Origin of the sequence: Bradyrhizobium sp. Ec3.3, assembly GCF_000472925.1 — a bacterium.
Lineage (GTDB): Bacteria > Pseudomonadota > Alphaproteobacteria > Rhizobiales > Xanthobacteraceae > Bradyrhizobium.
In genome coordinates this window covers 55,585-167,207 of sequence record NZ_AXAS01000015.1, presented here as the reverse complement: position 1 = coordinate 167,207, position 111,623 = coordinate 55,585, and the positions used below count along the sequence as shown (strand labels likewise).

Below are 111,623 nucleotides of genomic sequence, written 5' to 3'. Positions count from 1 at the left end.
AGTACCGCGTCGTACCGGATGATGTCCTGGAAATTGGCAAGATCGCCGGCGAAGTCGGCACGATCGTGCAGCTGAGTGAAGTTTTGCTGGTCGGCGGTGACGCGCCGGTCCTGGGTGCCCCGACGGTTGCGGGCGCGTCCGTGGCGGCCGAGGTGCTCCAGCACAAGCGCGGGCCGAAGGTCATCGCGTTCAAGAAGCGCCGCCGCAAGAATTCGCGTCGCAAGCGTGGCTATCGCGACGAGATCACCGTGCTCCGCGTCACCGAGATCCTGACCGGCAACGCCAAGCCCACCAAGGGGCCGCGTCCGAAGAAGGAGAAGGTGGCAAAGGAAGCCGCTGAATAGCGAGACTTTGATCACGCCAATTCACGAATTGATGCGTGAGAAAATGTGAAATGATTCCGTCAAGGAATTGATCTAGAGATACGCAGGATTTCGGAGACGAGCCATGGCTCACAAAAAAGCAGGCGGTTCATCGCGCAACGGACGCGATTCGAAGGGCAAGCGCCTCGGCATCAAGGTGTTCGGCGGGGAGCATGTGATTCCCGGCAACATCATTGCGCGTCAGCGCGGCACCACGTGGCATCCCGGCCTTAATGTCGGCATGGGCACTGACCACACTTTGTTCGCCAAGGTTGAAGGCCGCGTTGCGTTCCAGGCTAAAGCCAACGGCCGCACATTCGTATCGGTGCTTCCGATCGCAGAGGCGGCTGAATAATACGGTGGATCAAATTGGAGTCCGCCGGTCCTGACCAAACCGGCGGAGTCCTCAAGATCAAAAGATCGAAGGCTCCAGGGGAGGCGGGAAACCGGCCTCCCCTTTTCGTTTTGACCTAAAGTCTTTGACGGAGCCGGACATGTTGCAGGATTTTTCGAGCACCACCTTGCGCGAGGCGAGGCCTGATGTCGTCGCCACCGAGCGGTTGACCTTGCGCAAGCCGACGCTCGCCGACGTCAAGGCGATCGCGCGCCTCGCCAACGACCGCCGCATCGCCGAGAACACACGTCGCCTGCCGCATCCCTATTCGCACGACGACGCCGTGGAATTCATCCGCGCCACCGCAGAGCTCGGCAACGAGACCGTGTTCCTGATCGAGCACGACAATGCGCCCGTCGGCATGATCGGGATCGACTGCTCGACGCCTGACAATGCCGAACTCGGCTACTGGCTCGGCGTCGAGCATTGGGGAAAAGGCTTTGCCACCGAGGCTGCGCGCGGGGCGATCGACTTCTTCTTCGAGGAGTTCGGGGAAGGCCATCTCTACGCCGGCGCGCGCGTCACCAATCCGGCCTCGCGCAACGTGCTGGAGAAGTGCGGCTTCCAGTGGAGCGGCGTCCAGCTGCACCGCTTCTACGCGCTGGGATGCTCGACGCCCGTCGACTGCTTCCGCCTGTCGCGCGGCGTGTGGTCCTCGCTGAAGAGCTGGAGCAGCGCGAGGCGGGTGAGGTAAGGCGCAGGCGCTTCCTCAATCATCAATGTCGTCCCGGCGAAGGCCGAGACGACATTTTTCTGCGTCTCTATCTCACACAGGTGGATTCACCTGCGTGTCCTGCCGCCCCAAATCCCGTTCGCGCAAGTATATGTAGAAGCCGGCGCCGATGATGATGGCGGCGCCGATGATGGTGGCGATCGAGGGGACGTCGCCGAACACGACGAAGCCGAAGATCACGGCCCAGACGATCATCGAATATTGATAGGGCACCACCACGCTCGCGGGCGCGAGTTTGAGCGAGCGGTTGACGCACAGCAGCGCGGCGACCGAGGTGCAGCCGGCGAGCACAAACAGCACGAGGCTGCCCGTGCTCGGCGGCACCCAGTGAAACACTGAAAGTGCGAGCCCGAGCAGGAACGTGCCGCCGAACTGCGAGGAGGCCATCACGATGTCGGGCGTCTCGCGCAAGGACCGCGTGACCAGCATCAGCGTCGCAAACGACAGGCTGCCGCCGAGCGCGATCAGCGCCGGCAGGCTCACCGTCTGCGCCGATGGGCGGAGCGCGATCAGGACGCCGCAGAAGCCGATCAGGATCGCGGTCCAGCGCCGCCAGCCGACCTGCTCCCCCAAGAAGATCGCCGACAGCGCGGTGACGAAGATGGGACCTGCCAGATAATAGGTGATGACGTCGGCGAGCGGCAGGTAGACCGTCGCCAGGAAGAAGGCCGCCACCTCCAGCGTCGAGAGCACCACGCGGAAGAGCTGCAGCCACGGCCGCTCCAGATGCGTGAATTCGTGACGCTGCCGCCAGATCGACGGCGCCAGCACGAGCAAGGCCGCGCAGGCGCGCAGAAACAGCAGCTGCCCCACCGAATAGGTCGCGACGATGAACTTGCCCATGGCATCGCCGAACGAGAACAGGAAGATCGACAACACCATCAGCGCGATGCCGGCCAGCCGCGCCGAGCGTTCGTCATAGGCGGAGAGTTTCTTGAAGAGAGGCATTGAAGAGTTTGCTTTTGGAACTCGTCATTGCGAGCGCAGCGAAGCAATCCAGAATCCTTCCGCGGCGACAGTCTGGATTGCTTCGCTGCGCTCGCAATGACGGGGAGAGCGCGCCAGGAGCTGGCGAACAGGTCAGTTGTGGCCGTTTTAAAGGCATGGAGAGCCCAGACAAGCCCGGTCAAGACGAATTGAACGTATTGTCGCACTCTTCGCATCGCGGTAGCGATTGATATCTCTGGCAAGAGAGCACCAGTCATGACCGCGTTCGATCCGACCCGGCACCGCATGATCCCCGCGCAACGCTGGTTTGAGGATTTCGTCCTCGGCGAACGCTTCGTGCTGCCGAGCCGCACGCAGACCTCGGCGGTGTTCGCCGCATTCCAGACCGCGAGCGGCGACACTCATCCGGTGCACTATGACGTCGAATATTGCCGCGCCCGCGGCATGCCGAACCTGTCGCCCACGGCTTCCAGACGCTGATCCACACCGCGCCCGGCGCAGGCCTGTTTCCCTTCATGGTCGAGGAGTCCCTCGTCGGCTTCCTCGAGCAGTCGAGCCGGTTCCTCAAGCCCGTCTACGCCGACGACACCATCTATCCCGCGCTCGAGGTCACCGAGCTGGTGCCGGGACGCTCGACTGGCGTCGTGACGCTGACGAGTACCGTGTTCAACCAGCGCAAGGAGCTGGTGCTGGAGGGGACGCAGAAATTCCTGATCCGGCTGCGCCCGGCGTGACGTCAACTGGTTAAGCAAGGGTCGAAAATCGCTTAAATTTCGGCTCCTTCCCGGACAAGTTCGGGTTGCCGCGCTGGCTTCCCTGCCCTACCTATGACCCATGAAATTCCTCGACGAAGCAAAGGTCTATATCCGCTCCGGTGACGGCGGGAACGGCTGCGTGGCGTTCCGCCGCGAGAAGTTCATCGAATTCGGCGGCCCCTCCGGCGGCAATGGCGGCCGCGGCGGCAATGTCGTCATCGAGGTCGCCGACGGGCTCAACACGCTGATCGACTACCGCTATCAGCAGCACTTCAAGGCCCAGAAGGGCGAGAACGGCATGGGCTCCGACCGCCACGGCGCCAACGGCAAGGCGATCGTGCTGAAGGTCCCGGTGGGCACGCAGATCTTCGACGAGGACCGCGAGACGCTGATCCACGACTTCACAAAGGTCGGCGAAAAATTCGTGCTCGCCGAGGGCGGCAATGGCGGCTTCGGCAATGCGCATTTCAAATCGTCGACCAATCGCGCGCCGCGCAACGCCAATCCCGGCCAGCCCGGCGAGGAGCGCTGGATCTGGTTGCGGCTGAAGCTGATCGCGGATGCCGGCCTGGTCGGGCTCCCCAATGCCGGCAAGTCGACGTTTCTCTCCAAGGTCAGCGCGGCAAAGCCGAAGATCGCCGACTATCCCTTCACCACGCTGCATCCGCAGCTCGGCGTCGTGAATGCCGACGGCCGCGAGTTCGTGCTGGCGGATATTCCGGGTCTGATCGAAGGCGCGCATGAAGGCGCAGGCCTCGGCGACCGCTTCCTCGGCCATGTCGAGCGCTGCCGCGTGCTGCTGCATCTCGTCGACGCGACCTGCGAGCACGCGGGCAAGGCCTACAAGACGGTGCGCACGGAGCTTGATGCCTATGGCGGGCTGCTGACCGACAAGATCGAGATCGTCGCGCTGAACAAGATCGACGCGGTCGAGCCGGATGAACTGAAGAAGCAGAAGGATCGCCTGAAGCGCGCCGCCAAGAAGACGCCGTTGCTGCTCTCCGGCGCCACCGGCCAGGGCGTCAAGGAAGCGCTGCGCGCACTTGCCGACGTGATCGGCGAGAGCCCGGTCTCCAGCAAGGCCAAGAGCGCGGCCGAAGCGGAGCCTTGGTCGGCTTAAAGGGGGCGGCGGCGCTCTCTCAACACCTCTCCCCGACGGGGAGAGGTTGTCTTCGCGCCATCGATAGCGCAGCATCCGGCAGATAAAGAAACGGTGGAGCGAAAAGCATGTCGCGCGCGAAAAACGTTCTCTGGATCATGTGCGACCAGCTTCGCTACGACTATCTCGGCTGCACCGGACATCCGACGCTGAAGACGCCGAACATCGACGCCATAGCCAAGCGCGGCGTGCTGTTCTCCAAGGCCTATGTGCAATCGCCGATCTGCGGTCCCTCGCGGATGTCGTTCTACACCGGGCGCTACATGCGCTCGCACGGCTCGCACTGGAACGGCTGGCCCTTGCGCGTCGGCGAGCCGACGCTCGGCGATCACCTGGGCAAGATCGGCGTGCGCAATGTGCTGGTCGGCAAGACCCATATGGCGCCCGACCTCGAAGGCATGAAGATGCTCGGGATCCCGCCGGAATCGACCATCGGCGTGCACGTCGCCGAATGCGGCTTCGAGCCTTATGAGCGCGACGACGGCTTGCATCCGACGGGCCGGCCGCGTCCGAAATACGACGAGTATCTCCGCAAGCAGGGTTACGAGGCGACCAATCCCTGGGAGCATTGGGCGAATTCAGGTGCTGCCGACGACGGGTCTTTGCAGAACGGCTGGCTGCTGGTGCATGCCGACAAGGCCGCGCGCGTGCCGGACGAGCATTCCGAGACGCCCTATATGACGCGCCGTGCGATGGACTTCATCACCGAGGCGGAGAGCGACGGACGGCCGTGGTGCCTGCACCTCTCCTACATCAAGCCGCACTGGCCCTATATCGCGCCAGAACCCTACGCCAGCATGTACAAGACCTCGGACATGCTGCCGCCGATCCGCTCCGAGCGCGAGCGGCAAAACCCGCATCCGGTGTTCGGCGCCTACATGGACATGCGCTACTCCCGCAACATGGCGCGCGACGATGCCCGCGAGAAGGTGATCCCGACCTATATGGGCCTGATCACGCAGATCGACGACCAGATGGGCGTGCTGATGAAATTCCTGGAGGCGCGCGGCCTCCTGGAAACCACCATGATCGTGTTCACGTCAGATCACGGCGATTATCTCGGCGATCACTGGATGGGCGAGAAGGACCTGTTCCACGAGCAGTCGGCGAAGATCCCGCTGATCGTGATCGATCCCTCGAAGGAAGCCGACGCCACGCGTGGCACGATATGCGATGCGCTCGTCGAGGGCATCGATCTCGCACCGACCTTCGTCGATTATTTCGGCGGCGCGGTGCCCAGCCACATCCTCGAGGGCCATTCGCTTTTGCCACTGCTGCGCGGCGAGAAGCCGCAATGGCGCAAGGTCGCGTTCTCTGAATACGACTACGCCATGCAGGACGTGCGGCTGAAGCTGAACCAGCCGATCGAGCGCTGCCGCCTGTTCATGGTGTTCGACGGCCGCTGGAAATACATCCACGCCTCCGGCTTCCGCCCGATGCTGTACGACCTCGAGACCGATCCGGAAGAATTTGTCGATCGCGGCGACGATCCTGAATGCGCCGGCATCATCGCAAGGCTTCAGGCCGAGCTGTTCGACTGGGCGTTGCATCCAAGCGGTCACATCACCACGTCCCCCGAGAAGATCGCGGCCTATGCCGACAATCAGCTCCAGGTGAAGGGCGGGTTCCTGATCGGCATCTGGGACGAAGCCGAACTCACCGCGATCCGCGACGGCATCGCCCAGCGCGCGAAGCTGTGACTACTTCCCGCTCCCCGTAAGAACGGGGAGAGGGAGAAGAGGCAGCACCTCTCAATTCTCGATCTTGTATCCTGTCGCCTTCACGATCGGCTGCCAGAACGCGGTGTTGGCGGCGAGCTCCTGCGTGAGCCCCTCCGCCGTGCTGCCGACCGGAATGAGTCCGATCGCGGTGAGCTTCTCCTTCACCTCGGGTTTTGCGAGCGCTGCAACTGCGGCGGCACTGAGCTTAGCCGCAAATTCTGGCGGGCTGCCGGCGGGAAGCCACATGCCGTACCAGGCGTCCGCGACGAGATCGATGCCGCTCTCCTTCAGCGTCGGAACATCCGGCGCGAACGGCGAACGCTCTGCGCTCGAGACGGCGATGATGGTCACGCCCTTGGCACGATGCTGCGGAAGCGCGTCGGCCAGCGTCGTGATGCCGAACGGCACGTGGCCGCCGACGAGGTCGTTGAGGATCGGCGCGCTGCCGCGATAGGGCACACGGCTCAAGGGAATGCCGAGATCCTTCTCCAGCCTGGAGCCCATGAAATGCGGGATGGTGCCATTGCTAGGCACGCCGAACGTCGCCTTGTCCGGATTCGCCTTCAGCCAGGCGACGAACTCGCCGAAATTCCTGGCTGCGATCGCAGGTCCAATCACGACCGCGAACTCGAAGCGCGCCAGCAGCGACACCGGCATGAAATCCTTTGCCGCATCGAAGGTCGGCGTCGTCTCCACCATCGGCAGCAGGTACATGGTGGGCCCCGTCGTCACCAGCACCATGCTGCCGTCGGGATTGGCGCCCTTCACCGCCTTGATGCCGATCAGGCCGTCACCGCCGGTGCGGTTCTCGACGACGATGGTCTTCTGCAGCGCCGGCGCCATCTCCTGCGCGATCAGCCGACACAGCGTGTCGCCGCCGGCGCCCGCCGCGAACGGGAAGATGATCTTGGTCAGCCCGGCCTGGCCGTGCGCCCGGCCCGCCTGCGACAGCAGCGGCAGCCCGAGGCATCCGGCGATGAAGTCGCGGCGATCCATACGTGCCCTCCCTCTATTCGGCCGCATTAGACAGGTGCCGCGGCGGCAGACAAGGCCGTTAACGCTGTTTAACGGCAGCCCCGTTACCCGCAGCCCCGCCTTGCGCCGGCCATCGTCCTGCTGCAAAAGCAGGCCTCACCGGCGCCGCCTTTCGCTCCGCCGCCTTACAATGCAGAGCAAATTCGTCCCCAAGCGCCCATGGCCAACCCCGAACTCAGTCAATTCCGCCGCATCGTCGTCAAGGTCGGCTCGGCGCTGCTGGTCGATTCCGATGCCGGCGAAGTGCGCGCATCCTGGCTCGCGGCGCTTGCGGCCGACCTCGCAAAGCTGCATTGCGAGGGACGCGACGTCCTGATCGTCTCCTCGGGTTCGATCGCACTCGGCCGCAGCCGGCTCAAGCTGCCGCGCGGCCCGCTCAAGCTGGAAGAGAGCCAGGCCGCGGCCGCCGTCGGCCAGATCGCGCTGGCGCGGATCTGGTCGGAGGTGCTCGGGGCCCACGGCATCGGCGCCGGGCAGATCCTGGTGACACTGCAGGACACCGAGGAGCGCCGCCGCTATCTCAACGCGCGCTCGACCATCGGCAAGCTCCTGGAGTGGCGCGCGATCCCCGTCATCAACGAGAACGACACGGTGGCGACCACCGAAATCCGCTATGGCGACAACGACCGCCTCGCCGCGCGCGTCGCGACCATGGCGAGCGCCGACCTGCTCGTGCTGTTGTCGGACATCGACGGTCTCTACGACGCGCCGCCGAAGAACAATCCGAACGCGAAGCTGATTCCGGTGGTCGACAGCATCTCCTCGGAGATCGAGGCCGTGGCAGGCGATGCCGAGTCCGAACTGTCGCGCGGCGGCATGCGCACCAAGGTCGAGGCCGCGAAGATCGCGACCACCGGCGGCACGCATATGCTGATTGCGTCGGGCAAGATCGAGCACCCCTTGCAGGCGATCGCCGACGGCGGCCGCTGCACCTGGTTCCTGACGCCGGCCAATCCCGTGACCTCGCGAAAGCGCTGGATCGCGGGCTCGCTGGAGCCGAAGGGCACGCTGACCATCGACGCCGGCGCCGTCGCCGCGCTTCGCGCCGGCGCCAGCCTGCTGCCGGCGGGCGTGATCAAGGTCGAGGGCCAGTTCGCCCGCGGCGATGCCGTGATCGTGCGCGGCCCCGATATGCGCGAGATCGGCCGCGGCCTGATCGCCTATGATGCCGACGATGCCGAGCGGATCAAGGGTCGCTCCTCGCCCGACGTGATGGCCATCCTCGGCATCAGCGGGAGGTCGGAGATGATCCACCGCGATGATCTGGTGGTGGGCGGGTAAGGGCCGAAGCGGCCTCATTGCTTTTTCCCATTGGGGAGGCTCCCAACGAGCCAAGAGCGGCATGTCCAAGCCAAGACTCGCAAAAGCTCATTCAGCGCAGATGGCACAGCAATACGTTCGTCTGGGGTGGACCCTTAAGCATGAGATCTATGCCGAAGGCGACGCCGAACCGTGCGAGTATGTGTTCGAGTGGCTGGCACCTGGTGAGCCAATCTGTCCCGTTCCGATCCGGAAGCTAAACTGACGACTATCGCCGGACCTACCTCGGTTTTCGGATCTACCTCACTGGGCCAATGACCCAGCTGCCGCGCCCCGGGAGAGATCAGCCATTCCCTCCCCGCCCTTCGCAAATGCGGGATTTCCGTGCTAGGACACCGCCTTAGCAGAAGGTTGAATTCCCATGGCCGCCCCCCTCAAAGCCCTCGACGGCACTGCCGATCTCCAGGCGCTGATGACCGATCTCGCCGCCCGGGCCCGCGCTGCGGCGCGCGTGCTGGCGCTGGCGCCGGCGGAGCAGAAGAACCGGGCGCTGGAAGCCATGGAGCGTGCGATCCGTAACAACGCGGCGGCCATTCTCGCGGCCAACGCCGAGGACGTGGCCGAGGCCCGCAGCAGCAGCGACGCCACGGGCGCCTTCATCGACCGTCTCACGCTGACGCCTGCGCGCGTCGAGGCGATGGCCGAGGGCATCGCCATCGTGCGCGGCATTGCCGATCCCGTCGGCGTCGTCACCGAGAGCTGGCAGCGGCCGAACGGCATGATCATCGAGCGCGTTCGCGTGCCGCTCGGCGTCGTCGGCGTGATCTTCGAGAGCCGGCCCAATGTCGCAGCCGATGCCGGCGTGCTGTGCCTGAAATCCGGCAACGCCGTGATCCTGCGCGGCGGCTCCGACAGTTTCCGCTCCTGCCGCGCGATCCACGAATGCCTGGTGCAGGGCCTGCGTGAGGCCGGCCTGCCTGAAGCTGCGATCACGCTGGTGCCGACGCGCGACCGCGCCGCGGTCGGCATGATGCTTGCGGGCCTGAACGGCGCCATCGACGTGATCGTGCCGCGCGGGGGAAAGAGCCTCGTCGCGCGCGTCGAGGCGGAGGCGCGCGTGCCTGTGTTCGCGCATCTCGAAGGCGTCAACCACGTCTATGTCGATGGCAGCGCCGATCTCGAGATGGCGAAATCGATCGTGCTCAATGCCAAGATGCGCCGCACCGGCGTCTGCGGCGCGGCGGAGACGTTGCTGGTCGATCGCGCGGGAGCGGCGAAGAGCCTGAAGCCGCTCATCGGCCTGCTGATCGACGCCGGCTGCGAGGTGCGCGGCGACGATGCCGTGCAGGCGACTGATGCGCGCGTCAAAGCTGCGAGCGAGGACGACTGGGACACCGAATATCTCGACGCGATCATCGCGGCGAAGGTCGTGGACGGCGTCGACGGCGCGATCGCGCATATCCAGCGCCACGGCTCGCACCACACCGACGCCATCGTCAGCAAGGACGAAGCTGCCGCGAAAAAATTCCTGAGCGAAGTGGACTCCGCGATCGTCCTGCACAACGCCTCGACGCAATTCGCCGATGGCGGCGAGTTCGGCTTTGGCGCCGAGATCGGCATCGCCACCGGCCGATTCCATGCGCGCGGCCCGGTCGGCGCCGAGCAGCTCACGAGCTTCAAGTACCGCGTCCACGGCACTGGACAGACGCGGCCGTGACCTCGCAGGGCGGGCATTGAGCAACAATTTCGTCGTGCCGCGCTTCGTGGCGCAAGCGTTGCCGCCTTATACCGATGGCATGCGCATCGGGCTGCTCGGCGGCTCCTTCAATCCGCCGCATCACGCGCATCGCGCGATCAGCCGCTTCGCACTCACGCGATTGCAACTCGATCGCGTGTGGTGGCTGGTGACGCCGGGCAATCCGCTGAAGGAAAACGGCGCGCTGCAGGCGCTCGGCGAGCGCATGAAGGCTGCGCGCGCGGTCGCGGGCGATCCGCGCATCGAGGTGAGCTGTCTCGAATCCGTCATCCGCACGCGCTACACTATCGACACGATCAACTTCTTGCGCCGCCGCGCAAGCGGCCTGCGCTTTGTCTGGATCATGGGCGCCGACAACCTCGCGCAATTCCATCGCTGGCAGGACTGGCAGCGCATCGCGGCCCAGGTGCCGATGGCGGTCATCGACCGCCCGCCGCAAAGCTTTCGCGCCCTCGCCTCGCCCGCCGCCCGGGCACTCGCCCGTTACCGTTTGCCGGAGAATGAGGCAGCGCGTCTTGCGGATCGGCCGGCGCCGGCATGGGTCTTCCTCACCGGGCTGAAGCTCAGCCTGTCCTCGACAACCTTGCGGAACCCGGACGGGAGCTGGAAGGCGGCCAAATGAGGCATTGCGTGAGGCAGCTCGTGGGGGGGAACACGCTCTGGCATATTGAAACCCTTAACCCCACATGATGTAGTGTAGCCAGTGAGCGTCGGATTCGGCGTTCGCGATACAGTGAAAGGAATGGTCCCTGACCACATCTGTATTGTCCAAGTCTGTTTTACCCAAGGTTGCCAAGCCTACGCGTAAAACATCGACCCAAGCTGCGGCCTTGAAGGCGCAACCCGACGCCGACAAGACGCTGAGCCTGATCCTCTCCCGCCTCGAGGATATGAAGGCGGAAGAGACGGTCACCATCGACCTTCGCGGCAAATCGGCGTACTCCGACTACATGATCGTCACCACGGGCCGGGCCAACCGGCACGTTGGCGCGATCGCGGAAAACGTCACGAAGAGCCTCAAGGAAACCGGCATCAAGAACATCCATGTCGAGGGCTTGCCCAATTGCGACTGGGTGCTGATCGATTCCGGCGATGTGATCGTGCACGTGTTCAGACCCGAGGTCCGTGAGTTCTACAATCTCGAGAGATTGTACACGCAGGGCCCTGGGGCGGCGAAGGCGATCTAGAGGCTGAAGAGGCCGATTTCGAATCGGCTGACGCGCATGCTAGCGTCGTGCGCGCGCGTGGTGTGCGCGGGTTGAACACGCGGCTCTCAAGACGCGGTTCTAAAGACGCGGTTCTAAAGACGTCATGCGTGTTGCTGTCATTGCGGTTGGCCGGCTGAAGCAGGGCCCCGAACGGGAGCTTGCCGATCGTTATTTCGAGCGGTTCGACGAGGTCGGCCGCAAGCTCGGGTTTCGCGAGCTGACCGTCCATGAAATTCCGGAAAGCCGCGCGCGCGACACTGCGACCCGCATGGCCGAAGAGGCCGCGGCAATCGGTTCGCACATTCCCGACAAGTCAGTGATCGTGGCGCTCGACGAGCGCGGGCAAAATCTCGATTCGACCGTATTTGCACGGAATCTCGGCCGCTGGCGCGACCAAGGTAGCGCGCATACAATATTCATCATCGGCGGGGCGGACGGACTTTCGCCCGAATTGCGCCGTAAGGCCAAGCTCGTGATCGCGTTCGGCGCGGCGACCTGGCCGCACCAGATGGTTCGCGTCATGCTTCTGGAACAGCTTTATCGGGCCGCAACCATCCTGGCCGGCCATCCCTATCATCGCGCGTGATTCGCGCCACAACGAGCACCTTTTCCGACGCGATGCGGGCTCAGTTTCTCAACCTGTTGCTGATCGCGGGCTTTGCCGGCAGCCATCTTGCGCCGGCGGCCGCGCAGACGGCATCGCCTGCGCCGCAGACCGCCGCGATCTCGGCGGATGCGATCAAGCAGCGCGAGCAGGAGCTCGAAGCCGCGCGGCAGCGGCAAAAGAGCGGCGAGGAGGCGCAGGCCAAGCTGAAGGCCGAGATCGCCTCGCTCGGCCAGGACCGCACCCAGCTCAACCAGCAACTGATCGACACCGCCGCCAACGTGCGCGGCGTCGAAACCAAAATCGGCGAGGCCGAATCACGGCTGACCGCGCTGAGCGGGCGCGAGCAGGAGATGCGCAATTCGCTCAATTCGCGGCGTGCCGACATCGTCGAGGTCCTGGCCGCGCTCCAGCGCGCCGGCCGGCGGACGCCGCCCGCGCTTTTGGTGCGGCCCGAGGACGCGCTGCAATCGTTGCGCACGGCCATGCTGCTCGGCGCCCTGGTTCCGGAACTGCGTGGTCGCGCGGAAAAGATCGCAAGTGAGCTCGCCGAGCTCGTGGCCCTGCGCAAGAACATCGCAACCGAGCGCGACCAGCTCGCCGCCGACCGCGACAAGGTCCGCAACGACCAGACGCGGCTTGCAGCCCTCGTCGACGAGCGGCAGCGCCAGCAGGCCTCGCGGGAAAAGGACCTCGACGCCGAAAATGCGCGCGCGATCGCGCTCTCCAGGCAGGTGGGCGACCTCCAGGGCCTGATCGCCAAGATGGAGCAGGACCTGCAAAGCGCCGCCAAGGCAGCCGAGGCCGCAAAGCAGGCCGAGGCGAAGGCGGCCGCCAACGCCAAGCCGGGGCCGGCCGCCTTCAAGGACCGTTCCCGGACCAGCCCGGCAATCGCCTTCGCCTCGGCCAAGGGTCTGCTGCCGCTGCCCGTCAACGGTACCAAGATCAGGGATTTTGGCGGTTCCGACGGCGTCGGCGGCGTCCAAAAGGGCATTTCCTTGGCAAGTCGGCCCGGCTCCCAGGTCACGACACCGTGTGACGGCTGGGTGGTCTATTCAGGCCCCTTCCGCAGCTATGGACAACTCTTGATCCTTAACGCGGGGGGCGGGTATCATGTCCTGATCGCCGGGATGGAGCGCATTTCGGTAAACATCGGACAGTTTGTGCTCACGGGGGAGCCGGTCGCGATCATGGGGTCGACATCCCAAGTCGCCTCCATTTTCGCCACCAATGCGAGTCAACCCGTGCTCTATGTCGAGTTCCGCAAAGACGGCACTCCAATCGATCCAGGCCCATGGTGGGCCGCAAATGAAGGCGAGAAGGTTCGCGGATGATGCGCAAGACTTCAGTTATCCTCCTCAGCGCGGCCACCGGCGCGGCGCTGACGCTGTTCGTGACCCAGCCGCGCGCGGTGTTCATGGGTTCGAGCGCGCGCGCCGCGACCGCGGACACGTATCGCCAGCTCAACCTTTTCGGCGACGTGTTCGAGCGCGTGCGCTCCGACTATGTCGAGAAGCCCGACGACACCAAGCTGATCGAATCGGCGATCTCCGGCATGCTCTCCGGCCTCGATCCGCACTCAAGCTACATGGACGCCAAGAGCTTCCGTGACATGCAGGTGCAGACCCGCGGCGAGTTCGGCGGCCTCGGCATCGAGGTCACCATGGAGGACGGCCTGATCAAGGTGGTCTCGCCGATCGACGACACCCCGGCCTCGCGCGCCGGTGTCATGGCCAACGACATCATCACCAATCTCGACGACGAGGCGGTGCAGGGCCTGACCCTGAACCAGGCGGTCGAGAAGATGCGCGGCCCCGTCAACACCAAGATCAAGCTCAAGATCATCCGCAAGGGCGTCGACAATCCGATCGACGTCACCCTGGTGCGCGACAACATCCGCGTCCGCTCGGTGCGCGCCCGCGTCGAAGCCGACGACATCGCCTATATCCGCATCACCACCTTCAACGAGCAGACCACCGAAGGCCTGAAGAAGGAGATCGCCAATCTCTCGAACCAGATCGGCGACAAGCTGAAGGGCTACGTCATCGACCTCCGCAACAATCCCGGCGGCCTTCTTGAAGAAGCAGTCACAGTGTCGGACTCCTTCCTGGAGCGCGGCGAGATCGTGTCGACCCGCGGCCGCAATGCCGAGGAGACCCAGCGCCGCTCCGCCCATCCGGGCGACCTGACCAAGGGCAAGCCGGTGATCGTGCTGGTCAACGGCGGCTCGGCTTCGGCCTCGGAAATCGTCGCCGGTGCATTGCAGGACCACAAGCGCGCGACCATCGTCGGCACGCGCTCGTTCGGCAAGGGCTCGGTGCAGACCATCATTCCGCTCGGCAGCGGCAATGGCGCGCTGCGGCTGACCACGGCGCGCTACTACACGCCGTCGGGCAAGTCGATCCAGGCCAAGGGCATCGTGCCCGACATCGAAGTGCTCCAGGACGTGCCGGACGAGTTGAAGTCTCGTACCGACACCAAGGGCGAGGCCTCGCTGCGCGGGCACCTCAAGAACGATGGCGACGAGAAGACCGGCTCGCAGTCCTACGTTCCGCCGGATGCCAAGGACGACAAGGCGCTCAAGATGGCCGACGATCTCCTGCACGGCATCAAGAACAGCGCCTCAGCGGCGCCAGCGCCGGGAGACAACAAGGCAGCGGCCGACAAGCCCAAAGCGGCGAACTGACGTCACGCGGCAACCTAGACGTTTCAAAAGGGCGGCTCACGGAGCCGCCCTTTTTTGCTGGGAAGCTTTACCCCGGTAGACCCACGGCCTGCCGCCGCTTGACCACGTCGTGTTATCGTCATTGCCGAGTGATTCGGGATCGCGCATGACTGAAACGGCCGATGATCTGAGTGCTCCGCTCGGACGGGACACGCCGCGGCGGAAACGCCGGCTGCGGTTGCCGTTCACGGGATTGCAGGTGATCGCCGTCCTGCTTCTCCTGTTCCTCGCGACCTTTGCCGGCTTTGCCATCTTCAACAAGGACCCGCTCGGCGGCGAGCCGATCACGCGCGTTGCCATCCGCGAGCAGAAGGCCGCCGAGGACAAGCCGGCAACCGCGGCGCCCGAAAATTCGGGCCATGAGACCAAGGCGGCGCCAAAGCAGGCCGCGCCCGGCGACCAGAAGACCGTCACCATCATTGACGGCTCCAGCGGCGCCCGCCATGACGTCATGATCGGCAGCGGCGGCGAGGCTGCCGACAAGGGCGATCCGGCAGCCGCCGCGCCCGCCATCATGTCCGGGGTCGACCAGCGGCTGCTCGAGAAGTCGCGTTACGGCATGATCCCGGTCGCAGCCGCGGACCTGAAGCCATTCACGGTCTATGCGGCGGAAGCCGACCGCGCCAAGGCGGCAAAGACGCCCATTGTCGCAATCGTCATCGGCGGGCTCGGCGTCGGTGCCGCCAAGACCGCCGATGCGATCATGAAACTGCCGGGCGCGGTGACGCTGGCCTTCACACCCTATGGCGCCGATCCCGGCAAGCTCGCCGAGCGCGCCCGCGCCCAGCACCACGAGATCTTCCTCCAGATCCCGATGGAGCCCTACGACTTCCCCGACAATGATCCGGGCCCGCAGACCCTGCTCACTTCGTTGAGCACCGACCAGAACATGGACCGGCTGTACTGGCATTTGAGCCGGATGCAGGGCTATGCCGGGCTCGCCAATTTCATGGGCGCCCGCTTCATCGCCACCGACGCGGCGGTGCAGCCGATCGTGCGTGAGGCCGCCAAGCGCGGGCTCGGCTTCTTCGACGACGGTTCCTCGCCGCGCAGCGTCGCGCCCCAGGCCGCCGCAAGCCAGGCCATGCCGTTCGGCAAGGGCGATATCGCGATCGATGCGGTACCGACCGGCGCCGAAATCGACCGCGCCCTCAACAAGCTCGAATCCATCGCCCGCGAGCGCGGCGTCGCCATCGGCACCGCCTCCGCCCTGCCCGTCTCGATCGAGCGGTTAGGTACCTGGATCAAGACGCTGCCCGACCGCGGTGTCCTGCTGGTGCCATTGACAACCGCGATGTTGAAATCAAAATCCAGCTGAATCAACGGATTGGTACGGCAGGTCCCATGGGGACGAAAGGGTCGGCCACGAGTGGTGAGAGGTTTGGCGGAATGACGCGTTACGAGGACCTGCCCTACCGGACCTGCGTTGGGGTGATGCTGCTCAACAAGGACGGACTGGTCTTCATCGGGCGCCGCGCCGGCGGCATCGAGCATGTCGACGAGACCCATGTCTGGCAGATGCCGCAAGGTGGCGTCGATCCCGGTGAAGATACCTGGGAAGCCGCCATGCGCGAGCTTTACGAGGAAACCAGCGTGCGCTCGGTGGAACGGCTCGGCGAGGTCGCCGACTGGCTCACCTACGACATTCCGCGTACCGTCGCGGGCCGCGCCTGGAAGGGCCGTTACCGCGGCCAGCGCCAGAAATGGTACGCCATGCGCTTCACCGGCAAGGACAGCGAGATCGACGTCGCCAACCCCGGCGGCGGCGGTCACAAGGCGGAATTCGTCACCTGGCGCTGGGAGCCGATGAAGAATCTTTCCTCGCTGATCATTCCCTTCAAGCGCCCGGTCTATGATCGCGTGGTGCAGGAATTTGCCGCGCTCGCGGCGAGCTGACAGAGCGGAGTCGCCGCCGCCCTCTCCGGGATCATCCCCGCCTTGTGCGCAATTGCGCACTGGGGCGGGGATCCACAACCAGAGGCGGTAGTTGGTGCGGCAGATATCAACCACGACCTTTCAACCGGTAACGGCCTGTGGTTAAGGATTCCGGGCTCGCGCTTCGCGCGCCCCGGAATGACGAAGAGAGAAGTTGGTGCCCGATCAAAAGCCCTATCGTCCCAATGTCGGGATCGCGCTGTTCAATGCCGGCGGCCTGGTGCTGATTGGCCATCGCTTCCGGGGTGACGGCCCCGAGATCATCCTGCCGGGACTGGACTGGCAGATGCCGCAGGGCGGCGTCGACGAAGGTGAGGACCTGCGCGATGCCGCGATGCGCGAGCTCTGGGAAGAGACCAGCGTCAAGAGTGCCGAGTATCTCGGCGAGACCGACTGGTTCACCTATGAATTTCCTCCCTATGACGGACCGCAAACGCATCGCCTGGCGAAATTCCGCGGCCAGCGCCAAAAATGGTTCGCGCTGCGCTTCACGGGGCGTGACGAGGAGATCGATCCGCTGACGCCGCGCAACGACCAGCCCGCTGAGTTCGATGCCTGGCGCTGGGAGCGTCTCGACCGTGTCGCCGATCTGGTGGTGCCATTCCGCCGCGAGGTCTATCGCGCGGTGGCGCAGCAGTTCGCGCCGTTCGGAACCTAAGAGTCGAAAACAGCCCCATGCAAAGTAGCCGGCAACTGCCGGCGCGATGCGCTGTGGATTTTGAGAAGTCACTGACTCGACGGACAAAATCAGCGGCAGGACGCGATCTCGGTAGCGCCGAACCGGTGCGGCACCAGAGCTCTCTCCGCTGGGGGAGAGGTGAACCGAGCCCGCCTCAATTGATCGGTCCCACCGTGAACGGGCCGATGGCGATGACGTGGCAATCGCTGTCGCGCTTGGCGCATTCGGCGAGTGCGCCGTTGACGGCGGTCTGCTCGTCGGCAGCCTTCAGCCCCAGTCCCGGGCGCCCCGCGGTCCCCACGGCAACCGCATTCCAGCCCATGGCCTCGCCGAGCTTGCGGACGACGTCGTCACGCGCATCGGCAATGATCGATGGATTGCTGGCGGCATGAAAGAAGCCGGTCACGCGCAGCGTCGAGGGAATCGGCACAGTGAAATTGTCGTCGACGGCCACGATCATGCAGGCGCCCCCGGCAAACGCGCCGCAGGATTCCAGAGCGCGTCGCGCCGCTTCGTCGATGGTTGCGGTGCCGACCACCATGAAATATTGCCCACCGGGCCCGAGCGCGACCGCACGGGACTTTGCGGCCGGCACGAAGCTCTCCAGCCGGGCCTTCGCCTGATCCCTCACCATTGGAACGTCTTTCGAGGCAAACGGCCGCTGGGTCATGGGGTCCACTCGGACCCAAGGCTGCGGCGGCATCGGCGGCCGGCCATGAGCGTAGATGATGTTGTTGCCGACGGCGTAGATCTCGCAGCGGCGCGGCGACTGCGCGGTATCGGCGCGCTTCTGGCATTGATCGAGCGCCGCACTGCGCGCAGCGTCCTCGTTCGGCTGATTCAATGCGTAGCCAACGAAGCCGCCAATGTTGAGCGCGAACGCCTTGGAGTCGCCTGCCGCGGAATATTCATTTGTGAGGTAAGCGCGAGCGCGCTCGCCAACGAACGGCACCTGGTCGGCCGGAAATTTGGCTGCGGCGGCCGGCGACGACGGGGCCGGTGTGGGTGAGGCTGCTGCGGTCGCAGTCGGGTTTGTCGTCGGAGTTGCAGTCGGCGTGCTCGCGGGTGCTTTTGCCGCCGGGCTTGGTGCCGTTGTAGCCGGCGTCGCAGGCGCGCTCGGCACGGCGGCTGCGGTTGCGGCCGGCGGCGGGCTCGACGTCGCAACCGCCGTCGATGTCTGCTCGAGCTTGGTGAAATAGAGAAAGCCCGCAACGCCGATCGCGACGATGGAGACGACCGCGACCACCAGCGGCCACATCCAGTTCGGCGCCGGCGCGGGCTTCGCGCCTGGCTTCTTGACCTGCGGTGTCGAATAACTTCCGTCCTCGCGGCGCATCGCGACCATGTAGGCGTGCACGGGGGTCGGGATGTTCTTGACCTCCTGCGCGCCGATGTCGGCGAACTGCACCGAGAGCTTGTTGGCGACCTGCTCGTGCACCGCGCGCGAGACGCAGATGCCGCCGACTTCGGCAAGCCCCTCGAGGCGCGCGGCGATGTTGACGCCGTCGCCCAACAGATCGCCGTCGCGCTCGACCACGTCGCCGATGGTGATGCCGATGCGGAACGACATCTGCCGGCTCGGCGGATAGGCCATGTTGCGGGTCCGCAGGGATTCCTGGATGTCGATCGCACAGCGCACCGCATCCACCGCGCTCGGAAATTCCGCGAGCACGGCATCGCCGGCGGTGTTGAAGATCCGTCCGCCGGCCTTCGCAATGAAATCGTCGACGACGGACCGATAAGAGGCGAGACGCCGCAGTGTCTCCTCTTCGTCTTCCGCGACCAGCCTGGAATATCCGGCAATATCGGCTGCGAAGATCGCCGCGATCTTGCGTTTCATCTGCACCAGCCCTGGAACTCCATTTGCTGCGGCAGAATGCCGTTATCCAAGACGCGGTGCAATAAGGTTTCAGCGCCCGTCACTTCCGTGACGAGCGCTGAATTCATTCAGGAATTTTTTTGTGCGAGCCCCGGAGCGGTGCCCCGGGGCTTAGTGCATAGCCGTCGTATTGAGCTCGTGCTGGATGCTCTTGTAGTGATCGAGCCGCGCGATCGCGAGATCGAGCTCGCCGCCTTCCTTCTCGGAGAGCTTTTCCTGCATCTGCGTGATGGTATCGGCGAACTGCGCCCGGTCGAGCTCGTCGATCGAGGTGGCGACGTCGGCGAGGATCGTCAGGCGGTTATCGGAGACTTCGGCCAAACCACCGGTCACGATGACCTTCTGCTTCTGGCCGCCGGCGAAGATGGTCAGGATGCCCGGCCGCACCGCAGCCACGACGGGAGCATGTCCGGCGAGCACGCCGAAATCACCTTCCCAACCGGGAATGTCGACCTGATCGACCTCGCCGGAGAAGGCGAGCTTTTCGGGAGAGACGAGATCGAAGTGGAAGGTGGCCATGAAGGAAACCTGCGAATGGTGAGTAGCGAATGGCGAGTGGCGATTAAGGGAGCGGCTATTCGCTACTCCCTATTCGCTATTCGCTGCTTAGGCCGCCTCGGCAGCCAGCTTCTTGCCCTTCTCGACCGCCTCTTCGATGGTGCCGACCATGTAGAAGGCGGCTTCCGGGAGGTGGTCGTACTTGCCTTCGCAGAGGCCGCGGAAGCCCTTGATGGTGTCCGCGAGCTCGACGAACTTGCCGGGCGAGCCGGTGAAGACTTCGGCGACGTGGAACGGCTGCGACAGGAAGCGCTCGATCTTGCGGGCGCGTGCCACCGTCAGCTTGTCCTCTTCCGAGAGCTCGTCCATGCCGAGAATGGCGATGATGTCCTGCAGCGACTTGTAGCGCTGGAGCACCTGCTGGACGAGACGCGCGGTCTGATAGTGCTCCTCACCGACGACGAGCGGCGAGAGCATGCGCGAGGTCGAGTCGAGCGGGTCCACCGCCGGGTAGATGCCCTTTTCCGAGATCGCGCGCGACAGCACGGTGGTGGCGTCCAAGTGCGCGAACGAGGTCGCGGGCGCCGGATCGGTCAAGTCGTCGGCCGGAACGTAGATGGCCTGCACCGAGGTGATCGAGCCCTTCTGCGTGGTGGTGATGCGCTCCTGCAGCGCGCCCATGTCGGTGGCGAGCGTCGGCTGATAACCCACCGCCGAAGGAATACGGCCGAGCAGCGCTGACACTTCCGAGCCGGCCTGCGTGAAGCGGAAGATGTTGTCGACGAAGAACAGCACGTCCTGGCCCTGGTCGCGGAAGTGCTCGGCGACGGTCAGACCGGTGAGGCCGACGCGGGCACGCGCACCCGGCGGCTCGTTCATCTGGCCGAACACGAGAGCGCACTTCGACTTCACGCTCGGATCCGGATTGTGCGGATCGGCATTGACCTTGGACTCGATGAACTCGTGATAGAGGTCGTTGCCCTCACGGGTACGCTCGCCGACGCCGGCGAACACGGAGTAACCGCCGTGCGCCTTGGCGACGTTGTTGATCAGCTCCTGAATCAGCACGGTCTTGCCGACGCCGGCGCCGCCGAACAGGCCGATCTTGCCGCCCTTCGCGTACGGAGCAAGAAGATCGACGACCTTGATGCCGGTGACGAGAATTTCAGCTTCGGTGGACTGGTCGGTATAGGTCGGCGCTTCCTGGTGGATCGCGCGGATGCCCTCGGCCTTGATGGGACCAGCCTCGTCGATCGGCTCGCCGATGACGTTCATGATGCGGCCCAGCGTGCCGTCACCCACCGGAACCGAGATCGGCTGACCGGTGTCGGTCACTTCCTGGCCGCGCACCAGACCTTCGGTGGCGTCCATCGCGATCGTGCGGACGGTCGATTCACCGAGGTGCTGCGCGACTTCGAGCACCAGGCGGTTGTTGCCGTTCTTGGTCTCCAGCGAGTTGAGAATGGCCGGCAGGTGGCCTTCGAACTGCACGTCGACGACGGCGCCCATGACCTGGGTGACGCGACCGATCTGGGTGGCTGCTGTAGCCATTTACTGTCTCCTTCGATCCGAATTTCGCTTCCGGTCAGACTGCTTCTGCGCCGGAGATGATTTCGATGAGTTCCTTGGTGATCTGAGCCTGACGCGTGCGGTTGTAGACCAGCGTCTGCTTGCGGATCATTTCGCCGGCGTTGCGAGTGGCGTTATCCATCGCCGACATCTGCGCGCCGTAGAACGAAGCGTTGTTCTCGAGCAGCGCGCGGAAGATCTGCACCGCGAGATTGCGCGGCAGGAGGCGGGTGAGGATCTCGTCCTCTTCCGGCTCGTATTCGTAGGACGTCGTTGTCGCGCCGGCGGCGGACTCCTCGACGACCAGCGGGATCACCTGCTGGGCAGTCGGGATCTGTGCGATCACCGACTTGAATTGCGAGTAGAACAGCGTGCAGACGTCGAACTCGCCGGCATCGAAGCGAGCCAGCACCTTCTTTGCGATATCCTCGGCGTTGACGAAGCCGAGTTGGCGGACAGAGCGAAGATCCAGGTGCTCGACGATCTGCTTGTCGAACAGGCGGCGGAGCTGCTCATAGCCCTTGCGGCCGACGCAGAAGAATTTGACTTCCTTGCCCTCGTTCTGGAGGGCCAACGCGCGCTCGCGCGCCAGACGCACGATCGAGGAGTTGAACGCACCGGAGAGGCCGCGCTCGCCGGTGCAGACCAGGAGCAGGTGGACCTGATCCTTGCCGGTGCCCGCGAGCAGCGCAGGCGCGCCGGGCGAGCCCGCCGCGGCGCTGGCGATATTGGCGATCACGGCAGACATCTTGTCCGCATAGGGACGCGCCGCTTCGGCGGCAGTCTGGGCGCGGCGCAGCTTCGACGCCGCCACCATCTGCATGGCCTTGGTGATCTTCTGCGTCGCCTTGGTGGAGGCGATGCGGACCCGCATGTCTTTGAGAGACGCCATTCTTCGTTCACCCCGACGGTCAGTCTGCGACTTGACCGCTAGCCTGTCCCTATCGTCATGCCCGGCCGTGTGCCGGGCACGCGCTCTTCATTGTTGCTTCAAGCGAAACGCGTGGCCGGGATGCCCGGCCGCGCCATCAAGCAAAGCTACTATTAAGCGAAGCTCTTGGCGAAGCCTTCGACCACGCCCTTCAGCTTGGCCGCCGTGTCGTCCGAGAGGTCGCGGCTGTCGCGGATCGCATTGAGGATCTCGACATTCTTGCCACGCAGGAGCGAGAGCAGACCGTCCTCGAACGCGCGCACCTTGTTGAGCGGCAGCGGGTCGAGATAGCCGTTGGTGCCGGCCCAGATCACGCAGACCTGCTCTTCCATCTTCAGCGGCGAGAACTGCGGCTGCTTCAGAAGCTCGGTCAGGCGCGAGCCGCGGTTGAGCAGGCGCTGAGTCGAGGCGTCGAGGTCGGAGCCGAACTGCGCGAACGCCGCCATTTCGCGGTACTGCGCGAGCTCGCCCTTGATCTTGCCGGCGACCTTCTTGGTAGCCTTGGTCTGGGCAGACGAACCCACGCGCGACACCGACAGACCGACGTTCACCGCGGGACGGATGCCCTGGAAGAACAGGTCGGTTTCCAGGAAGATCTGGCCGTCGGTGATCGAGATGACGTTGGTCGGGATGTAGGCCGACACGTCGTTGGCCTGGGTTTCGATGACCGGCAGCGCCGTCAGCGAGCCCGAGCCCTGGTCCTTGTTGAGCTTCGCCGCGCGCTCGAGCAGGCGGGAGTGCAGGTAGAACACGTCGCCCGGATAGGCTTCGCGGCCCGGCGGGCGGCGCAGCAGCAGCGACATCTGGCGGTAGGCGACGGCCTGCTTGGACAAGTCGTCATAGATGATGACGGCGTGCATGCCGTTGTCGCGGAAGTACTCGCCCATGGTGCAGCCGGTGAACGGAGCGATGTACTGCATCGGCGCCGGATCGGAGGCGGTCGCAGCGACGATGATCGAATATTCCAGCGCGCCCTGCTCTTCCAGCACCTTCACGAACTGGGCGACGGTCGAACGCTTCTGGCCGATCGCGACGTAGACGCAGTAGAGCTTGATGTTCTCGTCGGGCTGCGCGTTGAGCGGCTTCTGGTTCAGGATGGTGTCGAGCGCGATCGCGGTCTTGCCGGTCTGGCGGTCGCCGATGATCAGCTCGCGCTGGCCGCGGCCGATCGGGATCAGGGCATCGATCGCCTTGAGGCCGGTCGCCATTGGCTCGCTCACCGACTTGCGCGGAATGATGCCGGGCGCCTTGACGTCGACGCGCATGCGCTTGTCGGCCTGGATCGGACCCTTGCCGTCGATGGGGTTGCCGAGCGCGTCGACGACGCGGCCGAGCAGGCCCTTGCCGACCGGCGCGTCCACGATGGCGCGGGTGCGCTTGACGGTCTGGCCTTCCTTGATCTCGCGGTCGGCGCCGAAAATAACGATACCGACGTTGTCGGTTTCGAGGTTCAGCGCCATGCCGCGGGTGCCGTTCTCGAACTCGACCATCTCACCGGCCTGGACGTTGTCCAGACCGTAGACGCGGGCGATACCGTCGCCGACGGACAGCACCTGTCCGACTTCGGAGACTTCAGCTTCCTGGCCGAAATTCTTGATCTGGTCCTTGAGGATCGCGGAAATTTCCGCGGCGCGGATGTCCATCAGCCTGCCTCTTTCATCGCGTGCTTGATCGAATTGAGTTTGGTGCGAAGCGAACTATCGATCATGCGGCTGCCAAGCTTGACGACGAGGCCGCCGATGATCGAGGGATCGACTTTCACGTTGAGCGCGACGTCCTTGCCGGTCACCGACTTGAGGGCGGCCTTGAGAGCGTCGAGATTCTTGTCCGAGAGCTGCTCCGCGACGGTCACGTCGGCAGAGGCCTCGCCTTTATATTTGGCAACCAGCGCGCCGTAGGCGCGGATGACATCGGCCACCGCGAACAGGCGGCGGTTGGCCGTCAGCACCTTGAGGAAATTGGCGGAAATGCCTGATATGCCGGCCTTGTCCAGCACCGCTGACAGCGCCTTGGACTGGCTATCTGCCGAGAACACCGGGCTACGGACGAGGCGCTTCAGATCCGCGCTGTCGCTGAGCATGGTGCCGAACCGGTCGAGATCGGCTTTGACCGCATCGACCACATTCTGGTCGCGGGCCAGTTCAAACAAGGCCGTTGCATAACGGCCGGACACACCTGAAACGGACGTATCTTCTGCAGCCACAGACGCGCTCTTTATAGCTGTCAAACTCGCAAGGGAAAAACCGTCGCCACGAAGCGGCGCCTAGCGATCCAAGCCCTTGGAATTCAAGCGGGACTTCGATTTTCGACCGACACAGGGAAGTGCCGGGCTCGTTAAAATCGGCGCTTTGCTAACATAGCAGGCGCGCAGGTGCAACATGACGCCAAATTAAAGGCTGCGGCTCTCCGTCCCTGCTGCGGTCATGGGCACTGCGGGCCACGCGGCACCGCGCCACTTTCCGGCACCACCCAAAAAGTGTCGACCGGTCGGCCCGACAGGAATTCGTTCCTGCTTTCAGCGCATAGCGGCCATGAACACAGCTCGCAGAGACGTGAGCCCGACCACCGCCGCTTCACTTGGTCAATTACTTATCAAATTCTCAACGCGCCGGCCGATGACTTGGTTTTACAGTATTAGCGAGTATTCGTTTGGTTAAAGAATCGTTAACGCGAGAGATAACAAAACATCCGACAAATATCGGATCGGATAACAAGATGTCTCAGTCGGACACATGACGAAATTACTGCCCAATTCATGCCGCATTGCAGCGTGAAACGCGCACTTGCTCACAAACCGATGGGGGCTCCACTAGCCACACATGTGGCAATACTAGCGTAGGGACAAATAAATGTTGTCATTGAAGACATTGGGGTTTGCAACCCGGCCGCAGACGGCGATCGCTTTCGTCGCTGCCACTCTCGTCATCGGTGGAACTGCCACCGAAGCTTCCGCCAAATCCCGGCATCACCATTACCGGCATCATCATCATCACGAGGCCAGCACCAGCGACACGTCGATTGCGGGTTCCTGGATGAACGCCAACGCCTCCGTGACGCCCTCCTCGGGTTCCGGCCACAGCTTCTCCGGCATGGCCTCCTATTACGGCAATGAGTCCGGCAGCCGCACGGCGTCGGGCGCACGCTTCAACCAGAACGCCATGACCGCGGCGCATCGTTCGCTGCCGTTCGGCACCAAGCTGCGCGTGACCCATGGCGGCCAGAGCGTCATCGTCACCATCAATGATCGTGGCCCGTTCGTTCGCGGCCGTGTCCTCGACCTCTCCACCGGCGCTGCCCGCGCCATCGGCCTGACCGGCGCCGGCGTCGGCCGCGTGACCGCCGAGGTCGTCTCCTGACGCGTCGTTCGACGCGCATCTCATAACGAGCCCGGCAGTTTCATCGTCCGCAACGGACCTTGTGAGATTTGCTGCGCTCGAAACAAGCCCGCCGTCTTGGGGGACGGCGGGCTTTTTCGTGCTCTCGTCATTGCGAGGAGCGCAGCGACGAAGCAATCCAGACTGCCCCTCGCGGAGGGAGTCTGGATTGCTTCGCCTCGCTCGCAATGACGTGGATAGACTTGTCGCGCTCTCTACAAAAAGCTCTGCGGATCGACGTCGGTCTCGAGCTTGAGATTGCCCTTCGGCTTCGGCGCCACGGCGAGCCAGTTGCGCAAATAGTCCGAGAGATCGAAGCCGCGCGCGGACTTCACCAGGATGCGGAAACGATAACGGCCCTTGATCACGGCGAGCGGCGCTTCCGCCGGTCCGAGCACCTTCACGCGCTCGTCGCGCGGCGCCACCGCAACGAGCCGGCGCGCAAATCCTTCCGCACTCGGGCGATCGCCGGCGGAAATAATGAGGCCCGCAAGCCGCCCGAACGGCGGATAGAGCGTGCGCTCACGCAGATCGATCTCGCTGTTGTAGAAGGCTTCGCGATCGCAGGCGATCAGCGCCTTCATCACGGGATGCTCGGGCTGATGGGTCTGGAGATAGCCGACACCGCGGCCCTGCTCGCGGCCGGCACGGCCGATCACCTGGTTGAGCAGCTGCCAGGTGCGCTCGGCAGCGCGCGGATCGCCGTTGGAAAGGCCGAGGTCCGCATCGACCACACCGACCAGATTGAGCCGCGGAAAATTGTGACCCTTGGCGACGAGCTGGGTGCCGATGATGATATCGACGCGGCCCTCGGCAATGTCATTCAACTCCGAGCGCATCGTCTCGATCGAGGTGATGAGATCGCTCGACAGCACCATGGCGCGGGCTTGCGGAAACAGCGCGGCCGCCTCCTCCTGCAAACGCTCGACGCCGGGCCCGACCGCGACCAGCGACTCCTCCGCCGCGCAATGCGGGCAGACGTTCGGCCGCGGCATCGAGAAACCACAGTGATGGCAGACCAGCCGCTGGCGGAACCTGTGATCGACCAACCAGGCATCGCAGATGGTGCAGGCGAAGCGATGGCCGCAGGCGCGACACAATGTCAGCGGCGCGTAGCCGCGGCGATTGAGGAACAACAGCGCCTGCTCGCGCCGCTCGATCGCGGTCCGGATTTCGCCCGCAAGTCGCGGCGAGATGAAGCGGCCGCGCGCCGGCTGCTCGCGGCGCAGGTCGATCGCCTCGATATGCGGCATGTGCTGGCCGCCGAAGCGCGAGGGCAGCGCGATGCGCTGATAGCGTCCCTTGCGCGCATTGACCTCTGATTCGACCGACGGCGTCGCAGAGGCCAGCACGATCGGAATTTTTGCGATATGCGCCCGCACCACCGCCATGTCGCGGGCGTGATAATGCACGCCGTCATCCTGCTTGTAGGCCTGGTCGTGCTCTTCATCGACGACGATGAGGCCCAGATCGGCGTAGGGCAGAAACAGCGCCGAGCGGGCGCCGACCACGACCGGCGCGCTCCCTTCCGAGATCGCCGCCCAGTTGCGCGCGCGGGTGCGCGGGGTGAGCTCCGAATGCCATTCCAGCGGCCGCACGCCAAAACGTTGCGCGAAGCGGTCGAGGAACTGGCCGGTAAGCGCGATCTCCGGCATCAGGATCAGCGACTGCTTGCCGCGGCGGATAGTCTCGGCGACCGCCTCGAAATAAACCTCGGTCTTGCCCGAGCCGGTGACGCCGTCGAGCAGGGCGACATGAAAGGTGCCGTTGGCCGCAAGCGCGCGCATCGCATCGACCGCAGTGCGTTGCAGATGCGTGAATTCCGGCTGGCCGTAGGCGGGGTCGGGCGCCGGCGGTGGTGGCGGCGGCGGCAACGGCTCGACCGTCAACGTGCCTTCGTCGACGAGACCATCGATCACCCCGGCCGAAACGCCCGCCTCCTTCACGACATCGGACTTGCCGTGCAGCAGGCGATCCGACAGCATCTCGATCACCCGCCGCCGCGCCGGCGTCAGCCGCCTTGGCGGATCGCCGACCAGCCGCACGCCGGCGCGCATCCGCTCGGGCCCGAGATTTTCGCCCATGCGCAGGCACATGCGCAAAACCATGCCGCGCGGGCCGAGCGTGTAGTTGGCGACCCAGTCGACCAGCGCGCGCAGCTCGCCCTTCAGCGGCGGGACGTCGAGTTTCTCGCTGACGTCCTTTAGACGGTTGTGCAGGCGAGGATCCGGATTGGCGTTCTCTGCCCACACCACCGCCAGCACCTCGCGCGGGCCGAGCGGCACACTGAGGAGATCGCCCGCCTTCAATTCCATGCCGCGCGGCACGCGGTAGGAATAGGTCTGGTCGAGCGCGACCGGCACCAGCACGTCGACCATGCGGGTCGAAATGGCGGGGGCAGTGTGGCTGCGCGACGAATGATCCATGAATAGTCTTGGACGGAGAATCGGAACCCGGGGCCTCAAGGCTAGCCGCGCGCGGCGGCCTTAGCGAACGATAAACGAGTGTGATGCGATATACTGTGCGGAATCACCACGTCCAGAGCGCATGAGCAAAGCGGCCGCCCCACCAATCGAGCTCGCCAGCGCCGATCCGTCGATCGCGCAGGAGATGATGCGCTGGCTGTCGCATCTCGGCGCCGAGCGGCGGCTGTCGCCGAAGACGCTGGAAGCCTATGCCCGCGACCTTAGGCAGTGCCTGGATTTCCTCTGCACCCATTGGGGCGAGCGCGTGACGCTCAAGCGCTTCGCCGCGCTCGAGGCCAGCGACATCAGAGCCTTCATGGCGATGCGCCGCGCCGACGACGTCGCCGGCCGCTCCTTGATGCGCGCACTTGCGGGCCTGCGCTCGTTCGGCCGCTTCCTTGAGCGCGAGGGCAAGGGCAAGGTCGGCGCGCTCTCTGCCATTCGCGCCCCAAAGGTGGCCAAGAGCCTGCCAAAGCCGCTGCCGATGGCATCCGCCAAGCGCCTCGCCGACGCCGACGAGCGCGCCGGCGAAGAGCGCGAGACCTGGATCCTGGTGCGCGACGCCGCCGTGATGGCCCTGCTCTACGGCTCGGGCCTGCGCATCTCGGAAGCCTTGGGACTAAAGCGGCGCGACGTGCCGCGCCCCGGTGAAGGCGACGTGCTCGTCGTCACCGGCAAGGGCAACAAGACGCGCATGGTGCCGGTGCTGCAAAACGTGCTGGCACTGGTCGCCGAATATGTCGCGATGTGCCCGCATCCGTTGCTGGCCGAAGGCCCGGTCTTCGTCGGCGCGCGCGGCGGTCCCTTGAGCCCGCGCATCATCCAGCTCGCGATGGAGCGGCTGCGCGGCGCACTTGGCCTGCCCGACAGCGCCACGCCGCACGCGCTGCGGCATTCCTTTGCCACGCATCTTCTGTCGCGCGGCGGCGACCTGCGCGCGATCCAGGAATTGCTCGGCCATTCCTCGCTGTCGACCACGCAGGTCTATACCGGCATCGATTCCGAACGGCTGCTCGAAGTCTACGCCAGCGCGCATCCGCGACGCTGACACACTGACGTCACAACTTGCTTGCCTCTTGCGCGGCGCCCGCGGTTCGGTCAATCGTGGGGAACCGAGGCAGGAGGGATATTATGAGCGCACACGAAAGCATGGAGCACGCGGAGCATGCCGAGCACGCATCCGGCGAGAACAAGAAGATCGCCCTTCTGATCGCGGTGCTGGCGCTGTTCCTTGCGATCTCGGAGACGCTCGGCAAGGGTGCGCAGACCGAGGCGATCAGCAAGAACGTCGAGGCCGCCAATCTCTGGGCGTTCTTCCAGGCCAAGAGCGTCCGCCGCACCGTGGTGCAGACCGCAGCCGAGCAGGGCAAGCTCACGCTGGGCTCGGCCGCCGACGACGCCATCAAGGCGGCCATCCAGAAGCAGATCGAGGACTGGCAGAAGACCGCGGCGCGTTATCGTTCCGAGCCGGAGACCGGCGAGGGCACCGAACAGCTCGCCGAAAAAGCAAAACATGCCGAGCACGAGCGCGACGAGGCGACCGCAAAATACCATCACTTCGAGCTGGCCTCGGCCGCCTTCCAGATCGGCATCGTGCTGGCTTCGGCCACCATCATCACCGGCATCATTGCGCTCGCCTATGTCGGCGGCCTCCTGACGCTCGCCGGCATGGTGATGACCGCACTTGGCCTGTGGTGGCCGCATCTGCTGCATCTGCACGGGTAGCGTTGTCGCACCTTGCTCCATCGTCGTCCCGGCGAAGGCCGGGACCCATACCGCGTGATTTATCGATTGCGGGTGGCAGGAGTACCGGGCGACGAATCTTCGCCAAACTTCTCCCTGGGGTTATGGGTCCCGGCCTTCGCCGGGACGACACTGAAGAATTGGCGCGAGTCCTGGCTCGACGCTGCGATCATCGCAGCAACTACCGTGCCTCGTGCACGCTCTTGCGGAAGCGCTGGATCAGACGGAGTGCCCGGGAGGACCATCCCTCGCCATTGCCGGTAAGGGCATTCTTGATGCGCAGCTTGATCGGCTCGACCAGCGCCGTCGATTTGGCGCGGATCATCATCACGAAATCATAGAGCCGCTCGAACCACGCCATCTCCAGCAGCTTGTCGCGCGTCACGTCGAACACGAAGGCGGTGACGCCGACGCCGAGCAGTTTGGCGAACAGGATCGTGAACACCGCGCTCATCCAGTATTCGTGGGTGAGCAGCCAGAGCCCGACCAGCTTGAGCGGAAACAGCGGGATGATCGGCACGACGAAGACGATCAGCGTCATCGCCGGCGACAGCGCATCGACGCGTTCGGTCAGCCATTGCTTGAACTGCGCGAGCGGGATCGCGGCAACGACACGCGCCACGATCGGCTCGAGATGGTCCCACAGCCAGGCTTCGATCAAAAAGATGATCGCCAGCAGGACCCAGACCGGTTGAAGAAGGCGGCGCAGCATGTGTTTCCCGCCCGATTCGGCTCGGCGCGTCGCCTACATATGGATGGCCCGCTTGCCGACTGCAAGCGCGGCCTCCTTGACGGCCTCCGAGCGGGTCGGATGCGCATGGCAGGTGCGGGCGAGATCTTCCGCGCTGCCCCCAAACTCCATCAGCACACACGCCTCGTGGATCATTTCGCCGGCTTCACGGCCGACAATGTGCACGCCTAGCACACGATCGGTCTTCGCATCTGCGAGAATTTTCACAAAGCCGTCAGTGGTCTGGTTGACCTTGGAGCGGCCGTTGGCGGTAAAGGGAAACTTCCCGACGGTGTAGGCCACGCCCGCCTGCTTCAGCTCTTCCTCGGTCTTGCCGACGGAAGACACTTCCGGCGTGGTATACACCACACCTGGGATCACGTCGTAGTTCACGTGACCGGCCTGGCCGGCGAGAATTTCCGCCACGGCGACGCCCTCGTCTTCGGCCTTGTGCGCGAGCATCGGGCCAGCGACGACATCGCCGATGGCATAGACGCCCTTCAGGGTGGTCGCGAAGTGGGCATCGATCTGCACACGGCCGCGATTGTCCAGCGCAACGCCGGCCTCCTTCAGCCCGAGACCATCGGTGTAGGGCACGCGGCCGATGCAGACCAGCACGACGTCAGCCTCGATGGTCTCAGCCGCACCGCCGGCGGCCGGCTCGATCTTTGCGAGCAGTGCCTTGCCGTTCGATTCGACGCCGGTGACCTTCGAGCCCAGCTTGAACGCGAATCCCTGCTTTTCCAGGATGCGTTGAAATTGCCGTGCGACTTCGCCGTCCATGCCCGGCAGGATACGATCGAGGAATTCGACGACCATGACCTCGGACCCGAGCCTGCGCCACACCGAGCCAAGCTCAAGCCCGATCACGCCGGCACCGATGACCAGCAACCTGCCCGGCGCCTTCTCCAGCGAGAGCGCGCCGGTCGACGACACGATGCGCTTCTCGTCGATCTCGATGCCCTTCAGCCGTGCGATGTCCGAGCCGGTGGCGATCACGATGTTCTTGGTCTCGATGACTTGCGACTTGCCGTCCGCGGAGACCTCGACCTTGCCGGTGCCCAGAATCTTGCCGCTGCCCTTGAGCACGTCGATCTTGTTCTTCTTCATCAGGAACTCGACGCCCTTGACGTTGCCATCGATGCCCTGCTGCTTGAAGTTCATCATCGCGGGCAGATCGAGTTTCGGCGCCGAGATCGAGACGCCCATCTTGGCGAAGGAGTGCGCGGCTTCCTCGAACATTTCGGAGGCGTGCAGCAGCGCCTTCGACGGCATGCAGCCGACATTGAGGCAGGTGCCGCCGAGGCTGGCGTTCTTTTCCACCACGGCGACTTTCATGCCGAGCTGGCTTGCGCGCACCGCGCAGACATAACCGCCCGGTCCGGTGCCGATGACGACGAGATCGTAGGTAGCCATGAGAGGAAGTCCCGTAGGTTTAGCGTGAAAGGATGTGTCAGCGTCCGCCGGACACATCGAGAATGGCTGAGGTGACGTAGGAGGCATCGTCCGACATCAGCCAGACGATGGCATTGGCGATTTCCTCGGCGGTGCCGACGCGCTTCATCGGCACCAAATGGGCCAGACGATGGGCGCGATCGGGCTCGCCGCCGGCGGCGTGGATTTCGGTGTCGATCAGGCCCGGGCGGATGCCCGCGACGCGAATGCCTTCGCCGGCGACCTCGTAGCCGAGGCCGATGGTAAAGGAATCGATCGCGCCCTTGGAGGCGGCATAGTCGACATAGGTGTTGGGCGAGCCGAGCTTGGCGGCGACGGACGACAGATTGACGATCACGCCGCCCTTGCCGCCGTGCTTGGTCGACATCCGCTTCACCGCCTCGCGTGCGCAGAGGATGGAGCCGGTGACGTTGACCGCCATGACGCGCTGGATGCGCTCGGCCGACATCTCGTCGACGCGCACGCCGCTCTTGCCGACAATGCCGCCATTGTTGACGAGCGCGCCGAGGGTACCGAACTTGTCGGCCGCTTTGAACAGCGCGAGGATATCGCTTTCCTCGGCGACGTCGCACTTCACCGCGATGGCCTTGCCGTTCCTGGCTTCGATCGCGGCGACGACCTCGTCGGCGGCCTTCTTGTTGCTGGCATAGCCCACGACCACGCGAAAACCGCGCGCCGCCGCTGCGAGGGCGGTGGCGCGGCCGATGCCGCGGCTGCCGCCGGTGATGATCGCAACCTTGTCCGTCATGCTCGCCTCCATCCTTGCGCGCACGCCGTCGCCCGTGCAGGCGACGGCGCTTTCAAGACTTTGGGTATCAGAGGTCCAGGACCAGCCGCGCCGGATCTTCCAGGCTCTCCTTGACACGGACCAGGAACGTCACGGCTTCCTTGCCGTCGATCACGCGGTGATCGTAGGACAGCGCCAGATACATCATCGGGCGGACCTCGACCTTGCCGCCGATCACCATCGGCCGCTCCTGGATCTTGTGCATGCCGAGGATGCCGGACTGTGGCGCGTTCAGGATCGGCGTCGACATCAGCGAGCCGTAGATGCCACCATTGGTGATGGTGAAGGTGCCGCCCTGCATCTCCTCGATCTTGAGCTGGCCGTCGCGCGCACGGCGGCCGAAATCGGCGATGCCCTTCTCGATGTCGGCGATCGACTTCTGATCGCAGTCGCGGACGACGGGCACGACAAGTCCCTTGTCGGTGCCGACGGCGACGCCGATGTGGTAGTAGTTCTTGTAGATCAGGTCGGTGCCGTCGATCTCGGCGTTGACCGCCGGGATGTCCTTCAGCGCCTGCACGACCGCCTTGGTGAAGAAGCCCATGAAGCCGAGCTTGGAGCCGTGCTTCTTCTCGAACACGTCCTTGTAGTGCGCGCGCAGCGCCATGACGTTGGTCATGTCGACCTCGTTGAAGGTCGTCAGCATCGCAGCCGTGTTCTGTACATCCTTGAGACGCCGCGCGATGGTCTGGCGCAGGCGGGTCATCTTGACGCGCTCCTCGCGCGCGGCATCGTCGGCCGGCGAGGGGCTGCGCACCTGCACGGCCGCGGCCGGCTGGTTGACCGGGGTCGGCGCGGAGGCGGCGCGCTCGATCGCGGCGAGCATGTCGCCCTTGGTGACGCGGCCGTCCTTGCCGGAGCCCGGAACGGTCGAGGCATCGATGCCGGTCTCGGCCGAGAGCTTTCGCACCGACGGGGCGAGCGGCGCATCGGCGGGCGCCGCCTTGGGCGCGGCGGGTGCAGGAGCCGAAGCCGGCGCGGCGGCAGGCCTGGCGGGAGCGGCAGCCGGCTTGGCGGCGCCGGCGCCATCCGTGATCTGTCCGAGCAGCGCGCCGACTGCAACCGTCGCACCGTCAGCGGCGATGATCTCGCTGAGCGTGCCGGCCGAGGGCGCCGGCACTTCGATGGTGACCTTGTCGGTCTCGAGCTCCACCAAGGGCTCGTCGACGGCGACGGGATCGCCGGCCTTCTTGAACCAGCGGCCGATGGTGGCCTCGGTGACGGATTCGCCGAGCGTCGGCACACGAATTTCAGTCATGGTCTTTTCCCTAAAAGATCGCTTGTGCGGTCATGAATTCGGTTGTCATCGCCAGCGTAAACAAACGATCCAGCCTGCCGCGACGCTCGCACGTACGGACGACGCAGCGGACTGGATGCCCCGCTCGAAGCGGGGCATGACGCAGTTCAAAAAATCTAGCTCAGAGCCTCGTCCAGGAACGCCTTGAGCTGCGCCTGGTGCTTGGACATCAGGCCGGTCGCGGTTGCGGCGGAGGCGGCGCGGCCGACATAACGCGGACGCCGGCTTACGCCGTTCACCTGGTTGAGCACCCATTCGAGATAGGGCTCGATGAAGTGCCACGCACCCATGTTGCGCGGCTCCTCCTGGCACCAGATCACCTCGGCCTTCTTGAAGCGCGCGAGCTCCGCGACCAGCGCTTTCAGCGGCACCGGATAGAGCTGCTCGACGCGCATCAGGTAGATGTCGTCGATGCCGCGCTTCTCGCGCTCCTCGTAGAGGTCGTAATAGACCTTGCCCGAGCACAGCACGATGCGGCGGATCTTCTCGTCCGGCACCAGCTTGGTGGCCTCGCTCGGCAGCATCTGGGCGTCATCATAGAGGATGCGGTGGAACGTCGTGCCCTTGGCGAGCTCGTCGAGCCGCGACACCGCACGCTTGTGCCGCAGCAGCGACTTCGGCGTCATCAGGATCAGCGGCTTGCGGATCTCGCGATGGAGCTGGCGGCGCAGCACGTGGAAGTAGTTCGCCGGCGTGGTCGGATAGACCACCTGCATGTTGTCTTCGGCGCACATCTGCAAGTAGCGCTCGAGCCGCGCCGAGGAGTGCTCCGGTCCCTGTCCCTCGTAGCCATGCGGCAACAGGCAGACGAGACCGGACATGCGCAGCCATTTGCGCTCGCCCGAGGAGATGAACTGGTCGAACAGCACCTGCGCGCCGTTGGCGAAGTCGCCGAACTGTGCCTCCCACAGCGCCAGCGCATTCGGCTCGGCCAGCGAGTAGCCGTATTCGAAGCCGAGCACCGCCTCTTCCGAGAGCAGCGAGTTGATAACCTCGTAGTGTCCCTGCTCAACGCCGAGATGGTTGAACGGCGTGTAGCGGCTCTCGTCTTCCTGGTCGATCAGCACCGAATGGCGCTGCGAGAAGGTGCCGCGCTCGCAGTCCTGGCCGGACAGGCGGACATAACGACCTTCCTCCAGCAGCGAGCAGAACGCCAACGCCTCGCCGGTCGCCCAGTCGATGCCGACGCCGTTGTCGATCGCCTTGGCGCGGTTGTCGAGGAAGCGCTGGATGGTGCGGTGAACGCGGAAACCGTCGGGCACCTTGGTGATCTTGCGGCCGATGTCCTTGAGGATGGAGGTATCGACGCCGGTGACGCCGCGGCGGGCGTCCTCTTCCTGGTCGGCGATCTTGAAGCCGGCCCATTTGCCGTCGAGCCAGTCGGCCTTGTTCGGCTTGTAGCTGGTGCCGGCCTCGAACTCGGCATCGAGCCGCGCGCGCCAGTCGGCCTTCAGCTTGTCGACCTCGCCTTCGGTGACCACGCCCTCGGCGATCAGGCGCTTGGCGTAGAGCGTCAGCGCCGACGGATGTGCCGCGATGCGCTTGTACATCACCGGTTGGGTGAATGCCGGCTCGTCGCCCTCATTGTGGCCGTAGCGGCGATAGCACCACATGTCGATGACGACCGGCTTGTGGAACTTCTGCCGGAACTCGATCGCGACCTTGGCGGCGAACACCACGGCCTCCGGATCGTCGCCGTTGACGTGGAAGATCGGCGCGTCGATCATCTTCGCCACATCAGACGGATAGGGCGAGGAGCGCGAATAGCGCGGATAGGTGGTGAAGCCGATCTGGTTGTTGACGATGAAATGCAGCGAGCCGCCGGTGCGGTAGCCCTTCAGGTCGGAAAGGCTGAAGCATTCCGCGACCACGCCCTGGCCGGCGAACGCGGCGTCGCCATGCATCAGGAGCGGCAGCACCGAGATGCGCATGTCCGGTGGGTCGCCATGCTGGTCCTGCTTGGCGCGGACCTTGCCGAGCACCACCGGATCGACGATCTCCAAATGCGAGGGGTTCGCGGTCAGCGACAGATGGATGCGGTTGCTGTCGAACTCGCGATCCGACGAGGCGCCGAGGTGATATTTGACGTCGCCCGAGCCTTCGACCGCGTCGGGGTTGGCCGAGCCACCCTTGAATTCGTGGAACAGCGCGCGGTGCGCCTTGCCCATCACCTGGGTCAGCACGTTGAGGCGGCCGCGATGCGGCATGCCCACGACGATTTCCTTCACGCCGAGATTGCCGCCGCGCTTGATGATTTGCTCCAGCGCGGGGATCAGCGATTCACCGCCGTCGAGGCCGAAGCGCTTGGTGCCGGTGAACTTGGTGTCGCAGAATTTTTCGAAGCCCTCGGCTTCGACCAGCTTCGTCAGGATGGCACGGCGGCCTTCTGGGGTGAAGGAGATCTCCTTGTCAGGACCTTCGATGCGCTCCTGGATCCAGGCCTTCTGCGCCGCGTTGCTGATGTGCATGAACTCGACGCCGAGCGTCTGGCAGTAGGTGCGCTCGCAGATCGCCACGATCTCGCGCAGGTTGCCGTATTCGAGGCCGAGCACGTGATCGAGGAAGATCTTGCGGTCAAAGTCGGCCTCGCTGAAGCCGTAGGTGCGGGGGTCGAGCTCCTCGCGGTTGCGCGGCGCCTCGATGCCGAGCGGATCGAGCTTGGCGTGGAAATGGCCGCGCATGCGGTAGGCGCGGATCAGCATCAGGGCGCGCACCGAATCGCGGGTGGCCTGGAGCACGTCGGCGGAGGAGAGATCGGCGCCCTTGGCCTGCGCCTTGGCGGCGATCTTGGTGCCGACCGCCTTCTCGACCTGGGCCCAGTTGCCGTCGAGCGCCGAGGTGAGCTCGTCCTGGGGCGTGACCGGCCAGTTGTCCCGGGCCCAGGACGGCCCTTCCGCGTTCTTGCGGACGTCGGCCGGCTGGTCCTTCAGGCTCTGGAAGAACTCCTGCCACTCGGCGTCAACCGAGGAGGGGTCTTTCTCGTAGCGGGCGTAGATTTCGTCGATGTAGGTGGCGTTGGTGCCCTGCAAAAAGGATGAGAGGGCAAAGGCTGCGTTCGCGTCCTGGCGAGACATTCTTGATTTCCCAGCGATTTCGGTTCGCGCAAATGAAAACGGCGCTGACCCCGATCCTCCGGCAGCGGATCGGCGTATCAGGCACCGTTTACCCTATCTGTTGCGAACTTTCGCCCGGAAAAGCACCAAGAACTGAATTAAGCTTTCAACTTTTCGGCAAGGGTATGTCCGAGCCGTGCGGGCGACGGAGAGACGACAATACCGGCCGATTTCATCGCTTCGGTCTTGGAACCGGCGTCGCCCTTGCCGCCCGAGATGATCGCGCCGGCATGACCCATGCGGCGGCCTGGAGGTGCGGTGACACCGGCGATGAAACCGACCATCGGCTTCTTGCGACCGCGCTTGGCCTCGTCCTTGAGGAACTGGGCGGCGTCCTCCTCGGCGGAACCGCCGATCTCCCCGATCATGATGATCGACTCGGTCTTGGGGTCGGCCAGCAGCATCTCCAGGACGTCGATGAACTCGGTTCCCTTGACCGGGTCGCCGCCGATGCCGACCGCGGTGGTCTGGCCGAGCCCTTCCTGGGAGGTCTGGAACACGGCTTCATAGGTCAGGGTGCCGGAGCGGGAGACGATGCCGACGCTGCCGGTCTTGAAGATGTTGGCGGGCATGATGCCGATCTTGCACTCGCCGGCGGTCATGACGCCCGGGCAGTTCGGCCCGATCAGGCGCGACTTGGAGCCGGCCAGGGAGCGCTTGACGCGGACCATGTCGATGACCGGAATGCCCTCGGTGATGCAGACGATCAGCGGAACTTCGGCATCGATCGCTTCGCAGATCGCGTCCGCCGCGCCCGGGGGCGGCACGTAGATCACCGACGCGTCGGCGCCGGTCTTCTCACGCGCCTCGCGCACGGTGTCGAACACCGGCAGGCCCAGATGCGTCGCGCCGCCTTTGCCCGGCGAGGTGCCGCCGACCATCTTGGTGCCGTAGGCAATCGCGGCCTCGGAATGGAACGTGCCGTTCTTGCCGGTAAAGCCCTGGCAGATGACCTTGGTGTTCTTGTCAATCAGGATGGACATGAGGTCTGCTTTCGCGAACTAACTTTAGTGGATGCGACGATAGACGCCGGTGAGCACGTCGGCCCAGCCTTCCGCGTCCGGCGAGAACTGGATCTTCAACGAATAGGAATTGTCGTCGATGATCTCGTAGATGTGGCGCGCATTGCCGCGCAGCGAGCCGCGCACCAGCGTCAGGGTCTTGCCGACCCAGCCGCCGGAGGCGGGCGAGGGCGGCGTGTAGCCGAGCGAGTCGTACCAGAACAATTTGTAGGTCCGGTCGTCGCGGTCGTACGTGAAGATGCCGTGGGTGGCGAATATCTCCTTGCCGTCGCGCATCTGGACCACGTCCTGGATCAGATAGAAGCCGTTGAGATCCATGCGCGCCACCGTGCGCGAAGTCGCCGGCCCGCCGGGATTCCAGCGCGACGGGTAGACCATCTCCTCGCCATTCCATTCACCGGCGAACGCGGCGAGACGCGCGTGCTCCAGCAGCGGAGATGATTGAGCGAGATGGTCCTGGGGCATGGCCTAGCCTCCCTTGACGGCCTTCACGATCTTCTGCGCGGCGTCATCGAGATTATCGGCCGGCACGACGTTCAGGCCTGATTCACGGATGATCTTCTTGCCGAGCTCGACATTGGTGCCTTCGAGGCGGACCACCAGCGGGACGCTGAGGCCGACTTCGCGCACTGCAGCCGTGACACCCTCGGCGATCACGTCACACTTCATGATACCACCGAAGATGTTGACCAGAATGCCCTTCACGTTCGGGTCGGCGGTGATGATCTTGAAAGCGGCGGCGACCTTTTCCTTGCTGGCGCTGCCGCCGACGTCGAGGAAGTTGGCCGGCGCCATGCCGTAGAGCTTGATGATGTCCATGGTCGCCATGGCAAGGCCGGCGCCGTTGACCATGCAGCCGATATTGCCGTCGAGGGTGACGTAGTTGAGATCGTATTTCGAGGCCTCGATCTCCTTGGCGTCCTCTTCGGTCTCGTCGCGCAGCGCGAGCACTTCGGGGTGACGGAACAGCGCGTTGTCGTCGAAGGAGACCTTGGCGTCGAGCACGCGGAGCTGGCCCTGCTTGGTCACGACCAGCGGGTTGATCTCCAGCATCGACATGTCCTTGGCGACGAAGGCGGCAAAGAGCTGCGCGGTGAGCTTTTCGGCCTGCTTGGCGAGATCGCCGGACAGGTTCAGCGCCTTGGCGACGGTGCGGCCGTGATGGCCCATGATGCCGGTCGCCGGATCAACCGAGAAGGTGACGATCTTCTCGGGCGAGTTGTGCGCGACGTCCTCGATGTTGACGCCGCCTTCGGTCGACACCACGAACGACACGCGCGAGGTCTCGCGGTCGACCAGGATCGAGAGATAGAACTCCTTGTCGATGTCGGAGCCGTCCTCGATGTAGAGGCGGTTGACCTGCTTGCCGGCAGGTCCCGTCTGCACGGTCACGAGCGTGGCGCCGAGCATCTGCTTGGCGAATTCGGCAACTTCAGTGGCCGACTTGGCGATGCGGACGCCGCCCTTGTCGCCGGCACTGGCTTCCTTGAACTTGCCCTTGCCGCGGCCGCCGGCATGGATCTGGCTCTTCACCACCCAGACCGGGCCCGGGAGAGCCTTTGCCGCCGCTTCCGCGTCGGCCGCCTTCAGGACCGGAACGCCCTTGGAGATCGGCACGCCGAACTCATTCAAAAGCGCCTTGGCCTGGTACTCATGGATATTCATCTGGTCGCTCCCTGAACCCGCGCGTGGTGACCTCGGGGGTTCACCTCTAATTTCGGTCTGGCATACCATATACCAGAACAACTGCAACCCGGAATCTTTTGGAATCTGGACTGCCGGCCCCGGAAACCCGCCCGACCGGGGTCCCGGACATGAAAGCGCCGAGGATCGGGTTCGATCCTCGGCGAGATTTTTCCCGATCAGCGGCCCAGAAGGTCGGGCGCGATCTTCTTGCAGGCGTCGACCAGGCCGGACACCGCGCCGACCGACTTGTCGAAAGCCTCGCGGTCCTTGCCGGCGAGCTCGATCTCGACCACGCGCTCGACGCCCTTCGAGCCGATAACGACGGGCACGCCGACATACATGTCCTTCACGCCGTATTCGCCGTTCAGGTACGCAGCGCAAGGCAGCACGCGCTTCTTGTCCTTCAGATAGCTCTCGGCCATCGCGATCGCGGACGCCGCCGGCGCATAGAAGGCCGAGCCGGTCTTCAGCAGGTTGACGATCTCGGCGCCGCCGTTGCGGGTGCGGTCGACGATCTCGTCGAGGCGCGCCTGCGAGGTCCAGCCCATCTTGACGAGGTCGGGCAGCGGGATGCCGGCGACGGTGGAGTACTTCACCAGCGGCACCATGGTGTCGCCGTGGCCGCCGAGCACGAAGGCGGTGACGTCCTCGACCGAGACGTTGAACTCATCGGCCAGGAAGTAGCGGAAGCGCGCCGAATCCAGCACGCCGGCCATGCCGACGACCTTCTTGTGCGGCAGGCCGCTCGCCTTCTGCAGCGCCCAGACCATCGCGTCGAGCGGGTTGGTGATGCAGATGACGAAGGCGTCGGGGGCGTATTTCTTGATGCCGGCACCGACCTGCTCCATGACCTTGAGGTTGATGGAGAGGAGGTCGTCGCGGCTCATGCCGGGTTTGCGCGGCACGCCAGCGGTGACGATGCAGACCTTGGCGTTGTCGAGGGCATCGTAGGAGTTCGCGCCGGAATAGCGCGCGTCAAAACCGTCGACCGGCGAGGACTGCGCGATGTCGAGCGCCTTGCCCTGCGGCACGCCCTCGGCGATGTCGAACATCACCACGTCGCCGAGTTCTTTCAGGCCGATGAGATGAGCCAACGTTCCGCCGATCTGACCGGAGCCAATCAAAGCAATCTTGTCGCGCGCCATGTGAACCTGTCCTTTAGACACGTAAGGAGGGGAAAACTGAGACGGGTGGTTATCCCTTTCGCTTCCCCCGTTCAAGTCGCCCAATGCCCAATTGTCGGGCTTGCCGAGAATTGGGGCGCGTAACGATAACGCTGTCATTCCGCGGCGCCGGCGCCATTGCGCGGGCGAACCCGGAATCTCGAAGTTGTGGCGCAGGATTTTCGGGTTCGCGCTGACGCGCGTCCCGGAAATGACGGTGTTGGGAGATAGGACTTAAGTCTCCACCAGGCCCTTGGTGGAGCCACTGGCGGTGGAATCCTTGCGGCCGTGCGGCTGCGCCAGGTAGGATTCCGAGCTCATCTCGATCAGGCGCGAGGACGTGCGCTTGAACTCGTTGGCCTCGTTGCCTTCGTTTGCCAGGTACAGCGACACCGGATTGGCTTCGGCCGAAGCCATCAGCTTCACAGCATTGTCATAGAGTGTGTCGATCAGCGTGATGAAGCGCTTGGCGGCGTTACGCTCAGCGAACTCCATCACTGGAATATGGTCGACCAGGATGGTGTGATAGTCGTGCGCGAGCCGCAAGTAGTCGGATGCGCCGAGCGGCTTCTCGCAGAGATCTGCGAACGAGAACCGCGCCACGCCGTGCGCCGAGCACGGCACGTGCAGGATGCGGCCCTTGATCGAAATATCGCGCGACTTGCATTTGGCGTGGCCGGTCATCTTCGCCCAAGCGCGATCGAGCGCGGCATCGGCGTCGGCATCGGCCGGCACCAGCCACATCTTCACGCCCTGAAGTTTCTCCAGCCGGAAATCGGTGCGCGCATCGAGCCGCAGCACGTCCATGTGATCGTTGATCTGCGCGATGAAGGGAAGGAACAGCGCGCGATTGAGTCCGCCCTTGTAGAGATCGTCGGGCGCGACGTTCGACGTCGCCACCACCACCGTGCCGAGTTCGAACAGTTTCGCGAACAGGCGGCCCAGGATCATCGCATCCGCGATGTCGGTGACGTGGAATTCGTCGAAGCAGAGCAGCCAGCCCTCATCGAAGATCGCGTTCGCCGTCAGCGCGATGACATCGCCGTCGGCGATTTCGCCGCGCGCGATGTTCTGGCGATAGCCGTAGATACGTTCGTGCACCTCGGCCATGAATTCATGGAAATGCGCGCGCTGCTTGTGCGCGACGGAAGAGTGCTGAAAGAACAGGTCCATCAGCATGGTCTTGCCGCGCCCGACCTCGCCGTGGATGTAGAGCCCGCGCGGCGCATCGTCCTTGTCGCCGCCACCGAACAATCGGCCGAGCAGCCCCTGCTTGCGCTGCGGCTTGTAGCTCGCAAGCCGCTGGTCCAGCGCCGCATAGGCCTCCGCGACCTCGGCCTGGGCCGCATCCGGCTCGATCGCGCCGGACGAGACCAGCGCCTGGTATTCGCTTCGGAACGATGAATTGGGGGTGGAGAGCATGGCCCCCTTACCGCCAGAGACCGGCCGAAAATGCAAGCCGAGAATTAGGGAAAGGGGTATGCGGATTTCGTGTCCCGGACGCGCTGCAGCGCGCAAGCGCTGCGCTGCGTCCGAGGCCCGAGAACCAACCTACGCACAGAGATCGTAGGAATCCTCGACGACGTAGGGTCCGCCACCGGTGGATGCGCGCGAGGAGAACAGGACAAAACGTTCGGCCGTGAACACCTTGCTCGGGAAGTAACCGCGCAGCGAGAGATAATCGGCGACGTCCTGGTCCGAGGCATCGTGCAGCCGCGCCAGCGTGACATGCGGAATGAACTTGCGCCCTTCCGGATCGAGGCCGATGCGCTGCATCATCCGCTCGAGCTCGGCCTGCAATTCGATCAAGGGCCGGCTCGGCTCGATGGCGGCGACGACTGCGCGCGGCTTGCGGCCGCCGAAGCTCGTGAGCCCCTGCACCTTCACCTCGAACGGTTTGCGGTTGACGCGAAACAGCAGCGAGGCGATCTCGTTGGCGGAGGCGCCGTCGATATCGCCGATGAAGCGCAAGGTGACGTGATAATTTTCGGGATCGATCCAGCGGGCGCCGGGAAGGCCGCCCCGCAAGTTGGAAAGTGTCTGACCGACCTCGGCCGGAATTTCCAGACCAGTAAACAAGCGTGGCATCGTTGAGCACTCCCGATGCTTGGACATGCGCCTTGAAAAGGCCCATGTCCAAATTAGAGCCGGCGACGAATCACCGGTAACCTGATTCCTATCGCAGTTATGTGACTCTGCGAAGCGTAGCGCGGACCACTCCGGGAAAACCCTGGGTATTAGGGTTAGTATTGCCCGCTTTTCAACGTCGTTGCCCGCTTATCGTGCCAAGGAATGCCTCCACGGCAGGCATCATGTTCTTGACGATGATGTCGACGCCCGCAGCGGTGGGATGAATGCCGTCGGCCTGGTTGAGCTTGGCGTCGGCCGCAACGCCATGGAGGAAGAACGGATAGAGCGGCACGTCGAATTTTTTCGCCAGATCCGGATAAATCGAATTGAAGCGCGCGGCATAGTCGCCGCCGTAGTTCGGCGGCGCCAGCATGCCGCACAGCATCACCGCAACGCCGCGCGCCTTCAGGCGCGCGACGATGTCGCTGAGCGCGGCGCGCGTGACGTCGGGGTCGAGCCCGCGCAGCGCATCGTTGGCGCCGAGCTCGACGATGACGCCCTCGGTTCCCTCCGGCACCGACCAGTCGAGCCGGTCCCGGCCACCGGAAGAGGTGTCGCCGGACACCCCGGCATTGATCATGTCGACGGCTATACCTTTGTCCTGCAAGGCTTTTTGGAGCTTCATGGGAAATGCGTCCTGGCCCTGAAGGCCGAGGCCGGCGCTCAGGGAATCGCCGAGCACGACCAGCTTGACCGGCGGCTTGGCCTGCGCGCCGGCGCCGGCAATCCCCGTCATCAAGGCGACCATCAACACGGCTATGTGCATGAAGAATCCGTAACGCCTCTCGACCGGGTGCGCGGAGTTGCCATATGACCGGACCATGGACAGTCGCATCGAATCCTCTTCGCTGGCCGGCACGACGCCGGACACCATCTCCATTTCCAACGTCAATCTCTCACTGGGCACGGGCGCGGCACGCGTTCACATTCTCAAGGATATCAGCCTTCGGGTCGGCCGGAGTGAAGCTATCGGCCTGATCGGCCCGTCAGGGTCGGGCAAATCCACGCTGCTGATGGTGATGGCGGGGTTGGAGCGTCCTGATAGCGGAGAGGTGGTGGTGAGCGGCACGCCTTTCAATGCCCTCGACGAGGACGCACTCGCCCGCTTCCGCGGCCGCGAGGTCGGCATCGTCTTCCAGTCCTTTCACCTGATCCCGACCATGACGGCGCTGGAGAACGTCGCGGTGCCGCTCGAGCTCGCCGGCAATCCGGATGCGGCCAAGCGCGCCGCGCAAGAGCTGCAATCGGTCGGGCTCGGCGATCGCCTGCATCACTATCCCTCGCAACTCTCGGGCGGCGAGCAGCAGCGTGTCGCGCTCGCCCGTGCGCTGGCGCCGGACCCTGCGATCCTGGTCGCCGACGAGCCCACCGGCAATCTCGACGAAGCGACGGGAAAGCAGATCGTCGATCTCATCTTCGGCAAGCATGCCGAGCGCGGCATGACGCTGGTGCTGGTGACCCATGATTCCTCGCTTGCGCATCGCTGCGACCGCGTGATCCGCCTGCGCTCCGGGCGCATCGATACGCAGTATTCCCAGCCATGAGCGTCGCCACTGAACCGTTCGCGCGACGCGGCGCGGCCGCGCTGTCGCTGCGCTATGCGTTGCGCGAACTGCGCGGAGGCCTGCGCGGCTTCTACGTCTTCATCGCCTGCATCGCGCTCGGCGTGATGGCGATTGCCGGTGTCGGCTCGGTCGCGGCCAGCCTCAGCGAGGGCCTGGCGCGTGAAGGCCGCACGCTGCTCGGCGGCGACGCCTCGTTCGTGCTGTTCCAGCGCGAGGCAAAGCCTGAGGAGATCGCTTTCCTGCGTTCGCGCGGCACGGTGTCGATCGCCGCGACGCTGCGCGGCATGGCGCGCGCGGCCGACGGCAAGCTCGCGCTGGTCGAGATGAAGGCGGTCGACGGCAATTACCCGATGCTCGGCCAGTTGACGCTGACGCCGCAATTGCCACTGTCCGATCTTCTCGCGGAGCGCGACGGCGCGTTCGGTGCCGCCGCGGATCCGACGCTGCTGGCGCGGCTTTCCCTCAGGATCGGCGACCGCGTCACCATCGGTAACACGACCTTCCAGATCCGCAGCGCGGTCGAGGCCGAGCCCGACAAGCTTGCCGGCGGCATCGGCTTCGGCCCCCGTTTCCTGATCAGCGAGGAAGCCTTGCGCGCCACCGGCCTGATCCAGCCGGGCAGCCTGGTGCGCTGGGTCTATCGCGTCAAGCTGCCTGACAGCGCCAACAGCGAGCGCGCGACCGAGGCATTCATCAGCGACGCCCGCAACGCGGCACCGCAGGCCGGCTGGGAGATCCGCAGCCGCTCCAATGCATCGCCTCAGCTCGAGCGCAATATCAGCCGCTTTACCCAGTTCCTGACGCTGGTCGGCCTCGCCGCGCTTTTGGTCGGAGGTGTTGGCGTCGCCAATGCCGTGAAGAGCCATATCGACCGCCGGCTCGAGGTCATCGCGGCGTTCAAGGCCGTCGGCGCCACCGGACGCGACGTGTTCGGCATCTATCTCGCGCAGGTCATCCTGCTCGCCGGGATCGGCTCGGTGATCGGGCTCGCGCTTGGCGCAGCCCTCCCCTTCGCCATCGTCGGCCTGTTCGGAAAGCTGTTACCGCTGCCGGTGATCCCGGCCGTGCATGCCGACGAGCTAGCGCTCTCCTTCATCTATGGCCTGCTCACCGCACTCGCCTTTGGCCTGTGGCCGCTCGGGCGCGTCCATGACGTACCGGTGGCCGCGCTGTTTCGCGACACGATCAGCGCCGAATGGCACCGGCCGCGCTGGCGCTATCTCGCCTTCATGGCCGTGGTGGTCGCGCTACTCGTCGCGGTCGTGATCGGGCTATCGTTCGACAAGCGCATCGCCACGGTGTTCGTGCTCTCGTCCATCGTGGTGTTTGCGGTGCTGCGCGGCATTGCGGGGCTCTTGATGACGATCGCTCGGCGATTGCCGCGCACGCGGCTGCCGATGCTGCGGCTTGCGATCGCCAACATCCACCGTCCCGGCGCGCTGACGCCGTCCGTGGTGCTGTCGCTGGGGCTGGGACTCGCCGTCCTCGTCACCATCACCCAGATCGACGGCAATCTGCGCCGGCAGTTTCTCGCGGCGCTGCCGGACCGGGCGCCATCGTTCTACTTCATCGACATCCCGAGCGCGCAGGCCGAGCAGTTCGACGGCTATCTGCGCCAGATCGCGCCGGGGGCGAAAGTCGAGGACGTGCCGATGCTGCGCGGCCGCATCGTCGCCGCGCGCGGCGTCAAGGCCGAGGACCTGAAGCCCGCGACCGACGCCGAATGGGTGCTGCAAAGCGACCGCGGCCTGACCTATACCAGCGAGCTGCCGAAGGGCTCCAAGGTGGTCGAGGGCGAATGGTGGAGCGCCGATTATTCCGGCCCACCGCTGGTCTCGATGGAGAAGAAAATCGCCGACGGGCTCGGGCTCAAGCTCGGCGACGAAGTCGTCGTCAACGTGCTCGGCCGCGACATCCCGGCGAAAATCAGCAATTTGCGCAACATCGACTGGCAGGGGCTCGGCATCAATTTCGTTCTGGTGTTCTCGCCCAATGCCTTCAAGGGCGCGCCGCATACCCACATCGCGACGCTGACCGAACAGGGCGGCGATGCGGCCGGCGACGGCAAGATCATCAAAGAGGTCGCCGATGCCTATCCGATGGTGACAAGCGTGCGGGTCCGCGAGGTCATGGAGACGGTCGGCTCGGTCGTCACCAATCTCACGCTCGCGATCCGCGGCGCCAGCGCGGTGACGTTGATCTCCGCGATCCTGGTGCTGGGCGGCGCACTCGCCGCCGGCCATCGCCACCGGGTCTATGACGCCGTGATCCTGAAGACGTTGGGCGCCACGCGGCTGCGGCTGCTCGGCGCCTATGCGCTCGAATATCTCCTGATCGGGCTCGCCACCGCCGTGTTCGGCGTCATCGCCGGCAGCATCGCGGCCTGGATGATCGTGACCCGGCTGATGACGCTGAGCTTCGTCTGGCAGGCCGGCAGCGCGGCCGGCGTGGTCGTCTCCGCGCTTGTCGTCACGGTCGGGCTTGGGCTCGCCGGCACGCTGCTGGCGTTGAACCAAAAGCCCGCCACCGTGTTGCGGAATTTGTGACAAATTGAAGCGGGCGGCGGCGCGGCAACCCCAATCTCCCGGATTTTCCGGGTTAACCACGCCCGCGCGTCAGATTGCGCGTCCATGGCGACATTCGGCCGCGCGTGGACGCTTGCAGCAAATGTGTTAGTTTCCCACATGTCGAGTGGGTCCGGATCCCCGATTGTTAGCCAAAATTAATGTCGGCAGGCAACGGTATCCGGGATAGAATTTTGACGACCCGGGCGGCATCAGCCCTTGTGCCGGCCGGCCAACCAATGGGAATTCGACCATGTCGGACCTAGACCGCAACTACGCTTCTCCTTTCGGCAGGGCCGCCGGGCGTGTCGACGCCGCGACGGTCGATGCCGGCCTGCGCGCATACATGCTGCGCATCTACAATTACATGAGCATCGGCCTGGCCATCACCGGCCTCGCCGCACTCGGTGTCTACATGGCGGCCGTGACCAGCGACCCCTCGGGGGCCGCCGCCAAGATCGGCAGCCAGTTCCTGACGCCGTTCGGCTACGCGATGTTCGTGAGCCCGCTGAAATGGCTGTTCATCCTGGCGCCGCTCGCCATGGTGTTCGTGATCTCGGCCGGCATCAACCGCCTGGCCCCCTCGACCGCCCAGATCCTGTTCTGGGTGTTCTCGGCGCTGATGGGCATCTCGCTGTCCTCGATCTTCCTGGTGTTCACGCACACCTCGATCGTGCGGGTCTTCTTCATCACCGCGGCCACCTTCGGCGCGCTGAGCCTCTACGGCTACACCACCAAGCGTGACATGACCGGGATGGGATCGTTCCTGTTCATGGGCCTGATCGGCATCATCATCGCAAGCCTCGTCAATCTGTTCCTGGCGAGCTCGGCGCTGCAGTTCATCGTGTCGGTGGGCGGCGTGCTGGTGTTCGCTGGCCTCACCGCCTGGGATACCCAGCGGCTGAAGAACGACTACATCTACGGCTACGCCTCGGCCGGCGGTGACATTGCCGAACGCGCGGCGATCACCGGTGCGCTGTCGCTGTATTTGAACTTCATCAACCTGTTCACGCTGCTGCTGCAGCTGCTCGGCCAGCGCGACTAGGTTCTGATCCGAGAGAATGACACGAGCCCCGGCCGCAAGGCCGGGGTTTTTGTTTGTGAGGTTGGCGTTCCCACAAGCACCGTCATTGCGAGGAGCGCAGCGACGAAGCAATCCAGAGTCCCTCCATGGATGCACTTCTGGATTGCTTCGCTGCGCTCGCAATGACTATGTGGAAGCGCCAATGCCTCTTTCCGCCGCCGGACGAAGCTTCTAATCTCGCCCCCATGTCCGCACCTGAAATCAGGCCCACAACCGAGGCCGACCTTCCCGCCATTACCGCCATCTACGAGCACGCCGTGCGCCGCGGCACGGCGACCTTCGAACTCGAACCGCCCGACCTCGCCGAGATGACGCGCCGCTACACGGCGCTGACGGATGGCGGCTACCCCTATTTCGTCGCCGTGCTCGATGGCCGCATTGCCGGCTACGCCTATGCCGGCGCCTACCGGCCGCGGCCGGCCTATCGCTTCACGGTCGAGAACTCGATCTATCTCGAGCCGTCGTTCCATCGCCGCGGCATCGGCTCGGCGCTGTTGCAGCGGCTGATCGTCGAATGCGAGGCGCGCGGCTTCCGCCAGATGATCGCCGTGATCGGCGACTCCGCCAATGCCGGCTCGATCGCCGTGCACACCAGCGCCGGCTTCAACATGATCGGCACGCACCCCAATGTCGGCCTGAAGTTCGGCCGCTGGCTGGACACGGTGATGATGCAGCGCGACCTCGGTGAAGGCGCAACGAGCGTGCCGGAGAAGTAGCGTTTGTCAATGCACTTTGCGCAATTGTGCAAAGGGGGCGCGCGCCAGCGCGAACCAATCCAGAAGTGGTGAATGCGGCTCGAGATTCTCAGGTGCGCAATTGCGCACCATAGTTCGATGCTTCGCATCGCCCCGGAATGACGGCGTTGGGCTACACCACCGCCAGCTTCCGATCGATCACCAGCAGCACGCGCTCGAGCTCATGGCCGCGGCGCAGGATCAGGCCGGTCGCCGAGATCACGCTGTACATGCCCTGCTTGCGCGCGAGCCGCGGATCTTTCTCGATACGGTAAAGCGGCACTTCGGAGGCGCGGCGATAGACCGAGAATACGGCGCGGTCTTTCAGGAAGTCGATGGCATAGTCCCGCCACTCGCCGTCGGCGACCATGCGGCCATAGAGGTTGAGGATGCGATGCAATTCGAGCCGGTTGAACGTCACCCGGCTCGGTTGGGAACTCGCAGCGGCGCTACGCGCCACTGCGCGCTGCTCGCTCGGATCGGTATCCTCCGACATCAGACCCATGGGCAGCGCCTCCTGTCGCGTTGACGCATGACCGGCGGTCGCGAAACCGTTCCCGTCCGCGGATCATGACAGTTGCATGATTGCGCCAACCGCTGTCGGCCGCAAGGGGCGCCCCAACCGCCCGGCTGCACATCGCACCGCAAACACACCTCCTGGCTGTGGAACTCCCTCGCGACATACCGTCACGGGATCGTTAGCAGGAATCATAGTCTCGCCGCTTTTCCGCCTAGCGCCTGCCGCCCTGCACTGCGAAAAGATTCGTGTGCGTTGGCCCGGTCCTTTCGGTTCCGGATTCCTCAGCCCCCAGCCCCCCGGGGTCGTCGGGATCGGGCCTGTTAGCACGAAGGAGGACCAACGCGAGTTGGTCCTTTTTTGTTGTGTGGGGGCATTTCTGCCGACGCACTTTCTCTCCTCGCCAAAGATTTTCTCCCCTCATCCTGAGGAGCTTACGCAGCAAGCGTCTCGAAGGATCGAGGCCGAGTTGCCTCAGCGTGGGCCTACATGGTTCGAGACGGCGCTACGCGCCTCCTCACCATGAGGATCAAGAGCGGATACGCGGTAGGGACGAGAGACTTTAGTCGGCAATCAATGCAGCGACGTGTACGCCGCGCCCAGCATCGGGCCCGGCTTCTCGCGGCTGCCGTCCTGGACATAGACTACCGCGCCATCGACGCCCTCGCGCGTGAGGTTCTCCAGCGGCACGGTCCAGCTTTCCGGAGTACCGTTCCAGTCGCCGACCTTCAGCAGGTTGCGCACCACGTTGTGGTAAGTGATCTGCTGCCCGCGATTTTCGCCGCGGCTGATCGAGATCGGCACCGCCTTGGTGATCGAGCAGATCCAGACCTCGCCATGCGACACCGCCGCCTCCTTGCTCGCGGCCACCGAGACATTGAGCTGCTTGCCTGCGAGCGACATCGACACCGGCACGCTCATCACGTTGTCGCCCTTGGCGGTCTTTGCGATCGCGCTCTCGATGCCGGCGCGGTCGCTGCCGATGACATGCTCCGAGCCGTTGACCACGACCTGCGGCGTGTAGACCTCGCGGTCGCCGCGCATCCGCGAATAGGCGCGCTGCCGCGCCGAGAAGCGCGAGTCCGCCAGCGTGTCCTTCCAGCCGAGATAGTCCCAGTAGTCGATCGGCATGCTCAGCGCGATGATCGAGGGATCGTTGGAGAGCTCGCCGATGATCTTGTCGGCGGGCGGACAGGACGAGCAGCCTTGCGAGGTGAAGAGCTCGACGACGGCGCGGGGATCGGCGTGGGCGGGACGGACGACCGCGATGATTGCGCAGACGCCAAGTGCACTTGACCAGATCGCACCTGACCAGATCGCACCGGACCATCGCGAAATCAGATTAGAGGCCATCATAGTCATGTTGAACGCCGCACACCTTAGCTGATGTCGAGGGGAAATCTTCTCGCCGGTTGGTCACCGTAGTCTTACGGATAAGTCTTGCGCGCGCAGTGCGTCCCGCATCGTCCGAGACGAAAACCTTTCGCTGGACGAGCCCATCTGGAACATACCGCAAACGAACAAAGGCGGCCCTTGATAGGCCGCCTTCGCTTAACGTTCTACTCACTTCGCAGTGAGCCATCGTTCACAAATCCGCGCTTACGCCGCGAGTTTGCGCAGCACATAGTGCAGGATACCGCCGTTGCGATAGTAGTCGAGCTCGTCCAGCGTATCGATGCGGCAGAGCAGCGAAACGCGCTGCAGCGAGCCGTCGGCCGACACGATCTCTGCGGTCAGCTTCTGGCGCGGCTTGAGGTCGCCGACGAGGCCGCGCAGGGTGACCTTCTCGTCGCCCTTCAGCCCAAGCGACTGCCAGGAAGTGCCCTCCTCGAAGGTGAGCGGCAGCACGCCCATGCCGACCAGGTTGGAGCGATGGATGCGCTCGAAGCTCTGGCAGACCACCGCGCGAACGCCGAGCAGACGCGTGCCCTTCGCCGCCCAGTCGCGCGAGGAGCCGTTGCCGTATTCGGCGCCGGCGAACACCACCAGCGGCACGTTCTCCTGCTGATACTTCATCGCGGCGTCGTAGATCGACATCTGCTCGCCGTCGGGCCAGTGCTTGGTGAGACCGCCCTCGGGAATGTTGCCGTCGGCGCCCTTGAGCATGAAGTTCTTGATGCGGATGTTGGCGAAGGTGCCGCGCATCATCACTTCATGGTTGCCGCGCCGCGTGCCGTACTGGTTGAAGTCGGCGGGACGCACCTGGTGCTCGCTGAGATATTTGCCCGCGGGCGAGGTGAGCTTGATCGAACCGGCCGGCGAAATGTGGTCGGTGGTGATCTTGTCGCCGAACATGGCGAGGACGCGCGCCTCGACGATGTCGGTGACCGGCTCCGGCTCCTTCTTCATGCCTTCGAAATAGGGCGGGTTCTGCACATAGGTCGAGCTCATGTTCCAGCGATAGGTCTCGCTCTCGACGGTCTTGATCTTGCGCCAGTTGGTGTCGCCCTTGAACACGTCGGCATACTTCTTCTTGAAGATCGACGCGGTCACGAACTTCTTCATGAAGGCGTTGATCTCCTTGGTCGTCGGCCAGATGTCCTTCAGGTACACCGGCTTGCCGTCCTTGCCCTCGCCGAGCGGCTCGGTGGCGAGGTTCTTCGTCACGCTGCCCGCGAGCGCGTGGGCGACGACGAGCGGCGGCGAAGCCAGATAGTTCGCCTGCACGTCCGGCGAGACGCGGCCTTCGAAGTTGCGGTTGCCGGAAAGCACGGCGGCGGCGACGATACCGTTATCGTTGATCGACTTCGAGATCTCCTCCGGCAGCGGACCGGAATTGCCGATGCAGGTGGTGCAGCCGAAGCCGACCAGGTTGAAGCCGACCTTGTCGAGATCGGCCTGCAGCCCGGAATTGGCGAGATATTCGGCGACGACCTGGCTGCCCGGCGCGAGCGAGGTCTTCACCCAGGGCTTGGCCTTCAGGCCCTTCTTGGCGGCATTGCGCGCCAGCAGGCCCGCGCCGATCAGCACGCTCGGATTGGAGGTGTTGGTGCAGGAGGTGATCGCCGCGATCACGACGTCGCCATGGCCGAGTTCGAAGTTCTTGCCCTCGACCGCGTAGCGCTTCTCGGCGTCATCGCCCTTCTTGTACTCGTTGGCCATCGCCAGCGAGAAGCCTTCTGACACGGAGGGGAGCGCGATGCGACCTTCGGGACGCTTCGGACCGGCCATCGAGGGGACGACGTCGCCGAGATCGAGCGTCAGCGTCTCCGTGAACACCGGGTCCGCCGACTTGGCAGTGCGGAACAGGCCCTGCGCCTTGGCATAGGCCTGCACCAGCGCGACGCGCGGCGCGGCGCGGCCGGAGGTCTTGAGGTAATCGATCGCGGCGGCATCGACCGGGAAGAAGCCGCAGGTCGCGCCATATTCGGGCGCCATGTTGCCGATCGTCGCCTTGTCGGCGACCGAGAGGTTATCGAGGCCGGGACCGAAGAACTCGACGAACTTGCCGACGACGCCAAGCTTGCGGAGCATCTGCGTGACCGTCAGCACGAGGTCGGTCGCGGTGACGCCTTCCTTGAGCTGACCCTTGAGCTTGAAGCCGACCACGTTCGGCAGCAGCATCGACAGCGGCTGGCCAAGCATGCAGGCTTCCGCCTCGATGCCGCCGACGCCCCAGCCGAGCACGGCGAGACCGTTGACCATGGTGGTGTGGGAATCGGTGCCGACGAGCGAGTCGGGATAGGCGACCTCGAACGTGCCGGTCTTCTTGCCGACCGTCATCTTCTCCTTCTTGGTCCAGACGGTCTGCGCCAGATATTCGAGATTGACCTGGTGGCAGATGCCGGTGCCGGGCGGCACGACGGAGAAGTTCGAGAAGGCCTTCTGGCCCCACTTCAGGAATTCGTAGCGCTCCTGATTCTGCTTGTATTCCTCGGTGACGTTCTTGGCGAAAGCCTTGTTGTCGCCGAAGAAGTTCACGATCACGGAGTGGTCGATGACGAGATCGACGGGCACCAGCGGATTGATCTTCTCGGCATCGCCGCCGAGCTTCTGCATCGCGTTGCGCATCGCGGCGAGGTCGACCACGGCCGGCACGCCGGTGAAATCCTGCATCAGGACGCGGGCCGGACGGAAGGCGATCTCATGCTCCAGCGACTTCTTGCGCAGCCATTTGGACACCGCGACGATGTCCTCCTTCTTGACCGAGCGGCCGTCCTCGTTGCGCAGCAGGTTCTCGAGCAGCACCTTCATCGAATAAGGCAGCTTTGAAATCCCCTTCAGACCATTCTTCTCCGCGGTCGGCAGGCTGTAATAGACATAGGTCTTGGCGCCGACCTTGAGGGTCTTTTTGCATTTGAAGCTGTCGAGCGAGGTCATGTAGGAAATCCCAATTGTTAGTTATACCCGGCAGAGGGTACTTTAACACCGTCAGCGAATCCGGCTGGGGTCGCTTGCAGGAGCGAGTGGAGTGCTGCATCAAGTTCCGGGCTTATAGAAGCTTTCTAACCGCACCGCCACAAGGACGATCGTGCCGCAGCAATCCGGGAGCCTCAAATTCTGCTGCGCTACCCCAAGTTTTCTTGAGGGCCGGCGGTGACGGGGTCGACCAGAAGCGACATGCAGCTCTCAGGGCGTGGCATCAGATGCGTGCGGGGCGGCCGCGAGGTGTTTGCCGGCCTCGATTTCGTGGCCGCCTCCGGCGAGGCGCTGGCGGTTGTGGGGCGCAATGGCTCCGGCAAGACCTCGCTGCTGCGGCTGATCGCGGGGCTGCTGGTTCCGGCCGGGGGCAAGATCGAGCTTTCCGGCGGCGATGCCGAGCTGACGCTCGCCGAACAATGTCATTATCTCGGCCATCGCGATGCGATGAAGCCGGCACTGAGCGTGGCGGAAAACCTCGCTTTCTGGGCTGATTTTCTCGGTGGCGAGCGCTTCGACGGGGCCGAGAGCCTGTCGACCGTCAGCCTCGACCACGCCGCCCATCTGCCGGCCGCGTTCCTCTCCGCCGGCCAACGCCGCCGCCTCTCGCTCGCCCGCCTGCTGACGGTCCGCCGCCCGGTCTGGCTGCTGGACGAGCCGACCACCGCGCTCGACGCCGCCGGCCAGGACATGTTTTGCGGGTTGATGCGGGAGCACCTGGAACGCGGAGGAATGATTATCGCCGCCACCCACATGCCGCTGGGGATCGAGGCGCGGGAGCTGCGGATCGGGGGTGTGGCGTGAAGTTCGACCAGCCTCAGCTTTCCTGCTCTGGTCCCCCGCGCTCTCGGCTTTCTTCGAGCCCAGGCTCCATCCTCTCCGTTCCCTCCCCCCTTTCGGGGGAGGGTCAGGAAGGGGGGTGCCACACGGCACGGCCTATCGGGTCGAGCGCTGGGGAGGCAGGCGCTCTGTTGCTGGCGCTTCGCCGCCGACGAGCACCTTCCTCGGGGCTACCCCCCTCCCCCACCCTCCCCCGCAAGGGGGGAGGGAGCGCACCGGCCGGGCGGCGCGATCGCGATGTCCGTTGCGCAACAAGAGGCGCCCCATGACCGCCCTCTCCGCCCTTATTCGTCGCGATGTCCGGATTGCCCTGCGGGTCGGCGGCGGAGCGCTCATTGGGGTGCTGTTCTTCCTGACCGTGGTGGTGCTGATGCCGTTCGCGGTGGGGCCGGATCTGGCGCTGTTGTCGCGGCTGGGACCGGCGATCCTGTGGCTGGGGGCGCTGCTGGCGAGCCTGCTCACCCTCGACCGTCTCTTCATGGCCGACCACGAGGACGGCTCGCTCGACCTGATCACGATGAGCCGGACGCCGCTGGAACTGGCCTGCGCCGCCAAGGCACTGGCGCATTGGCTGGCCGCCGGCCTGCCGCTGATCGTCGCAACCCCCGTGCTCGGCCTCCTGCTCAATCTCGACATGGTCGCAACCGGCGCGGTGGCCCTCACCCTGCTGGCGGGAACGCCGGCCCTGACCTTCACCGGCATGATCGGCGCGGCGCTGGCGGTGACGCTGCATCGCGGCGGGCTGCTGATGGCGGTTCTGGTGCTGCCGCTGTCGATTCCGGTGCTGATCTTCGGCGTCGCGGCCTCCCAGGCCGTGATCGTCGGACCAATGTCGTTCGGCGCGCCGTTCTCGATCCTGTGCGCGCTGTCGCTCGTCAGCCTGGTGATCGGCCCCTTCGCGGCCGCCGCAAGCCTCCGGCACGGACTGGACTGATCTTGACCCCGATCAACTTTCGGTTCGCACTTTCGTGCTGATTGCCTGCGGCCCCTTGCCATGATTATCAGGTGACCATGACGCTGATCGACCTCGCCAACCCCTCGCGGTTCCTTGCGCTGACGGCGCGCGTGCTGCCGTGGCTTGCGGGGGCGACCGTGATCCTGCTGGCGCTTGGCCTCTATCAGTCGGCGCTGGCGCCCGACGACTATCAGCAGGGCGCCACCGTGAAGATCATGTTCATCCACGTGCCCAATGCGTGGCTGTCGATGTTCGTCTGGGGCGTCATGAGCGTGGCCTCGCTCGGCACGCTGGTGTGGCGGCATCCGCTCGCCGACGTCGCCGCGAAAGCGGCCGCTCCAATCGGCGCCGCCTTCACCTTCCTCGCGCTGCTCACCGGCTCGCTGTGGGGCCGGCCGATGTGGGGCACCTATTGGGAATGGGACGCGCGGCTGACCTCGGTGTTGATCCTGTTCCTGATGTATCTCGGCCTGATGGCACTGTGGCGCGCGGTGGAAGATCCCTCGCGTGCGGCGCGTGCCGCGGCGGTGCTGACGCTGGTCGGCGCGATCAACCTGCCGATCATCAAGTTCTCGGTCGACTGGTGGAACACGCTGCACCAGCCGGCCTCGGTGATGCGCATGGGCGGCTCGACGCTCGACAAATCGTTCCTGATTCCGCTGCTGGTGATGGCGGTCGCGTTCACGCTCTTGTTCGTCACGCTGCATCTGGCGGCGATGCGCAACGAGATCTTGCGCCGCCGCGTCCGCTCCCTGCAAATGATGCAGGCGAGCCGCATGGCGTTTTCGAGCGAGGTGGGCGCCGGTTCGCGTGAAGAAAACGCGTCAAAAGAATTTGGGGCCGCATAACATGTCGCTCGGCCCCTACGCCTCCTTCATCGTGACGTCCTATCTCGCCGTAGCCATCGTGGTGGCGATCCTGATCGGCTGGATCGCGATCGACTATCGCAGCCAGACAGAGCGCCTGCGCGAACTGGAAAAGAGCGGCGTCACCCGCCGCTCGGGCCGCAGTGCCACGGAGCTGCGATGAGCGAGCACTCGACCTCCGCCACGCCGTCGCGCGGCACCTTCCTGGTGGTGCTGCCGCTGCTCGCCTTCATCTGCCTTGCGCTGCTGTTCTGGTTCCGGCTCGGCAGCGGTGATCCCTCGCGCATTCCCTCGGCACTGATCGGCCGGCCCGCGCCGCAGACCACGCTGCCGCCGCTCGATGGCCTGCAAGTTGGCGGCGCGCAGGTGCCGGGACTCGACCCGGCCGCGTTCATGGGCAAGGTCAGCCTGGTCAATGTCTGGGCGTCCTGGTGCGTGCCGTGTCACGACGAGGCGCCGCTATTGACCGAGCTCGCCAAGGACAAGCGCTTCCAACTCGTCGGCATCAACTACAAGGATGCGCCCGACAATGCGCGGCGCTTCCTCGGCCGCTACGGCAATCCGTTCGGCGTCGTCGGCACCGATGCCAACGGCCGCGCCTCGATCGAATGGGGCGTCTACGGCGTGCCCGAGACCTTCGTCGTGGGACGCGAAGGCAAGATCGTCTACAAGCTGGTCGGCCCGATCACGCCGGAGAATTTGCAGAGCGTGCTGCTGCCGCAGCTCGAGAAGGCGTTGAAGGCGGGAAGCTGACGCCGTCGTCGGTACCAGCGAAGCAATATCGCTGTCATGCCCCGGCTTGACCGGGGCATCCAGTACACCGCGGCTTCTCTGTATCCCTCTGCCGTCTCTGGAATACTGGATCGCCCGGTCAAGCCGGGCGATGACAGTTGAATGTGTGGCCAGCCTACCTCTTCCTCACATCCCCCGCTTCGGCCTCGCTCGCTTCCAGCGAGACCGGCGCGATGTGGTAGCGCTTGGTCAGCGGCATCTGCGCGATGGCGAAGATCATCGTCAGCGGCGTCACGCCAAAGACCTTGAAGTTGACCCAGAAGTCCGTGCTCTGGGTGCGCCAGACGATTTCGTTGAGCACCGCCATGCCGGCAAAGAACAGCGCCCAGCGGAAGGTGAGGATGCGCCAGCCCTGCGGGGTCAGGTTGAACATCTGGTCGAACATGATGGCGATGAAAGAGCGGCCGAACAACAGCCCGCCGCCGAGCACGGCTGCGAACAGCCCGTAGATGATGGTCGGCTTGACCTTGATGAAGGTCTCGTCGTGCAGCACCAGCGTCAGTGTGCCGAACACCAGCACAATCGCGCCGGTGACCAGCGCCATGATCGGCACGTGCCGCGTCACCACATAGGAGGCGATTATCGCCGCGACGATGGCGACCATGAACGCGCCGGTCGCGGCGAACAGATTGAACCTCGAATTCACGAAGAAAAACACGAGCAGCGGGCCGAGCTCGGTTGCCAGCTTGAACAGCGGATGCGGCTGGGTCTTGTCCATTACCTGACCTTTGTTGCCGTCATCACCCGCGAAAGCGGGTGATCCAGTACTCCGAGGCGCTTCGATCGACAACCAATAGCGCGGCGTACTGGATGCCCCGCCTGCGCGGGGCATGACGAGAGAAACCTACGATTCAATTCCGGCGATCGCCCGGGCGAAATCGCGCGCGGTGAACGGCGCGAGATCGTCGACGCCTTCGCCGACGCCGATGAAATGCACCGGCAGCTTGAACTTCTCGGCGAGCGCCACCAGAATGCCGCCGCGCGCGGTGCCGTCGAGCTTCGTCATCACGAGGCCGGTAACACCGGCCGTGCGGTGGAACGCCTCGACCTGCGACAGCGCGTTCTGGCCGACGGTGGCGTCCAGTACCAGGAGCACCGCATGCGGCGCCGTGCTATCCACCTTGCGGATCACGCGCACGACCTTCTCGAGCTCGTTCATCAGCTCGGCTTTGTTCTGCAAGCGGCCTGCGGTGTCGATCAGGAGCACGTCGATCGCCTGCTCCTTCGCCGCCGTCAGCGCATTGAAAGCGAGGCTTGCCGAATCCGAGCCCTGCGCGCCTGATATCACCGGCGTCCTGGTGCGCTCACCCCAGACCTTGAGCTGCTCGATCGCCGCGGCACGAAACGTGTCGCCGGCCGCCAGCATCACCTTGCGGCCTTCGGAGGCGAATTTCGCCGACAGCTTGCCGATGGTCGTGGTCTTGCCCGAGCCGTTGACGCCGACCACGAGGATGACGAAGGGCTTTCTCGCCGCATCGATGTCGAGCGCTTTTGCGACCGGCACCAGCACCTTCTCGACCTCTGTGGCGACGACGTCCTTCACCTCATCCGCCGAGATCGCCTTGTCGTAACGTCCGGCGCCGACCGCGTCCGTGATGCGCACCGAAACCTCGGTGCCGAGGTCGGCGCGCAGCAGCACGTCCTCGATGTCGTCGAGCATGGCGCGGTCGAGCTTGCGCTTGGTGACGAGATCGGCGACCGCGGTCCCGAGCGAGGCCGACGTGCGCTTCAGCCCGTTGGACAGGCGTCGCCACCAGCTCAGTTTGGGGGTGTCAGTGGTATCGTTCATGGTGGCGTGTTAGCCGTTCCGGCTCCTAAACGAAAGTCTCCAACGAAAGTCCTGATATTGCTCGATGTTCCCGAGTTGACTGCGGATGAAATCATGGCGCGCGTGCTTCACCGCGACGGGTTGATGCTGGTGATCGACAAGCCGGCGGGCCTTCCCGTGCATCGCGGCCCCAAGGGCGGGGCGAACCTGGAAGCATCCTTCGACGCGCTGCGATTCGGCCTGCCACGGCCGCCGGTGCTGGCCCACCGGCTGGACAAGGACACCTCCGGCTGCCTCGTGCTTGGGCGTCATCGCAAGGCGACCGCTTCGCTCGGCCTGCTGTTCAAGCACGGCAAGATCGGCAAGACCTATTGGGCCGTGGTCGAGGGCGGACCGGCCGAGGACGAAGGCACCATCGACCTGCCGCTCGGGCGCCTCAATGCCGAGCGCGGCTGGTGGCAGAAGCCGGACCCGGAAGGCCAGAAAGCGGTCACCAACTGGAAGGTGATGGGGCGGGGCGAGGGCCTGACCTGGCTTGCCATGGAACCGGTCACGGGCCGCACCCATCAATTGCGGGTGCATTGCGCGGCGCAGGGCTGGCCGATCGTCGGCGACAACATCTACGGCAACGGCCCGCGCTTCGGCGAGCCGCGGCTGCATCTGCATTCGCGCGAGATCGTGGTCCCGATCTCCCGCAACAAGGAGCCGGTGCGGGTGGTCGCGCCGGCCCCGCCGCACATGCAGGAGCGGCTCAGGACCTGCGGCTGGAACGGGGAATAGCGCCGCATGTTCGCTCAACCTCTCCCGCTTGCGGGAGAGGTCGGCGCGCAGCGCCGGGTGAGGGCTTTCTCCTCTTGGAGGTTCTCGGTTGCGGAGACGCCCTCTCCCCGGCCCTCTCCCGCAAGCGGGCGAGGGAGCCCGCCGCCTTCGTGGCGGCAATCGAACCTGATCCCAACAGGCGCCGATGGTTTACGAAACGTTCAGTGCTCGCCTCTAATGATGCCGGTTGCTTAGAACAAGCTTCTTCGAACCGGCTCAGGACGAGCAACGCTTCATGCCGCAGGCCCAGCCATCGATCATCCACGAAGTCGAGGGTGCGATTCGCGCTGGCTCGGACGAAAAGCGCCTGGAAACGGTGCGGCGCGTCACCGACCTGTTCCTGTCCTCCGCCGGCAGCTTCAATGACGAGCAGATCGCACTGTTCGACGACGTGCTCGAGCGGCTGATCAAGACCATCGAGCTGCGCTCGATCGCCGACATGGGCGCGCGCGTCGCACTTGCCGAGATCGCCGCGCAGCTTGCGCCGATAGCGCAGGCGCCCCCGTCCGTGATCCGCCGTCTTGCCGGCAATGACGAGATCAGGATCGCCGGCCCGGTGCTTCAGGAATCCGCGCGCCTCGACGATGCCGAGCTCGTCGGGATCGCGGCCACCAAGGGCGAGCAGCATCTGCTTGCGGTCGCCGGGCGCTGGTGGCTGAAGGACATCGTCACCGACGCACTGCTGGCGCGCCGCTATCCCAGCGTCAGCCGGCGCCTAGCCGCCAATCCCGGCGCACGGTTTTCGGCAAGCGGCTTTGCCGTTATCGTCGGACAGGCCGAACAGGACCCCGAACTGACGGTGAGCCTCGGCGTGCGCGTCGATCTGCCGTCGGACCTGCGCCGTCAATTGCTGCGTTCGGCAACCGACGCCGTTCGCACCCGCCTGTTGTCGCGCGCCCCGCCGCATCTGTTCGAGGAAATCCAGAACGCCATCGCAAGCGTCGCGACCGGCGTCGATCGCGAGATGTCGGGGATCCGCGATTTCGTCGGCGCCAAACGCGCCGTCGCAAAGCTGAAGGAGACCGGCCAGCTCAACGAGGCAACGTTGCTCGGCTTTGCCGTGCAGCGGCGCTATGAGGAAACCGTCGCTGCGCTGGCAGCATTGTCCCAGTCCACCGTCGAGGTGATCCGGCCCCTGATGCAGAGCCTGCGCGATGACGGCCTGCTCGTGCCCTGCCGCGCAGCGCTGCTGAGCTGGGAGACCACCAGCGCCGTGCTGGAAAGCCGCTACGCCACCGGCACGATGAAGCCAGCTGACCTCGCCAAGGCCAAGGGCCATTTCGCCAGAATGACGCCGGACAACGCAAGGCGCACGCTCAGGTTCTGGCAGGTAAGGGCGTCGTAGGCGGACTCTTGAAAGCGCGCTGCGTCCACATCTTCGGTGTCGTCCCGGCGAAGGCCAGGACCCATACCGCGTGATCCATCGGTGAAGCGCGCTCGCAGTACCGCGGGAAAACTTCTTAACTACAAGTCTTCGCCAAACTACTCCCTGGGATTATGGGTCCCGGCCTTCGCCGGGACGACGTTGGGGGTGCCGTTGCCGAACGACGGCAAGTTATGTCGTCAGCCGCTCACCGTCACTGCCGCCGATCTTGAGCGACACCACGTGTCCCGCCTGCTCGCCCGCAACCGCCACCGGCAAAAAGTGCTCCGTACGCCCCTGGCTGTCGCTCTCAATCAGCACCTCGCGCGTCTCGCCGATCTCGGCTTGCAGCCGCCGCTGCAACGCAGCCTCGCCCGCTACGCGCAAACGCCTTGCGCGATCCTTGATCACCGCGCCTGCGACCTGCGGCATCCGCGCGGCCGGGGTGCCGGGGCGCGGCGAATAGGGGAAGACGTGCAGGAAGGTGAGACCGCATTCCTCAACGAGGTCTCGCGAGCGCGCGAACATCTCTTCCGTCTCGGTTGGAAAGCCCGCGATGATGTCGGCGCCGAGCGCGATGTCCGGCCGCATGCGGCGGACCTGTTCGCAGAACGCAATCGCGTCGCGCCGCGAATGCCGCCGCTTCATGCGCTTCAAGATCATGTCGTCGCCGGATTGCAGCGACAGATGCAGATGCGGCATCAGCCGCGCATCATCTGCGATGGCATCGAGCAGATCGCTATCTGCCTCGATCGAATCAATCGAGGAGATGCGCAGCCGCTTCAGCTCCGGCACGTGCCGCAGGATCTGCTTCGTCAGCATGCCGAGCTTGGGCGCGCCCGGCAGGTCGGCGCCGTAGCTCGTGAGATCGACGCCCGTGAGCACGATCTCAGCGTGGCCGCGCTCTACCAGCCCACGCACCTGCTCGACCACCGCGCCCATCGGCACCGAGCGCGAATTGCCGCGGCCGAACGGGATGATGCAGAAGGTGCAGCGATGGTCGCAGCCGTTCTGCACCTGCACGAACACGCGCGGCAGGCCGCTCGCAAAGCCGTCGATCAGATGCGGCGCCATCGCCTTCACCGCCATGATGTCACTGACCGCGATCTTGTCGCTGCTGCCGACATCGAACGCGGCGCGCGTATCGCGCCAGGCCCTCGCGTGCATCTTGTCGTCATTGCCGACGACGCGATCGACCTCCGCCATGCCTGCAAACATGTCGCTTTGCGTTTGCGCCGCGCAGCCGGTGACGACGATGCGCGAGCCGGGCCGCTCGCGCTTCAATTTGCGGATCGATTGGCGCGCCTGCGCGACCGCCTCGTTGGTGACCGCGCAGCTATTGATGACGATGGTGTCTGAGAGCCCTGCGCCCTCCGCCTCGCGGCGGATCACCTCGGCCTCGAAGGCGTTGAGGCGGCAGCCAAAGGTTACGACCTCGACGCCCATCAGGCGACCGAGGCGAACAGCGCCGGATCGAAATTGCCCTCATATTCGAAGGTCGCGGTGCCTGTCATCAGCACGTGATCGTCGCGCTCGCGCCATTCGATGCCGAGCTTGCCGCCGGGCAGCGTGATCTCGACGCTGCGGTTGGCGCGCTTCAACCGCGCCGCCGCGACCGCGGTCGCGCAGGCGGCCGAGCCGCACGCCCTGGTGAGGCCGGCGCCGCGCTCCCAGGTGCGGATCGTGATGTGATCGCGATCGACGATGTGGGCCAGCGTGATGTTGGCGCGCTCGGGGAAGATCGGATGGTTCTCGAGCAGCGGACCAAAACGCCCGAGATCATAGGCGTTGACGTCGTCGACCCAGAAGATCGCGTGCGGATTGCCCATGCTCACCGCGGAGGGCGAATGCAGAATCGGCTTGTCGATCGGCCCGATCTGCAACTCGATGTAGCGGGTGTCGCGAAACTCCTCCGCCAGCGGAATATCGTGCCAGCCGAACTTCGGCGCGCCCATGTCGACGGTATAGAGATCGGGGGCCGGTCCCTGCCAGCAGTTCAGAAGCCCCGCAGCGGTCTCGAACGCCGCGGTGGTCTGCCCGGTCTTCTCGAAAATCCGCCGCACCACGCAGCGCATGCCGTTGCCGCAGGCGCCGGCCTCCGAGCCGTCATTGTTGTAGATGCTGATGAAGGCCTCGGTGCCGTCGAGCCGCGGCTTCCGGAGCACCATGAGCTGATCGTAGGGCACGCCGTTCGCGGAGGCGACCGCACGCGCGTCGTCGGGCGTGACCGGCGCAGCCGAATCCCGCATGTCGACAACGACGATCTCGTTGCCGATGCCGTTCATCTTGGCAAATGCGTGATTGGCGAGCGCGCTCATGAAATGTCCTGAATTTCGCCTGTCTTATATGGCGATCATGGGACGGTTGGCCAGTCATTTGCCGCGTGTGCCCTATGACGCATCTGTCATGGGACGAATTTGGGCCATGCGTGTTAGATAGGCGCGTTCGCGCGAACCGGGACGCGCACGTGGTGCAAGAAAATGCGGGCAGGTCCTTGCTTGCCCTGGGGAGACACGTAATGACGAGCTTTTTCCGTCCTTTTCTGGCCGCGATGATCCCGGCAGCGGCCATTACCCTCTGCCTCTCCGGCGCGTTCGCCCAATCGCCGACCCCAGCACCGGCTGCCTCCGCAAGCCCCTCGCCAGCACAGGCGACCTCGCCCTCACCGGCCGCCAGCGCGTCGCCCTCACCTGCGACGTCCCCGTCGCCGGCCCCGGCGGCCAGCGCCTCACCCTCGCCCAGCCCGACGGCGCCCCCGGCAGCAGCCACGACCCCGCCCGCCACCTCCGCCCCGGTTCAGACCGCCGATCCCTTTGGCCAGGAGATGACGCTGGAACCGAAGAGGGTCGTGATGGCCAAGGGCAGCGCCAACTGGGATTCCGCCTTCGACACGCTGATCGATTCGTTCAAGGCGCTGAACGCGCTTCTCGATAAGCAGGGCATCAAGCCCGCGGGCAATCCGATGATCGTCTACACCTCGACCGACGACACCGGCTTCACCTTCCTCGCCGAGATCCCGATCGATCAGGATCCGAAAAACCTGACGAAGGACATGAGCATCGGCAAGTCGCCGGAGGGCAAGGCGCTGAAGTTCGTCCATCGCGGCTCCTACGACAACATGGACAACACCTATGAGGCGATCACCAATCACCTCGACGACAAGAAGCTGGAAGCCAAGGACACCTTCATCGAGGAGTACCTCACCGATCCCCTGAAGACGGCCGAGGACAAGCTCGTGATCAATGTCTATGTGCCGCTGAAGTGAGCGTGATGAAAAAAGCAATTGCTGCCATTTTCGCCGCCGCGCTTGGCGCGACACCTGCGCTTGCCGACGATTTTCCGTCAGCGGTCTCGGTGAGCGGCGAGGCGACCGTGTCCGCGGCGCCCGATCTCGCGCAAATCGATGCCGGCGTCGCAAATGACGCGAAGACCGCGAAAGAGGCCTCCGACGCCAACAATGCGGCGATGGGCAAGGTGCTGCTGGCCTTGAAGGGCGCTGGCATCGAGGAGAAGGACTACCAGACCTCGCGGCTGTCGCTGCAGCCGCAATATGCAACCTCGTCCAAGACGTCGGACCGCGCGACCAGCATCGTCAGCTTCCGCGCCAGCAACCGCGTCACGGTCAAGATTCGCGACGTGACCAAGGTGGCCAGCGTGATCGACACGCTGGTGAGTGCCGGCGCCAATGATGTCGGCAACATTTCCTTCGAGGTGACGCAAGCCTCGAAGCTGCTCGACGGTGCCCGCGAGCAGGCGCTCGCGGACGCCCGCCGCAAGGCGGAGATTTATGCCAAGGCCGCCGGCGTCACGCTCGGCGCCCCCCTCAGCATCTCCGAAGGCGGCGGCCCGATGCCGCTGTTCAAGGGCCGCATCGCCGCTGCACCAATGGCCGCAGCCCCGGCGCAGGTCGCTCCCGGCGAGGAGACGCTGTCGGTGACGGTGAATGTGAGCTGGGCGATCAAGCCGGCGCAGTAGCTCTCATGTCCCGGACGCGCTGCGGCACCGAAAGCGCGATCACGCGCGTCTTCAACGCGCTATGGACGCTGCGCAGAGCCGGGACCCACTAATGCATAAAGTCTGGGCCCCGGCTCAGCAGCGCATCACTAACGTGCTGCGCTGCGTCCGGGGCACGAATCATTCGACGAGACGCTAAATCTCCACGACCTGCCCCGGCTTCAGCGCCACGAACCGCTCGCGCGGAACGTTCGCTGCATCGAGGGCCTCGAGCAGCGCCTGCGCCGGCGCATCGATGGCCTCATCCGTGAGCTGGAACGTGCCGTGGTGATGTGCGAGCGCAGCCTGCGCGCCGCAATCGATGAGCGCTTTCACCGCGTCTTCCGGGTTCATGTGCTGCTCGCGCATGAACCAGCGCGGCTCGTAGGCGCCGATCGGCAGGATCGCGAGCCGTAAAGGTCCGTGCGTTTCGCCGGCGCGGCGGAAATGCGTACCCTCGCCATAGCCGGAATCGCAGACGACGTAGATTTTCCCCGCGGGTGTCTCCAGCACGAAGCTCGCCCACAGCGCCCTGTTGCGGTCGAACAGGCTGCGCGCACTCCAGTGCCGTGTCGGCACGAGATGCACGGCAATGCCGCCGCCGAGCTCGACGCGGTCGTGCCAGTCGAACGCCTCGGCGCGGATCGCGCCATCGCGCTCACGCATGGTGAGATCATTGCCGAGCGGCGTGACGACGCGCGGAGCAAAATTCTTGGCGAGCCGCGACAGCGTCGCGATGTCGAGATGGTCGTAGTGGCCGTGCGAGACCAGCACGACGTCGATCTTCGGCAGCTTGTCGAAGGCAATGCCGGGATCGTTGTGACGCTTCGGCCCGGCCCAGCCCACCGGCGAGACCCGCATCGACCAGACGGGGTCGACGAGGATGTTGAGACCGCTCGCCTGGATCAGCCAGCTCGCGTGGCCGACGAAGGAGAGCCGCACCTTGCCGCCGTTAACCGCCAGCGGCGGATAATCGGCATAGGGGCTCGGAACCCATTTCGGCCAGGCCGACCGGTCGCGCTTGCCGCCAAATTGCCAGCGCAGGACCTCGCGGAGCGATTTCGGCGGCACCCCGTCGGGATCGAAGAACTTTTCGCCGTCGAAATGATCGGACGGCGGGCCGGAATAGCTCTTAATGCTGCGGCGGGTCATTTAACGGCCCGAATGGCCCCAAAATAAAGGTTCCGGCAAGGAATAAGCAGCCGGACCGGCCCCTTCAAGATGCGGCATTGCGGCTTGTTTCCTTGACTTTTGCGACTTGCGGGGGTTTAAGGCCGCACCACTTCTCGGAAAGGCTTTCTTTTCGACCCGCCGACTGGCCCTGCGAGGCCAGAGGTCAACGCCCGACAGCGCGATGCGCCCTCGGGCGCAAAGGTGTTTGGAAGATCGCATTTGGCTTCGGGCCACGACCCGAGCAAGTGGTCATCCCCCGCGAAGGCGGGGGATCCAGTATTCCAGAGGCAGCTCGGCTTGAACCGCGCCGCCGCGGCGTACTGGATGCCCGGTCAAGCCGGGGCATGACGGTGGTGAACGCGACAACCCTGCGCAAGCAGGACAAAGGACGACTTCATTGTTCGACAATCTGTCGGAAAGGCTTGGCGGCATCCTCGATCGTCTGACGGGGCGCGGTGCGCTGACCGAAAAGGACGTCGACGCCGCGATGCGCGAGGTTCGCCGCGCGCTGCTGGAGGCCGACGTTGCGCTCGAAGTGGTGCGCAGCTTCACCGAGCGTGTGCGCGAGCAGGCGATCGGCGCCACCGTCGTGAAGTCGGTCACTCCCGGCCAGATGGTCGTCAAGATCGTCCATGACGAGCTGATCAACACGCTTGGTGCGCAAGGCCAGACCATCGACGTGAATTCCGTGCCGCCGGTGCCGATCATGATGGTCGGCCTGCAAGGCTCCGGTAAGACGACGACCACCGCAAAGCTCGCCCGCCGCCTCGTCCAGCGCGACAAGCGCAAGGTGCTGATGGCTTCGCTCGACGTCTACCGTCCGGCGGCGATGGAGCAGCTCGCGGTGCTCGGCCGCGATCTCGACATTCCGACGCTGCCGATCGTCGCAGGGCAGCAGCCGCCGCAGATTGCGAAGCGCGCGCTGGAAGCCGGCAAGCTCGGCGGCTACGACATCGTGCTGCTCGACACCGCCGGCCGTACCACGCTCGACGAAGAGATGATGGCTGAGGCCGCCGCGATCAAAGCCGCCGCCAACCCGCACGAAGTGCTGCTGGTCGCGGATAGCCTCACCGGCCAGGACGCCGTGAACCTCGCGCGCTCCTTCGATCAGCGCGTCGGCTTGACCGGCATCGTGCTGACGAGAGTGGACGGCGACGGCCGCGGCGGCGCCGCGCTGTCGATGCGCGCCGTCACCGGCAAGCCGATCAAGCTGATCGGCACCGGCGAAAAGACCGACGCGCTGGAGGATTTCCACCCCGACCGTATCGCCGGCCGTATCCTCGGCATGGGCGACGTGGTGTCGCTGGTCGAACGGGCCGCTGCCAATATCGACGCCGAGAAGGCCGCACGCACCGCCGAGCGGATGCGCAAGGGCCAGTTCGACCTCAACGACATGCGCGAGCAGCTTTCGCAGATGGCGAATATGGGCGGCATCAGCGGGCTGATGGGCATGATGCCCGGCATCTCCAAGATGAAGAACCAGATCGCCGCCGCAGGGATCGACGACAAGATCCTGAAGCGCCAGGTCGCGATCATCGATTCCATGACGCGCGAGGAGCGCCGTCATCCCGACCTGCTCAAGGCGAGCCGCAAGAAGCGCATCGCCGCGGGAAGCGGCCAGAGCGTCGAGCACGTCAACAAGCTGCTCAAGATGCACCGGAACATGGCCGACGTGATGAAGGCGATGGGCTCGGGCAAGCGCGGCCCGCTCGCCGGCATCGCACAGGCGATGGGCTTTGGCGGCGGCATGAAGATGCCCTCGCCCGAGGAGATGAAGGCGTTGCAGGAGAAGATGCAGGGCGCGGGCGGCGGACAGGGCTTGCCCAACCTGCCGAAGGACCTGCCCGCGGGCCTGCGCCAGGGCCTACCGAATGTGCCGGGGCTCACGGGCCTCAGCAACAAGCCGACCCTTCCCGGGCTTGGTGGCTTCCCCGGACTTGGGAAGAAGAAGTGACCTCGACCGTCATTGCGAGCGAAGCGAAGCAATCCAGAGATGCTTCCACGGAAACAGTCTGGATTGCTTCGTCGCTTCGCTCCTCGCAATGACGAACCAACCTTTGAATTAACAGCTACTCAGGAGACCAGAATGTCAGTCGTCATCCGCCTCGCGCGCGCAGGCACCAAGAAGCGCCCCGTCTATCACGTCGTCGTCGCCGACTCGCGCTTCCCGCGCGATGGCCGCTTCATCGAGCGTCTCGGCTACTTCAACCCGCTACTGCCGAAGGACAACGAGACCCGCCTGAAGCTCGACATGGACAAGGTGAAGGCCTGGCTCGCCAAGGGCGCGCAGCCGTCGGACCGCGTGATGCGCTTCCTCGACGCTGCCGGCGTCAAGAAGCGCGAAGCACGCAGCAACCCGCAGAAGGCCGTGCCGCGCAAGGAGCGCAAGGCGCAGGCCGAAGCCGCCGCGAAGGCGTAAGGCTAGCTCATGCCGGCGCTGGTCTGCGTCGCGCGGATCGGCGCCGCGCATGGAGTGCGTGGCGCGGTCAAATTGTGGACCTTCACCGAAGATCCCTTTGCCGTGCGGCGCTATGGTCCGCTTCTCACCAAGGATGGCAAGCGCCAGTTCGAGGTCGCCCAAGCGCGTGAAGCCAAGGACCATCTGGTCGCGACGTTCAAGGGCGTCACGACCCGCGATGATGCCGAACGGCTCAACGGCATCGAGCTCTACGTCGCGCGCGAAAAACTGCCCGCGACCGACGAGCATGAATATTACCACACAGACCTGATCGGGCTCGCCGCCGTCACCGCGGCCGGCGATGTGCTCGGCCGCGTGCTCGCGATCCACAATTTCGGCGCCGGCGACATCATCGAAATCGCCCCGCCGAAAGGCACGACGCTGCTGCTGCCGTTCTCCAACGCGGTGGTGCCGGAGGTCGATCTCAACGGCGGCCGCGTGGTGATCGAGCTGCCGCAGGAAATCGAGGGCGAGGACGAAGAACCCTCCACGAGTCGTCCCCGCGAAGGCGGGGACCCGTAACCACAGGCCGTGGTTTTGGCTAAGCTGATTGCTATGACGAACTCCTCACCCTGGCGCGCGACGGTGCTGACGCTGTTTCCGGAGATGTTTCCGGGACCGCTGGGCGTGAGCCTGGCTGGCCGGGCGCTGGCCGCGGGCCTCTGGGAGCTGGAGGCGCGGGACATCCGGGCGTCCGCGACCGACCGCCACCGCAGCGTCGACGACACGCCGGCCGGTGGCGGGCCGGGCATGGTGCTGCGCGCGGATGTCCTGGCCGCAGCCATCGATGCCACTGAGGTCGGCGAGGTGCGGCCAAGGCTCCTGATGAGCCCAAGGGGTCGGCCATTGACCCAGGCCCGCGTCGTCGAGCTGGCAAAGGGCCCTGGCCCCCTGATCGTCTGCGGCCGGTTCGAGGGGATCGACCAGCGGGTGATCGATGCGAGGGGCCTGGAGGAAGTCTCGATCGGCGATTACGTGCTCTCCGGCGGCGAAATCGCGGCGCTGGCGCTGATTGACGCCTGCGTCCGGCTCTTGCCGGGGGTGATGGGCAAGGAGGCCTCGGGAACCGAGGAAAGCTTCTCGGACGGCCTCCTGGAATACCCCCAATACACCCGTCCGCAGCTGTTTGAGGGGAGTCCGATCCCGGAGATCCTCACCTCCGGCGACCACGCCAAGGTCGCGGCCTGGCGGCGGGCCGAATCCGAGGCCCTGACGGCCGCCCGTCGGCCTGATCTGTGGGAAAAAGCGGCGAATCGGGCCTCCGGCCAAAAAACGCCAAAAAACACGACAGACGGGTGACAAACGCTCCCGCTTGCCTTATAGGAGCGGCCAAATCCGCAATGGCTGGATAGACGAATTTCGCGCAGCCCCCTCTTTTTCGTGGCTGGGCGCGCCGATGGAGAATTACCCATGAACCTGATCAAGCAGCTCGAAAAAGAGCAATTCGACAAGCTCTCCGCCGGCAAGGAGATTCCGGAATTCGCCCCCGGCGATACCGTGATCGTCAACGTGAAGGTCGTCGAAGGCGACCGCACCCGCGTGCAGGCCTATGAAGGCGTCTGCATCGGCCGTTCCGGCGGTGGCCTCAACGAGAGCTTCACCGTGCGCAAGATCTCCTACGGCGAGGGCGTCGAGCGCGTGTTTCCGCTGCTCTCCCCGATGATCGACTCGATCAAGGTGGTGCGTCGCGGCAAGGTGCGTCGCGCCAAGCTCTATTACCTGCGCAATCTCCGCGGCAAGTCGGCCCGCATCGTCGAGAAGCAGGACCGCGCGGCTGCAGTCAACGAGTAATCTACGAAACAGGCGGATCGGCAAAAAGCGCGGGGCTTGGCTCCGCGCTTTTTTGTTGCGCTCACGCGTCATTGCGAGCCCAGCGAAGCAATCCAGACTGTCTCCGCGGATGCATCCCTGGATTGCTTCGCTGCGCTCGCAATGACGAACTTGAAGCTCTCGCGATTTCGTCGCGCTGTGTTATATACGACTAGAATGTTTCCAGATCGGACCAGCAACGAGCCCATCAAGCGCATCGTCATCGACGATCGCTCGCGGCTGCCTGGCCGGTTCTTCGGACGCTTTGCGACCGCGGCAACGTCAGAGCTTAGGCGCGCAGCTTGAACGCTGCGCTGACGATTTTGTTGCTCCGCGCGTAACCCGCGCTCTTCCGCTCACACAACAGTCCCGGAGCTCACGCTCATGTCCAAACCGACCACGCTGTACGACAAGATCTGGAACGACCATCTGGTGCACGAAGCCGAGGACGGCACCTGCCTGCTCTATATCGACCGCCATCTGGTGCACGAAGTCACCTCGCCGCAGGCCTTCGAAGGGCTGCGCACCACCGGGCGCAAGGTGCACGCGCCCGAAAAGACGCTCGCCGTCGTCGACCACAACGTGCCGACCACCGATCGCACCAAGCCGAACCCCGATCCGGAGAGTATCGAGCAGATCAAGGCGCTCGCCGAGAACGCCAAGGAATTCGGCATCGAATATTACAACGAGTTCGACAAGCGTCAGGGCATCGTCCATGTCATCGGCCCCGAGCAGGGCTTTACGCTGCCCGGCACCACCATCGTCTGCGGTGACAGCCACACCTCGACGCATGGCGCCTTCGGCGCGCTCGCGCACGGCATCGGCACGAGCGAGGTCGAGCACGTGCTGGCGACGCAGACGCTGATCCAGAAGAAGGCGAAGAACATGCGCGTCACCGTCGACGGCAAATTGCCGGAGGGCGTGACGGGCAAGGACATCATCCTGGCCATCATCGGCGAGATCGGCACCGCCGGCGGCACCGGCTACGTGCTCGAATACGCCGGCGATGCGATCCGCGCGCTCAGCATGGAAGGCCGCATGACGGTCTGCAACATGTCGATCGAAGGCGGCGCGCGCGCCGGTCTGGTCGCGCCCGACCAGAAGGCGTTCGACTTCCTGCGCGGCCGTCCGAAGTCGCCGCAGGGCGCCGCCTGGGATGCCGCGATGCGCTATTGGGAGGGCTTGCGCTCCGACGACGGCGCGCATTTCGACCACGAGCTGCGGCTGGATGCAGCCAAGCTGCCGCCGATCGTGACCTGGGGCACCTCGCCTGAGGACGTCATCTCGGTGACCGGCCTGGTGCCGGATCCGGACAAGATCGAGGATGAAGCCAAGCGCCTCTCCAAGCATCGCGCGCTGAAATATATGGGCTTGGCCGCGGGCACGAAGATCACCGACATCAAGCTCGATCGCGTCTTCATCGGCTCCTGCACCAACGGCCGCATCGAGGACCTGCGCGCCGCGGCGAAGATCGCCGAGGGCAAGACCGTCAGCGCCCATGTCAACGCCATGGTCGTGCCGGGCTCCGGCATCGTGAAGGAGCAGGCTGAAGCGGAAGGTCTGGACAAGATCTTCATCAAGGCCGGTTTCGAATGGCGTGAGCCGGGCTGCTCGATGTGCCTCGCCATGAACCCGGACAAGCTGAAGCCGGAAGAACGCTGCGCCTCGACCTCGAACCGCAATTTCGAGGGCCGCCAGGGCTTCAAGGGCCGCACGCATCTGGTCTCGCCGGCGATGGCGGCCGCGGCTGCGATCGCCGGCCACTTCGTCGACGTCAGGGATTGGCGCTGAGCCACTCCCGCGCAATTCTAATGATCCCGGCAAGCCTGCCTTAAGCGGCATGCCTGAGACTTCATCCTCGCGACAAGCTCGCGAGGATGAAAACGCCATGGCCAACAAGCCGGAATATGTCGATCTCGTCAGCGATGCGACGCGCCAGCATCGGCGGCGCGCCGCGCCGTTGCGCGTCGTCGCCAAGCCCGAGATCGAGGAAACCTCGCGCCTCAGCCGCTGGCCGCCGGCGATGTTCCGGCAATGGAAGCTCGACAATCTGATGCGCTGGAAGTCGGCATCCTGGAAGCTCAGGGATTAGCTGTTTGCTATTGATGTCATTCCGGGGCTCGCGAAGCGAGAACCCGGAATGACCACAGCTCACATCACCAATAGCGGTGCCGCCAGCCCCAGTGATGCCAGCGATGCCGATGGTGCCAGCGGCAGATGCGGCGCGGACCCCAATAGGTCCAGATCACCCGGCAGCGGCGCGGATAGCTGTAATAGGGATAGTAGCCGCCGTAGAAGCGCCGGTGGAAGTAATGATGCCGGTAGTAGGAATGGTAGATTCCATAGTGACGATATCCGCCGTAACGGAAGCCACCGTTGCGATAGCCGCCGCCGTGAAAGGCCGGCGCGGCACGGAAGCCACCGCCGTGGAAACCGCCGCCATGGAAGCCGCCGACATGCGCTCCGCCACCGCCGTGAAAGCCTCCGCCACCGTGAAAACCTCCACCACCACGGAAGCCTCCACCATGGCCGCCACCGCCACCACCGTGACGGACTTGCGTGACCATGTCATCGGCCGCGGCTTTCGCTGCCGGTAAGGCGACCGGATTGATCGGGGTCAGCGCCTCGGCGCGCTGCGCAGCCCCTGCCGACAGCATCAGCACTGCCGCGGCCGCAAGCCCGAACAAGCGGATCACGCCTGCCCGGGAATCAACACTCCTCAGCATCAAACCCTCCTGAATCTGGACAGCGCAGTTGTGTGCTCCCGTCTCCAAATGAGAGGCGGGCTTGGCGGGCGCTGTTCAGGTGCGGTCGCTCCCCAAGATTAAATTAGGGACGGCGACGTGAATGCCTCATGAATGAACGAGGACGCAGAAGATCGCTGCGGCGCGGGGGAGTGTGCAGTTGTGCCAACCTAGAGCGCGCCGTCACCACCACGGCCCGAAGCCGAGCACGAAGGGAGCGGGCACGCTGTAGGGATAGGGCCGATAAAAGACGGGCCGCGCGTAGTAGTGCGGCTGATAGGGTACGTGCCGAACGCTACGCATGTATCGGTCGTGACGCCGCATGCCGAAATCAACCGTTCGCACTGAGACCTGCTGCTGTGTTGCGATCGACGTTGCCGCAACCGACGCATCAGGTAATGCCATCGCCAATCCCAAAGCGACGACGATCACGATCGCTGCCTTCATGACAATCTCCATGCCGCCAGCATGGAGCCTTCACTACGTCATCTGCAAGCGAAAACAGGCCCGGTTATCCGGGCCTGTTTTGCCGCCGATCGACGCGTCACCACCAGCGCCGGTGATGCCAATGGTGCCAGCGCCAATGATGATGGTGCCAGCCATGCCAATGCACTTCCGTCGTTGTAGCAGCGACATCCTGCACCGCTTGCGCGGCGCCGGGATTGATGAGGGACACGGCCTGCGCACGCTCAATGGGCACAGCACACATGAGTACCGCTGCGACGGCAGCGAGACCGAGCACCTTGACCTTCTTGGATTGCATGTCGTCCTCCTCCGACCTCGATTGTGTGACGCAATTCAGCATGACGTCACGGAGCAGGACGCTAGAGGCGGCGGGCTGAATCGTGTATGAATGAACGCGCCGCAATGATGAACGCGAAGGAAATGAACGCGAAAGACCTGCGGCCAGATACTTTCGAGATCCGCGCAACGCATTTCGTTTGCGCCAAAAAAACCAACCGTCAATGATCGGCGTATCTTCTGGACGGCTAAAGCGCGATGAAATTGGGATGAACCGTCATCGCGCTTTAGGTTTTTGTTTGCGCATGATCTTTTCGGAAAACCGCTTCGCACTTTGCGCTAACGCGGCCCTTCGGGTCCGGATCATGCTTTAGATGCAGGAGATGATCATGGCACAGTCTCGCGGTGGGCTGCCGGTTTCTCGCCTTGCTGTTTCAACGGTCACGCTGTTCGGCTCGGAGGCGGCGCTTGCCGCACAGGGACCGGGCGTCGAGGCCGGCACGGCGAGCCCGTTCGCGCAAGCGGTGATGGCGATCCTGGTCTATGGCGCGTCCGCGCTCGTCGTCGGCGTCGGCCTGATCGGCGCGCTGCGCGGTCGTTAGGCGAGAGGCGTCAACCGCGCCGCCAATAGCAGCTCATGCGCGGCACGATCACAGTGCCGCTCGGCCGATATTCCTGCACATAGGTGGCGTTGCATTCCCGCACCGCGTCCGGGCCGGGATAGTAGCGCGGATAGACCCCGTCCGGCGTCTCGTAGGGCACCACGCGCAACCGCGGCCGGCGGCGCAGCGGCGGCGCATCCGGCGGCTCGGCCTGGGCCAACCGGACTTCGGCGCCAGTCGTCTGGGCTTTCGCACCGGAATCAAAAAACAGCGAAAACAACCCCATGCAAAGTAAGATCTGGCAAAGTAAGATCTGTGCCGCTGTTCCCGCCCGCATCGTACCACCCACCTGAACCGTCCCCATCAAGGCGCCGTACGCTCCCCGTTTTGGCGACGCGCGTCAACCTCACCGCGATCATAAAGCCGGATGCATCGCCGGGGAACCCGCGCTAAGAGAAGGCATGTGGACGGAATTGAAAGCGCCTTCACTCGCCGAAATGGAGGTGGTGGCGCACGACATCTTCGAGCGCCTGCCCAAGCACTTTCGCGATCTCTGCGAAGGCGTGATCATCCGCGTCGAGGACTTCCCGACCGAGGAGGTCCTGGACGAGATGGACTGCGAGAGCGAGTTCGACCTGCTCGGTCTGTTCCAGGGGGTCGGCCTGCCGCAGCAGAGCCTTGGTGACGTCGCGCGGCTGCCGAACATGGTCTGGCTCTACCGCCGGCCGATCCTGGACTACTGGGCCGAACACGAGGAGAGCCTTGGCCATATCGTCCGCCACGTGCTGATCCACGAGATCGGGCACCATTTCGGCCTCTCGGACGACGATATGGCCGCGATTGAGGCTCAGGCGGATTGAAGCGCCGCCGCAAGTGCGGTGCGCTCCCTCCCCCGTTTGCGAGGGAGGGCTGGGGAGAGGTTGTCCCCGCAATGGGACAGCCCCCCAAGAGGAGAGAGCCCTCACCCGCGCCTTCGGCGCGACCTCTCCCGCAAGCCGGAGAGGTGAAATCCCGATGCCGCGCCAGCGCAGCCCTTATCTGCTGAATTTGGCCTAGGATTTGGGCCCCGATCGCGATAAATAGCCGTTCCCCTGACCTGACCGGGAAGCGCAACCATGGACAAGTTCACTACGCTGGAAGGCGTCGCGGCGCCGCTGAAGATCATCAATGTCGACACCGACATGATCATTCCGAAGCAGTACCTGAAGACCATCAAGCGCACCGGCCTCGGCAAGGGGCTTTTCTCCGAGCAACGCTACAAGGACGACGGCAGCGAGAATCCGGACTTCGTGCTCAACCAGCCGGCCTACCGCAACGCCAAGGTGATCGTTGCGGGCGACAATTTCGGCTGCGGCTCGAGCCGCGAGCACGCGCCCTGGGCGCTGCTCGACTTCGGCATCCGCTGCGTGATCTCGACCTCGTTCGGCGACATCTTCTACAACAACTGCTTCAAGAACGGCATTCTGCCGATCCGCGTCAGCCAGGAAGACCTCGACAAGCTGTTCGACGACGCCGAGCGCGGCGCCAATGCAACGCTCACCATCGACCTGCCCAACCAGGAGATCCGCGGCCCCGACGGCGGCAAGGTCAAGTTCGAGATCGATCCGTTCCGCAAGCACTGCCTGATCAACGGCCTCGACGACATCGGCCTCACGATGGAGAAGAAGGCCTCGATTGACACCTACGAGGAGAAGCTCAAGCGCGAACGCGCCTGGGCCTGAGATTTTATTGTTTGAGCATGATCTATTCGGAAAACCGCTTCGCACTTTTCCGGATCATGCTCTAGTTCCGTTTCGAGCCCCGGTGCGATGCGCGCCGGGGCTTTTTCTTTGCCCTCTTGTGCTTTGCCCTCTTGCGTTTGTCATTTATAGCTTCCGCGCATGTTGCCTGATGTCGTCACCTTCTGGCATGGCCCGATGGACGCGCTGCGCCAGACCTGTCTGCGCTCGCAGCTCGCGGCCGGGCACAAGGTCACGGTCTACAGCTTCGACACCATTCCCGGCCTGCCCGCGGGTGTCGGCAATGCCGAGGCCGAAGCGATCCTGCCGCACGCGTTCTCGGAAAGGCTGCGGCCGCCGCAGCCGGACGGAAGCTGGCGCGACTGGACCACGCTTCAGTTCAGCGACTTCTTCCGCATGAAGCTGATGGCGCAACGCGCGGGCCTGTGGCTCGACGCCGATGTGCTGCTCCTGAAACCGGTCGAGATCGATCCCGCAAAACCCTATTTCGCCTGGGAGCGGCCGCGCCAGCTCGGTAACTCCGTGCTGTATCTGCCGGCGGAGCACGGCATCGTCCGCGCATTCGAGGCGCTGATGGAGCAGGAGGAGCTGACGCCGGACTGGCTGTCGCTGCGCCATCGCCTGACGTTTGCACTGCGTCGCCTGCGCGGCGGTTCGAACCGGCTTTCGGATATTCGCGTCGCGATCTATGGGCCCGCCGCACTGACCGCGCTCGCGCGCCGCTTCGGCGAACTGAGCTGCGCGTTGCCGAAGCAATCGTTCTACGCCGTGCACGCCGAGCCAAAGCTGTTCTTCGAGCCGTCGAACTATCTCGGCCTCGTCGCCAACCCCGAGATCATCGGCCTGCACATCTCGCCCAAGGGACGCGGCGGCCAGAAGCCGATTCCCGGCAGCCTGTATGCCTGGGCGGCGGAGCGGTTCATCTAGCTTTGCTTTCGTGTCCCGGACGCGGTGCGGCACATAGTGCCGCTCCGCAGAGCCGGGACCCACCTACCTGCATGGGCCCCGGCTCAGCAGCGCACCGCTTGCGCACTGCGCTGCGTCCGGGGCACGAGATCAGCGGCCTCGTCGTTCCTGTTTGATCCAGCGCAACGCAATTTCCTGCATGTCTGCTCTACTCCCTTCAATACCGCCGAATGGAGCGTCGAGATGAGCACCCAGAGCAGACCCTATCCCGTGGTTCAGGATCTCATCGATTCCTTTGCCGGCTGGCTGAAGCATCGCCGCGAACTGAACGAGATGCGGCAGCTCGATCGTTCCGATTTCAACCGGATCGCGAGCGATCTGCGGCTGTCGCCGGATGATCTCGAAGAGCTGGTCCGTCACGGCCATCATGCCGCAGACGAACTGCCGAAGATGCTGGCGCAGCTCGGCATCAGCGAGGAGCAGCTCGGCCGCGCGCAGCCGCTTCTGCTGCGCGACATGGAGCGCCTCTGCGCGCTGTGCAACGAAAAGGCGCACTGCCACCGCGATCTCGCCGACGGCACCGCCGCCGAGAACTACGGGGGTTATTGCCCGAACGCCTCAACGCTGGAGACGCTGGATCGCACGGGCAGCGCGCCGCACTAGACGCGCGGCGGGAGCATTCGCCAGGTCGAAGGCGCAACTATTGGCAGGTATGGACCTGTCCGTCATAGCCCCTGTAGGTCCCGGAGGATGGATTATAGGTTCGATACTGCTGGCAGTTGGGGCCGGCACTCTGGCTCACAGCCCGGCGCCGTTGTCGGCCTGTTTCGGTTACTCTGTTCTCTTGTTCACCTTGCTCTGGCGCAACGCCAGCAGACTGCTTAACGGCTGGCGAATCTTCGACTGCAATCGCCTTCTTCTCTTCCATGGCCTGGCGCACTTGTGCCAATTCAGTCGCCAGCGACTCGGCCCGATCGTGCTCCTGCTGGAGAGACTGCCGCAATTCCGCTGTCTCGTTCTCGATTGACTGCCTGGGTCGTTGCGCTACCTCGCTCGCCCCGCTGCTTTCGCGTGAACGCACAAGTCCCGTCGTCTCGGTTCTACTTCGCACCTTCGCGACGTCCCCCTCGAGCGCAGTGGGGGCGGAGAGTCCTCGGGGATTCAGCATTGTCCGCTGCAAATAGACGCCGCCAATCGCACCTGCGATGACCATTGCGGCAATCCACCAACGTGCAGTTCCTCGTCGCTCGTGCAGTGGCACAATCTGAACAGTCTCTGCAAGCGCTGAGCCGATCGCGGTGGCGGGCCGCGCGAGGGGTATACCGGACGGCGAGGGCTTGTAAAAACTGTAACACGGGTACCAATGCGATGGCGTCAGCTGGCTCGCTTCGCCATATTCGCCGATCCATTCATCGGTCTCGGTCGACCACCGGGCAACCTCAAAGCTTCCGCTCGCTTCATCCTCGAGCACGATGGAGTGCCCATTCTTTGGTGCAGTCTCAATCGGATAGCGCATGCCAATGGCGCCTCTTCAACTTGACGCGTTGGTCAATGATGACCTGCGCCGGCTGGGAATTCAGGAAAGTCGCATCGCTTTCATTTTGTCAGCACCGACTGTGATCCTCGCCCTGCTGAGAATGTACGTTGAGGTGACCATAATTATGGCTAGAGCTATGCAGCAGTAATCGCGCGATGACGTTCCCCGGCGGTTCCTGCGGCCGCCTCAATCAGCGAAGGGCAGCTCGGCCGCCCGCCCTCGCACCGTGTCTGTGCGCAATGCGGCCGCAACCTCGTCAGCGGCACCGCCGCGGCGCGCCGCACTGACGAGCAGTCTACTGGGTCAGTTTATAGCAATGCCCGCCGCCCCTGTGCTTTACACGCGCGCGGCAAGTATCCAGCGTCGAAAATGAACAGTCAGGTTGTCCTGCGGCTTTCGCCCCTCTTAACTGCGCACAGAACGTGGCCGCATTGGCAGAGTCTTGAGAACAAAGAACGAAGCCCATCGAGAGAACCATCATCGCGGAGATCAGCGCCAGCTTTGAACGCGACATATCAATTCCTCCTATGAGGTTTGCCCCAATCTTCTCCTTTGAGATTGCCAGAACGTGCTGCTCGTTCAGTGGTTGCTAAGCGCGCGAGAGCAAGGCTTCAAAATCCCTATTCGGCAGCCGTTCGCAGTCGCGGCTAGTTCGCCGGGTGCCTGGAGATTTCTGACAGCCGCGGAATGTCCACCCGCTGCAGGGTTCCGTCGAAGTGAAATGGGCTTGCGCCACATCATCCCGATCGCGCTTCCTGGCGACGAAAGTACGTGTAGGCCCCGACGGTGAGATAATTGGTCAAGACTGCGATCACATTCCAGATGACGATGTTCCTCGAGCCGATCGATACGCCATAGATCACCCAGAGAATTTGGAAAGTACCCGTGATGGCCGCCATTCTAGGGTTCATGCCGACGCTGGAGCGCCGCTTCAGCATGGCAATGAGGTCGGGCAGAGCGGCGAAGGTCGTCCCGAATCCCGCCGCGAAGCCGATGATCTGATTGAGATCCATCACCTCTCCTCACAACGCCCGAACAAAAACCGGCTCTGTCCCTCACTGCCATCGGGCAGTCGCGAGAGTGTGGCAGTCTGGGACGAAACGCGCATCGTGATCGAGAGTGCCGCTGCAGGCGGCGCCAATGCGGATCTTGATGGTGCGCGGGCAGGCAAGGTTTGTGGCACGCCCTTATCCGACGGCACGTAAGACAATCCCGCTTACTCAATTGCGCGGGCGATCAAAACCATCTCCGACTTGTGAACACATGGAACCGATCAGCCGACAAGAGACTTTTCGGTCTGTGTTAAACGTGACCGCGCGTATCAAGCGGATCAGGGGCAGCACTTCAAGTCAGGACGGGAGTGTTCAATGTCAGACCTTGTTGCGATCGTGTACCCATCCGAAGCCAAAGCAGAGGAAGTTCGGCAGAAAATTCTCAAGCTCCAGAAGGAGTACCTGATCGCGATCAATGATGCCGTGATCGCGGTCAAGACAGGGGACTCCGTCAAACTCAATCAGCTCGTGAACACGACGATGGCGGGCGCCGCGAGCGGCAGCTTCTGGGGACTGCTGTTTGGATTGGTGTTCCTGAATCCTCTCATCGGCGTGGCTCTCGGTGCCGGCGCAGGCGCATTGGGCGGCGCGCTGACCGACTTCGGGATCAGAGATCAGTTCATGAAGGATCTCGCCGCGAAGGTGAAATCGGGAGATGCCGTTCTGTTCCTGCTGATCCAGAGCATGACCGCAGACAAGGTTCTCAACGAGATCAAGGATGTGGGAGGAACGGTTCTCAAGACCTCGCTCGATGAAAAGAAGGAACAGCACCTGCGCGATGCCCTCGCAGCCGCAACTCAGTCCAAGGCTGCCTAGCTAGACTGCCTGGCGTTATGACTCCGACGTTGCAGCACACGGCTGTGGCCATTCAGCCGGCGCGCGTCCTGCGCTGTCACGAGCGAGGAGCAAATCATGCGAAAATCGACTTTATGGGTACTCGCTCTTGCGGCCGCTTCGGCAGCGGTCATGACGACCGGCGGTCCTTCGCAGGCGAGCCTCATCGCACCACTGGGCGCGCGCGAGGTTGCCGATCAGCTTCGCCTTGCGGACACAGTCCAGTTCACCTGGAGAGGCCACCGTTACTGTTGGTACAATGGCGGATGGCGTGGCGGCGGCTGGTACCGATGCGGCTTCAATTGGCGGCGCGGCATGGGCTGGGGCGGTCCGGCAGGCTGGCATGGGTGGCGACGGCCACATCAGCGCCCGGTGGCACGCCCACCGACAGTTCGCCCGCCGGCAGCGCGCCCACCGAGGCCAGGTCGGCCGGGGCCAAGTCGACCAGGGCCAAGTCGGCCGGGAACGCAGCGACCGCAAACACTCCCTGAGCGCATTCCGAACAGGTGATAGCCACCGCTTTGCCCGGCCGCAGGCGTCAGGCGGCCGAGCATCTTTTTTTGGGTACAGCCTCAACCCTTGCTCATCGCCACGATCGCATCTGCGATCTCAATCGAGCGGCGCCGCTATGGCAGCCCCCTCAGAAATCCGAGTTGGGGCGGCTTTCAGACCCGCCGGCGAGTTGGTATCTGAGATACGAAATGAGGCAGACGATGAAATCCCGCGTAGAAACACTCACACCGCCGAACACGCCGAAACCGATCGGGCCCTATAATCACATCGCCAAAGTCGGCGAACATATATGGATTGGTGGGACCGCTGGAGTTGATCCAGCGACAGGACATTTGGCAGTGGGAGACATAGGTGCCCAGACTCGGCAAATCTTCAAATCATTCGAAGTGATGCTCGATGCCGTCGGCTCCGACCTCAGCCACGTTACTGACATCAATGTCTTCCTGCAGCACATGTCCGACTTCGAGGCGATGAATGCTGCCTATGTCGAGATGATGGGCGACCACAGACCTGCGCGCACAGTTTTTTCTGTCCAGGAACTCCCCAAGCCAGGCGTCTTGCTTACGATGAACCTTACGGCGGTGACGCGAGAGCGATGATCCCTGCGCGCCGAACGGCGCGGGGACCGCCTTCTGCGAATACTCTTCGCGAACAGAAGATTTGCACCCGGCGTCAGAAAGACGAACGTCGCCTTCAAGCGTACGCCCTACCCCTTGCTCATCGCGACGATCGCATCTGCGATCTCGATCGTGCGGCGTGCCATGTCGGCGTGCAGGCGTTCGACCATCTGGCCGTCGAGCCGGATCGCCCCGCGCGAGACGTTCTCCGGCAATTCGAACGCCGCGATGATTTTGCGGGCGCGCGCGACGTCCTCCTTGGGCGGCGTGAAGATGACGTTGCAGGCCTCGATCTGCGAGGGATGGATCAGGGTCTTGCCATCGAAGCCGAGATCGCGACCCTGCGCGCATTCCGTCGCAAAGCCGCTCGAGTTGTTGATGTCGCTATAGGGCCCGTCGAGGATTTCGAGGCCGTGAGCGCGCGTCGCCAGGATGCAATGGGTGATCATCGGGATCATTGCGGCGCGGCCCTCCAGCATCCTGATCCGCGTCTCCCGCGAAATGTCGTTGGGTCCGAACACGAAGCCGACGAGGCGCGTGTTGGGATCACGCGAAGCGGCCGAGAGCTCTTCTGCATGCAGGACTGCACGCGCGGTCTCGATCATGGCCCAGACCTTCACCGTCGGCGCGGCACCAAGTTCGGCGAGGCGGCGGCCGATCGTATCGAGATCCTCGACGCTCGAGACTTTTGGAACCAGGATGCCGTCGGGCGACGCCTTGGCAGCCATCGCGACGTCGTCGGCCCACCAGGGCGTATCGAGCCCGTTGGTCCGGATCAGGATCTCGCGCCTGCCAAAGCCTTTCGCGGCGATCGCGGCCGCGATCTGGTCCCGCGCCACCGCCTTGGCGTCGGGGGCGACAGAATCCTCAAGGTCCAGGATCAGGCCGTCGGCCGGCAGGTTGCGGGCCTTTTCCAGCGCGCGGGGGTTGGAGCCGGGCATGAACAGATGGCTGCGGCGCGGACGGGTCATGCTGGCGTTCCTTCCGGGTTCCTCGAATGTCTTCTAGCCCGAGCCGATAGCACCTGGCCTGCCTATTCGAAAGGCTTGTTCGCCCCTGCGGTATATGATTAGGCATAGGCCATGATCACGTTCCCTCAGCACTTGCTGGACGGCTACAAGGCCTTCGCGACGCAGCGGCTGCCAACCGAGCAGACGCGCTATCGCGAATTGTCGGTGAAGGGCCAGTCACCCGAAGTGATGGTGATCGGCTGCTGCGATTCCCGCGTCTCGCCGGAGGTGATCTTCGACGTCGGGCCGGGCGAACTGTTCGTGATGCGCAACATCGCCAATCTGGTGCCGACGTATCAGCCTGACCAGAATGCGCACGGCGTCTCGGCGGCGCTGGAATATGCCGTGACGGTGCTGAAGGTGAAGCACATCGTGGTGCTCGGGCACGCGCAATGCGGCGGCATCCGCGCCTTCGTCGACAAGATCGAGCCACTGACCCCCGGCGATTTCATCGGCAAATGGATGCAGATGTTCATCAAGCCCGGCGAGGTGGTCGAGCAACGTGACCGCGAGACGATGGCGCAATTCGTCGAGCGCATCGAGAAGGCCGCGGTGTTCCGCAGCCTCGAAAACCTCATGACCTTCCCGTTCGTGCGCAAGGCGGTCGACGCCGGCCAGATGCAGACGCACGGCGCCTATTTCGGCGTCGCGGAGGGATCGCTGTTCGTACTCGACAAGGTCGCGAAGGAATTTCGCAGCGTCAGGGACGCGGGGTAGGTTCGTCAACGCGACGAGAATTTTTGTAGGGCGGGCAAAGCGAAGCGTGCCCACCACTTCTGATGACATCGAGAAAAGTGGTGGGCACGGCGCGTTGCGCCTTCGCCCACCCTACGAGATCTCGATCGGTCTTACGCCGCCTTCTGCTTCGCCGTGATCAACTTGCGGTTGATCAGGACCTCGGCGATCTGGATCGCGTTGAGCGCGGCGCCCTTGCGAAGATTGTCCGACACGCACCAGAAGGCGAGACCGTTCTCGACCGTGGCGTCCTCGCGGATGCGGCTGATATAGGTCGCGTCCTCGCCGGCCGCTTCGTAGGGCGTGGCGTAGCCGCCGGGCTCCTGCTTGTCGATGACGAGACAGCCTGGCGCCTTGCGCAGGATCTCGCGCGCCTCATCCGCCGCGAGCGGGTTCTCGAACTCGACGTTGACGGCTTCCGAATGACCGACGAAGACCGGCACGCGCACGCAGGTCGCGGAGAGCTTGATCTTGGGATCAAGGATCTTCTTGGTCTCCGCCATCATCTTCCACTCTTCCTTGGTGTAGCCGTCCTCCATGAAGACGTCGATGTGGGGGATGACGTTGAAGGCGATGCGCTTGGGGAATTTCTTCGCGATCAGCTCGTCATTGGTGTAGACGGCCTTGGTCTGCGAGAACAATTCGTCCATCGCATCCTTGCCGGCGCCCGACACAGATTGATAGGTCGAGACCACGACACGCTTGATGGTCGCCTTGTCGTGCAGCGGCTTCAGCGCGACGACGAGCTGCGCGGTCGAGCAGTTCGGGTTGGCGATGATGTTCTTCTTGGCAAAACCCTTGGTCGCGTCGGCATTCACCTCCGGCACGATGAGCGGAACGTCCGGGTCCATGCGCCAGGCCGAGGAATTGTCGATCACGACCGCGCCGGCGGCGCCGATCTTCGGCGACCATTCCTTCGAGACCGAGCCGCCCGCCGACATCAGGCAGATGTCGATGTCGGAGAAGTCGTAGTGCTCGACCGCTTTGACCTTCAAGGTCCGATCGCCATAGGAGACCTCGACGCCGACGCTGCGGCGTGATGCCAGCGCCACGACCTCGTCCGCGGGGAATTTGCGCTCATCGAGGATGTTGAGCATTTCCCGTCCGACATTGCCGGTCGCTCCGACGACTGCGACTTTGTAACCCATCGTTCACTCTCCGATGAAAAAGCCTTCCCCAAGCGGCGCGCTTAACCGGGAAGAGCAGCGCTTCTATGCGAGAACCGCCCGCAAGACAACGTTTGACCGCGCCAGAAGGCATTGATGCCGCCGTACCAGGCCTTCCCGGGCGCATTTCCCAGAACCAGGATCCATCTGGCACTCCTAGGCTTGGCCGATGAGATCGTCGGCGCAATGGCGGGCCTGTTCGCGTATGTGGGGACGCTGGCGCTGCTTGCCATCCTCGGCCTCGCCGCACTCGGCCAGTTGCCAGGTCTGCGGGATGACGAGCCGGCGATACGGCCAGGCTGGAACGTGGCCGACCGCTCGCATCCCGCCTTTGCCGTCAGCCGGCTCGATTCCAACCACAAAACAGACGCTTACATCATACTTCGGCATCCCGAGGGCGGCCGCAAGGACGTCATTCGCTGGGTCGGCGACACGCCGGTGCCGGTCGCCGAGCTCGAAATCTACCGCCCCGGCGGCGAATTCGCCCCGGCGGCGCGCCTGCCGGCAGACATGGCGGCCCGGATGGGCCTCGGTGCGGCGACGCGGCTCGAGGAAGCCGGCGTCATCGACAGCAAGTTCGGGCCCGTGGCGCTGTATGGTCCGAGCGGGCAGGCCTCCGGCTGTCTCGGCTATGTCAAGCGGATCGAGGAGCCCTCGCTTCAGATCTCCGGCTGGTCGTGCCAAGGCGACACCTTCGAAGGCGATACGCTGCCGGGGCGTCGCGCCGCGATCGTCTGCACGCTGAACCGGCTCACGCTGCTGACCTCCGGCAACGAGCCGAAGCTGGCCGAATTGTTCGCCCATGCCGAGCTGAAGCGTCGCCCTTGCGGCCCGCCCGCCTCCGTGGACTGGCTGATGGGCGCCGGAAATGCGCAGCTACGCGGCGCGCTTTGACGCGCATCAAGCTCAAGTGGCTGGTTTTCATGCAACTTTTGGCCGCAGGCGGAATTATTCCGGCGCGGTGTGACCCAATTGACCTAGTTGCAGCCACCCCCGGCGCGCTAGTATGAGATGAAATCGATTGGCGGCCTGCCGCTTGAAGGGGACGTGATGAGCTCGAAATTTTCCGCCGCGAACAAACTGGCGCTGTGGCTTGCGGCGGGCGCTGTTGCCGCCATCGGCCTGACCACCTCGGCTGACGCCAAGACCAAGCGCACCTATGACGATCGCGGCTATTACGGCCCGAGCGGTCCCAACGTGGTCTATCAGCAGGGTCCGCACACCCGCATCTATGTCAGCAAGCGCTCCTGGCTCGATGGCGGCACCGAGGTCAATCCGGGCGACCGCAAGTTCATGGACTATGCGTTCCCGTCGCCGTACGGGTACCCGACCTTCGCGCGCGAGAACAACAACCGTCCGATCGATCGCCAGCCGCTGAGCACGCCGTCCGATCTCGGCGGCTTCCCGACGGCCTTCCCGCTCCCGCCGCTGTATTGAGCGGACGGATCTAGCGACGCCGTGATGGCCGGGCATGTCCCGGCCATTTTTGTTTTGTGATGACCTCCCGCTCTACCCGCCGGGAGCAAAAGCCGGGTCGTAACGCTTGCAAAATTGTTCGATCGCCTCGGAGCGGAAATCGCTCAAGCGGTCGAAGATGATCTCGTCCGGCCAATCCCACCATGCGATACGGCGCAGGCTTTCCGCGACAGAATCGGTAAAGCGCTTGCGGATGGGGCGCGCGGGAACGCCGCCGACGATCGTGTAGGGCGGCACGCTGCGGCTGACGACCGCGCCTGCGGCGATCACCGCGCCGTCGCCGACCGTCACGCCCGGCAGCAGGATGGCGGCGTGCCCGATCCAGCAATCATTGCCAACGATCACCCGGTCGCTGCGGCGGTTTGCAAAAAAGTCGCGGTCACGGCTCGCTGTCGCCTCGTAATATTCCGGGCAATAGGTGAAGCGATGTTGGGACGGACGGCCCATCGGATGGTTCGGCGCGCCGATCCGCACCGAATTGGCGATTGCCGTGAACTTCCCGATCACGGCGTCGGCGACCTCGCAGCTCTCCCCGAGATAGGAGTAGTCGCCGAGCGAGGAAAACTCGATGCGCGTGTTGCAGAGGATTTCGCAACGGCGCCCGATCTGCGCCTCGCGCAGGCGCACCGCTTCATGGATGACGGTTTCCGCGATCTTGGGTCGATGCGACGCATCCATCAGGTGGCTCCACTAGCAGACGACGAAGGGTGGGTTAGCCGAAGGCGTAACCCACCAGTGTTTGCCTCCGCGGAAACAAAAGGAGGTGGGTTACGCTGCGCTAACCCACCCTGCGATTGCGGTGCTTGCCGTTACGCGTGCAGCTTCTGCAGTTCCTTCAAGATCGCTTCGCCCATCTGCGTGGTCGAGGCGGCGGTCGTGCCTTCCGACTTGATGTCGGCGGTGCGCAGGCCGCTCGCCAGCACGGCGGCGATCGCAGCATCGACCTTGTCGGCGAGCGCGCCCATGTCGAAGGAGTAGCGCAGCGCCATGCCGAAGGACGAAATCATCGCGATCGGGTTGGCGAGACCCTTGCCGGCGATGTCGGGCGCCGAGCCGTGCACCGGCTCATACAGAGCCTTGCGCTTCTTGCTCTTCACATCGACTTCACCGAGCGAAGCCGAGGGCAGCATGCCGAGCGAGCCGGTCAGCATCGCCGCGATGTCGGACAGCATGTCGCCGAACAGATTGTCGGTGACGATGACGTCGAACTGCTTCGGCCATTTCACCAGCATCATGCCGCCGGAATCGGCGAGCTGATGCTCGAGCGTGACGTCGGGATATTCGCGCTTGTGGACCTGCGTGACGACCTCGTTCCAGAGCACGCCCGACTTCATGACGTTGCGCTTTTCCATCGACGTCACCTTGTTGCGACGCTTCTTGGCGAGATCAAACGCGACGCGGGCGATGCGCTCGATTTCGTAGGTGTCGTAGACCTGGGTGTCGATGGCGCGCTTCTGGCCGTTGCCGAGATCGGTGATGGTCTTGGGCTCGCCGAAATAGACGCCGCCGGTGAGCTCGCGCACGATCACGATGTCGAGGCCCTCGATCGCCTCACGCTTCAGGCTCGAGGCGTCGGCCAGCGCCGGATAACACACGGCGGGACGGAGGTTGGCGAACAAGGCGAGATCCTTGCGCAGCCGGAGCAGGCCGGCTTCCGGGCGCACCTCGTAGGGCACCGCATCCCACTTCGGACCACCGACCGCGCCGAAGATCACGGCGTCGGCGTCCTTGGCCTTGGCCATGTCGCCCTCGGAGATCGACACCTTGTGGGCGTCATAGGCCGAACCGCCGACGAGGCCGGTGTCGGTCTCGAACTTGGCGATCCCGGCCGAATTGATCCAGTCGATCAGCCGCTTCACCTCGCCCATTACTTCGGGGCCAATGCCGTCACCGGGGAGCAGCAGCAGTTTATGGGTCGCCATGGTCGGTTCCTCTGAGATCGAATTCGGCCGGAGTGCTAGAGCGGCGTTGCGCGCTTGGCAAGACACCATTGCCGCGGCGTGGCTGTGCAAGGCGGGCAGGCCCTGCCACAATCAGCCTTGCCGGAGCACCCCTTGCACGCCCCTGACCGCGCCCCATTAGAGCCGCGCCCTGCGCGGGTGATCCTGACGCTGTCGCTGGCGGCGACGGTCGGGCTTGGCATCGGCCGCTTTGCCTATGCGCTGGTGCTGCCGGACATGCGGGACAGCCTCGACTGGTCCTATTCGGCCGCCGGTTTCATGAACACCATCAACGCCGTCGGCTACCTCGCCGGCGCCCTGATGGCCTCGCGGCTGATCCAGCGGGTCGGCTGGTCGGCTGCAATCCGTGGTGGAACGCTGGCCTGCCTCGCGGCCCTGGCGGTCTGCGCACTCACCGGGAACTTCATCGCGCTCAGCCTGGCGCGGCTGGTGCTGGGCCTTGGCGCGGCGGCGGGCTTCGTCGCCGGCGGCGCGCTGGCCGCAACCATCGCGCAGTCGCATCCCGAAAGGGCCAATTTCCTGCTCAGCCTGTTCTATGCCGGCCCGGGCGTCGGCATCCTCGCCTCTGGGCTGATCGCGCCGTTCACGCTGCAGCATTTCGGGCCGGGCTCCTGGTGGATCGTGTGGTGGGCGCTGACGCTGCTCTCGGCCGCCATGACGATCCCGCTGTTTCTGGTCCGCATCGAGAGCAAGGCGCGGTTCAGCGAGGCGGGGCACGGCACGTTCGCGCTTCCGCCCATCCTGATCTATCTCGCCGGCTACTTCCTGTTCGGCGCGGGCTACATCGCCTACATGACCTTCATGATCGCCTATGTGCGCGATGCCGGCGGCGGGGCGGCCGCGCAGGCCGCGTTCTGGAGCCTGATCGGGGTCAGCGCCTTCGTCACACCCTGGGTCTGGCGCGGCGTGCTGGCACTCGACCGCGGCGGGCTCGCAACCGCGATCATCCTCGGCACCAACGCGCTCGGTGCGAGCTTGCCGATGCTGGGGCATTCGACGGCATGGCTTGCGACCTCGGCCGTCGTATTTGGTGTCGCCTTCTTTGCCGTGGTCGGTTCGACGACCGCGTTCGTGCGCTTCAACTATCCGCCGCAGGTGTGGCCGACCGCGATCGCGGCGATGACGATCTCGTTCGGCGTCGGCCAGACGCTCGGACCGATCGTGGTCGGCGCGATCACGGATGCGCTGGGCAGTCTTTCGTATGCGCTGAATGTTTCGGCGGCGTTGTTAGCGCTCGGTGCGGTCGCGGCGCTGTGCCAGAGGAAGGTGAGGCCGAAAGGCTCGGTGTCGTAGGGTGGGTTAGCGAAGCGTAACCCACCACTATTTCGCGCAGAGGGAGAAGAGGTGGGTTACGCTTCGCTAACCCACCCTACAAACCGCGGCTAGCTCCCGCTGAACGAATTATATCCCTGGTCTTCCCAGTAGCCGCCCTTGTACTCGTTGGTGACTTCCATCGAGACCACGTATTTCGGGCTCTTGAAGCCGAGTTTTGTCGGCACGCGGATCTTCATGGGATAGCCGTACGCGCGCGGCAAAATCTCGTTCGCATATTTGAACGTCATCTGAGTCTGCGGATGCAGTGCGCTGCGCATGTCGAGCGGGGAGTTGTAGCCGTCCTTGTCGGCGCACTGGAACCAGACATATTTCGCGCGGGTGTCGGCGCCGATCAGTTTCAGGAAATCGCGCAGCGGCGTGCCGGTCCAGCTTCCGATCGCGCTCCAGCCCTCGACGCAGATGTGGCGGGTGATCTGCGTGACCTGCGGGAGCTGGTAGAGCTCGTCCAGCGTCCAGGACTTCTTGTTGTCGACGAGGCCGCGCACCTCGAGCTTCCAGTCCTTGCCGTCGACCTCGGGCGCCTCGTCGAGATCGTAATAGGCATTGAACGGGAACGGCTTTGTGATCGCGCTTTCCGGGAAGGTCGGCGCCAGCGCGTCCGGGTTGAAAATGAAGGCCTGCACCGCGTCGTTGAATTTCGACACCGTCTTCAGCATCTCCTCGGCGGAGGATGAATCGACGACGTCGCAGCCGGTGAGCAGGCTCAGCGCACCCAGGCTGGCGCCGCCCGTGATGAAGCGGCGACGTGTGAGGTCCGGCATCACCTTGAGCGAGTCCCTGATCAGGAGACGCTTGTCGACGCCGGAGATCAGGAATGAACGCTTGGCCATGACAGTTCTCCAGAATCTTTTGTTCTGAGCATGATCTTGTCGGAAAACCGGCTCCCACTTTTCCGGATCATGCTCGCTCAGCGACCGATGATCATGGCGCGCAGGCTCTTCGGCACCAGCAGCGCGAGCGCGACGTGGACCACGAGGAAGGCGCAGATCGCGGCCATGCAGAAGAAGTGGACGTAGCGCGCGGTCGGATAGTCGCCGAACAGCATCACCAGGTAATAGAGTTGCACGGGCTTCCAGATCGACAGGCCCGACAGCACGATGAGCACGCCGACGACGATGATGCCGGCATAGAGCAGGCGCTGCACGTAGTTGTAGACGGTAAGATCATCATGACCGAGCTTGAAGGTCAGCGCCGCCTTGACGTCATGGAGCACACCCGACGGCGTGATCGGCAGCAGCTTCTTGCGGAAACGGCCGGTGGCGAAGCCGGTGATGAGATAGGCGAGCCCATTGATCATCAGCAGCCACATCGCCGCAAAATGCCAGAGCAGCGCACCGCCGAGCCAGCCCCCCAGCGTGATGTTGCGAGAGAAGCTGAAGTTGAACAGCGGCGAGGCGTTGTAGATCTGCCAGCCCGACATGATCATCAGGATCATGGCAAGCGCGTTGATCCAGTGCATCACCCTCACCCAGGCCGGCTGAATGACCTTCGCCGGCGAGGCGGTAGCGGGTGCATCGGTTGCAGCAAGGCTGGACATGGTGGTTCCGTCCTCAGGGGTCGCGTGACAACAAATATACGCCGGCAATTTCGGTTTCGTTACGCCCTCATAGGCATCGAACCGATGCCTATGAAACATCGCGGTCACAATAAAGCGAGCCGGGATCCCCCGGCTCGCCGTTTCGCGCATCCTGTTCGGGGATGAAACAGGGTACTGCGGTGTTACGTCGCCGGCATCAGCACGGTATCGACCACATGGATCACGCCGTTCGACTGGTTGACGTTGGTGATCGTCACCATCGAGGTCCCGCCCTTGGCATCGACGATCCAGGTCTTGCCGTCCATTTTCTTGACCGTCAGCTCCTCGCCCTCGGCAGTCTTGAGCTTCTTGCCATCGGTGAGGTCGGAGGCCTCGAGCTTGCCGGGCACCACATGGTAGGTGAGGATCTTGGTCAGGGTCGCCTTGTTCTCCGGCTTGACCAGGGTGTCGACGGTGCCGGTCGGCAGCTTGCCGAAGGCAGCATTGGTTGGCGCGAACACCGTGAACGGGCCCTTGCCTTCCAGCGTCTGCACGAGGCCGGCGGCCTTCACCGCCGCCACCAGCGTGGTGTGGTCCTTGGAGTTGACGGCATTCTGGATGATGTTCTTGGAGGGGAACATCGCGGCCCCGCCGACCATGACGGTCTTTTCCTCGGCGCGAACCGGCGCGACGATGGTCGCGGTGATGGCGAGTGCGCTGAAGGCTGCGGCGGTGAGATAGGCAATACGCTTCGACATGGAGAGTCTCCCGATATCTGGATGAAGTCCTGCAACAACGGCACCTTGCGACAGGTGTGAGGCGATAGCGCCGTCGTTGGCCGAACTACGGGAGGGTTTGCGACGCGGTTTCGGACAATAATTTATTGTGATGCGTGAAACTTTGGGTGGGCGAATTCGTGGGGTGCTGCGCGCTCGCGCCACGCACGCCAGTACCGCAGTGTGGGGCAGGCGCCACATCCTCCGCTCGTCGTCCCGTGGCGCGCAAAGCGCGAGCCCGGGACCTATAACCACAGGGAGTGGTTGTGGTGCGCGACTGGTAACCACAAGTCTTCGCCAAACCACTCCCTGTGGTTATGGGCCCCCGCCCCCCGTGCGCAATTGCGCACTAGGCGGGGGCGACGAGTTGGGATTGGGGCAACGACGGAGTGTAATCTCAATCCCTGCTGAGCGGCGTCTGGATAAAGCCGCGATTATGCGTGGGGCTGATCAGCACCTCGTTGATGCAGACGCGCGGGGGCATCGAGGCGATGAAGGCGATGGTGCGGCCGAGATCTTCGGATTGCAGCATCCTCGCCTGCTCCTCCTCGCTGGGCACGACGGGGCGCAGTTTCAGGATCGGCGTCGCCACTTCGCCCGGCATCAGGCAGCAGGCGCGCAGGCCGTTGACGCACTCGTCCATGTTGAAAGAATGGGTCAGCGCCAGCACCGCATGTTTGGTCGTGGTGTAGGCCGGGCCCGGCATTTTCGAAACGTGGCGGCCGGCCCAGGACGAGACGTTGATGATGCATCCGTCCTGCTGCCTGCGCATCGCCGGCAGCACCGCGCGCATGCAATAGAGCACGCCGTTGAGGTTGATCTCGACGAGCTCGTCCCAACCCTCCAGTTCCATGTCGTCCCAGCTTCGCCTGGGAACGTTGATGCCGGCGCTGTTGACCAGGAGGTCGATGCGGCCGTGCTTGGCCAGGATCTGATCAGCCGCCTTCTGCACATCGGCGGCAATGCTGACATCGAGCGGGATCGCCTCCGCCGCCCCACCGTCTTTGGCGATCTTGGCAACCACGGCATCCAGCGCGTCCTTGCGGCGGCCGGACACCACCACCGTCCAGCCGTCGGCCGCGAGCGCCTCCGCGCCGGCCTCCCCGATCCCGCTGCCGCCGCCGGTGACCCAGGCCACGCGTTTCCTTTCGTTTGTCATGCAAACTGTCTCCGTTGCTTCATCGGGGCTGTTTTTGCTAATCCAGCCCTCGGTTTTGACCGGCCTTCGCCGTTGAGGAATGTTGCATGAACCAAGCTGCCAACGCCAATCTGTTTTCCCGCCTGTTCGATAACCTCGAGGATCCGACGCGGCTTGCGATCGAGACCCATGACGGCAGCCGCATCACCTATGGCGAGCTGATCGCACGCGCGGGCCAGATGGCGAATGTGCTGGTCGAGCGCGGCGTGAAGCCTGGCGACCGCGTCGCGGTGCAGGTGGAAAAATCCGTCGCCAATATCGTGCTGTACCTCGCAACCGTGCGGGCCGGCGCGGTCTATTTGCCGCTCAACACGGCGTACACGCTGAACGAGCTCGACTACTTCATCACCGACGCCGAGCCGTCACTGGTGGTCTGCGATCCCTCCAAGGCCGACGGCATCGCCGCGATCGCCGCCAAGGTGAAGGCCAAGGTCGAGACGCTCGGGCCCGACGGCAAGGGCTCGCTGACGGACGCCGCCGCGAAGGCGAAGAGTGAGTTCGCCACCGTGGCGCGTGCCAACGACGATCTCGCCGCAATCCTCTACACGTCAGGCACCACCGGTCGCTCCAAGGGCGCGATGCTGTCCCACGACAATCTCGCCTCGAACTCGCTGACGCTGGTCGACTACTGGCGCTTCACCGAACAGGACGTGCTGATCCACGCACTGCCGATCTACCACACCCACGGCCTGTTCGTGGCGACCAACGTCACGCTGTTCGCGCGCGCCTCGATGATCTTCCTGCCGAAGCTCGATCCGGACCTCATCATCAAGTTGATGGCGCGCGCCACCGCGCTGATGGGTGTGCCGACATTCTATACGCGCCTCCTGCAAAACCCCGCGCTGTCGCGCGAGACGACCAAGCACATGCGTCTCTTCATCTCCGGCTCGGCGCCGCTGCTCGCCGAAACTCATCGCGAATGGTCTGCGCGCACCGGGCATGCCGTGCTCGAGCGCTACGGCATGACCGAGACCAACATGAACACGTCGAACCCGTATGACGGCGAGCGCGTGCCCGGCGCGGTCGGCTTTCCGCTGCCCGGCGTGTCCGCCCGCGTGACCGATCCCGAGACCGGCAAGGAGCTGCCGCGTGACGAGATCGGCATGATCGAGGTGAAGGGACCGAACGTCTTCAAAGGCTATTGGCGCATGCCGGAGAAGACCAAGTCCGAATTCCGTCCCGACGGCTTCTTCATCACCGGCGATCTCGGCAAGATCGACGCCAAGGGCTACGTCCACATCCTCGGCCGCGGCAAGGATCTCGTGATCTCCGGCGGCTTCAACGTCTACCCGAAGGAAATCGAGAGCGAGATCGACGCCATGCCGGGCGTGATCGAGTCCGCCGTGATCGGCGTGCCGCATGCTGATTTCGGCGAAGGCGTCACGGCCGTCCTGGTCTGCAACAAGGGCGCCGATGTCACCGAGGCCGCGGTGCTGAAGGCGCTCGACGGCCGGCTCGCAAAGTTCAAGATGCCCAAGCGCGTCTTCGTCGTCGACGAGCTGCCACGTAATACGATGGGCAAGGTGCAGAAGAACGTCTTGCGGGATACCTACAAGGATATTTACACGAAGAAGTAGCGCCGCGCTCCACTCTCGCTGTCGTCCTGGCGATAGCCAGGACCCATTACCCCAGGGAAGAGCTGCGGCGCGAGGCGGTAACTACGAGTCTTCGCCAAACTATTCCCTGTGCTAATGGGTCCTGGATCGACGCTCGCTCCGCTCGCTTGTCCAGGACGACGTGGGTTGAGGCCGGCGCCACAATGAATCGTCATTGCGAGCACAGCGAAGCAATCCAGACCGCCGCCACGGAGAGATTCTGGATTGCTTCGCTACGCTCGCAATGACGGAATGTGCAGCGCTTATTGCCCACCCAGCAAACTCAGCACAAACCGGCTGCCCACGATGAAGAGATAGCAGCCGAACGCGGTCTCCAGCGTGCGCTTTGACATCGCATGCGCGGCTTTCACACCGAGCGGTGCGGTGACGAGGCTCATTGGCATCACCAGCACGGTGCCGATCAGCGAGACATAGCCGAGCGCGACCGGCCATTGCAGCGCTGCGACCTCGGGAAAACGCGCCGCCGCCGGCCAGCCGGCATAGATGTAGCCGAGCGCGCCGGGGATCGAGATCAGCACCGCGAGCGCCGAGGAGGTCGCGACCGCCTGATGGATCGGGCGGCCGTAGAACGTCATCAGCAAATTGGAGAACAGGCCGCCGCCGATTCCCATCAGCGTCGAGAGGATGCCGACCAGAAAGCCGTAAGCGCGCATCAGCGGCCCTTTCGGCAGGTCGTCACCGAACTTCCAGGTCTCGCGCGCGAAAATGAGCCGCGCCGCGGCGGAATAAGCGACGGCGACGAAGACGATCTTGAACAGCCGCTCCGGCGCGTAGCGCGCAACCACGCTGCCGGCGATGACGCCGATGACGATCGGCAGCCACCAGACGCGCAGGACCGCCATGTCGACCGCGCCGCGCTCGTAATGCGCCTGGAACGAGCGGATCGATGTCGGGATGATGACCGCAAGCGAGGTGCCGACGCAGAGCGGCATCCGCACCTCCAGCGGCACGCCGGCGATGCGGAAGCATTCGTAGAACACGGGGACCAGGATCGCGCCGCCGCCGATGCCGAACACGCCGGCGAGAAAGCCGGAGAGCGCGCCGACCGCGATGAGCAGCAGCGCCAGCTCGACGATGTCCTGGAGAGTGAGACCTGCAGTCACGCGAATCGTATCCCGGCACGTGAGCCACGACCCCCCAGGTCGATGCACCCGGACGAAGCGCGACGCGTCCGCAACTTCTAGGCTATCTCGCTCGTGGTCGTCAGCGGGTAGCGACAGGCGCGGGATGCAGGGCACGCATATCGGAAGCGCCTTGGAGGGATGACGGACGTGAAAACAGCTCAAGCGGCAGGCGCGGCAGGCTTCTTCGCGGTTCCGCCCCAGGTCGCTTTGGCCGCGCTTTTCGGCATGAACGGACTGGTTCGCGTGAGGACGATCCTCTTGCGATTTCAAGTCGCGAAGCGAGGCCCCCAAGAAACGGCGTAAGATTCAGCTCTTCAACATCCCGATGTCGTTCTGGTATACCAAGCTCCTGATCAGCCTTGCTTCGTGATCCCTCTAGAGCTGAACGCTGGTTCGCTTTATGGCGATTTGGTGATTGCGTGGATAGATTCGACTCCGTAAATAGGGCCGACCTTTCGCGATCCCCGCGCGCCCCATGCTGGGCCGCAATAAAACACCAAAGCCGCCCATGACCGCACGGATCGAACGACCGCTTTCACCACACCTGCAAGTCTACCGCTGGACGCTGACGATGGCGCTATCCATCGTCCACCGCGCCACCGGTATCGCGCTCTATTTTGGAACGGTTCTGCTCGCCTGGTGGCTGATTGCGGCGGCGTCGGGCCCGGGGGCCTACGGCAATGTGCAGGCCTTCACCGGCAGCTTCTTCGGCCGTCTCATCGTGTTCGGCTACACCTGGGCCCTGATGCATCACATGCTCAGCGGCATCAGGCATTTCGTCTGGGACCTCGGCTACGGCTTCAAGGCCAATGAGCGCGAGGCCCTGACCTGGGGCGCGCTGATCGGTGGCATCTCGCTCACTGTCCTGATCTGGATCATTGCCTACGCGATCGGAGGCGGACGATGAGCACGCCCGATACACCCAAGCGCAGCATGCGCACGCCGCTCAGCCGCGTCCGCAACCTCGGCGCCGCGCATTCGGGCACGTCTGACTTCTGGCGCCAGCGCCTCACCGGCGTCGCGATGACGCTGTTGATGCTGCCTGTGATCGTGGTCGTCATGATGCTGCTCGGCAGCAACCAGGCCGGAGCCAAGGTGATCCTCGGCTCGCTGCCGATCGCGCTGATCCTCTTGCTCTTCATCTTCGCCAGCGCCTGGCACATGAAGATCGGCATGCAGGTCGTGATCGAGGACTACGTCCACAACGAGAAGCTGAAGCTCGTTGCGGTCATGCTCAACAACTTCTTCTCGATCGCGGTGGCGCTCGCCTCGACCTACGCGATCCTCAAGCTGTCATCCGGAGTGTAACCCATGGCCGCCACCACGAATGGCAAGGGCAGCGGCGCTCCCGCCACCAACGGAAAAGCCTATCCGATCGAAGACCATACCTATGACGTCGTCGTGGTCGGCGCGGGCGGTGCGGGCCTGCGCGCCGTCGTCGGCTGCAGCGAGGCGGGCCTGCGCACGGCCTGCATCACCAAAGTGTTCCCGACGCGCTCGCACACCGTCGCGGCGCAGGGCGGCATCTCCGCTTCGCTCGGCAACATGCACAAGGACGACTGGCGCTGGCATATGTACGACACCGTGAAGGGGTCGGACTGGCTGGGCGACCAGGACGCGATCGAATACATGGTGCGCCACGCGCCGGAAGCCGTTTACGAGCTCGAGCACTGGGGCGTGCCGTTCTCGCGCACCGAGGACGGCAAGATCTATCAGCGCCCGTTCGGCGGCATGACCATGGACTACGGTAAGGGCCAGGCGCAGCGCACCTGCGCGGCCGCCGACCGCACCGGTCACGCCATGCTGCACACGATGTACGGCCAGTCGCTCCGCCATGCGGCAGAATTCTTCATCGAGTTCTTCGCCATCGACCTGATCATGGACGACCAGGGCGCCTGCCGCGGCGTGATCGCGCTGAAGCTCGATGACGGCACGCTGCATCGCTTCCGCGCCCAGACCACGATTTTGGCGACCGGCGGTTATGGCCGCGCCTACGCCTCCTGCACCTCGGCCCATACCTGCACCGGCGACGGCGGCGGCATGGTGCTGCGTGCCGGCCTGCCGCTCCAGGACATGGAGTTCGTGCAGTTCCACCCGACCGGCATCTACGGTTCGGGCTGTCTCGTCACCGAAGGCGCGCGCGGCGAGGGCGGCTATCTCGTCAACTCCGAAGGCGAGCGCTTCATGGAGCGCTACGCGCCGTCGGCCAAGGACCTCGCCTCGCGCGACGTCGTCTCGCGCGCGATGACCATCGAAATCCGCGAGGGGCGCGGCGTCGGCAAGAAGAAGGACCACATCTTCCTGCATCTCGACCATCTCGATCCGAAGGTCCTGCAGGAGCGGCTGCCGGGTATTTCCGAATCGGCAAAGATCTTCGCCAATGTCGACGTGACCCGCGAGCCGATCCCGATCGTGCCGACCGTCCACTACAACATGGGCGGCATCCCGACGAATTATCACGGCGAGGTGCTGACCAAGAAGGATGGCGACGACAACGCCGTGATACCGGGCCTGATGGCGATCGGCGAAGCCGCCTGCGTCTCGGTGCACGGCGCCAACCGTCTCGGCTCCAACTCGCTGATCGACCTCGTGGTGTTCGGCCGCGCCGCGGCGCTGCGCTGCGCCGAGAAGCTCACCGCCAACGGCAAGCAGCCGGAGCTGCCGGCGAACTCCGCCGAGCAGTCGCTCGGCCGCCTCGATCATTACCGCTACGCCTCCGGCGGCACGCCGACCGCGAAGCTGCGCGAGGGCATGCAACACGTGATGCAGAACAATTGCGCGGTGTTCCGCACCGGCGAGGTTCTGAGCGAAGGCCAGAACCTGATCCAGAAGGTCCACAGCGGCATCACCGACATCGCGGTGTCCGACCGCTCGCTGGTGTGGAATTCGGACCTCGTCGAGACGCTCGAGTTCGACAATCTGATCTCGCAGGCGGTGGTGACGATGAACTCGGCCGCCAACCGCACCGAGAGCCGCGGCGCGCATGCCCGCGAGGATTATTCCGAGCGTGACGACAAGAACTGGATGAAGCACACGCTGGCCTGGCTCGACGATGCCGCCAAGGTCACGATCGACTACCGCCCGGTGCACAACTACACCATGACCAACGACGTCCAGTACATCCCGCCGAAGGCGCGCGTGTACTGAGCGAAAGCGAAGGCCTGATCGAAAATGGTTGAATTCGCACTTCCGAAGAACTCGAAGATCACCGGCGGCAAGACCTGGCCGAAGCCCGCGGGCGCGACGGACTTGCGCGAATTCCGCGTCTATCGCTGGAACCCGGACGACGGCAAGAACCCGAGCGTCGACACCTATTACGTCGACACCAACGACTGCGGTCCGATGGTGCTGGACGGCCTGATCTGGATCAAGAACCACATCGACCCGTCGCTGACCTTCCGCCGTTCCTGCCGCGAGGGCGTCTGCGGTTCCTGCGCCATGAACATCGACGGCCAGAACACGCTCGCCTGCACCCGCTCGATGCACGACGTGAAGGACGGCGCGGTGAAGATCAACCCGCTGCCGCACCAGCCGGTGGTGAAGGATCTCGTCCCCGACCTCACCAATTTCTACGCGCAGTATGCCTCCGTCGAGCCGTGGCTGAAGACGACTTCGCCAACGCCGCAGAAGGAATGGCGCCAGAGCCACGAGGACCGCGAGAAGCTCGATGGCCTCTACGAGTGCATCCTCTGCGCCTGCTGCTCGACCTCCTGCCCGAGCTATTGGTGGAACAGCGAGCGCTATCTCGGCCCCGCCGCCCTGCTCCAGGCCAACCGCTGGGTGTCCGATTCGCGCGATGAGGCGACCGGCGAACGGCTCGACAATCTCGAGGACCCGTTCCGGCTCTATCGCTGCCACACCATCATGAACTGCGCCAAGGCCTGTCCGAAAGGCCTCAACCCCGCAGAGGCGATCGCCGAGCTGAAGCTGAAGCTCGTCGAGCGGCAAGTTTAAGCGAACTTTTATGCATCGGCGGCGGCCGGGCATGGCCGCGGCCGTATTGCTACCTATAGTAGCTTAGCTCAGGATTGCTACTGGCGCATCCTTCGCGGGCGGCGACGCGCCGGCCGCAACCAAAGGTTCCCATCACAAGCCACTTCCTTCCCTGCGGGAAATTCAAGTAAGCTTCGTTCCGGGTCAGGAGCGACTGTGCAGGGTGCGCAACGCAATTCGTTGAAACTGCTGCAGTGGATGATGGCGGCATCCCTGGCGCTGCCGATTGCGCTGTTCATCATCGCCTCGGCGATCTCCTATCATTCGACCAACGACATCGCCGACCGCGAGATCGAGCGCACGCTCGACGTCGCCCATGAGCATGCGCTCAAGGTGTTCGAGACCATCGATCGCAGCCTCGCCGAGCTCAACGAGGTGGTGCGCGGCCTTTCGGACGAGGCCATCCGGTCGCGCGAGGGGGCGCTGCATCTTCGCCTGAAGCGGCTGACCGATTCGCTGCCGCAGCTCAAATCTGTCTGGATCTTCGATGCGCAGGGCCATGCGCTGGTCAACAGCCTGTTGTCGCCGGCGCCGCAGGTCAGCTTCGCGGACCGGGATTATTTCAACGCCCATGTCGACCAGACCATCGGCACCTTCATCGGCACGCCGCTGACGCCGCGCCAGCCCTACCAGGGCGCCCGCTTCTTCGGCATGAGCCGCCGCCGCGAGTCCGACGACGGCAGCTTCATCGGCGTGATCCAGGCCTCGGTGTTTCCCGAATATTTCGAGAGCTTCTACGCGCGCATCGGCAGCGATCCCGGCAGCTTCTTCGCGCTGGGGCGGACCGACGGCGTCCTGCTCGCGCACTATCCGCACCTCGATCGCGATGTCCGGCTCGACCCCGGTGGGCCGGTCGGCCGGAAGATCGCGCTGAGCCCCGCGCACGGGCTGATGACCATCGCCTGGCCCGCCGACGGGATCGAGCGGCGCATCGGCTACAAGCGCGTCGCCGAATATCCGATCTATGTCAGCGCGGGGCTCGAGACCTCGGCGATCCGTTCGCGCTGGCTCGCCACCATGGGCCAGCACCTGATTTTCGGTCTGCCTGCCACCGCCCTGCTCTTCTTCATCCTCGCGCTGGCGTTCCGGCGCACGCAGAACCTCCAGGCCGAAGCGGCACGGCGGCGCGACGCCGAGGAGGCACTCAAGCACAGCCAGCGCCTGGAGGCGCTCGGACAGCTCACCGGCGGCGTGGCGCACGACTTCAATAACCTGCTGACCGTGATCCGCGCCTCCATCGACCTGTTGAACCGACCGCAATTGTCGGAGGAGAGGCGGCAGCGCTACATCAACGCCATCACTGATGCGGTCGCGCGCGCCGCAAAGCTGACCTCGCAGCTCCTGGCCTTCGCACGGCGGCAGACGCTGAAGCCCGAGGTGTTCGACGTCGGCACGCGCGTGCAGTCGCTGCGCGACATGATCGCCACGCTGACGGGACCGGCCATCGAGATCGTGATGCGGCTGCCGGCGGCGTCCTTTCTCGTCAACGCCGATGCCGGCCAGTTCGAGACGGCGCTGTTCAATATGGCGGTCAATGCGCGCGATGCGATGCAGGGCCGCGGCAGGATCACGTTCACGGTGGAGGCGGCGACGGCCGTTCCCGACAGCCTGACACATCTCGTCGGCAGCCATGGCTTCATCACCGTCACGGTCACCGATACCGGGTCCGGCATCCCGATAAGCCAGCTCGGCCGCATCTTCGAGCCGTTCTTCACCACCAAGCAGGTCGGCCACGGCACCGGGCTCGGCCTGTCGCAGGTGTTCGGCTTCGTCAAGCAATCCGGCGGCGAGGTGACGGTTGCGAGCGAGGTCGGCCGCGGCAGCGCCTTCACGCTCTATCTGCCGCGCGTGCCCGCCGAGGTGCTGCCGCAGCGGCAGGCGCCCGACACCGCACCGGCACTCGCTGGCAGCGGCATGTCGGTGCTGGTCGTCGAGGACAATATCGAGGTGGCCAATTTCGCCGCCGATGGTCTCACCGAGCTCGGCTACAGCGTCACGCTGGTCGACAATGCCGGCGATGCGCTCGCCGAGCTGACGGTGGACGCGGATCGCTTCGACGTGGTGTTCTCCGACGTGGTGATGCCCGGCATGACCGGCCTCGATCTCGCGCACGCGATCCGCGACCGCGGCATCGACGTGCCAATCGTGCTCACCAGCGGCTACAGCCACGTGCTGGCGCAGGACGGCAGCTTCGGCTTCGAACTGCTGCAAAAGCCCTACTCGATCGAGGCGCTGTCGCGCGTGCTGTACAAGGCGGCACGGCTGCGCCGCGTGCGGGATGGAGCGGCGGAGTGACTTCCGCGAGCCGCTGAAGCCAGAAGGAACCGGCTGATTTCCCTCGCGTTGTTCAGCAATGCAAAAGCCGGCCGCCGAACGCGAAAAGGGCAGGAAGCCGCCCATCATCGAGATCGCCGGCGAGAACGACGAGGAGGTCGCTCCGCCGCCTCCGGAGATTCTCGAATCGGGCGCCGATCTATCGCCTGAGGAGATCGAGGAAGCGCGGAAAGACTATCTGCTGACCCGCTTCTGGATCAGTGCAAGGGGCTTTTGGGGCCCAAATGGCGATCGGCTGGCCTGGCCGTTCTCGATCGGGCTCGGCGTCCTGATCGTCGCCACCGTCGGCTTTCAGTACGGCATCAACGTCTGGAATCGCGCGATCTTCGATGCGATCGAGCAGCGCGACGCCTCCACCGTCTACCATTTGACAGCGGTGTTCTTTCCGCTCGCATTCGGCAGCGTCGCGCTCGGGGTGGCCCAGGTCTTCGCGCGCATGCGCATCCAGCGCCGCTGGCGCGCCTGGCTCACCGCAAGCGTGCTGACGCGATGGCTCGCCAATGGCCGCTACTATCAGCTCAATTTGGTCGGCGGCGACCACGACAATCCCGAATACCGGATTGCGGAAGACCTGCGCATCGCCACCGATTCACCAGTTGACTTTCTCGCCGGCGTGACCGCGGCATTCCTGTCGGCGGCGACCTTCATCGTCGTGCTCTGGACCATCGGCGGCGCGCTCACGGTCAGGCTCGGCGCCACATCGCTCACCATTCCCGGCTTCCTCGTGATCGCCGCCGTCGTGTATGCCGCGATTGCCTCGGGTTCGATCGCAGTGATCGGCCGGCGTTTTGTGAGGGTCTCCGAGGACAAGAACCAGGCAGAGGCCGACTTCCGCTACACGCTGACGCGCGTGCGCGAGAACGGCGAGAGCATCGCGCTGCTCGGCGGCGAAGAGGAGGAGCGCGACGGCATCGACCGCAACTTCAGCAACGTCTTGCGCCAATGGGCCCGGCTCGCTGGACAGCACATGCGCACCACCCTGGTGTCTCAGGGCTCGAGCCTTGTTGCTCCCGTGGTCCCTCTCTTGCTCTGCGCACCGAAATTCCTCGACGCCAGCATGACGCTCGGGCAGGTGATGCAGGCCGCCTCCGCCTTCACCATCGTGCAGAGCGCGTTCGGCTGGCTGGTCGACCACTATCCGCCGCTGGCCGACTGGAACGCCTGCGCCCGGCGCATTGCCTCGCTGATGATGTCGCTCGATGGTCTCGAACGCGCCGAGCAGGGTGACGGCATCGGGCGTATCAAGCGTGGCGATACGGACGATGATGCGATGCTGGAGCTGCGCGATCTCTCCGTCACGCTCGACGATGGTACCGCGGTGGTCGGCGAAACCGAGGTGGTCATCGAGCCCGGCGAGCGGCTGCTGGTGGCCGGCGAATCCGGCACCGGAAAGAGCACGCTGGTGCGCGCGATCGCAGGCCTGTGGCCATGGGGTGGTGGCAGCGTCAACCTCCATCCCGACCGGCGGCTTTTCATGCTGCCGCAGCGTCCCTACGTGCCGACCGGGAGCTTGCGCCGCGCGGTCGCCTATCCGGGCGCAGCCGAAGACTGGACGGTCGATGAGATCTGCGCAGCCCTGCGCAAGGTCGGCCTCGATCATCTCAAGGAGAAGATCGAGGAGGAGGGCCCATGGGACCAGACGCTGTCCGGCGGCGAGAAGCAGCGTCTCGCCTTCGCGCGGCTGTTGCTGCACAGCCCGGACATCGTGGTGCTTGACGAGGCGACCTCGGCGCTCGACGAGAAGAGCCAGGACAGGATGATGAAGATGGTCACGGACGAACTGCCGAAGGCGACCATCGTCAGCGTGGCGCATCGCGCCGAACTCGAGGCCTTTCATAGCCGCAAGATCGTGCTGGAGCGGCACAGGGGCGGTGCCAGGCTCGTGAGCGACGTCGACCTCATCCCGCGCAGGGGTAAGCGGCGGCTGCTCGGCAGCTTCCTGCGCCAACGCAAGCCGGCACCGAAAAAGGCGGTCTGAGCGACGTTGGAGTCGGGGGGAAAACCGGCTATGCATGCGCCGCTCGCAACGAGGACCTCTGCTTGACGCCCGATACCGACCCCGCGCCATTCGGCGCGTTCGCGCCGAATGCGGCGCAAGCTGCGATCATTTCGCTTGCGCACCGCTCCGGGCTGAAGCGCGGCGCGTTCCGCCCGTGGCTGTCGCGGCTTGTCAACCTGCTGCGCGCGGGTCCCGTCGACGTGCAGTATCAGGGCGCCTCGTTCCGCTTCCATCACCAGGCGAGCGCGACCGAGCGCGGTGCGCTGTTCAACCCCGACTATAATCTCGACGAGCTCGAGTTCCTGCGGCAGCACACACCAAGCGGCGGGGTGTTCGTCGACGTCGGCGCCAATGTCGGCACCTTCGCGCTGGTGATGGCGCGCCATGTCGGCGCGCAGGGCAGGATCGTCGCAATCGAGCCGCATCCCATGACCTTCGCGCGGCTCTCGTTCAACAACCAGGCGTCGGGATCGATCCAAGAATCGACCCGGGGATCGATGCAGGTCCGCCTCGTGCAGGCTGCGGCCGGCGATGCCGACGGCGAGCTGATGATCGAGACCGACGGCGACAATCTCGGCGCCAGCCATGTCGTGACCGGCACGGCGACGGCAAGGGCCATCAAAGTGCCGTCGTTACGGCTGATACGCATCCTCGAGGAATCCGGCGTCACGAAGGTCGATGCCCTCAAGATCGACGTCGAGGGCTTTGAAGACCGCGTGCTGATCGGCTTCTTCCGCGACGCGCCGCAATCGCTATGGCCCCGCGCTGTCGTGATCGAGCATCTGTCACAAAACGAATGGCGCGAGGATTGTATTGCAGACATGGTGGCGCGCGGCTTTGCCATCACGCGCAAGACACGGAGCAACACCTTCCTGTCGCGCTGACGACGATCAACGACGGAGATTCCGATGATCGATCACATGGGTTTTCCTGTTTCCGACTATGAGCGCGCCAAGGCGTTCTATACCAAGGCGCTGGCGCCGCTCGGCTACAGCCTGATCATGGAGGTCACGCAGGAGCAGACCGGCCACGATCCCGCGGCGGGCTTTGGCGCCGACGGCAAGCCGGACTTCTGGATCGGCGGCGAAGGCGCGTTGAACAAGCCGGTGCACGTCGCGATTCTCGCCAAGGACCGCGCCACCGTGGATGCGTTCTACAAGGCGGCCATCGCGGCCGGCGGGCGCGACAATGGACCGCCTGGCATTCGCGCGCATTATCATCCGACTTATTACGGCGCCTTCGTGCTCGACCCCGATGGTCACAACATCGAAGCCGTCTGTCACGCGCCCGAATAGGCCTGTTCCATCGTCATGATGCGCGGGAACATCGACGCATCGGCAACGTTATCGTCTTTCGAGCAACGATATGTCGATGATGGATGACGCCGATCGAACCCCCGGAGATTCCGCCGGCAACACCGGGCACACCGAGTGAGCCGCCACCAGGAATTCCACCGGGCAATCCGCAGCCGGATATCGTGCCGCCTGTGCGCGAGCCCGGCGAGTCACCGCGACCCGATGAATTGCCCGGCCGTGTCCCGGAGGAGATCCCGCCGCGCGGACCGAACGGGCCGCGCACGCCCAATCCCGCGACGGATGCGAATTTGTCGCATCGTCACATTCGAGGCGATTGCAAGATGGGCCTGAATGCGCAATGAACGTCGATGTTCTGAAGTGATTTGCATGCAGAAATAAATCGAGACGCGGCTGCTTCGCCCGCCACAATCCGGCCTAACGCGTATCCGTTGATCGCAACACTGACTCCAAGAACTTCCTCTACAAGAACCTTCCCCAGGATCTCATCACATGACTCAATTTCGCTTCGTGCTGCTTGCCACGACGGCTCTGACCGCGATGCCATTCGCAAGCTCCGCATCGCACGCGCAAAGCGCACCCATCGTGATCGCGCAGGCGCAGGGCGAAACCGGCCCTGACGGAAAACCGAAGCAGCCATCGCGGGAGCAGCCGAAGGCGCCGCCGCAACAACCGCCGGCCGCTCGCCCCGCACCGGCCCCACCGCCGCCTCCGCCCGCGGCTCCACAGCGTCCGAGTGCGCCGCCGCCGACGGCTGCGCCTCCGCATGCCCCGACACCACCACCTCCGGCGGCTGCGCCGACACGGCCGACGCCTCCGCCGCCGCCACCACCTCCGGCGCCAGCGGCTCCAAAGCAACCATCGCCACCCCCGGCGGCGGCACCGCAGCAGCATGCGCCGACGCCACCTCCGCCGCCTGCGGCTGCACCGCCCGCGCGCGTTGCCCCGACACCGACGCCAACACCGCCGCCTCCGGCAGCGCCGTCGCGCGTTGCTCCGACACCGACGCCGACGCCCCCTGCCGCGCCTCCGGCACGGGTCGCGCCGACGCCAGCGCCGACAGCGACGCCTGCACCGGCGGCACCAACGACGCGCGCCACGCCGACCCCGACGCCCGCGCCAACTGCTACGCCCGCTCCTGGCGGTGCGACGACCACGCCACCGGCAGGTCGCACGGGTCCGGCACCGACGCCCGCCCCCGGCGCAACCCCGGCCCCGACAGCAACGCCGGCTCCCGGCGGAGCCATGACGCCGCCGACCGGACGTCAGGGCGCAACGCCCCCTGCAACCACACCGCCAGCCGGCACGCCGCCTGCGGGTGCGCCCGCTGCCGGAACTCCGCCTGCGCCGCAGGCGGGCGCCCCGGCCCGGCCCACGCCTCCCGCCGGCGCCGCGGCGCCAACTGTCGTCCCTGGCACGCCAGCCGCAGCGCCACCGCCCAACAGGGCGCAATACGCTCCGCCGACGGTTGCGCCGGCCTTCCGGGCCGCGCCGACGGTCGCAGCGCCGCTGCCGCCACCGCCGCGCCCGCCGCAGCGTGATCTGACGCCGCTCGCTATCGGAGCGGGCGTGGTGGCCGGTGCCGTGATCGGCGCCACCATCGCCGACTACCGCAACCAGCGACAGGAGGTCGTCGAAGGCGGCCGCACCGTCTACACCGAGCCGGACCGCATCATCATCCGCGACCCGGGCGGGCAAGCGTACGTCCGCGGCAACGATCTCTATCGCTTCCGCTATGGCGCCCGCGACATCCGCAGCGAGACGGTCGGCGGCGAAACCCGCACCGTCGTGATCCGTCCCGACGGCAGCGAGGTGATCACCGTGGTCGGTCCGGACGGTCAGTTGCTGCGGCGTATCCGCAGGGACCCCGGCGGGCGCGAGATCATCATCATCGACAACAGCTACCGTGATCCGCGGTCGGTCGGCGGCTTCTATGTCGACGTGCCGCCGCCGGTGGTGAACATTCCCTACGATCGCTACATCGTCGACGCCCAGGAGGCGTCGCCGGACGTGATCTACCAGACCATGGAGGCACCGCCGGTGCAGCGGATCGATCGGCGCTACTCGCTCGACGAGATCCGTTACAGCCCGAATGTTCGCATGCAGATGCCGAGCATCGACGTCAACACGATCAACTTCGAGACGGGGTCGTGGACCATCCCGCCGGACCAGGCTGCGAGGCTGCAGGTGATCGCCGACGGTCTCAACCGGGCGATCCAGCGCAACCCGCGCGAGGTGTTCCTGATCGAGGGCCACACCGACGCGGTCGGCAACGACGTCGACAATTTGTCATTGTCGGACCGCCGTGCGCAGGCCGCGGCCGAATTGCTGACCCAGCAGTTCAATGTGCCGGCGGAGAACCTGACCTCGCAGGGCTACGGCGAGCAGTATCTGAAGGAGCAGACGCAGGGGCCGAGCCTGATCAACCGGCGCGTCACCATCCGCCGCATCACGCCGCTGCTCAACGGCGGCCAGGCCTCGCTGCCGCCGCCCCCGCCAGGCACCACGCCGCCGCGGTAAGCGCAGCCACAAATGCAAAATGGCCGGGAGCGATCCCGGCCATTTTTGTTTCTTGCACTCTCGTGCCCCGGCTCATCTACTATCGGTGCAATTGGATCGAGATTCTGGGTCCCGGCTCTGCGACGCACCGCCATAGCGCGTCGAAGACGCGCGTGAACGCGCTTATGGCGCTACATCGCGTCCGGGACACGAGCAGACGCGCTTAGCCCTTGTCGCTCTCGAGCCGGAAGATCTGCGAGCCTTCGCCGCCCGACAGCAAGCCGCTCTCGGTGTAGAGCTTGAGCTTGGTGCGGGTGTCGGCGATGTCGAGGTTGCGCATGGTGAGCTGGCCGATGCGATGCTCCGGCGTGAACGCCGCGTCCTCGACCTTCTCCATGCTCAGCCGCTCCGGCGCATAGGTCAGGTTGGGGCTTTCCGTGTTGAGAATCGAATAGTCGTTGCCGCGGCGCAGCTCGAGCGTCACCTCGCCGGTGACGGCGCGCGCGACCCAACGCTGCGCGGTTTCGCGCAGCATCAGCGCCTGCGAATCGAACCAGCGGCCCTGGTAGAGCAGACGGCCGAGGCGCAGGCCGCTGACGCGATATTGCTCGATGGTGTCCTCGTTGTGGATGCCGGTGACGAGGCGCTCATAGGCGATGTGCAGGAGCGCCATGCCGGGCGCCTCGTAGATGCCGCGGCTCTTGGCCTCGATGATGCGGTTCTCGATCTGGTCGCTCATGCCGAGGCCATGGCGGCCGCCGATGGCATTGGCTTCCAGGAACAGCGCGACAGGATCTGCAAAGGTCTGGCCGTTGAGCGCTGTGGGCTGGCCCTCCTCGAAACGCACCACGACCTTCTCGGCCTTCACAGTGCAATCGTCGCGCCAGAACGGCACGCCCATGATGGGATTGACGATCTTGATGCCGCTGTCGAGGCTCTCGAGATCCTTTGCCTCGTGCGTGGCGCCGAGCAGATTGCTGTCGGTCGAATAGGCCTTCTCCGCGCTCATCTTGTAGGCGAAGCCTTGGGCGGTCATGAACGCCGACATTTCGGCGCGGCCACCGAGCTCGTCGATGAACTGCTGGTCGAGCCAGGGCTTGTAGATGCGCAAGGATGGATTGGTCAAAAGACCGTAGCGATAGAAGCGCTCGATGTCGTTGCCCTTGAAGGTCGAGCCGTCTCCCCAGATGTTGACGCCGTCTTCCTTCATCGCGGCAACCAGCATCGTGCCGGTCACGGCGCGCCCGAGCGGCGTGGTGTTGAAATAGGTGATGCCGCCGGTCGAGATGTGGAAGGCGCCCGACTGGATCGCGGCGATGCCTTCGTGGACGAGCTGCGTACGGCAATCGACGAGCCGCGCCTTTTCGGCGCCGAACTCCATCGCCTTGCGCGGGATCTCGTTGTAGTCGGCTTCATCCGGCTGGCCGAGATTGGCGGTATAGGCATAGCAGCGCGCGCCCTTCTGCTTCATCCAGAGCAGCGCTGCGCTGGTGTCGAGACCGCCGGAGAAAGCGATGCCGACCTTTTCTCCCTTGGGCAGGCTCTTCAGAATCGTAGTCATGGCGCTTCCAATCGGATCTTAAGGGGCTGATGTCGTCTTTCGGTGTGACTTGCGCGATTATCAAATTTCGCGTGCATGGGCACGCCTTTAATGGCTTACATCGACGCTGCCGGGCCGGTTTTGCGGCCGAACAGGCGCTGGCGGAGCCGATAGGCCGGCCAAGCCAGCCGGGTCAGGGCGGCATCGACCGCCTCGTCGGAAAACCGTGTCCGCGGCCAGCGGTAAATCAGGGCGTAGGCGAGCCAGATCACCAGGAAGGTGACGAGGCCGGCGATCGAGACGTCGGTGAAAAAGTGCCCGCCAAAGGCCATGCGCAGGCCGCTGGTGACTGTGCCGAACACCACGGCCCCGGCATAGGCGAGCGGCCGCCACGTGGGCGGCGCCAGCGCAGCCGGCGCCAGCGTCCAGAACGCGGTCGCGCCCTCGCCGGAGAAGAACGAGCAGTTGCGTCCGCAGCCGCCGCGCGGATCCCACCACGGCACGAATGACAGGTCACCGGCGAACTCGGTCACGACCACCGGGCGCGGCCGGCCCCAATAGGATTTGAAGGCGAGATTGGTGAGAATGCCGGCCGACAGCGTCAGCGTCACCAGCAGGAAGACGATCGTTCGTCCCGAGACCATCAGCGGCCGGTCGGGCCTGACCAGCTTGACCACCAGCGCCACGATCGATGGAACTGCGAACGCCCAGGCGATCCACATCGCCGCATCCCGCGCAAAGCCGGCCCAGCCATTCAGCTTGAGCGGAAAGGTCTTCGTCTCAGGATCGAAGAACAGCGAGGCGAGCTTGAGATCGAGCTCGGGAAAGACGCCGAAGACGACGCCGATCACGAGCCACAGCGCCAGCGCGATGAAGAGTCCAGTCCGGTTCATGGCGCGCGGTTTAGCCGAGCGGGATGGGGATGGAAACCCTTCGGCTGTCATTCCGGGGCGATGCGAAGCATCGAACCCGGAATCTCGAGATTCCGGGTTCGGTCCTGCGTACCGCCCCGGAATGACTACATTACCTACAGCGCATCCGGCCGCGAATTCGACGGCAGCGGCGGGGGCGGCTTGCGCGGGGGCGGCGGATGGCGCCAGGCGCCCGCATTGCGACCGGCGATCATCCAGTACACGACCCCGGCAACGATACCCGCGCCGGTCATGATCTCGAGATGGCGGCGCACGATGCCCTCGAACTCGAGCGTCTCGGGATGGAACGGAATAAGGCCGAGATAGCAGGCAAGCCCGACCAGCCCGCCACCGACCGCATAGGCGAGCGCACTGCGGATATAGAAGGCCTCGGTGATCGCGACGATGACCATCGCCGGCAACAGCGCGAAGCCGGAGATGAAGATGAAGCCAAAGCCGAGCAGGACGTCGATCGTGCCTTCATCAACCGGACCTGCGCCGAGATCGGAGAATTCCGGGAACAGCAGCGCAGCCACGACGATCATGCCGCCGACCAGGCATGAGGCCAGAAAGCCGAGAAAGATCACGACGAGGCGCCCGATCAGTGCCATCGGACGCATCCATCATCGTTGACCGAATGTAACACAACGTCCCCCACCGTCATTCCGGGGCGCGCGTAGCGCGAACCCGGAACCTCGAGATTCCGGGTTCGGGTCGTCCAGCCGCCCCGGAATGACTGCCTAGAAATAACGATGCCCGGCCATGACGGATGTTGATGGCCGCTTCATGTCAATCGGTCATCGCCATCGCGCGCAGCGCCTGGCGCTCGCGAACCGAGAGCTTTTCCGTCTCCGATTTGAGCTGGCCGCAGGCGGCGAGGATGTCGCGGCCGCGTGGCGTACGCACCGGCGAGGAATAGCCGGCGTTGAAGATGTATTCGGAGAATTTTTCGATCTGGTCCCAGTCCGAGCATTCATAGGCCGTGCCGGGCCAGGGATTGAACGGGATCAGGTTGATCTTGGCCGGGATGCCCTTGAGCAGCTTCACGAGGAGCCTGGCGT

General features: G+C 64.6%; 109 protein-coding genes and 1 pseudogene (2 of these 110 only partly in view). 61 read left to right on the top strand and 49 right to left on the bottom strand.

What is annotated here, in order from left to right; translation table 11 throughout:
* The 3 genes from rplU to YUU_RS0117590 form a co-directional block, all read left to right on the top strand.
* Nucleotides 1-344, top strand: partial view of a 50S ribosomal protein L21 gene (gene rplU / locus YUU_RS0117600; RefSeq protein WP_027523580.1) — the 3' portion only. Its footprint begins 31 nt before the window's first position; the window shows 344 of its 375 coding nt (coding positions 32-375); its start codon lies off the left edge, out of view; the stop codon is at nt 342-344.
* 103 nt (nt 345-447) lie between these two features.
* Complete coding sequence (gene rpmA, locus YUU_RS0117595) at nt 448-717, top strand: 50S ribosomal protein L27 (protein WP_027523579.1); 270 nt, start codon at nt 448-450, stop codon at nt 715-717.
* A gap of 139 nt (nt 718-856) precedes the next feature.
* Entirely contained in the window at nt 857-1,450 is a 594-nt protein-coding gene (locus tag YUU_RS0117590) for a GNAT family N-acetyltransferase (protein WP_027523578.1), read from the top strand.
* Nucleotides 1,451-1,522: 72 nt separating this feature from the next.
* Here YUU_RS0117590 and YUU_RS0117585 read toward each other — a convergent pair whose 3' ends face one another.
* Nucleotides 1,523-2,437 (bottom strand): DMT family transporter, encoded by a 915-nt coding sequence (locus tag YUU_RS0117585; protein ID WP_027523577.1) that lies wholly within the window; start codon nt 2,435-2,437, stop codon nt 1,523-1,525.
* Nucleotides 2,438-2,692: 255 nt separating this feature from the next.
* On the opposite strand from YUU_RS0117585, the pseudogene YUU_RS62705 reads away from it, so the two are divergent.
* From YUU_RS62705 to YUU_RS0117570, 3 genes and pseudogenes are all read left to right on the top strand, one after another.
* Nucleotides 2,693-3,171 (top strand): annotated as a pseudogene (locus YUU_RS62705) (MaoC family dehydratase).
* Between the two features lie 100 nt (nt 3,172-3,271).
* Entirely contained in the window at nt 3,272-4,312 is a 1,041-nt protein-coding gene (gene obgE / locus YUU_RS0117575; RefSeq protein WP_027523576.1) for a GTPase ObgE, read from the top strand.
* Nucleotides 4,313-4,419: 107 nt separating this feature from the next.
* Entirely contained in the window at nt 4,420-6,051 is a 1,632-nt protein-coding gene (locus YUU_RS0117570; protein WP_027523575.1) for an alkaline phosphatase family protein, read from the top strand.
* Nucleotides 6,052-6,102: 51 nt separating this feature from the next.
* On the opposite strand, the gene YUU_RS0117565 is transcribed toward YUU_RS0117570, so the two are convergent.
* Nucleotides 6,103-7,068 (bottom strand): Bug family tripartite tricarboxylate transporter substrate binding protein, encoded by a 966-nt coding sequence (locus tag YUU_RS0117565; protein ID WP_027523574.1) that lies wholly within the window; start codon nt 7,066-7,068, stop codon nt 6,103-6,105.
* Between the two features lie 198 nt (nt 7,069-7,266).
* Here YUU_RS0117565 and proB point away from each other — a divergent pair, with 198 nt between their 5' ends.
* From proB to YUU_RS0117515, 10 genes are all read left to right on the top strand, one after another.
* Nucleotides 7,267-8,388, top strand: a complete 1,122-nt coding sequence (gene proB / locus YUU_RS0117560; RefSeq protein WP_027523573.1) for a glutamate 5-kinase — start codon at nt 7,267-7,269, stop codon at nt 8,386-8,388.
* 400 nt (nt 8,389-8,788) lie between these two features.
* A complete protein-coding gene (locus YUU_RS0117555; protein ID WP_027523572.1) occupies nt 8,789-10,084 on the top strand; it encodes a glutamate-5-semialdehyde dehydrogenase in 1,296 nt (431 codons plus the stop codon).
* Between the two features lie 16 nt (nt 10,085-10,100).
* The gene (locus tag YUU_RS0117550; protein ID WP_027523571.1) at nt 10,101-10,745 is read left to right on the top strand and encodes a nicotinate-nucleotide adenylyltransferase; all 645 of its coding nucleotides are present in this window, start codon (nt 10,101-10,103) and stop codon (nt 10,743-10,745) included.
* Between the two features lie 208 nt (nt 10,746-10,953).
* The gene (gene rsfS / locus YUU_RS0117545) at nt 10,954-11,310 is read left to right on the top strand and encodes a ribosome silencing factor (RefSeq protein ID WP_027523570.1); all 357 of its coding nucleotides are present in this window, start codon (nt 10,954-10,956) and stop codon (nt 11,308-11,310) included.
* 124 nt (nt 11,311-11,434) lie between these two features.
* Nucleotides 11,435-11,917 (top strand): 23S rRNA (pseudouridine(1915)-N(3))-methyltransferase RlmH, encoded by a 483-nt coding sequence (rlmH, locus tag YUU_RS0117540; RefSeq protein ID WP_027523569.1) that lies wholly within the window; start codon nt 11,435-11,437, stop codon nt 11,915-11,917.
* Nucleotides 11,918-11,949: 32 nt separating this feature from the next.
* A complete protein-coding gene (locus tag YUU_RS0117535) occupies nt 11,950-13,269 on the top strand; it encodes a murein hydrolase activator EnvC (RefSeq protein ID WP_027523568.1) in 1,320 nt (439 codons plus the stop codon).
* Nucleotides 13,266-14,621, top strand: a complete 1,356-nt coding sequence (locus YUU_RS0117530; protein WP_027523567.1) for a S41 family peptidase — start codon at nt 13,266-13,268, stop codon at nt 14,619-14,621. Before YUU_RS0117535 ends, YUU_RS0117530 begins: the two co-directional genes overlap by 4 nt.
* Nucleotides 14,622-14,766: 145 nt before the next feature.
* Nucleotides 14,767-15,978, top strand: a complete 1,212-nt coding sequence (locus YUU_RS0117525) for a divergent polysaccharide deacetylase family protein (protein ID WP_027523566.1) — start codon at nt 14,767-14,769, stop codon at nt 15,976-15,978.
* Between the two features lie 71 nt (nt 15,979-16,049).
* The gene (locus tag YUU_RS0117520; RefSeq protein WP_027523565.1) at nt 16,050-16,556 is read left to right on the top strand and encodes an RNA pyrophosphohydrolase; all 507 of its coding nucleotides are present in this window, start codon (nt 16,050-16,052) and stop codon (nt 16,554-16,556) included.
* A 196-nt stretch (nt 16,557-16,752) separates the two neighbouring features.
* Nucleotides 16,753-17,253 (top strand): RNA pyrophosphohydrolase, encoded by a 501-nt coding sequence (locus YUU_RS0117515; RefSeq protein WP_027523564.1) that lies wholly within the window; start codon nt 16,753-16,755, stop codon nt 17,251-17,253.
* Nucleotides 17,254-17,428: 175 nt separating this feature from the next.
* Here YUU_RS0117515 and YUU_RS0117510 read toward each other — a convergent pair whose 3' ends face one another.
* From YUU_RS0117510 to YUU_RS0117485, 6 genes are all read right to left on the bottom strand, one after another.
* A complete protein-coding gene (locus YUU_RS0117510) occupies nt 17,429-19,114 on the bottom strand; it encodes an adenylate/guanylate cyclase domain-containing protein (protein WP_027523563.1) in 1,686 nt (561 codons plus the stop codon).
* A 150-nt stretch (nt 19,115-19,264) separates the two neighbouring features.
* Nucleotides 19,265-19,672 (bottom strand): F0F1 ATP synthase subunit epsilon, encoded by a 408-nt coding sequence (locus YUU_RS0117505; protein ID WP_027523562.1) that lies wholly within the window; start codon nt 19,670-19,672, stop codon nt 19,265-19,267.
* A gap of 87 nt (nt 19,673-19,759) precedes the next feature.
* A complete protein-coding gene (gene atpD, locus YUU_RS0117500; RefSeq protein ID WP_027523561.1) occupies nt 19,760-21,202 on the bottom strand; it encodes a F0F1 ATP synthase subunit beta in 1,443 nt (480 codons plus the stop codon).
* Between the two features lie 34 nt (nt 21,203-21,236).
* Complete coding sequence (locus YUU_RS0117495) at nt 21,237-22,112, bottom strand: F0F1 ATP synthase subunit gamma (RefSeq protein WP_027523560.1); 876 nt, start codon at nt 22,110-22,112, stop codon at nt 21,237-21,239.
* Between the two features lie 152 nt (nt 22,113-22,264).
* Nucleotides 22,265-23,794 carry a F0F1 ATP synthase subunit alpha gene (gene atpA, locus YUU_RS0117490; protein WP_027523559.1) on the bottom strand — a complete coding sequence of 510 codons (1,530 nt, stop codon included), beginning with the start codon at nt 23,792-23,794 and terminating at the stop codon, nt 22,265-22,267.
* Nucleotides 23,794-24,354, bottom strand: coding sequence for a F0F1 ATP synthase subunit delta (locus YUU_RS0117485; RefSeq protein ID WP_027523558.1), 561 nt, complete (start codon nt 24,352-24,354; stop codon nt 23,794-23,796). The genes atpA and YUU_RS0117485 overlap by 1 nt, the downstream gene beginning before the upstream one ends.
* A 646-nt stretch (nt 24,355-25,000) precedes the next feature.
* Between YUU_RS0117485 and YUU_RS0117480 the strand changes: the two genes are divergently transcribed.
* A complete protein-coding gene (locus tag YUU_RS0117480; protein ID WP_027523557.1) occupies nt 25,001-25,507 on the top strand; it encodes a septal ring lytic transglycosylase RlpA family protein in 507 nt (168 codons plus the stop codon).
* Nucleotides 25,508-25,740: 233 nt separating this feature from the next.
* On the opposite strand, the gene YUU_RS0117475 is transcribed toward YUU_RS0117480, so the two are convergent.
* The gene (locus tag YUU_RS0117475; RefSeq protein ID WP_027523556.1) at nt 25,741-27,951 is read right to left on the bottom strand and encodes a primosomal protein N'; all 2,211 of its coding nucleotides are present in this window, start codon (nt 27,949-27,951) and stop codon (nt 25,741-25,743) included.
* A 121-nt stretch (nt 27,952-28,072) separates the two neighbouring features.
* On the opposite strand from YUU_RS0117475, the gene YUU_RS0117470 reads away from it, so the two are divergent.
* Both YUU_RS0117470 and YUU_RS0117465 read left to right on the top strand, forming a co-directional pair.
* Entirely contained in the window at nt 28,073-29,038 is a 966-nt protein-coding gene (locus YUU_RS0117470) for a tyrosine recombinase XerC (protein ID WP_027523555.1), read from the top strand.
* A gap of 83 nt (nt 29,039-29,121) precedes the next feature.
* The gene (locus YUU_RS0117465; protein WP_027523554.1) at nt 29,122-29,715 is read left to right on the top strand and encodes a DUF4337 domain-containing protein; all 594 of its coding nucleotides are present in this window, start codon (nt 29,122-29,124) and stop codon (nt 29,713-29,715) included.
* 199 nt (nt 29,716-29,914) lie between these two features.
* Here the strand turns inward: YUU_RS0117465 and YUU_RS0117460 are convergent, their stop codons facing one another.
* From YUU_RS0117460 to YUU_RS0117405, 12 genes are all read right to left on the bottom strand, one after another.
* Nucleotides 29,915-30,445, bottom strand: coding sequence for a hypothetical protein (locus YUU_RS0117460; RefSeq protein WP_027523553.1), 531 nt, complete (start codon nt 30,443-30,445; stop codon nt 29,915-29,917).
* Between the two features lie 33 nt (nt 30,446-30,478).
* The gene (lpdA, locus tag YUU_RS0117455; protein ID WP_027523552.1) at nt 30,479-31,879 is read right to left on the bottom strand and encodes a dihydrolipoyl dehydrogenase; all 1,401 of its coding nucleotides are present in this window, start codon (nt 31,877-31,879) and stop codon (nt 30,479-30,481) included.
* Nucleotides 31,880-31,916: 37 nt separating this feature from the next.
* Entirely contained in the window at nt 31,917-32,666 is a 750-nt protein-coding gene (locus YUU_RS0117450; RefSeq protein WP_027523551.1) for an SDR family oxidoreductase, read from the bottom strand.
* A 67-nt stretch (nt 32,667-32,733) separates the two neighbouring features.
* Nucleotides 32,734-33,963 carry a 2-oxoglutarate dehydrogenase complex dihydrolipoyllysine-residue succinyltransferase gene (odhB, locus tag YUU_RS0117445; protein ID WP_027523550.1) on the bottom strand — a complete coding sequence of 410 codons (1,230 nt, stop codon included), beginning with the start codon at nt 33,961-33,963 and terminating at the stop codon, nt 32,734-32,736.
* Nucleotides 33,964-34,118: 155 nt separating this feature from the next.
* Nucleotides 34,119-37,076 (bottom strand): 2-oxoglutarate dehydrogenase E1 component, encoded by a 2,958-nt coding sequence (locus YUU_RS0117440; RefSeq protein ID WP_027523549.1) that lies wholly within the window; start codon nt 37,074-37,076, stop codon nt 34,119-34,121.
* 137 nt (nt 37,077-37,213) lie between these two features.
* Complete coding sequence (sucD, locus tag YUU_RS0117435; protein WP_027523548.1) at nt 37,214-38,098, bottom strand: succinate--CoA ligase subunit alpha; 885 nt, start codon at nt 38,096-38,098, stop codon at nt 37,214-37,216.
* Between the two features lie 24 nt (nt 38,099-38,122).
* Nucleotides 38,123-38,602, bottom strand: a complete 480-nt coding sequence (locus YUU_RS0117430) for a DUF1579 family protein (protein WP_027523547.1) — start codon at nt 38,600-38,602, stop codon at nt 38,123-38,125.
* A 3-nt stretch (nt 38,603-38,605) separates the two neighbouring features.
* The gene (gene sucC, locus YUU_RS0117425; protein WP_027523546.1) at nt 38,606-39,802 is read right to left on the bottom strand and encodes an ADP-forming succinate--CoA ligase subunit beta; all 1,197 of its coding nucleotides are present in this window, start codon (nt 39,800-39,802) and stop codon (nt 38,606-38,608) included.
* A gap of 197 nt (nt 39,803-39,999) precedes the next feature.
* Nucleotides 40,000-40,968, bottom strand: coding sequence for a malate dehydrogenase (mdh, locus tag YUU_RS0117420; RefSeq protein WP_027523545.1), 969 nt, complete (start codon nt 40,966-40,968; stop codon nt 40,000-40,002).
* A gap of 252 nt (nt 40,969-41,220) precedes the next feature.
* Complete coding sequence (zapE, locus tag YUU_RS0117415; protein ID WP_027523544.1) at nt 41,221-42,408, bottom strand: cell division protein ZapE; 1,188 nt, start codon at nt 42,406-42,408, stop codon at nt 41,221-41,223.
* A 129-nt stretch (nt 42,409-42,537) separates the two neighbouring features.
* The gene (thpR, locus tag YUU_RS0117410) at nt 42,538-43,074 is read right to left on the bottom strand and encodes an RNA 2',3'-cyclic phosphodiesterase (RefSeq protein WP_027523543.1); all 537 of its coding nucleotides are present in this window, start codon (nt 43,072-43,074) and stop codon (nt 42,538-42,540) included.
* Nucleotides 43,075-43,246: 172 nt separating this feature from the next.
* Nucleotides 43,247-43,882 (bottom strand): arylesterase, encoded by a 636-nt coding sequence (locus tag YUU_RS0117405; protein ID WP_027523542.1) that lies wholly within the window; start codon nt 43,880-43,882, stop codon nt 43,247-43,249.
* Between the two features lie 55 nt (nt 43,883-43,937).
* On the opposite strand from YUU_RS0117405, the gene YUU_RS0117400 reads away from it, so the two are divergent.
* The 4 genes from YUU_RS0117400 (at nt 43,938) to YUU_RS0117385 (ending at nt 49,045) form a co-directional block, all read left to right on the top strand.
* A complete protein-coding gene (locus YUU_RS0117400; protein ID WP_027523541.1) occupies nt 43,938-44,660 on the top strand; it encodes an ABC transporter ATP-binding protein in 723 nt (240 codons plus the stop codon).
* The gene (locus tag YUU_RS0117395; protein ID WP_027523540.1) at nt 44,657-47,227 is read left to right on the top strand and encodes an ABC transporter permease; all 2,571 of its coding nucleotides are present in this window, start codon (nt 44,657-44,659) and stop codon (nt 47,225-47,227) included. The genes YUU_RS0117400 and YUU_RS0117395 overlap by 4 nt, the downstream gene beginning before the upstream one ends.
* A 271-nt stretch (nt 47,228-47,498) precedes the next feature.
* Nucleotides 47,499-48,290, top strand: coding sequence for a Bax inhibitor-1/YccA family protein (locus YUU_RS0117390; protein WP_027523539.1), 792 nt, complete (start codon nt 47,499-47,501; stop codon nt 48,288-48,290).
* A gap of 224 nt (nt 48,291-48,514) precedes the next feature.
* Nucleotides 48,515-49,045, top strand: coding sequence for a GNAT family N-acetyltransferase (locus YUU_RS0117385; RefSeq protein WP_027523538.1), 531 nt, complete (start codon nt 48,515-48,517; stop codon nt 49,043-49,045).
* Nucleotides 49,046-49,196: 151 nt separating this feature from the next.
* On the opposite strand, the gene YUU_RS0117380 is transcribed toward YUU_RS0117385, so the two are convergent.
* The 3 genes from YUU_RS0117380 to acnA form a co-directional block, all read right to left on the bottom strand.
* Nucleotides 49,197-49,568 carry a DUF2794 domain-containing protein gene (locus YUU_RS0117380; protein WP_027523537.1) on the bottom strand — a complete coding sequence of 124 codons (372 nt, stop codon included), beginning with the start codon at nt 49,566-49,568 and terminating at the stop codon, nt 49,197-49,199.
* Between the two features lie 585 nt (nt 49,569-50,153).
* Nucleotides 50,154-50,936, bottom strand: coding sequence for a DUF1223 domain-containing protein (locus tag YUU_RS0117375; protein ID WP_371260491.1), 783 nt, complete (start codon nt 50,934-50,936; stop codon nt 50,154-50,156).
* 243 nt (nt 50,937-51,179) lie between these two features.
* A complete protein-coding gene (gene acnA / locus YUU_RS0117370) occupies nt 51,180-53,900 on the bottom strand; it encodes an aconitate hydratase AcnA (protein WP_027523535.1) in 2,721 nt (906 codons plus the stop codon).
* Between the two features lie 240 nt (nt 53,901-54,140).
* Here acnA and ccmA point away from each other — a divergent pair, with 240 nt between their 5' ends.
* The 5 genes from ccmA (at nt 54,141) to YUU_RS0117345 (ending at nt 57,353) form a co-directional block, all read left to right on the top strand.
* Nucleotides 54,141-54,743, top strand: coding sequence for a heme ABC exporter ATP-binding protein CcmA (ccmA, locus tag YUU_RS0117365; RefSeq protein ID WP_027523534.1), 603 nt, complete (start codon nt 54,141-54,143; stop codon nt 54,741-54,743).
* A 301-nt stretch (nt 54,744-55,044) separates the two neighbouring features.
* Nucleotides 55,045-55,713: a heme exporter protein CcmB gene (ccmB, locus tag YUU_RS0117360; RefSeq protein ID WP_027523533.1), complete on the top strand. Its 669-nt coding sequence runs from the start codon at nt 55,045-55,047 to the stop codon at nt 55,711-55,713.
* Between the two features lie 77 nt (nt 55,714-55,790).
* Complete coding sequence (locus YUU_RS0117355) at nt 55,791-56,582, top strand: heme ABC transporter permease (protein WP_027523532.1); 792 nt, start codon at nt 55,791-55,793, stop codon at nt 56,580-56,582.
* A gap of 1 nt (nt 56,583) precedes the next feature.
* Nucleotides 56,584-56,763, top strand: coding sequence for a heme exporter protein CcmD (ccmD, locus tag YUU_RS0117350; RefSeq protein WP_027523531.1), 180 nt, complete (start codon nt 56,584-56,586; stop codon nt 56,761-56,763).
* Nucleotides 56,760-57,353: a DsbE family thiol:disulfide interchange protein gene (locus YUU_RS0117345; RefSeq protein ID WP_027523530.1), complete on the top strand. Its 594-nt coding sequence runs from the start codon at nt 56,760-56,762 to the stop codon at nt 57,351-57,353. The genes ccmD and YUU_RS0117345 overlap by 4 nt, the downstream gene beginning before the upstream one ends.
* Nucleotides 57,354-57,507: 154 nt before the next feature.
* Here YUU_RS0117345 and YUU_RS0117340 read toward each other — a convergent pair whose 3' ends face one another.
* A complete protein-coding gene (locus tag YUU_RS0117340; protein ID WP_027523529.1) occupies nt 57,508-58,110 on the bottom strand; it encodes a septation protein A in 603 nt (200 codons plus the stop codon).
* A 126-nt stretch (nt 58,111-58,236) separates the two neighbouring features.
* On the bottom strand, nt 58,237-59,181 hold the full coding sequence (gene ftsY, locus YUU_RS0117335; protein ID WP_027523528.1) for a signal recognition particle-docking protein FtsY: 945 nt from the start codon (nt 59,179-59,181) through the stop codon (nt 58,237-58,239).
* A 93-nt stretch (nt 59,182-59,274) separates the two neighbouring features.
* On the opposite strand from ftsY, the gene YUU_RS0117330 reads away from it, so the two are divergent.
* Entirely contained in the window at nt 59,275-59,940 is a 666-nt protein-coding gene (locus YUU_RS0117330; RefSeq protein ID WP_245288031.1) for an RluA family pseudouridine synthase, read from the top strand.
* Between the two features lie 274 nt (nt 59,941-60,214).
* The gene (locus tag YUU_RS0117325; RefSeq protein ID WP_027523526.1) at nt 60,215-61,324 is read left to right on the top strand and encodes a DUF2336 domain-containing protein; all 1,110 of its coding nucleotides are present in this window, start codon (nt 60,215-60,217) and stop codon (nt 61,322-61,324) included.
* Nucleotides 61,325-61,534: 210 nt separating this feature from the next.
* Here YUU_RS0117325 and mtaB read toward each other — a convergent pair whose 3' ends face one another.
* Nucleotides 61,535-62,788 (bottom strand): tRNA (N(6)-L-threonylcarbamoyladenosine(37)-C(2))-methylthiotransferase MtaB, encoded by a 1,254-nt coding sequence (gene mtaB / locus YUU_RS0117320; RefSeq protein ID WP_027523525.1) that lies wholly within the window; start codon nt 62,786-62,788, stop codon nt 61,535-61,537.
* Nucleotides 62,788-63,660 carry a diaminopimelate epimerase gene (dapF, locus tag YUU_RS0117315; RefSeq protein ID WP_027523524.1) on the bottom strand — a complete coding sequence of 291 codons (873 nt, stop codon included), beginning with the start codon at nt 63,658-63,660 and terminating at the stop codon, nt 62,788-62,790. Before dapF ends, mtaB begins: the two co-directional genes overlap by 1 nt.
* A 200-nt stretch (nt 63,661-63,860) precedes the next feature.
* Between dapF and YUU_RS56425 the strand changes: the two genes are divergently transcribed.
* Together YUU_RS56425 and YUU_RS0117305 are read left to right on the top strand one after the other, a co-directional pair.
* Nucleotides 63,861-64,607 (top strand): GyrI-like domain-containing protein, encoded by a 747-nt coding sequence (locus YUU_RS56425; protein WP_027523523.1) that lies wholly within the window; start codon nt 63,861-63,863, stop codon nt 64,605-64,607.
* A gap of 5 nt (nt 64,608-64,612) precedes the next feature.
* The gene (locus YUU_RS0117305) at nt 64,613-65,317 is read left to right on the top strand and encodes an SIMPL domain-containing protein (protein WP_027523522.1); all 705 of its coding nucleotides are present in this window, start codon (nt 64,613-64,615) and stop codon (nt 65,315-65,317) included.
* Between the two features lie 174 nt (nt 65,318-65,491).
* On the opposite strand, the gene YUU_RS0117300 is transcribed toward YUU_RS0117305, so the two are convergent.
* Complete coding sequence (locus YUU_RS0117300) at nt 65,492-66,487, bottom strand: MBL fold metallo-hydrolase (RefSeq protein WP_027523521.1); 996 nt, start codon at nt 66,485-66,487, stop codon at nt 65,492-65,494.
* A gap of 418 nt (nt 66,488-66,905) precedes the next feature.
* On the opposite strand from YUU_RS0117300, the gene ffh reads away from it, so the two are divergent.
* The 7 genes from ffh to YUU_RS0117260 all read left to right on the top strand — a co-directional run bounded on the left by ffh (nt 66,906) and on the right by YUU_RS0117260 (nt 72,867).
* The gene (gene ffh / locus YUU_RS0117295) at nt 66,906-68,462 is read left to right on the top strand and encodes a signal recognition particle protein (RefSeq protein WP_027523520.1); all 1,557 of its coding nucleotides are present in this window, start codon (nt 66,906-66,908) and stop codon (nt 68,460-68,462) included.
* A 132-nt stretch (nt 68,463-68,594) separates the two neighbouring features.
* Nucleotides 68,595-68,927, top strand: coding sequence for a 30S ribosomal protein S16 (gene rpsP / locus YUU_RS0117290; protein WP_027523519.1), 333 nt, complete (start codon nt 68,595-68,597; stop codon nt 68,925-68,927).
* A 9-nt stretch (nt 68,928-68,936) separates the two neighbouring features.
* On the top strand, nt 68,937-69,488 hold the full coding sequence (gene rimM, locus YUU_RS0117285; RefSeq protein ID WP_027523518.1) for a ribosome maturation factor RimM: 552 nt from the start codon (nt 68,937-68,939) through the stop codon (nt 69,486-69,488).
* A gap of 33 nt (nt 69,489-69,521) precedes the next feature.
* Nucleotides 69,522-70,265 (top strand): tRNA (guanosine(37)-N1)-methyltransferase TrmD, encoded by a 744-nt coding sequence (gene trmD, locus YUU_RS0117280; protein WP_027523517.1) that lies wholly within the window; start codon nt 69,522-69,524, stop codon nt 70,263-70,265.
* Nucleotides 70,266-70,376: 111 nt separating this feature from the next.
* The gene (rplS, locus tag YUU_RS0117275) at nt 70,377-70,757 is read left to right on the top strand and encodes a 50S ribosomal protein L19 (RefSeq protein ID WP_027523516.1); all 381 of its coding nucleotides are present in this window, start codon (nt 70,377-70,379) and stop codon (nt 70,755-70,757) included.
* Between the two features lie 402 nt (nt 70,758-71,159).
* Nucleotides 71,160-72,566, top strand: coding sequence for a 3-isopropylmalate dehydratase large subunit (gene leuC / locus YUU_RS0117265; RefSeq protein ID WP_027523515.1), 1,407 nt, complete (start codon nt 71,160-71,162; stop codon nt 72,564-72,566).
* A gap of 97 nt (nt 72,567-72,663) precedes the next feature.
* Nucleotides 72,664-72,867, top strand: coding sequence for a hypothetical protein (locus YUU_RS0117260; protein WP_027523514.1), 204 nt, complete (start codon nt 72,664-72,666; stop codon nt 72,865-72,867).
* Between the two features lie 64 nt (nt 72,868-72,931).
* On the opposite strand, the gene YUU_RS0117255 is transcribed toward YUU_RS0117260, so the two are convergent.
* The 3 genes from YUU_RS0117255 to YUU_RS0117245 form a co-directional block, all read right to left on the bottom strand.
* The gene (locus YUU_RS0117255; protein ID WP_027523513.1) at nt 72,932-73,501 is read right to left on the bottom strand and encodes a hypothetical protein; all 570 of its coding nucleotides are present in this window, start codon (nt 73,499-73,501) and stop codon (nt 72,932-72,934) included.
* 201 nt (nt 73,502-73,702) lie between these two features.
* A complete protein-coding gene (locus YUU_RS0117250) occupies nt 73,703-73,966 on the bottom strand; it encodes a hypothetical protein (protein WP_027523512.1) in 264 nt (87 codons plus the stop codon).
* A 97-nt stretch (nt 73,967-74,063) separates the two neighbouring features.
* Entirely contained in the window at nt 74,064-74,282 is a 219-nt protein-coding gene (locus YUU_RS0117245; RefSeq protein WP_027523511.1) for a hypothetical protein, read from the bottom strand.
* Between the two features lie 367 nt (nt 74,283-74,649).
* Here YUU_RS0117245 and YUU_RS0117235 point away from each other — a divergent pair, with 367 nt between their 5' ends.
* Complete coding sequence (locus YUU_RS0117235) at nt 74,650-74,862, top strand: hypothetical protein (RefSeq protein ID WP_063621725.1); 213 nt, start codon at nt 74,650-74,652, stop codon at nt 74,860-74,862.
* A 10-nt stretch (nt 74,863-74,872) separates the two neighbouring features.
* Here YUU_RS0117235 and YUU_RS0117230 read toward each other — a convergent pair whose 3' ends face one another.
* A complete protein-coding gene (locus YUU_RS0117230; RefSeq protein WP_027523509.1) occupies nt 74,873-75,148 on the bottom strand; it encodes a hypothetical protein in 276 nt (91 codons plus the stop codon).
* A 175-nt stretch (nt 75,149-75,323) separates the two neighbouring features.
* Between YUU_RS0117230 and YUU_RS0117225 the strand changes: the two genes are divergently transcribed.
* The 4 genes from YUU_RS0117225 to YUU_RS0117210 all read left to right on the top strand — a co-directional run bounded on the left by YUU_RS0117225 (nt 75,324) and on the right by YUU_RS0117210 (nt 78,170).
* Nucleotides 75,324-75,722 carry a metallopeptidase family protein gene (locus YUU_RS0117225; protein ID WP_027523508.1) on the top strand — a complete coding sequence of 133 codons (399 nt, stop codon included), beginning with the start codon at nt 75,324-75,326 and terminating at the stop codon, nt 75,720-75,722.
* A 255-nt stretch (nt 75,723-75,977) separates the two neighbouring features.
* On the top strand, nt 75,978-76,583 hold the full coding sequence (leuD, locus tag YUU_RS0117220) for a 3-isopropylmalate dehydratase small subunit (RefSeq protein WP_027523507.1): 606 nt from the start codon (nt 75,978-75,980) through the stop codon (nt 76,581-76,583).
* Between the two features lie 159 nt (nt 76,584-76,742).
* Nucleotides 76,743-77,528 carry a hypothetical protein gene (locus YUU_RS0117215; RefSeq protein ID WP_027523506.1) on the top strand — a complete coding sequence of 262 codons (786 nt, stop codon included), beginning with the start codon at nt 76,743-76,745 and terminating at the stop codon, nt 77,526-77,528.
* A 222-nt stretch (nt 77,529-77,750) separates the two neighbouring features.
* Nucleotides 77,751-78,170 (top strand): hypothetical protein, encoded by a 420-nt coding sequence (locus YUU_RS0117210; protein ID WP_027523505.1) that lies wholly within the window; start codon nt 77,751-77,753, stop codon nt 78,168-78,170.
* A gap of 37 nt (nt 78,171-78,207) precedes the next feature.
* Here YUU_RS0117210 and YUU_RS0117205 read toward each other — a convergent pair whose 3' ends face one another.
* The 3 genes from YUU_RS0117205 to YUU_RS51045 all read right to left on the bottom strand — a co-directional run bounded on the left by YUU_RS0117205 (nt 78,208) and on the right by YUU_RS51045 (nt 80,057).
* A complete protein-coding gene (locus YUU_RS0117205; protein ID WP_027523504.1) occupies nt 78,208-79,023 on the bottom strand; it encodes a BA14K family protein in 816 nt (271 codons plus the stop codon).
* A gap of 316 nt (nt 79,024-79,339) precedes the next feature.
* Nucleotides 79,340-79,558: a hypothetical protein gene (locus tag YUU_RS58720; RefSeq protein WP_156944356.1), complete on the bottom strand. Its 219-nt coding sequence runs from the start codon at nt 79,556-79,558 to the stop codon at nt 79,340-79,342.
* A 223-nt stretch (nt 79,559-79,781) separates the two neighbouring features.
* A complete protein-coding gene (locus tag YUU_RS51045; protein ID WP_051389775.1) occupies nt 79,782-80,057 on the bottom strand; it encodes a SemiSWEET family sugar transporter in 276 nt (91 codons plus the stop codon).
* Nucleotides 80,058-80,411: 354 nt separating this feature from the next.
* On the opposite strand from YUU_RS51045, the gene YUU_RS0117185 reads away from it, so the two are divergent.
* Both YUU_RS0117185 and YUU_RS51040 read left to right on the top strand, forming a co-directional pair.
* Complete coding sequence (locus YUU_RS0117185) at nt 80,412-80,912, top strand: DUF1269 domain-containing protein (protein ID WP_027523503.1); 501 nt, start codon at nt 80,412-80,414, stop codon at nt 80,910-80,912.
* A 731-nt stretch (nt 80,913-81,643) separates the two neighbouring features.
* Complete coding sequence (locus YUU_RS51040) at nt 81,644-82,042, top strand: RidA family protein (RefSeq protein ID WP_027523501.1); 399 nt, start codon at nt 81,644-81,646, stop codon at nt 82,040-82,042.
* Nucleotides 82,043-82,149: 107 nt separating this feature from the next.
* Here YUU_RS51040 and YUU_RS0117170 read toward each other — a convergent pair whose 3' ends face one another.
* The gene (locus YUU_RS0117170) at nt 82,150-83,031 is read right to left on the bottom strand and encodes a CoA ester lyase (RefSeq protein ID WP_027523500.1); all 882 of its coding nucleotides are present in this window, start codon (nt 83,029-83,031) and stop codon (nt 82,150-82,152) included.
* 111 nt (nt 83,032-83,142) lie between these two features.
* Here YUU_RS0117170 and YUU_RS0117165 point away from each other — a divergent pair, with 111 nt between their 5' ends.
* On the top strand, nt 83,143-83,787 hold the full coding sequence (locus YUU_RS0117165) for a carbonic anhydrase (RefSeq protein WP_027523499.1): 645 nt from the start codon (nt 83,143-83,145) through the stop codon (nt 83,785-83,787).
* A 131-nt stretch (nt 83,788-83,918) separates the two neighbouring features.
* Here YUU_RS0117165 and YUU_RS0117160 read toward each other — a convergent pair whose 3' ends face one another.
* The gene (locus YUU_RS0117160; RefSeq protein WP_027523498.1) at nt 83,919-84,953 is read right to left on the bottom strand and encodes an aspartate-semialdehyde dehydrogenase; all 1,035 of its coding nucleotides are present in this window, start codon (nt 84,951-84,953) and stop codon (nt 83,919-83,921) included.
* A gap of 114 nt (nt 84,954-85,067) precedes the next feature.
* Between YUU_RS0117160 and YUU_RS0117155 the strand changes: the two genes are divergently transcribed.
* Nucleotides 85,068-85,865: a hypothetical protein gene (locus YUU_RS0117155; RefSeq protein ID WP_027523497.1), complete on the top strand. Its 798-nt coding sequence runs from the start codon at nt 85,068-85,070 to the stop codon at nt 85,863-85,865.
* Between the two features lie 156 nt (nt 85,866-86,021).
* Nucleotides 86,022-86,408: a hypothetical protein gene (locus YUU_RS0117150; RefSeq protein WP_027523496.1), complete on the top strand. Its 387-nt coding sequence runs from the start codon at nt 86,022-86,024 to the stop codon at nt 86,406-86,408.
* A gap of 72 nt (nt 86,409-86,480) precedes the next feature.
* Here the strand turns inward: YUU_RS0117150 and YUU_RS0117145 are convergent, their stop codons facing one another.
* Both YUU_RS0117145 and leuB read right to left on the bottom strand, forming a co-directional pair.
* Nucleotides 86,481-87,125 carry a DapH/DapD/GlmU-related protein gene (locus YUU_RS0117145; protein ID WP_027523495.1) on the bottom strand — a complete coding sequence of 215 codons (645 nt, stop codon included), beginning with the start codon at nt 87,123-87,125 and terminating at the stop codon, nt 86,481-86,483.
* 131 nt (nt 87,126-87,256) lie between these two features.
* A complete protein-coding gene (gene leuB, locus YUU_RS0117140; RefSeq protein WP_027523494.1) occupies nt 87,257-88,369 on the bottom strand; it encodes a 3-isopropylmalate dehydrogenase in 1,113 nt (370 codons plus the stop codon).
* A 132-nt stretch (nt 88,370-88,501) separates the two neighbouring features.
* Between leuB and YUU_RS0117135 the strand changes: the two genes are divergently transcribed.
* Nucleotides 88,502-89,701, top strand: a complete 1,200-nt coding sequence (locus YUU_RS0117135; protein ID WP_027523493.1) for a YbfB/YjiJ family MFS transporter — start codon at nt 88,502-88,504, stop codon at nt 89,699-89,701.
* 89 nt (nt 89,702-89,790) lie between these two features.
* Here YUU_RS0117135 and YUU_RS0117130 read toward each other — a convergent pair whose 3' ends face one another.
* From YUU_RS0117130 to YUU_RS0117115, 4 genes are all read right to left on the bottom strand, one after another.
* Nucleotides 89,791-90,573 (bottom strand): molybdopterin-binding protein, encoded by a 783-nt coding sequence (locus YUU_RS0117130; RefSeq protein ID WP_027523492.1) that lies wholly within the window; start codon nt 90,571-90,573, stop codon nt 89,791-89,793.
* A gap of 77 nt (nt 90,574-90,650) precedes the next feature.
* Nucleotides 90,651-91,280 (bottom strand): cytochrome b/b6 domain-containing protein, encoded by a 630-nt coding sequence (locus tag YUU_RS0117125; RefSeq protein WP_027523491.1) that lies wholly within the window; start codon nt 91,278-91,280, stop codon nt 90,651-90,653.
* Between the two features lie 182 nt (nt 91,281-91,462).
* On the bottom strand, nt 91,463-92,017 hold the full coding sequence (locus tag YUU_RS0117120; RefSeq protein WP_027523490.1) for a fasciclin domain-containing protein: 555 nt from the start codon (nt 92,015-92,017) through the stop codon (nt 91,463-91,465).
* A 415-nt stretch (nt 92,018-92,432) separates the two neighbouring features.
* Nucleotides 92,433-93,194 (bottom strand): SDR family oxidoreductase, encoded by a 762-nt coding sequence (locus YUU_RS0117115; protein ID WP_027523489.1) that lies wholly within the window; start codon nt 93,192-93,194, stop codon nt 92,433-92,435.
* An 86-nt stretch (nt 93,195-93,280) separates the two neighbouring features.
* On the opposite strand from YUU_RS0117115, the gene YUU_RS0117110 reads away from it, so the two are divergent.
* Entirely contained in the window at nt 93,281-94,810 is a 1,530-nt protein-coding gene (locus tag YUU_RS0117110; protein WP_027523488.1) for a malonyl-CoA synthase, read from the top strand.
* A gap of 281 nt (nt 94,811-95,091) precedes the next feature.
* On the opposite strand, the gene YUU_RS0117105 is transcribed toward YUU_RS0117110, so the two are convergent.
* Complete coding sequence (locus tag YUU_RS0117105; protein WP_027523487.1) at nt 95,092-95,952, bottom strand: sulfite exporter TauE/SafE family protein; 861 nt, start codon at nt 95,950-95,952, stop codon at nt 95,092-95,094.
* A 529-nt stretch (nt 95,953-96,481) separates the two neighbouring features.
* On the opposite strand from YUU_RS0117105, the gene sdhC reads away from it, so the two are divergent.
* The 10 genes from sdhC to YUU_RS58715 all read left to right on the top strand — a co-directional run bounded on the left by sdhC (nt 96,482) and on the right by YUU_RS58715 (nt 108,132).
* Nucleotides 96,482-96,880: a succinate dehydrogenase, cytochrome b556 subunit gene (sdhC, locus tag YUU_RS0117095; protein WP_027523486.1), complete on the top strand. Its 399-nt coding sequence runs from the start codon at nt 96,482-96,484 to the stop codon at nt 96,878-96,880.
* Nucleotides 96,877-97,281: a succinate dehydrogenase, hydrophobic membrane anchor protein gene (sdhD, locus tag YUU_RS0117090; RefSeq protein WP_027523485.1), complete on the top strand. Its 405-nt coding sequence runs from the start codon at nt 96,877-96,879 to the stop codon at nt 97,279-97,281. The genes sdhC and sdhD overlap by 4 nt, the downstream gene beginning before the upstream one ends.
* A gap of 3 nt (nt 97,282-97,284) precedes the next feature.
* Nucleotides 97,285-99,120 carry a succinate dehydrogenase flavoprotein subunit gene (sdhA, locus tag YUU_RS0117085; RefSeq protein WP_027523484.1) on the top strand — a complete coding sequence of 612 codons (1,836 nt, stop codon included), beginning with the start codon at nt 97,285-97,287 and terminating at the stop codon, nt 99,118-99,120.
* A 24-nt stretch (nt 99,121-99,144) separates the two neighbouring features.
* A complete protein-coding gene (locus tag YUU_RS0117080; RefSeq protein ID WP_027523483.1) occupies nt 99,145-99,927 on the top strand; it encodes a succinate dehydrogenase iron-sulfur subunit in 783 nt (260 codons plus the stop codon).
* A gap of 195 nt (nt 99,928-100,122) precedes the next feature.
* The gene (locus YUU_RS0117075) at nt 100,123-102,261 is read left to right on the top strand and encodes a hybrid sensor histidine kinase/response regulator (RefSeq protein WP_027523482.1); all 2,139 of its coding nucleotides are present in this window, start codon (nt 100,123-100,125) and stop codon (nt 102,259-102,261) included.
* Nucleotides 102,262-102,319: 58 nt separating this feature from the next.
* Complete coding sequence (locus YUU_RS0117070) at nt 102,320-104,278, top strand: ABC transporter ATP-binding protein/permease (RefSeq protein WP_027523481.1); 1,959 nt, start codon at nt 102,320-102,322, stop codon at nt 104,276-104,278.
* Nucleotides 104,279-104,340: 62 nt separating this feature from the next.
* On the top strand, nt 104,341-105,183 hold the full coding sequence (locus YUU_RS0117065; protein ID WP_027523480.1) for an FkbM family methyltransferase: 843 nt from the start codon (nt 104,341-104,343) through the stop codon (nt 105,181-105,183).
* A 24-nt stretch (nt 105,184-105,207) separates the two neighbouring features.
* Nucleotides 105,208-105,594, top strand: a complete 387-nt coding sequence (locus tag YUU_RS0117060; RefSeq protein WP_027523479.1) for a VOC family protein — start codon at nt 105,208-105,210, stop codon at nt 105,592-105,594.
* An 83-nt stretch (nt 105,595-105,677) separates the two neighbouring features.
* Entirely contained in the window at nt 105,678-105,956 is a 279-nt protein-coding gene (locus tag YUU_RS61205) for a hypothetical protein (protein WP_084801468.1), read from the top strand.
* A gap of 148 nt (nt 105,957-106,104) precedes the next feature.
* Nucleotides 106,105-108,132, top strand: coding sequence for an OmpA family protein (locus YUU_RS58715; RefSeq protein WP_156944355.1), 2,028 nt, complete (start codon nt 106,105-106,107; stop codon nt 108,130-108,132).
* A gap of 202 nt (nt 108,133-108,334) precedes the next feature.
* On the opposite strand, the gene argG is transcribed toward YUU_RS58715, so the two are convergent.
* From argG to rlmN, 4 genes are all read right to left on the bottom strand, one after another.
* A complete protein-coding gene (gene argG / locus YUU_RS0117045; RefSeq protein ID WP_027523476.1) occupies nt 108,335-109,672 on the bottom strand; it encodes an argininosuccinate synthase in 1,338 nt (445 codons plus the stop codon).
* Between the two features lie 95 nt (nt 109,673-109,767).
* Nucleotides 109,768-110,544 (bottom strand): phosphatase PAP2 family protein, encoded by a 777-nt coding sequence (locus YUU_RS0117040; protein ID WP_027523475.1) that lies wholly within the window; start codon nt 110,542-110,544, stop codon nt 109,768-109,770.
* Between the two features lie 134 nt (nt 110,545-110,678).
* The gene (locus YUU_RS0117035; protein WP_027523474.1) at nt 110,679-111,173 is read right to left on the bottom strand and encodes a hypothetical protein; all 495 of its coding nucleotides are present in this window, start codon (nt 111,171-111,173) and stop codon (nt 110,679-110,681) included.
* Nucleotides 111,174-111,351: 178 nt separating this feature from the next.
* Nucleotides 111,352-111,623 carry the end of a 23S rRNA (adenine(2503)-C(2))-methyltransferase RlmN gene (gene rlmN / locus YUU_RS0117030; protein WP_156944353.1) on the bottom strand. The gene runs 937 nt beyond the window's last position, so the window shows 272 of its 1,209 coding nt (coding positions 938-1,209); its start codon lies beyond the right edge, outside the window; the stop codon is at nt 111,352-111,354.

What these genes read in the sequence shown, in the direction of transcription:
- YUU_RS0117460 (WP_027523553.1), bottom strand. Translation starts at nt 30,445, where the DNA reads ATGCTGCGCCGCCTTCTTCAACCGGTCTGGGTCCTGCTGGCGATCATC.
- lpdA (WP_027523552.1), bottom strand. Translation starts at nt 31,879, where the DNA reads ATGGCTACCTACGATCTCGTCGTCATCGGCACCGGACCGGGCGGTTAT.
- YUU_RS0117040 (WP_027523475.1), bottom strand. Translation starts at nt 110,544, where the DNA reads ATGAACCGGACTGGACTCTTCATCGCGCTGGCGCTGTGGCTCGTGATC.
- odhB (WP_027523550.1), bottom strand. Translation starts at nt 33,963, where the DNA reads ATGACTGAAATTCGTGTGCCGACGCTCGGCGAATCCGTCACCGAGGCC.
- ccmB (WP_027523533.1), top strand. Translation starts at nt 55,045, where the DNA reads ATGACCGCCCTCTCCGCCCTTATTCGTCGCGATGTCCGGATTGCCCTG.
- YUU_RS0117230 (WP_027523509.1), bottom strand. Translation starts at nt 75,148, where the DNA reads ATGGGGTTGTTTTCGCTGTTTTTTGATTCCGGTGCGAAAGCCCAGACG.
- rpmA (WP_027523579.1), top strand. Translation starts at nt 448, where the DNA reads ATGGCTCACAAAAAAGCAGGCGGTTCATCGCGCAACGGACGCGATTCG.
- YUU_RS0117210 (WP_027523505.1), top strand. Translation starts at nt 77,751, where the DNA reads ATGAGCACCCAGAGCAGACCCTATCCCGTGGTTCAGGATCTCATCGAT.
- YUU_RS0117145 (WP_027523495.1), bottom strand. Translation starts at nt 87,125, where the DNA reads ATGGATGCGTCGCATCGACCCAAGATCGCGGAAACCGTCATCCATGAA.
- YUU_RS0117115 (WP_027523489.1), bottom strand. Translation starts at nt 93,194, where the DNA reads ATGACAAACGAAAGGAAACGCGTGGCCTGGGTCACCGGCGGCGGCAGC.
- sdhA (WP_027523484.1), top strand. Translation starts at nt 97,285, where the DNA reads ATGGCCGCCACCACGAATGGCAAGGGCAGCGGCGCTCCCGCCACCAAC.
- YUU_RS0117380 (WP_027523537.1), bottom strand. Translation starts at nt 49,568, where the DNA reads ATGGGTCTGATGTCGGAGGATACCGATCCGAGCGAGCAGCGCGCAGTG.
- YUU_RS58715 (WP_156944355.1), top strand. Translation starts at nt 106,105, where the DNA reads ATGACTCAATTTCGCTTCGTGCTGCTTGCCACGACGGCTCTGACCGCG.
- leuB (WP_027523494.1), bottom strand. Translation starts at nt 88,369, where the DNA reads ATGGCGACCCATAAACTGCTGCTGCTCCCCGGTGACGGCATTGGCCCC.
- YUU_RS0117450 (WP_027523551.1), bottom strand. Translation starts at nt 32,666, where the DNA reads ATGACGGACAAGGTTGCGATCATCACCGGCGGCAGCCGCGGCATCGGC.
- YUU_RS0117070 (WP_027523481.1), top strand. Translation starts at nt 102,320, where the DNA reads ATGCAAAAGCCGGCCGCCGAACGCGAAAAGGGCAGGAAGCCGCCCATC.
- YUU_RS0117260 (WP_027523514.1), top strand. Translation starts at nt 72,664, where the DNA reads ATGGCCAACAAGCCGGAATATGTCGATCTCGTCAGCGATGCGACGCGC.
- dapF (WP_027523524.1), bottom strand. Translation starts at nt 63,660, where the DNA reads ATGAGCGCGCTCGCCAATCACGCATTTGCCAAGATGAACGGCATCGGC.
- YUU_RS0117325 (WP_027523526.1), top strand. Translation starts at nt 60,215, where the DNA reads ATGCCGCAGGCCCAGCCATCGATCATCCACGAAGTCGAGGGTGCGATT.
- YUU_RS0117535 (WP_027523568.1), top strand. Translation starts at nt 11,950, where the DNA reads ATGCGGGCTCAGTTTCTCAACCTGTTGCTGATCGCGGGCTTTGCCGGC.
- obgE (WP_027523576.1), top strand. Translation starts at nt 3,272, where the DNA reads ATGAAATTCCTCGACGAAGCAAAGGTCTATATCCGCTCCGGTGACGGC.
- YUU_RS0117480 (WP_027523557.1), top strand. Translation starts at nt 25,001, where the DNA reads ATGTTGTCATTGAAGACATTGGGGTTTGCAACCCGGCCGCAGACGGCG.
- YUU_RS0117215 (WP_027523506.1), top strand. Translation starts at nt 76,743, where the DNA reads ATGTTGCCTGATGTCGTCACCTTCTGGCATGGCCCGATGGACGCGCTG.
- YUU_RS0117470 (WP_027523555.1), top strand. Translation starts at nt 28,073, where the DNA reads ATGAGCAAAGCGGCCGCCCCACCAATCGAGCTCGCCAGCGCCGATCCG.
- YUU_RS0117245 (WP_027523511.1), bottom strand. Translation starts at nt 74,282, where the DNA reads ATGCAATCCAAGAAGGTCAAGGTGCTCGGTCTCGCTGCCGTCGCAGCG.
- YUU_RS0117110 (WP_027523488.1), top strand. Translation starts at nt 93,281, where the DNA reads ATGAACCAAGCTGCCAACGCCAATCTGTTTTCCCGCCTGTTCGATAAC.
- YUU_RS0117355 (WP_027523532.1), top strand. Translation starts at nt 55,791, where the DNA reads ATGACGCTGATCGACCTCGCCAACCCCTCGCGGTTCCTTGCGCTGACG.
- YUU_RS51045 (WP_051389775.1), bottom strand. Translation starts at nt 80,057, where the DNA reads ATGGATCTCAATCAGATCATCGGCTTCGCGGCGGGATTCGGGACGACC.
- YUU_RS0117590 (WP_027523578.1), top strand. Translation starts at nt 857, where the DNA reads ATGTTGCAGGATTTTTCGAGCACCACCTTGCGCGAGGCGAGGCCTGAT.
- leuC (WP_027523515.1), top strand. Translation starts at nt 71,160, where the DNA reads ATGTCCAAACCGACCACGCTGTACGACAAGATCTGGAACGACCATCTG.
- YUU_RS0117165 (WP_027523499.1), top strand. Translation starts at nt 83,143, where the DNA reads ATGATCACGTTCCCTCAGCACTTGCTGGACGGCTACAAGGCCTTCGCG.
- YUU_RS0117125 (WP_027523491.1), bottom strand. Translation starts at nt 91,280, where the DNA reads ATGTCCAGCCTTGCTGCAACCGATGCACCCGCTACCGCCTCGCCGGCG.
- mdh (WP_027523545.1), bottom strand. Translation starts at nt 40,968, where the DNA reads ATGGCGCGCGACAAGATTGCTTTGATTGGCTCCGGTCAGATCGGCGGA.
- YUU_RS0117510 (WP_027523563.1), bottom strand. Translation starts at nt 19,114, where the DNA reads ATGAAACGCAAGATCGCGGCGATCTTCGCAGCCGATATTGCCGGATAT.
- YUU_RS0117155 (WP_027523497.1), top strand. Translation starts at nt 85,068, where the DNA reads ATGCCGCCGTACCAGGCCTTCCCGGGCGCATTTCCCAGAACCAGGATC.
- proB (WP_027523573.1), top strand. Translation starts at nt 7,267, where the DNA reads ATGGCCAACCCCGAACTCAGTCAATTCCGCCGCATCGTCGTCAAGGTC.
- trmD (WP_027523517.1), top strand. Translation starts at nt 69,522, where the DNA reads ATGACGAACTCCTCACCCTGGCGCGCGACGGTGCTGACGCTGTTTCCG.
- rpsP (WP_027523519.1), top strand. Translation starts at nt 68,595, where the DNA reads ATGTCAGTCGTCATCCGCCTCGCGCGCGCAGGCACCAAGAAGCGCCCC.
- YUU_RS0117225 (WP_027523508.1), top strand. Translation starts at nt 75,324, where the DNA reads ATGTGGACGGAATTGAAAGCGCCTTCACTCGCCGAAATGGAGGTGGTG.
- YUU_RS0117130 (WP_027523492.1), bottom strand. Translation starts at nt 90,573, where the DNA reads ATGGCCAAGCGTTCATTCCTGATCTCCGGCGTCGACAAGCGTCTCCTG.
- YUU_RS0117340 (WP_027523529.1), bottom strand. Translation starts at nt 58,110, where the DNA reads ATGGACAAGACCCAGCCGCATCCGCTGTTCAAGCTGGCAACCGAGCTC.
- YUU_RS0117035 (WP_027523474.1), bottom strand. Translation starts at nt 111,173, where the DNA reads ATGGCACTGATCGGGCGCCTCGTCGTGATCTTTCTCGGCTTTCTGGCC.
- YUU_RS0117585 (WP_027523577.1), bottom strand. Translation starts at nt 2,437, where the DNA reads ATGCCTCTCTTCAAGAAACTCTCCGCCTATGACGAACGCTCGGCGCGG.
- YUU_RS0117400 (WP_027523541.1), top strand. Translation starts at nt 43,938, where the DNA reads ATGGACAGTCGCATCGAATCCTCTTCGCTGGCCGGCACGACGCCGGAC.
- YUU_RS0117255 (WP_027523513.1), bottom strand. Translation starts at nt 73,501, where the DNA reads ATGCTGAGGAGTGTTGATTCCCGGGCAGGCGTGATCCGCTTGTTCGGG.
- YUU_RS0117430 (WP_027523547.1), bottom strand. Translation starts at nt 38,602, where the DNA reads ATGCCCCAGGACCATCTCGCTCAATCATCTCCGCTGCTGGAGCACGCG.
- YUU_RS0117300 (WP_027523521.1), bottom strand. Translation starts at nt 66,487, where the DNA reads ATGACCCGCCGCAGCATTAAGAGCTATTCCGGCCCGCCGTCCGATCAT.
- ftsY (WP_027523528.1), bottom strand. Translation starts at nt 59,181, where the DNA reads ATGAACGATACCACTGACACCCCCAAACTGAGCTGGTGGCGACGCCTG.
- YUU_RS0117505 (WP_027523562.1), bottom strand. Translation starts at nt 19,672, where the DNA reads ATGGCCACCTTCCACTTCGATCTCGTCTCTCCCGAAAAGCTCGCCTTC.
- YUU_RS0117465 (WP_027523554.1), top strand. Translation starts at nt 29,122, where the DNA reads ATGAGCGCACACGAAAGCATGGAGCACGCGGAGCATGCCGAGCACGCA.
- YUU_RS0117345 (WP_027523530.1), top strand. Translation starts at nt 56,760, where the DNA reads ATGAGCGAGCACTCGACCTCCGCCACGCCGTCGCGCGGCACCTTCCTG.
- argG (WP_027523476.1), bottom strand. Translation starts at nt 109,672, where the DNA reads ATGACTACGATTCTGAAGAGCCTGCCCAAGGGAGAAAAGGTCGGCATC.
- YUU_RS0117495 (WP_027523560.1), bottom strand. Translation starts at nt 22,112, where the DNA reads ATGGCGTCTCTCAAAGACATGCGGGTCCGCATCGCCTCCACCAAGGCG.
- YUU_RS0117060 (WP_027523479.1), top strand. Translation starts at nt 105,208, where the DNA reads ATGATCGATCACATGGGTTTTCCTGTTTCCGACTATGAGCGCGCCAAG.
- YUU_RS0117305 (WP_027523522.1), top strand. Translation starts at nt 64,613, where the DNA reads ATGAAAAAAGCAATTGCTGCCATTTTCGCCGCCGCGCTTGGCGCGACA.
- zapE (WP_027523544.1), bottom strand. Translation starts at nt 42,408, where the DNA reads ATGCTCTCCACCCCCAATTCATCGTTCCGAAGCGAATACCAGGCGCTG.
- YUU_RS58720 (WP_156944356.1), bottom strand. Translation starts at nt 79,558, where the DNA reads ATGTCGCGTTCAAAGCTGGCGCTGATCTCCGCGATGATGGTTCTCTCG.
- ccmD (WP_027523531.1), top strand. Translation starts at nt 56,584, where the DNA reads ATGTCGCTCGGCCCCTACGCCTCCTTCATCGTGACGTCCTATCTCGCC.
- YUU_RS0117570 (WP_027523575.1), top strand. Translation starts at nt 4,420, where the DNA reads ATGTCGCGCGCGAAAAACGTTCTCTGGATCATGTGCGACCAGCTTCGC.
- YUU_RS0117250 (WP_027523512.1), bottom strand. Translation starts at nt 73,966, where the DNA reads ATGAAGGCAGCGATCGTGATCGTCGTCGCTTTGGGATTGGCGATGGCA.
- YUU_RS0117185 (WP_027523503.1), top strand. Translation starts at nt 80,412, where the DNA reads ATGTCAGACCTTGTTGCGATCGTGTACCCATCCGAAGCCAAAGCAGAG.
- YUU_RS0117120 (WP_027523490.1), bottom strand. Translation starts at nt 92,017, where the DNA reads ATGTCGAAGCGTATTGCCTATCTCACCGCCGCAGCCTTCAGCGCACTC.
- YUU_RS0117555 (WP_027523572.1), top strand. Translation starts at nt 8,789, where the DNA reads ATGGCCGCCCCCCTCAAAGCCCTCGACGGCACTGCCGATCTCCAGGCG.
- atpA (WP_027523559.1), bottom strand. Translation starts at nt 23,794, where the DNA reads ATGGACATCCGCGCCGCGGAAATTTCCGCGATCCTCAAGGACCAGATC.
- leuD (WP_027523507.1), top strand. Translation starts at nt 75,978, where the DNA reads ATGGACAAGTTCACTACGCTGGAAGGCGTCGCGGCGCCGCTGAAGATC.
- YUU_RS0117330 (WP_245288031.1), top strand. Translation starts at nt 59,275, where the DNA reads ATGGCGCGCGTGCTTCACCGCGACGGGTTGATGCTGGTGATCGACAAG.
- YUU_RS0117565 (WP_027523574.1), bottom strand. Translation starts at nt 7,068, where the DNA reads ATGGATCGCCGCGACTTCATCGCCGGATGCCTCGGGCTGCCGCTGCTG.
- YUU_RS0117205 (WP_027523504.1), bottom strand. Translation starts at nt 79,023, where the DNA reads ATGCGCTATCCGATTGAGACTGCACCAAAGAATGGGCACTCCATCGTG.
- mtaB (WP_027523525.1), bottom strand. Translation starts at nt 62,788, where the DNA reads ATGGGCGTCGAGGTCGTAACCTTTGGCTGCCGCCTCAACGCCTTCGAG.
- YUU_RS0117080 (WP_027523483.1), top strand. Translation starts at nt 99,145, where the DNA reads ATGGTTGAATTCGCACTTCCGAAGAACTCGAAGATCACCGGCGGCAAG.
- YUU_RS0117375 (WP_371260491.1), bottom strand. Translation starts at nt 50,936, where the DNA reads ATGATGGCCTCTAATCTGATTTCGCGATGGTCCGGTGCGATCTGGTCA.
- YUU_RS0117475 (WP_027523556.1), bottom strand. Translation starts at nt 27,951, where the DNA reads ATGGATCATTCGTCGCGCAGCCACACTGCCCCCGCCATTTCGACCCGC.
- YUU_RS0117235 (WP_063621725.1), top strand. Translation starts at nt 74,650, where the DNA reads ATGGCACAGTCTCGCGGTGGGCTGCCGGTTTCTCGCCTTGCTGTTTCA.
- sdhD (WP_027523485.1), top strand. Translation starts at nt 96,877, where the DNA reads ATGAGCACGCCCGATACACCCAAGCGCAGCATGCGCACGCCGCTCAGC.
- YUU_RS0117385 (WP_027523538.1), top strand. Translation starts at nt 48,515, where the DNA reads ATGTCCGCACCTGAAATCAGGCCCACAACCGAGGCCGACCTTCCCGCC.
- YUU_RS0117525 (WP_027523566.1), top strand. Translation starts at nt 14,767, where the DNA reads ATGACTGAAACGGCCGATGATCTGAGTGCTCCGCTCGGACGGGACACG.
- YUU_RS51040 (WP_027523501.1), top strand. Translation starts at nt 81,644, where the DNA reads ATGAAATCCCGCGTAGAAACACTCACACCGCCGAACACGCCGAAACCG.
- YUU_RS0117405 (WP_027523542.1), bottom strand. Translation starts at nt 43,882, where the DNA reads ATGCACATAGCCGTGTTGATGGTCGCCTTGATGACGGGGATTGCCGGC.
- YUU_RS0117520 (WP_027523565.1), top strand. Translation starts at nt 16,050, where the DNA reads ATGACGCGTTACGAGGACCTGCCCTACCGGACCTGCGTTGGGGTGATG.
- ccmA (WP_027523534.1), top strand. Translation starts at nt 54,141, where the DNA reads ATGCAGCTCTCAGGGCGTGGCATCAGATGCGTGCGGGGCGGCCGCGAG.
- rimM (WP_027523518.1), top strand. Translation starts at nt 68,937, where the DNA reads ATGCCGGCGCTGGTCTGCGTCGCGCGGATCGGCGCCGCGCATGGAGTG.
- atpD (WP_027523561.1), bottom strand. Translation starts at nt 21,202, where the DNA reads ATGGCTACAGCAGCCACCCAGATCGGTCGCGTCACCCAGGTCATGGGC.
- YUU_RS0117395 (WP_027523540.1), top strand. Translation starts at nt 44,657, where the DNA reads ATGAGCGTCGCCACTGAACCGTTCGCGCGACGCGGCGCGGCCGCGCTG.
- YUU_RS0117160 (WP_027523498.1), bottom strand. Translation starts at nt 84,953, where the DNA reads ATGGGTTACAAAGTCGCAGTCGTCGGAGCGACCGGCAATGTCGGACGG.
- YUU_RS61205 (WP_084801468.1), top strand. Translation starts at nt 105,678, where the DNA reads ATGACGCCGATCGAACCCCCGGAGATTCCGCCGGCAACACCGGGCACA.
- rlmH (WP_027523569.1), top strand. Translation starts at nt 11,435, where the DNA reads ATGCGTGTTGCTGTCATTGCGGTTGGCCGGCTGAAGCAGGGCCCCGAA.
- thpR (WP_027523543.1), bottom strand. Translation starts at nt 43,074, where the DNA reads ATGCCACGCTTGTTTACTGGTCTGGAAATTCCGGCCGAGGTCGGTCAG.
- YUU_RS56425 (WP_027523523.1), top strand. Translation starts at nt 63,861, where the DNA reads ATGACGAGCTTTTTCCGTCCTTTTCTGGCCGCGATGATCCCGGCAGCG.
- rplS (WP_027523516.1), top strand. Translation starts at nt 70,377, where the DNA reads ATGAACCTGATCAAGCAGCTCGAAAAAGAGCAATTCGACAAGCTCTCC.
- sucD (WP_027523548.1), bottom strand. Translation starts at nt 38,098, where the DNA reads ATGTCCATCCTGATTGACAAGAACACCAAGGTCATCTGCCAGGGCTTT.
- YUU_RS0117170 (WP_027523500.1), bottom strand. Translation starts at nt 83,031, where the DNA reads ATGACCCGTCCGCGCCGCAGCCATCTGTTCATGCCCGGCTCCAACCCC.
- acnA (WP_027523535.1), bottom strand. Translation starts at nt 53,900, where the DNA reads ATGACCTCGCTCGACAGCTTCAAATGCAAAAAGACCCTCAAGGTCGGC.
- YUU_RS0117530 (WP_027523567.1), top strand. Translation starts at nt 13,266, where the DNA reads ATGATGCGCAAGACTTCAGTTATCCTCCTCAGCGCGGCCACCGGCGCG.
- YUU_RS0117440 (WP_027523549.1), bottom strand. Translation starts at nt 37,076, where the DNA reads ATGTCTCGCCAGGACGCGAACGCAGCCTTTGCCCTCTCATCCTTTTTG.
- sdhC (WP_027523486.1), top strand. Translation starts at nt 96,482, where the DNA reads ATGACCGCACGGATCGAACGACCGCTTTCACCACACCTGCAAGTCTAC.
- YUU_RS0117390 (WP_027523539.1), top strand. Translation starts at nt 47,499, where the DNA reads ATGTCGGACCTAGACCGCAACTACGCTTCTCCTTTCGGCAGGGCCGCC.
- sucC (WP_027523546.1), bottom strand. Translation starts at nt 39,802, where the DNA reads ATGAATATCCATGAGTACCAGGCCAAGGCGCTTTTGAATGAGTTCGGC.
- YUU_RS0117150 (WP_027523496.1), top strand. Translation starts at nt 86,022, where the DNA reads ATGAGCTCGAAATTTTCCGCCGCGAACAAACTGGCGCTGTGGCTTGCG.